The following is a 112,011-nucleotide window of genomic DNA, read 5'->3' as shown; positions in this document are numbered from 1 at the left end:
GGCGGTGACGCTGTTCAGCGCATCTGCGGTGTTTGCCCAGCTTCAGGGCACTCTCGATCGCGTCTGGCGGGTGAAACCCAAGCCCGGTGCCGCTGTGGGCACATGGCTGCGTGCTCGGGCCCGTGCTTTTGCGCTGTTGGGTGGCGTCGCTTTCCTGCTTATCGTCTCCTTGGTCGCGAGCGCCGTAATCCAGGCCGTTTTTTCCGGCGAAGGCGCCGGTTGGACCGTGGTGAAATACGCCGTCTCCATCCTTGTGTTCATGGGCGCCTTCACGCTCATGTTCCGTCTGCTCCCCGATGCGTCCATCGACTGGAGCGATGCGCTGCTGGGGGCTGTCGTTACGACGCTCCTCTTCCTTGCGGGCGAATTCGTCATCGGGCTGTATGTCGCGCACAGTGATATTGGTGGTGCATACGGGCCGGCTGGCGCGTTCGTTGTGCTGCTGACTTGGACATATTATTCGTCGCTGATTGTGTTGATCGGGGCGGAACTGACACGTAGCCTCGCCGACGCTCGCGGTAAGCCAATCCGGCCAAGCGCTCACGCGGTGCAGATAGAGGCAGCGCCCGCCGAGGTCGGGGCGCCGGGAGTTCCGGGACAATCCCGTCGTCAGGCGCGCGGTCCATCTTCGCTGGCGGGCCCTGCCGCCCTCATCACGGCTGGGGTGGTTGCTGGCCTGATCACCGCACGCTCGCGCCGACCCCGGTAAGTCCGGTCCGTCGGCCATGTGGAGGTGGAGTCGGGCCCGGCTCCGGCGTGCGCGTCCAAGCGGTCAGCTGGCATAAGAGGGGGCGTGTGCCGCCATCTGTCCTGACGGTTGCTCCCTGCCCAGATGAGCTGCGCTGCCGGCGGACGGCCCGCGTCTGGCGTCCCGACAAGCCTGCACAGTTTCCCGACGGCCTACGGGCGGAGAGGGTCCAGCTAATCGATTCAGACAGGGCCAGTACGGGAGATCAAGCATGCATATCCTCGCGCCACTACGGATCTAAGGCCTCTTCATTCTTGAGTGCGGGGTCCCGGGGTGGATGCCATCGACATCGCCAGCAGAGCTGAGGTGGCTTTTGCAGAACGCCAGGTGGATTGCTGGCAGAAGGTTCGGGCACCCTAACGCGAAGGCTGTCCCTCCCCGCCAAGCCGGAAGATTTCGTGGGATCCGATTGGGCCAATGCTGTTGGCGGATATCTGGCGCAAAGCTTGGGGATCCGACCCGCAACACTGGCAACGACACCGGTTTGTGAGGCAGCCCTTCGGGGAAAGGCTCTGGCGGATCGCCTTCGGCGTTATAACCCGCTGGCGGGTGTTGGGTTCAAGGACGAATGCGTGCCTGCGGAAGGCAACGACTTGACCTTGTCCGACGAGCACGTTGCGATCGGCATGCCCACGGCACGCACTTATTTCAGCTGCAACCGAAATCGACGCGCGCTGGATACCTGCGCGACAGAAGTGCTCTTGGCTATCTGGCAGGCGCACGGCGCGTCGGACATCTTCGCCAGTGCGCGCTCCGCGCACACGCTCGCCACATGCAGGATGGGACCGTCGCCCGATGATGCGGTCTTGGACTCGGACAGTTGGAGCTTCGACATGCCTAACCTGTACATGTATGACAACTCCATATTCCCGGGCGCGCTCTTCGCAAACCCTGCGACGATCTCCATGGCGTCGGGGTTGTGGATCGCTGAGCGCTTTCTTCAACGTTCCCATATCAATCAGCGGAGGAGGGGGCGGGCCAAAAAAAACCGCGGAGGGGAGGCCGCGGATTTTCAGGGAAGTTCCTTCGAGGCATGAGAGGCAGGGGAGCCGCAATCACACGATGGGATGGGCGCCTCTCGGCGGCCTCGATTTGAACGTTAATGGGCTCACGATGAATGACGCATAAGCCCCTGGGCATCATGCACGAGAACCCCATGCGGCCGACCGCATCGGGCGGCATGGTGCACCAAATGGTTCTTCACCGGTCTCGAGCTCAAGGACGGCGTCGACACTCCTTCGACGCCACGCGCCGCACCATGCCACCTCTTAAAGCCGGGTTGACCCATGCCAGAGACGATTTTCGAGCCACTGCGCGAAAGCCACTCGATCCAGCGCTCACTCATCCGCAAGCTCATGCGCGCCAAGCCAGGCCCCGACCGAGTGGCGCTTTTCACCGCCTTGCGTATGGAGCTGTCGGCGCACGAGGCGGCGGAAGAGCGCTTCTTGTACGTCCCGATGCTGATGGACGACCGAGGGCTGCATCCCTCACGCGATGCTTTGGCCGACCATCACAAGATGGATGATCTGGTGGAGGAACTGCAGACGCCGGACCACGCAGGTCGACACTGGATGGCAACGGTCCATAAGCTGTCTGAGGAGTTGCATGAGCATTTGCGCGAGGAGGAGCGGAGCTTTTTCCAGCTCGCGGGAAAGATACTCAACGATGCTCAGAAAATTTCGCTCGCTCGAAAATACCGCAAGGACTATGACGCCATGCGAATGAAGTTGTCAGCCACCATGTAGCTTTCGCTTTCGCCGACCACGGATTTTGGCCGGTAATCAACCGATCATTGCGAACTGCATGCGGTGCAAAGAGGAAGCATGGCGCGGCGCTCGCAAGTGCCGCGTGCCGTCATTTCCGCTACAGTGGTGTAGGGTATGCGGCAAGCGAAACGACCAAGATTTCTTTGTGCCGCGAAAAACAGTGAAGCGCCGCCCGTCCACAAGCATTTTTCCACTGGAGAGCAGAACGTTAACAAGGCGAATTAGCCATTTTACACGGCAAAAACCACGCGTTTTTTTATATGGCCTATGTGAGGTCTTGGTAAGGACGGTTTCGGGGGCAATTCCACATCACGGCATATCCGCTCGATTAGATGATGTTCCGCTGCTGCGGGTCCTCGGCCCTAAGCGTGCCTATCGTTTCAAAGAGACAGTCCTTTGTCGGCTCGTCGAGCCAGTCCCTCGTCGAAGATTCCCGTGGGGGCACTTCAACGCCCGTGGCTCCAGAAGCAGCGAGCCACGTCCAAGGCTGATCATCCGTTGCTCCTAATCTCGCTCGGCAAAGGTGTCATAGGCGTGGGTAAGTCCGGGTAGCCAAAGTCCGGTGCGCCGAGGGTACCCACGTAGTGACCAACATTGCTGGCCGCATGGAGTAGGCGTTTACGCATGATGTTATCGACTGGGCGGATAGGGGAGGGGCGCTGCGAAGCGGGACGTTTCAAAAGTTGGCGCTCCATCAGCGTATCGGTAAGCTGAGCGGCGAGCAAAGGCTGAACATGGTGAGGTTGGATCACTTCGACCTTCAGGTGGCGTGCGCCTGACAATGTGTGCGGCGACTTTGGTGGTTCTACGACGACTTTTCAGGAGTTTGAGGGGGGGACGAGCCGCTCAACGGGCGGCGCCGGAAATTTTGTGGCTCCATTTATGAGAGCATGGCGGCGCGGTATCGCATTGCTGTTGGCGTCCCCAGCCTGCCGTTCATCACAAAGTCCCCGACGCACAACTTCGGGGGACAACTGCGGCAAATCGGCAACGTAAAAAAGCCAATGTGGTCTACGACAAGATCAGACAGACGCTCTCACGCAGCGCACCGATAGTGGCCCGCTGGAGCATCGGTCGTTAACGCCGTGACTTTTCGACAGTTTCTTCTTCCGCTGCTCAACATTCTCAGGGCCACAGCCCTTACCGGTCGATCACCGCCAGCTCGGTGGGAATCCCATCGCGCTCGATGGTTTCGGTGCGCCAAGCCCAATCGGTAAAGTTTTCGGCAAGCTCTTGGGTGGCTGGAAGGCAACGGTGTGCTTCACCGGTGTCCCGTTCTGCCGCGTCACGGACCGCTTCGGCCCACTCTAGGGTCTTGGTCGACGCCACGATCTCCTGATCGTCATCACGGACCACTACAAAATATTCGGCGAAGCGGATGTCGTGGCTCATGTGGGTTCAGTCCCTGTTAGCGGCGAGGGACCCCAACGGAGTTTGCCCTCGCCGGGGGCGGTCGGATCGCAAAACGCCAGGGCGCGGCGACCCAGCGGCGTGATTTGCCACCAGCCTTCATTTTCCAACAAATACCCGTGGTCGCGTAGCCAGACACAAGCGGCCCGGTTCAGAGGATGAATGGCCAGCAGGCCGGTATCGTCCAACTGGCGCAAGGTATGGAGTTGAGCTTCCGGAAGCGCAAAAGGCATGGCGGGCGAGTTCGAGCGGGCTACCCCTATGCCATCACAACCAAGGCCGGCTCTATAACCGATTTTTCGGCAAATCGACCACTGGTCCTTTGACGCCGATCACTTCCTTTCTGTCACGAATGGGACAAAATCGGCATGCGATGACCTCATCCGACGCCACCCGCGACCTCGAACGCCAGACCCGGCGACGGGCGAACCTCCGGCACCTTATCGATCTACTGATTGGTGAAGGATTCACATCGGCCGCGGCCCAGGGGGGCATTCTGGGCAACCTGACCGGAGAGGCCCTGCGCGAGATCCTGGCCGGTGCCGAGATTTCGGACGCCCTCGCCAGGGAAGTGGAGTGGTCCATGTCCCGGCCGGAAGGGTGGCTGGATGAAAAACGGCAGTCCGCGCTGGACGACTGACGAGCGGAAGAAGTGGGCTTTGGCGCACTGGGCTCCGGATTCTATCGCAAAGGATATTGTTTGCTCAGTTCAATGAGCAAACTGGCGCGCACGACCGACTCCGTTTGAGCACGCTCTTCCCACAAGAAACCGAGCACCACCGCACCGAGCGAGGCCGTGCTGATGAAGGTGGCCCATAGGGGCCAGGCCAATGTCGGCTGGAGGCATGCCGTCACTGCCGTGGACACCGTCGCCGCGGTCACACCAATGGCGTGGTGCTCGAAACGGCGCTGCGCTCGCACATGTCGACGCAGGGCCAGACGAACGCGTTCGCTTTGGGGGCGCATCGCTCGATCTCCTGTTTGTGTTCAACCTACCCCGGTGTTGCGATGCACAATGTGATGGCGGTCGCGGTTGCGCGGCCGTCCCGCCTGATTTGCCGAGGCAATCCCTTTTCGCGGCGGTCGCCACCGTGCCACTCTTCTGTTGCCTCCGGCTTTCCTCCTTCCCGTTGGTCCCGGGGGCAAGCTGGTCCGCTTCGCCGGGAGGCGTGGGCGGCTGGTGACTTACTTAGGGCACGTCCGCCATGCGTCCGTTCGCGCGGCCGTATGGGTGTCCGAAGGACCGGCTGGCATAGGCGGGGGCGGGGAATCGGTTGTTACCGATCCCCGCCAGTTCGGGACGCCGCGCGGTGGACCTCGTTGAAAACGGCATGTAAGGCCATCGTCAGTTCCTCTTCGTCGGCGTACGGATCGGAGAGGCGTTGGGCCAACACCGCCGCAGTCGCTCCCGACCCCGCCAGTCCCACCGACCACGCCAAGTCCCGAATGTCACACGCTACGCGGTGTGCACAGGCCCGATTTGCAGGCTGGATGGCTGCCGCCGATAGCGCGATGGTCTGCTCGATGAGCCGCGGAATGACCAACTGTTGGGCCGCCTGCGCTTTAGCGTGCGCGTCCAATGCCTTCAAATCGGTCCGGCTAGAGGGCATGAGGCAACTCCCGCAGGGTCGCCATGACCTCGCGGACGGCCAGGGGTTTGCGCAGGTAAAGCCGCGCCCGTAACTCGGGCGGCACCTCCTGCGGTTCACACGACGACACGAACAGGACGGGCACCCGCGACGCGGTGAGCGCCTTGGCGGCAGGAAAGGAGGTCCCATCTTGGAGATGGATATCGAGCATGGCGACCGCCGGCGAGCACTCATCGATGGCTTCAAGCGCCCGAACCACAGAGGGGCAGGGCCCGGCGACCTCTGCGCCCGCGTCTCCCATGATGTCGGCCCAGACCCCGCCAAGGGTAGGGTCGTCCTCAACGATCAGGAGTCGAACACCTTGGATCCTCATAGCCCGCCTGCTGCAATACAAGACCAGTGCGCAAAGTGGGCCACCGCTCGGGAAGGCGGGGTGAAACCAGGGTTGGTTCATCGCAAGATTTCTGGAGAGGAGCCCGAACAGAGAGGGCTGGACACCCTCCTGTGCCACACGACTTGGACGTCAGTCTCACTGACTTCCTGAATTGGGCCTCATGGTCGAGGTGGATGCCTTCTCCGAAGCCGTTTATGCGTCGGGTTTACTGCCGCCTTTTGCCGCTGGCGCGGGCTCGTGCCGGGTCGAGCTCTCTGTGAGTCGGCACCCGGCGAACGGCTGCCCGGCAGACTCGGCGGATTTCGCCCTGCGGTTCCCCCAATGAGCCGCAGTGAGCGTGTCGGGGGGCATTGAAGGGGCCGCCCGGATGGCGGGCCGGGGGTTTCCGACACGCGGTCGTTTGGGAAACCGTAGAGCGCCTGATCGCGGCCGCGCCGCTTTTGGATGTCGGCCCCGTAGCGATGTCGGCCTGGAGCTCGACCGGCGTGGCGGTGGACATGGCCTTAATGCTGGTTGCTCGGCCGTTTGCGGTGCGGCTGGGGGCCATCGGCAGCTAGTTCCGCGGCACCCCGGTCCCCTCATTGGTTTGTTCGGTATCCGCGGGTTAGGCAGCTTGAACTTCCTGGCCCTTTGCCATCGGCTCCTGGCGGGGCGATCGGTTGGGCGTGGTGGACAAGATCGTCACCACGGTAGTCATCGTGAGCGTACTGGCGTCGCGAGTGAGCGGGACACCGCTCACTCGCAGCGATCGCGCGCCTAATCCGGACAAGCAGATGACGTTGCCAGCGGAATCTGATTGATCGCAGCGAACGGGCTTCGCTGAAATCATCATGTCCGTCGAGACGACTCGAGGGGCAGGGCTTCGCCGCGAAAAGCGGTGTTCATCCCGACCATCGGGTAGGCCTCGGACGAAGAATGGCGCTGGATCATCCACTCGCTATCTTCGCCCAAAGCCGAGGGATATGAGTGGGTCATCGTGGCCTGTATGTTCTCGGTGGGCATCACAGCGAAAGCCCGCTTCGACGCTTGGTAAAAGTCGCGGTATGGGATCACGAACGAAACGATTATGCATCCACATGGTCGAACGGCACGGAGATCGCATGGCTAAGGCTTGTTGCTGAGATCGGCCCATAAACAATCAATCACGGCCCTCGACTTCTGACCACCTGGGAAGAGGGTCGTAGTTAGCGACGCCGGTCTGTGTAGTTTCCGGTCAGGTCCTGCGTTTCGCGAAGCGCATTGATCGATCGCCCAGCGCCTACTCGGTCGCGGCGCGTTCAACCTTCGTTTGTACTACTCCTTCATCCTCAGTCATACCTTCTAGCTACCAAGGTGCCCAGGCCTGTATTCGCGAGCTACTCGTCGAACTCCCGCGCGCCAGGATCGTTCTGAAATGCGCCCCGGATACGTCGATCAATTCCGCCAGAGAGGACCAGTCCACCAAAGGTGCCCTCGAACGACCGGGCTTGCCTTATCTCCTCAAGCATCGTCCCATAGAAATCGCCATGCCCACCTACCTGGGGCGATGCAACGGAGTCTCAGTCGATGATTCGCAAGGCGTGGTGCCCGCTGAAACTGTGTCGGTGACAATCATTGTAAGATGGCGATCTCGACGTTCGCTCCCTTGTATTTCCGTGAAAAATGAAGATTGGATATATCTCCATGATCCCATCATCCAGGCTTGCCGCCGGGCTTGCCTGCTTGTTCTTATAAACGAACTCGATGCGGAGGGCATCCACTCATGGAGGGCACTCGGCAAGATCTTGGGCGGTCTAAGCGGCAACGACCTTAAAGCGTTGGTTACCGGTGATCCGATTTCCAACGAGATTGCTCGTGAGATGGAATGGACAATGCACAAGCCTGTCGGATGGATGGACGGCGGCCATGCCACCGTTTTGGACAATTAACACGGGACTGCAGACACGATATAAATCCGACGGCGCCAAAACGCCATACACGCGTAGGTAGCGAGTGGTTGAACGAGATGGTTCTGATATGTCTGTGAATCATCGATTGACGTTCGGGAGATACGTGATGAAACTGCCGCCGAGGTGGTGCCGGAGTAGTCAGGTTCATCGAGCGCCTTCAATGCGAACCACGCCGTCCCGAAATCGAGACGCGGGTGCAGTTCGAGCAATACCCTACCGCGGCGCCTGTGGATGGCGTGGACATCTCCTGCGCGCGCTCCGTGTGGCAAAGCGACAAGACCTGGATGCGGCGTCAGCGGTGAGGTAGGCCGGCGCCACTGGCAAGCTTGGCTATGGAACGAGAATACCTTGTTACAGCTGCTGGTCCTTCACTGTATGGAGCTCAAGACGACAATCCGGTTGGGTTCTCGCCACATCTCGTGATGTGCCATGGCAAGCAGTAACGTTAGATGGAAATGCCGCAGGTATCAGATGACCTCGTTAGTCTTTTGAGGATGTAGGTGGCGCGTCACGGCCAAATGCGGTGACGCCGACTCCCTCTCTCCGCAATTTATGGGGAACTCACCGACATTTTCGACCTCACGCTGGAGGTTTGGGTCGCATGGAAATAGGTGACAGCACTTCGCCGTGCTCACTTAAATGCACCGGCCTTGATTCGTTGCCGAGCGCTCCCCGCCCGAGCACGCGCATACCTCGTCCCCGCTGTCGAAGCAGGGCTCTCGTGGAGTAGGCCACCGCGAGAGCCCTTCTCGTCACCTCGAACCGTGTAGCGCATGTTTTAGGTCCCGCATCTGGTCATGGCCGCTCTTCACCGGGCCGTACGCCTCATCGATGACGCGGCGGGTGCCTACGGTGACATCACTGTCCTTGAGCGCGTCCTCATATTTCCCCTTGATGTGGTCCTCGCCGCGCTCGACTTCATCCACAATAGCGGTGTCCTCATGGGAGGTCATCTTGGAACGCAAGTCGACGAACACACGGTGGGCCTTCGCAAGGACCGTGCCGTCGTCCTCGGGAGTGCCGCCCAAGGCGCGAACGTGCTGCTGAAGGAGTTGGGTGACCTGGCGGCGTTCAGTCGCACGCTGCTGAAATATAGAGGTGTAGCGCGAGTTGTCAGCTTCCTTCGCCGCTTCGGTATAGCCATCAGCACTGTCGATCGTCGCCTCGATGAGGCCGTTTAGGATCTTGATGTCGTGGTCGTTCGAGGCAGTCATCTTGTGCTCTCCGAAGTTAAAGGGTGCGCAAGCTTGACGTCTTCGAATAAGAAAAAGCTGTGAAGCTGAGGCGACGATGACAAAAACACTGGTGGCCGCTCGAAGAGGCACAATCACCTTCACATGGGTCGCGGCGCTCGTGACGGATCTGACTACATCGCAGCGACAGCGAACCCATTGAGCTAAGTGCGTTGACAGGTGGGCACTGGTTCGCCCGGAAACGACAAATGGTTCGACCGTGACCTCCTGCGCGGATCGTTTATGTTGGCCACTCCCAGGGCAAGCCGGCAACGCTCACACACTGTCGCCGGCTTTTTTTTCAGCAGTTCCCCGATCGACGCGTCTACTCGTCCGTCGCCGCGGCCCAAGTGTGAGGCATTCCTTTCGGGTCACAACCCTTCTCGCAGATCAGGAAGTTTTGCCGCTCAACCAGCTGCAGTTCGGTGCCATCATCCAGTGTGATGTGAAGGATGCCTCGGGGTACATTGTCAGCCTGCCGCACGCGGCTGTCATTAACGGCGATAACCCTCTGCCACTTGTTCCCGCCTCCCCACGTCCAGGTCACCGCCCCGCCACTTCCATCGAGCCGGATGTCAGCTGGCGCTGCCGGAGGCTGACTGGCAAAATGCAATTTTCGCCCGTCGGAACACGCACATACGATCCACGAGAACGCTCCCATGGCCACGCTCATCCAGAACCGCATTCGTCATTCTCGTTCTTCGATGCGGTTGCTTATCGGCACTTGGGTGCAGCACTTGAGGGATCCTCCGCGGAGCGACGGATCACTCCCAGCGACCTTCACTTTTGTGAAGATTTTTTCATGTGATGGAATCTGACGCTGGATGTGACGCGCAAGAGTCTTGGCCGGATGCGTTGTTCCATAATCCTCGGGCAGGCGACTCATAAGATGGGTGCGGCCAATCGATGAGCCGCAGTCGGCAAGGACCGGTCGTCGGCGATGGTGGGCAGTCTGTTCAACATCGCGCAACGGCAAAGTCGAGCGCGTCTCGGTACCCCTACCGTCAACACGCCCGTCACGAGACCCGCACCACGCCTTCAGCGCTTCCCCCGGAGTCTGGCCGCTTGCTGACGGAGGAAACAATGGCAAACGAAAAGAACGCACCACAAAAGCACCCAGGGCAAAACGACGCGCCCAATAGCTCGAACAATCCTACTCGGCCGCGCGACACGGACGCTTCAGGAGATCCGGTGGACGGCAGTGGTGAAGACAACCATACGCAAAAGGGCGGCCAATCCCATGCTTCAACTTAATCCTCCGCTGCCGCTCAACACCCCGAAGGGCGAAGGCTTCGCTCATTTTCTTATCGACTACGGTCCTGAGTCGGACCTATATTGGACGGTCTTCGTCACCGAGACCGGCGAGATTTGGACCTTTGCCAATCGCGAAGTGCGCGCCTCCAAAAATATTACTCTCGGCCGCACGACGCCTTCGAAACCTCGCGCCTCCGGCGTGCGACATGCCGAGTCCGTCGAGCGTCGCGAGGGTGCGGTGGTTCCCTTGGGCGCGAAAGACAACTTGAAGTAGAACTGTCGGCCCGCGCAGGTCACCATCGCAGCGAACCCTTCGCCCTCGATCGCACGTTGGCACGGCAGGCGGCGCGGTATCTCGGACGGAACTCGGGCCGGTGGGGTGCGCTCGCGCGGCATGCCGCCGGTCTTAAAAACGGCCCGCTTGACTTCTGGAGTAGGCGGGTCCGCGTCGCCGAGAGGCATGGGCTGCTGGTGACCTACCTACGGCACGCCATGCGCCCGTTCGCGCGGCTGGGGTGTCCGAAGGGCGGGATCGGTCATTGCCGGTTCTCTCCAATTCGGCCGGCTGCTCGGCACCCTCCACGGCGCAGCGTCGAATCCTACGATGGGTCAGCCCGGTCGGACAGGTGTGGACCCAATGAGGTCGCTCCTGCTCCTGACGGTCCCGATGGTCACTGGCTGTCGGGCACCTGGCCCAAGCTCCAATAACCCCTCCGCCTGCCCGTGAGGTCAGGCGGAGGGACCGGTCATCCTTGAACTGCAGGGACGCCAGCGCGACCGGAAGGAGGCGCTGGAATCGTGCGATGCTCGCGCATGGCGGCGGGAGGGTGGCGGACGCAGAAGGGTTTGCCAAGGTCAGTGCCCGGCCCGGCCCGTCCTCCGCCGGGCGGCAGATCCGATCGAAACCTAGCCTTCCTCATCTGGGGCGTTCGCGCCATGAATCAGGAGGGCGATTTCATCCGCGAGCACGATCATCGCCACGCCGAGATCGTCCTGCTCAGTCGACTCTTCAGACAGCGCATTGACCACGCGTTGCGCCGCCAGGGCGACCGTTTGGAGTTCGGCTCGGCCAGCAAGCTTTGCGACGTCGATGGCCAGAAAGCGAGCCTCTCTGTCATCCCCTGCTTCGACGGCGGCAGCCAGCTGTGTGGCAGCGGCAATCACATCCTCAAGTGTCATGTCAGTTCCCGGAAGATGACATCCATGGTAGTGCGCGACGCAGAACACGGCGACCCGGTAGCCTGGCGATGGCCTTGCGCGACGCCATCGTGCCCTGACCTGAAAACGCGCGTGTCCCATTCTTTCAACGACTCTTCGATTTCGCGTGGCACGGCAATCAGGGGGACGTGCCTGCCCTCATCGGGCATCCTGACGTTCTACCGAAGCCCGCTACTCGGTGTTCGTAGTGAGTGCGGCACTCCGAGGCAACATGGCGTGTGACCCTCTCCTGCTGTTGGTCGGCAGCCCCAGTGGAAAAATCGCCGAGCCTTTCTCGCCGGCACCGCACCGCAGGGCTACCTGCGCGCGGCTACTTGCCTCGTATCGGACACCACCGGCTGGGTGCGACGGATGTGGACCTAGGCCTCCGCTGCGCGATTTGCCGCCGATTCTCGCCAAGCCCGCGACCTCTCAACGCGCAACGCCGCCGTCAACCTCCATGTCTCGAGCGGCCGCCTGACCGGATGCCGGTTCGATGACGAACTCGGCGACAACCACTGGAGGTCAGGGGAAGACCGGTCGTTCTGGTTTGTGCTTTGGTCGAGTTAACTGGCGGGGTGGGGCGACTGGGCACGACGACCGAATTGAACAATGTCGCCGACCAATTGAAGCCTGCTGTACGCGAAACGATCGTTCCGGCCAACGAGGATGGCGGACTAGGACGTTTTGCGCGCACGCGTCCGAGCTGCCTTTTTTGCTGCAGCCTTGCGTACGGCGGGGCCCTTGGTCTTCGCTGCCTTTTTCGCCGCCGCCGACTTGCTTACCGAGGTGCGTTTGGCCGCACTTTTCTTGGCATGAGCAGACAGGGCGCGCTTTGACACGGCCGTGGTGCCTTCTCGTTTGAGGGCGCCGGTTGCGGCCTTTTTCCGGGTCGCGGATTTCTCGGTCGTTGCCCCGGACGAGCGCTTCGTCGCGATCATGCTCTCTCGGGTTGCCTTCTTCTTCGTGGCCTTGCTGGCCGTCTTTTTTGGCGTGGCCTGAACACCAGCCCGGCGTGCCTCCGACAAGCCTATCGCGATGGCTTGCTTGGTCGAGCGCGCCCCATGCTTTCCTTTACGGATGTGTTCGATTTGCTCGTGGACAAATTCGCCTGCCTGCGTCGATGCGGATTTGCCTTTGCGTTTGTCTTCGGCGGCCTTGGCAATGGTTTTTCTCTCAGGCATGGGCGGGCCTCCTCTTCGCATGAATGAATGTTGTGCCCGCTCTGGAGCCTACATCGACCTTGTGTGACGAGGGTGTATGGCAAGCCATGAACTTGGTCGTCGGAACAGATGTCTCAGCCAATCCTACGGCAGCCCGCGCCTTTAACGTTTGGGAGAAGGCAAATCACGCCGATATGAACACGTCATGCGCGACGCGCGGGTAGGGAATATGGCAGAAGTGACGATCCTTCCGGCACCGAATGCATGCCATCACTTTCCGTTCACATCTCGCGTCGCGCAGTGGGGCAGGCTGAGGGTCTGCTCACGTCAGGAGCGACGCTCCATGCGCACCCAGACGTTGGCGGGTCGACGTTACTTACCTGGTTGTCGAAGACGACTATCTTGTCGCTGGTGCCCTGACGGACCTGCTTGTGTTTCTGGGTGCCCATGTGGCCGGTCCTGTATCAAATCTCGAAGACGCCGCGACAGCGTTGCAGGCGGCAATGATTTGGACGGGGCCTTGCTTGGCATCAATGTGTACGGAAAGACCGCATATGGTCTGTTGGACGAGCTCGAGGGTCAATGCGTGCCTTGTGTGTTCGTCACCGCGCTCACGGCTGAAAGCATCCCGCCACGCTACGCCCTTGTTCCCCGCATTGAAAATGCCTATGGGAAGTGCTGCGGTCGTCAAGGCCTTGTGTAAGCTCAGCGCGTCCGTCATGTCGTTCGCGTGCGGATCTCCGGCAATACGCTCAACGGCGTGTGGCTTGTCCATTCGGTCTCGCGTGATTGAAAGACGAGATGTACAACGTGCTGATAGGCATGCACGAGCCCGCTAGCGGGAGCGGCGCACTAAGGTGATTTTGCCGTTTGGCTCCAGCCGACCTGCGACGACGTCCTGCTCATCCTCAAGCCCGGCCGCATGCAACGCGCGATCCAGCGCCGCATCGGTGAGGCTCTGGCGGCGCATTACGGTAGGGTCGCGCCGGCCATCGCGTACGAGCAACGATGGAAAGCCCTCTACGAGACGATTGAACCAGGGGACCCGGGTGGAGAGCCAGGCGATGGCCTTGTCCGTCGCAAGAATGCCGGCGACCCCGAGGAAAGGGCCAAGCATGCCCTGGTCTTCGCCGATGATAGCGGTGCGCAGGGTACCCCCGGCCAGTGCGATAACGACCACATCGAACGCCGATAATTCACCGAAACTACGTTTGCCGGCAAGTCGCATTAGGGTCAGAAGTCCTAGGTAGGTCACGGCGCCACGAACTACGAATGTCCACCAGGCGGACGAGAGGTTCAGGACATCATTCATGGGGAACTCCTTGATCTGGTTCCTTTACGCCCAGTGCGCAAAGGGAAGTCTAACGCCGCGCCCTCCTTCCCCATGCGGCGTGGCGACGGTGGTCGCCGTCGTTCTGCGATGCACCCATGGCACGCGTACGCGAAGCAGGTTCCCCCGGATGGTGATGGAGGCCTCCAAGGCCGCTGGAGAGCCCATCACGTTGGCCCTGGCTGCGGGTGTGGTCATCGTGTGGGCCGCCAGTAGCCCGTTTTCGGGATTGGGGACACTTGGCAGTTGGTCATTTACACCGGCACGACCATCGTAATCTCCTCGATGGTGTTTTTACTCAGACGATCCGGGATCGCGACACCGAAGCGCTGCAAATCAAACTCGATGAACTGATCAACGCGCTGAAGCGCACGAACAGGGCGTTGCTCATCTTGTACAGCTTGACGAGAAAGAGCCCGACCGTATCAGGAAGGCATATGTGAAAAAAGGCCGAAGCGGCCCCGTCGGCGACGGCGCTAGTTCGCCCGGCAACGAGGAGTCCCGATAATCGGTGTGCGCTGTGCCGTTGGCCGACGGGGCGCGAGGTAGAGGCCCATGGCCACGTGTCCTCGCTTCCCCGTGGTGCGTCCGGTGTGCCCGCTGCCAAGCGCTGGCGCGGCGGAAGCCAGCACCGGCCCCCCGATCATCCCTCCGGGCAGGCTTCCGCATGGACGGATGCGGACATCGTTCCATCGCCACGTCGGCGCAGCACATCCGTGACCGTTCCGGGCACGGACGCCCGGAGGGGGGCACTGATCATGGCGGTCTCGACGGACAGGAGCACCACGAGGACGTCCCCGCGTCCTCAGTCCAGCAAGCCTCCGTCCGGTGCGGCGCATGCACTGCCGCCTCACGCGTCGGGAGGCACGATGCGTTGGTGCTGTTGCGTTCAAGCAGCCCTGACCTCCAGCCGTCACCAGATCGACGTCAACGTCCAGCTCGTGTCTGGCCGAAGTCGTGCAGCTTACTCGTTGAGAGCCGGTGCCGATGGAACCACGGTCCCTCGCCATGTTATTGCCAAACGCTTAGCCGTTTAATCCGAGGCGATGGGATGCGCGCTTGATCCGGTAAGGAAAATCATTGCCACCCTGACATCCCCGCAACAGTCCTGAACGCCTCAGCGGGTTTTCCGGAGCCGTTTCGTCAGGGACCTGTCCCACTGTCCCTCTGACGGGCATTCGGTGCGGGGATTCGTCAGCCACCTATGGGCACTTCTCGGCGCATTACATCACGCTGCCTTGTCGCAGCAGGAGACCTTTTCACTATGGGTGTTGTCCACATTTATGTGATGTATCCCTCGAGGGGCACGAGAAATTGGCACGTCTCCGTCGACGGCGCGGATGGTGAGTCGTATCCCGACGGTTTGCTCGCCATCGAGGGAGCACTGAAGCGGGCCCGTACGCTCGAAGAGCAGGGTGTTGCCGTCGTGGTTCGGCAAGAGGGGTCGGACGGAAGTTGGCAGGTCATTCGGGAGTGACCTCACTTAGGGTCGGTTTGACCGTCATAGCATGGAATTGGAAAAACAGGGCCCGGAAGGGCACCTTCGCATGAATTGTGCCAACGGGCCCAATCGCTCGCCGACGTTGTCTATACGTGCCTCTCCGGAAGATTCGGGGTCAACCACAGCTGAGGTCTGCCATGGTCAGCAAAGCGAAAGTCCCGCCGAAGCCGACAAAAGAAGCCCGCGGAAACGGCGACGAACTCCACCAGCTTGCGGGTGGTACCCATCCGCCCATGACCACGGACCAGGGCACGCCGATCAGCGATGACCAGAACTCGCTGCGTGTGGGACAGCGTGGGCCGACGCTGTTGGAGGATTTCATCCTCAGGGAAAAAATCACCCACTTCGACCACGAGCGTATTCCCGAGCGCATCGTCCACGCGCGAGGCTCGGCGGCCCACGGGTTTTTCGAGCTCACAGCGTCGTTAAAGGCTTATACGACGGCTCGCATCCTGACCGAGGTCGGCGAAAAGACGCCAGTATTCACACGGTTTTCCACCGTCGCTGGCGGCGCAGGTTCCGTCGACACGCCGCGCGATGTGCGTGGCTTCGCGGTGAAGCTTTACACCAAGGAGGGAAACTGGGATCTGGTTGGCAACAACATCCCGGTGTTTTTCATCCAGGATGCGATGAAGTTCCCGGACCTTGTCCATGCCGTGAAAATGGAACCGGATCGGGGCTTCCCGCAGGCGGCGAGCGCGCACGATACGTTCTGGGACTTCATCTCGCTGACACCTGAAGCGTTCCACATGATTATGTGGGCAATGTCCGACCGGGCTATCCCTCGCTCGTTGCGCATGATGGAGGGCTTCGGCGTGCACTCGTTCCGCCTGGTCAACGCCGCGGGCAAGAGCACGTTCGTCAAGTTCCACTGGCGTCCGAAACTGGGACTGCAATCGACCGTCTGGGACGAGGCGGTGAAGCTCGCGGGTGCCGACCCGGATTTCCATCGCCGTGATCTGTTCGAGGCCATCCAGGCCGGACAGTTCCCCGAGTGGGAGCTGGGCGTCCAGTTGTTCACCGAAGAGCAGGCCGCGAAGTTCCCCTTTGATCACCTCGATGCGACCAAGCTCATCCCCGAGGAGCTCGTACCGCTCAAGATCATCGGTCGCATGGTGCTCGATCGCTGGCCGGACAACTTCTTTGCCGAGACGGAGCAGGTTGCTTTCTGCCCGTCGCACCTTGTGCCTGGTATCGATTTCAGCAACGACCCGCTGTTGCAGGGGCGTTTGTTCTCCTACCTCGATACCCAGCTCTCGCGGCTGGGCGGCCCGAACTTCCACCAGCTTCCCATCAATGCGCCCAAGTGCCCGTTTGCCAACCACCAGCGCGATGGCCACATGCAGCATCAGGTGCCGAAGGGCCGGGTGGCCTACGGCCCGAGTTCGCTGCAGGGCGATTCGCCACGCGAAGACGCGGAGCGGGGCTTTCATTCCTACCCGGCTGAGGAAGCGGGGGCGCGTGGCCGAGTGCGTTCGGAGACGTTCGCCGACCACTACAGCCAGGCGCGGCTTTTCTACGTGAGCCAGACGAGTCATGAGCGCGCGCATATCGCGCTCGCGTTGACCTTTGAGCTGTCCAAGGTCGAAACCCTGCATGTGCGGGAAGCCGTGGTTGGGCATCTGCGGCATATCGACGAGGATCTCGCCCGGCGGGTGGCCGGTGGCCTTGCGTTGGGCAAGCTGCCTGCCGCACCCAAGGCGAAGGCACCGGTGATCGACATGCCGCCTTCCCCGGCCTTGCAGATCATCGGCAAGATGAAGCGCACGCTCGAGGGCAGGGTGGTCGGCATCCTCATCAACGATGGGTCGGATGCGAAGACGGTAGCCGCGCTGCGCAAAGCGGCGGAGGCCGCCGGTGCGTCGGTGAAGATCGTCGCGCCGAAGGTGGGGGGCGTGAAGCTCTCCGATGGGCAGAATCTTCCTGCTGATGGTCAACTCGCGGGCACGCCGTCCATCAACTTCGATGCGGTGGCGGTGGTTCTGAGCGATGAGGGGAGTAAGGCACTGCAGCACGAGGCTGCTGCCGTCGATTTCCTGCGCGATGCGTTCGGGCATCTCAAGGCCATCGCCCTCGATGCCGGGGGCGAGGCGCTCTTCGAGGCCGCCGGGCTGGAGGCGGACGAAGGCGTTATTCCCGCGAAGGACACCAAGGCATTTATCGAGGGCGCGAAGGGGCGGCACTTCGACCGTGAATCGACCGTGCGGATGCTTCCATGAACTGCGCTCTGGACGCGAACCGCGATTGTCGATCGCGTGCATCGGACAACGGCGCGCCAAGCGCGGCCCGTGGCGTCCGTTGTCGGCGCTTCTAGGGAGCCCCAGGGCGCAGCTTGCTTTCAGACTACTCGTCCCGATTCGCCCCCCTCCCCCCGACGGCGTCCGGCTTTGGGGGGCCGAATGTCGCTCGGCGACCTTTATGGCATCCGGGAGATTACAGTCCGATTCCCTGCCGCCAACATGTGGGCACCCCGAACAGGGAACACCATGAAGTTGATTCTCGACATCGAACTAGAGAGCGAAGCGTTCCATGCCGATCGCGTTGGAAACCAGCTGGCACGCATCCTGACCGATCTGGCGTCCAGAGTTGAAGGCTTGGACTTTACGGACCTCCCAGGGAGCCGCTGGGTCATGTACGAGTCCCCGGGCCAGTCGGTCGGGGAGGCACGAATCGTTTATTGAGTGGCGCAAGCTGCCAGCTAGCCGCCACTTCCTGCGCTCGACGACTTACCCATCAGATGCGCTTGGACGGCCTCGGCATCGGTGCCGACTTCGGCCACTGCCGCGTAAACCGAGGCTGGCGTTACATCGAGGACGAGCGCCCAGAGGGCGACATCGTGGGGGTCATCCGGATTGATGTGGGTGACACGGTTGAAATGGTCGGACACGCGGCATTCCGGTCTTCTCGATAACCAGAATCTGCCCGGCGCGATGTCAACGGCTGATTGAAAAGCGCTCAATGGACTCATGATTGACGTGAAGCCGCTCGGCCTAAACGCCCGTCGTTTCCATGGCGCGATCGACGGCCGCCATCAGCTCATCACGGCTGAAGGGCTTGATGATTCGCACGGCGCCCCTAGGCGCGTCGTCAACCGGTTCATCGGGGTCGGAGAGCATGACCACGACTTTCATACTGGCGTTCTTCCTCCGGGCCTCTTCGAGATAGGCACCGGCATGGCCCTCGCCAGGGGCGGGCACCGCCGCAGCGAGGAAATCAACGCGGGCGACTTGCTCGACCTGCCGGGCACCCCCGGCATGCGTCGAGGCGGTCAATGTCTCAAAACCGCGCTGGCCGAGCACCTCGGCCACGGTCTGTGCGAGGGCGGAACTGGGTTCAATGACGACGGCGAGCAGTTGACGGGGCATGGCCGGACCTTACCAGATGCAGGGAGGCGACGGCGGACGAAAGCACCGGGCGTACGATTTCGTGCACCAGCGCCTCACACTTCATCTTGCAGCATGGAAGGGTCCCATCCAGCGCGATTGACCCATGCTCCCCAGCCCCTACCAGATTGATGTCGACGTCCAGCTCTTTCCTGGACGAGGCTATGCCGCCTCCTATGTGATTTCCGGGGCCGACGGCACCGTGGTCCACCATCGGCTCATTGCGAGACGGTTTACTGCCTACTCGGAGGCCATGGACTGTGCGCTTGACTTGGCGAAGGCAACGGTCGCCACCTTGGACGTGACCGCGACCGGGCGTCCCGGTGCCGACCTTGTATTGGGACCTTCCAAGACGATGTCCCCGCTGTCTGCCTGACACGTTCCTGGCCCTTGCCTGGGGAAATCAGGCGGCGGAAAGGCAAGCTGGCGTCCCGTTGACCCATCGATGGTCCACCCAAGAAAAAGCCCGCAACGAGCAGTTGCGGGCTTTTTCCTGATAGGGCCGGCTCAGTGGCCCTTGCGGGCGTCATCGGCAGCCTTGCCGACTTCTTTCTGAACCTTGCCGGCATTCTTCTCGATATTGCCGCTGACTTCCTTGGCCTTGTCGCCGGTGAACTTGCCGGCCACTTCTTTCACAGCGCCTTTCACTTCGTGCTTGGTGCCTTCAGTACGGTTCTTGTCCATGGTTCAGCCTCGTTGGTTGGTGAGGCGACTGTGGGGTAAGGGTGTGATGACAGCCGTGCAGGGGCTGTGGAGGCGATATTCACCCGTGTCTGTCTGTCGTCACGCGCACGGAAGCCAGCGCGACCATGGCCTGCATGCACACATCCATGAAATGCAGGTGACTCCACGATGCCCGGTGACGTCACCAACATCACAGGGGCCTTCAACGGAACTGCTTCAGCGTTTCACGGACGGGCCACCATGCTCGCTCCATGAAGACCGAACCGCATGCGCGAATAATCAGTGAGTTTGAACAGCTCGTCGAGGGCACCCATTTTCCTTGTTTTGCTGGCCGCACGGCCCAGCGACGCCAACTCGTAGACCACCTGTTCGCCGGTCATATGGCGTGCCCAGCTGACGACCACGCATTGGCCGAAGGCATTGCAAGGTTCGCAACCGACAACAAACCAGAAGACACCTTCAGAAGCCTCGTTGTGCATTTTGAGGGCTCCGAACCGGTGCCAGAGCAGGTGTTCGAAGACCTGCTGTTTGCAAGATTGCAGGGCATCCATGAGGTTGATGCACGCGCCCATGCGTGGGACTCCTCCGTCTCCGACGATGCCGATGACCCGGGCTTTAGCATGAGCATTGGCGGGAAGGCCTTTTACGTTGTGGGCCTGCACCCAGGGGCGTCGCGGCCCGCGCGTCGGCTTGCCCACCCTGCACTCGTCTTTAATCTCCACAGCCAGTTTGAATACTTGAGGCAAGCAGGCCGCTACGAGCGGCTGAAGGGGGCCATTATCGATGAGGACATCGCGCGCAACGGCTCGGCGAACCCCATGCTCGCTGTCCATGGCGAAAGCTCCGAGGCCATTCAATACAGCGGGCGGCACATCACTGGGGAATGGCATTGCCCGTTTGCAGCTGTCCACCCGCAGACCGACAGGACGACCGCGTGACGACGACCATTATTCCGCCGCAAAGTGGCACGGCATTTCTCTTGAAAAAGGGTCAGCGCCTGACCGTCGTCGACCCTGAAGGACAACAAGTCAGTGACCTCGTCGCCTTCAATGCCGACGATACGAGCGAGTGGCTGTCGAGCGGTCGCACATTGGACTATGCAAGCAGGTTTCTCCTGACGACGGGTGACACCCTCTATTCGAATCGAAGCACTCCGATGCTGGTCATTGAGAGCGATGATGTAGGCCGCCACGACTTTCTCCTGGCGCCGTGCTCAAGGGAGATGTTTGCGAAGCTCTATGGGCACACGGAACCGCATCGAGGCTGCTTTGGCAATCTTGCCGAGGCACTCGAACCCTTCGGTATCGAGCCCGACCGCATCCCCACCGCGTTCAACGTGTTCATGAACGTCCAGGTCAATGGAGAGACCGGCGCGCTTTCGGTCGAGCCACCCTTGAGCAAGCCAGGCGATTCGACCACGCTCCTTGCCCAGATTGACCTCGTTATCGGGCTGACGGCTTGTTCTGCTGGGCTTTCAAACAACTTCCGGTTCAAGCCCATCTCATACCGCGTTGAATGAAGATGTCGTGCCAGTCCCGGCCCGCTTCCCCTCAACGCAAGGTGACGGGTGGCGGGGAAAGACTGAACGCTTCGCATGCATGGATGGATTCATGGTGGCTTTTCCAACATCAGGAGAACGAGATGAGCGATGAACAAAAAGGGCACGCCGACGCCAGCCCGCATCAATACGATGAATCGGCCGACAAGCGCGTCGAGAAAAAGCCTGCCAAAAAGGAATCGCCGCAGCAGGAACACAACGACGAAGACCAAGGCTGAAGAACCGTTGATGGCCGACCAAGGGCACATGCCCCGGTCCGACGACCGTAACCTCAGCTACGTCGCGAAGAAAGGCAAGCCACGGCAAGACGGCCGGGACGATGCCATCGGAAAGGACCAGGAGAAGATGGACGAGGCATCGAAGCGCGATGAGAGCGTCTGATAGGGCCAATCGGATTACCATCCAGTGATTGCGCTTCCTGCGCAAGTTTCCTTCACCCGTGTGGACGTCACTTCACCCGTTGGGCACATGCTGCTTCTACTCCGCCAGTCAAGCTGTGAAATCACTCGCTGTGCGGAGAAGCCATGAAAGCCCTGGTCTATAACGGCCCCAGAGATGTCGCTATCCAGACGGTGCCCGACGCCCGGATTGAAAAACCGACCGACGTGCTGGTGCGCATCACCACCACTAACATTTGTGGGTCGGACCTGCACATGTATGAAGGACGGACCAGTGTGGAGCAGGGAAAGATTCTCGGGCACGAGAACCTGGGTGAGGTCATCGAGGTTGGTCCCGCGGTCGACCGCGTGAAACTCGGCGACCGGGTCGTCTTGCCGTTCAACATCGGGTGCGGCTTTTGTCGCAACTGTGAGGCGGGGCTCACCGGTTTTTGCCTGACCACGAATCCCGGCAGTGCCGGGGCGGCCTATGGGTTTGCTGACATGGGTCCCTACAGCGGCGGGCAAGCCGAACTGCTCCGCGTGCCCTATGCGGACTTCAATTGCCTCGTGTTGCCGGAAGACGCCAAGGAAAAAGAACTCGATTACGTGCTGTTGTCCGACGTCTTTCCCACGGGCTGGCATGCCACCGAGCTTGCAGGCCTCAAGCCGGGTGAGAGCGTGGTCATCTACGGGGCGGGCCCCGTCGGGCTCATGGCCGCCTTGTCAGCATGCTTGAAGGGTGCCGCCCAGGTCATCGTCGTCGACCGCCATCCCGATCGTTTGAAGCTGGCCCGGAATTTTGGGGTCACCACCATCGATGACTCCAAGGGCGATCACGTCGACCAGATTCTTGAACTCACGAAAGGTGGGGCTGACCGGGGCTGCGAATGCGTCGGCTACCAGTGCCACGATCACCACGGCCACGAACGGCCCAATGCCACGATGAATGACCTGGTCGCCTCGGTACGGCCGACGGGCGGTCTGGGTGTGGTCGGTGTGTTCGTGCCGAAAGACCCTGGTGCGGAAGACGCCTTGGCGAAGGAGGGAAAGATTGCCTTTGACATGGGCAGCTTCTGGTTCAAGGGCCAGTTCATGCGTACGGGCCAGGCGAACGTGAAGCACTACAACCGCCAGTTGCGGGAGCTCATCCACCGGGGCAAGGCAACACCGTCGGAAATCATTTCCCACCGGTTGTCGCTGGATGAAGCGCCCGAGGCCTACCGAAATTTCGATGACCGCAAAGACGGATGGACGAAAGTTGTCCTTCATCCCGGTAATTGACCAAAGGAATATCCATGAGCAACGAAAAGAAGAGCCCTGTGCTCGTGAATCCCGTCACACAGTATCCCGGCCCGCCGTTTGATACGCCCAAGCAAAGTGCCCCCGGCACGGTTCACAAGTTGAAGCCTCCGGCTGACCACGGGGAGACCAGCTATACGGGCCACGGTCGGTTGGCAGGGCGCCGGGCCTTGGTCACGGGCGGTGACAGTGGCATTGGTCGCGCAGCGGCGATTGCGTTTGCACGAGAGGGCGCGCACGTCGTCATCAACTATCTCCCCGAGGAGGAGGAAGACGGCAAGGAGGTCGTGGCCCTGCTGGAGAAGGAAGGCGTTGTTGCCAAGGGTATCCCGGGTGATCTGAAAGACGAGGCGTTTTGCCGGTCGCTGGTCAAACAGGCGAGTGACGCGATGGGTGGTCTCGATATCCTTGCCAACGTCGCAGGCAAGCAAACGCACCAGCAATCCATTGAAGACATCACCACCGAGCAATTCGATGCCACCTTCAAGACCAATGTCTACGGGCTGTTCTGGTTGTGCAAGGCGGCGCTTGAGGTGATGCCGGCCGGGAGCACCATCGTCAATACCGCTTCCATCCAGAGCTACGATCCCTCTGCCATCCTGCTCGACTATGCCTCGACGAAGGCTGCCATCGTGGCGTTTACCAAGGCCCTTGCGGGTCAGGTGGCGGAGCGCGGGATTCGGGTCAATGCCGTGGCACCTGGTCCCGTGTGGACCGCCCTCCAACCGTCGGGTGGCCAGCCGATGGAGAAGCTCAAGCACTTCGGAGCTCAGGTTCCCCTGAAGCGTCCCGGCCAGCCTGTTGAGTGTGCACCGGTCTATGTGCTCCTTGCCTCGAACGAATCAAGTTTCATCACCGGCGAGACCTACGGGGTGACGGGTGGCAATCCGCTCCCATGACCCACATCCCGGGGGCCGCGCATTTGCGGCTCCCTCCGTCGTCGCGCAAGAGCGAATCGCCCATCCACGCGAGCCTCTTGACGGCCCGGAGCAATCTCCCGTCGTTGGTTCGACCGCACCCCACAGGCAGCCTCCGGCCCCAGACAAGCCCCACGAATTGCCTCAGAAAGCGCCTCCCCAGCGCCACCGCTCGCCCATCACGCCATGCTGTCTTTGCCGGTGAAGGCGTGGAGCGAAACGTAGCCTGCATCATGCTCGGCTCAACAGCATCCCGCGCGCCGTCCACGGCGACCTGTGGGCCATGCGGGACTTATTGCCACGGTGAAGCGGAACGGTCGAGGTCGTCGAGAAGCTGCGTCCCAACCGGTGTTGGTCTTCCCTGAGCCACAGGCTTGCCGGGCGGGGCACGCTTTTCACAGCCGTGCCCGAGGACGGTCCCTTGGACAGACGAGCGTTTCGCGCAACATACCTATGGGGCAGCGGCAGCGGAGCGACGCAGGAGAGAAATGGTTAGAGGGGGGCGGGGCCTTCGATGGAGTCGAGCCTCCCATCGAGCCAGCCATTGGTTAGGTGAAGGGTCCATTCTATGTCTCTCGCCACGTCATCGGGCATCGGAAAGCCGTCCGCATAATTTCGCAACGCGCCGACCGGCACGCCGAGACGCTCAGCCTTCGCTCGAAGGGACAGTGAACCTTCGGCATCAAGCCGGGCGAGAAGACGGTCGAGGCGCCTTGAACGCAGCGCTGATTCGGCCGGCGGACTATCATTGAGAGGAGACGACATTTTGCGTTCGGACTCACGGTGGATCATCAACGTTGGGTACACAGGTCGCAACGCTATGTGAAGGATCTGCATGCGCGCGATGACGCGGCGGATGCGTTCCACCTCGAATGGCGTAGCGCTGGCGCCTTGGACGCGTATCCGGCGGCGGGGGCGCGCGGGACGACCTTCGGCGACCCGTGCGACGACCCGTGATCTCGGGCACGCTTTCCCGAATGACGATCATCAATGGGGACGTTATCGGCCGGTTCGCCGGATTGGGTATGGACGCTGTGGCGAAGTCGACGCGGCGATGGCGACGATTTCAACGCAACCCGCATCGGCACGCATTGTACTTGTGTTGCTGCCGAGGACTCGACGCTGCGCCGGATTGCCGGAGGGAGTAACCGAGGGCATGGTCGTGTTGCTGCGGCCTGTCGGTTGTGAACCCTTGCCGCGATGCGACCGCTCGATGCTGAGGCTTCCAAGGCCATTGGCAGCGCGACAGCGATCACGTCGGAGACTGTCATGACCGTCGCGGTGACCAGCGGGTCCTGCAGGCGCGTCGTGGAAGCCCGATGCGCCCCGGAATGGCACCGGCCGAAGTCGCGCGCCATGGCCGCTTTAAGCCGGCCTCGTTGACGGGGCAGGGCGAGGAGCCCACCTCCACTTACCCCAGCCCGTTGAGCGAAGTACGGGGAGGGGGCCGGGACGTTGGCTCGCTAGTCGCGGGCGCCGTCCGCTTCCGGTGGACGAATGGCACAGGGCGCACATTCGCAACGCCGTCACAATGTGCCTGTCCGTCTATCTGGAGTCAGCGTGCAAACCAAGTCCACATGGAAGCCGGTCGCCTTCTTCCTCGCATGGCTGGTCGTCCTGAGCGCACCGGTGGATCTCCTTGCATGGCATGCGGGGGCGAGCACGGCGATGCTCTCCCGGATGGTGATGTGGTGTCCTGGGATTGCGGCAATCCTGACTGCATTTCGCTTCAGGGTGTCGTCTGAAGAGCTCGGGCTCTGTTTACCCGAGGGAAAGTCGGTGTGGGTGGGCTACTTTGCCCCATGGTTGTATGCCGTTCCCGTCTATGTCGTGACCTGGATCCTCGTCAAGGACGCGTTTGACTGGGCCGTTTTCGCTCGGGCGCAGGCGGGGCCGTATCGCATGGAGGCCCACCAGGGCCTTTTTGCAATGGCGTTTGGCGTGCCTTCGACGCTCACCTTCGGACTTCTCTCGACGATCATGTGGGCTCTCGGCGAGGAGCTCGGTTGGCGTGGCTTCCTTGCGCCGGCATTCACTTCACGCTTGGGGCCCACCGCCTCGGGCCTCATTGTGGGAGCGATCTGGGCGGTCTGGCACTACCCGATGCTTCTTGGCGCAGGGTACAACGCGGGTACGGCTCATCTCTACGCGACCGTCTGCTTCACCCTCATGGTCATTTCCCTCGGCGTCTTGCTGTCCTGGATGCGGCTCGTCACCGGCAGCGTCTGGCCGTGCGTCATTGTGCACGCAAGCCACAACACCCTCGTGCAGGGCGTTCTTGATGCCATGACCTCGCATACAGGTCGGGCGCCCTGGGTAACCACCGAGTTCGGCGCCGGCATGGCGGTGACCGTTGCCCTTGTCGCCACTGCGTATGTCTGGTGGGCCCGGCGCTCCCGGACGCGGAAGGCCTTGGCTTGACGACGTGAGGTTCTCGGGATCGGCACATGGCGCTTCGGGGCCGACGGAACTATCGAGTGGAGCGCGTCGGCAAATGACAAGCCAGACAAGGAACTCTTTCGATGTACGCAACACTCCTCATGTCGCGTTCCGTCACGCTACCGTCGACTTGCGCCGCCATCGCCCGTAGACAGCCCGCGCCCAGGAAGGCGCGCAGGCCGGACCAATCCGTGGTCAGTAGGGGATGCCCCCGTAGGGGCGTGCGATTCTCACGAATGGCCCACCAAGGGTAGCCGACGTCGGGCGCCGGACAAAGACCGTCAACGCGCCCTTGGGGACCTGCATCAAGGGGTACAGGATACTTGTCAGCGACCCCGGGCGTTTTTGCGCTCTGGACGCGCCCCGAGGTGCCGGTGCCGCCTTCATCGCGGCAGTTGCTGGGCGCCACACCTTTACGTCGCTGTCGAACTTGGGGATGCTGACCAACGGTGAATTCAGTCATAGGAGGGACAAATGGTCCCGGTGTTTCCCCGCTGGACGTGGTTGTGGGTTCTCCTGCTGCCCATGGTTGCGGGTTCCGTCAACGTCACCGCGCTCCTGTTTCTCCGCCATGGCGGCATCACCCACCTGACAGGGGTGACCACGGAAGCCGCCGCTGGTGTTGGCCGTCATGATGCGGCCTTGCTCGCCCATGCTGCGCTTGTCATCTGCCTGTATTGCCTTGGTTGCGCAGCGAGTGGCTATGTCCACCGTCTGCCGAGGTGGGTCCCCACCGGTCGCGCATCGGTGCTGCTTGCCTGCGAGGCATGCCTCATCGCGGTTGCGGCCGACAAGGATCTTTCCCGGTTGTCCAGCCTTGCGTGCCTTGCCCTCGCCATGGGTCTGCAAAACGGCCTGACCACGGTTGTCTCCGGCGCTTTGCTGCGCACGTCGCATCTGACCGGCATGTTCACGGACGCTGCTGTCGCGGTGGGGCAATCCTTGGGCGGTTTGAATTGGGATCGGCGACGCGTGGGACTGTGCGTCACAGTCATTGCCGGTTTCCTTGCCGGTGGCGTGCTGGCCGCCGCAGGGTTCACGACGGCGGGACTTTCGATCCTCTGGTTTCCAGCGACGGTGGCCGGCGTCGTTGCTGCAGCGACCTTGGGTCTGTCCATTCGGCACGCCGCGCGCGCCCAGAGCCCGTGAGCAGAATCGATCTTTCGGTCATCATCACAAAACAATGACCTCCCGGATACGACCATGGCCCTGTGGCATGCTCTTCCACCCCCGGAGCGTGTCGCCCGAGCCCCTGACCTGAGCAGGGGCTTTTTATTTCTGGCAGGGTTGCGCCTCTCATTACTGGAGTGATCAATGGCGCACGCGCGCATCTACATCATGTATCCCGCGCACAACACGCGGACCTGGCATGTGTCGATCAACGGTACGGATGGGGACTCCTATACCGACGGTCTTCTCGCCCTGCACGCTGCCTGCGAACGGGCACGGGTCATGGAGGAGATGGGCGACGAGGTCACAGTCTTCCAAGAGGATGCGGGCGGTGCGTGGCACGTTATTCGGGAGTAAGTGCCCGCCATCATGCCCCTCCGCCAGATGCCCCGCATTGTCGGATTTGAGGTTCCCCCGCTCAAGGCGGTGGTGGACGTGGTGCGCGACGCGCCCATCGTCGGCCTCCTGAGCCGGCCGCCCTCCGACCTCTGGCTCGATGCCTTTGCCGTCGAGGCAGCCCGCCTTCGCACGAGCCTGACCGATGCCCTGGTATCCATCGAGGACGACCACGTCCTGTTTTTCGCCTCGGCCTCCAACGCGCGTGCCCGGTGCCATGCCGTGCGCACAATGGTGCTGGAGGTCAGCAAACGGGCCATTACCGGCCCGAATACCCGGCGGCCGGACGCTCCCGTATTGGCGGTGACGCCGCAGGCCGGCAGGCGTCGGGTACTCGTGGTCGAGGCGGACGAGGTTCTTCGTGAGGTCACCTCCGAGCTTCTGGCAGGTGCCGCGTGGCAGGTGACTGGGGTTACGGGGGGTGATGCGGCAGCCAGGGCGTTGGAGGCAGGCGCCATTGATGTCGTCCTCGCCGACATCGACCTCATGGAGGACGGTCACGGCCTCGAGCTTGCCGGGTTCGTCCGCCAGCGATGGCCGCAAACCGGCATTGTCGTCCTCACCGGTCGCCATGAGACCGCAAAGCTTAAGATGCCCGAGGGCACGTTCGTGCTCGCCAAACCCCATCAGCGGCGCCAGTTGCTGGCGGCGCTTGATCTTGCCAGTGGCCCGAGCACCAGCTAGACCTCCGGCTCCTTTGGTTTCCCGTCCTGGCTTTGCTGGGAGCACATCCCGGTCGGCCTCGTCGAGGCACCCCTTGGCGCATTGAAGGTGCGTCAGCGGGGCCTCAGGTGTCGGACGACGGGCAACGCACACTGGGAGCCGAGCGTCCGGGCGATGGCCGAGGGCGATTCGGTCTGGCGGACTTGTCCAGCGAGCAGGTGGCGCGCGTTCCAGTGCATCACGCAGGGTTTCGTCCAACCGGTGCCCTGGCTCCCATGATGTCTTCGAGCGATTGGGCGAGGACATCGGACATCTCCCCGTCATTGACCACGCCCGCAAGCCGCTCGGGCGTCATTGACGGAACGAAGCGCCCGCGAGGCAGTTGGCGTCGCTGAGTGCCTGCGGTCGGTGGAACTGGCACAGGGTGCGGAGATTTGGCGACGCGGGCGTTGGGCAGGGATGTCGCCATCGGGAATGGAATGGGATAGGTCTTGCGGCACGGACCTCTAATTGCCAAGGGGCGGATTCTTGAAACGTGCACAAGACACGCTCGTACCAAGCCGGCTGTGCGATGCCGCAGGTTGCCTTGCGGCCGCAGCGTTCCCGGGCGCCACCGCAGGGAGGCCGGTCCTCTCCGCGGCGAGGTGTCGGAGTCTGGCGGCTGCAACGGGCACGTCCGACACTTCCGGGGAAACGTCCAGGCCGTGGTTGTCCGGTGCGCTCGCGTCCATCCATTGGGTAGGGAACCTGGGCGACCGGATTGATGCGATCGCGCTGTCAGTTCCATTCGCCGCAGGGAGTACTCTGCGTTGGCGACGGGTCATGGTCTGGTGCCCGCTGGGCAGCGCCAGCGGAGAGCGGGTGACAACAGCCAGCGACGTTGGGTCGCGCTTCGTTGGACCCGGTGCCCAGAACTTGCTGCGGCGGATTGCCGTGCCAAAAAAGCAGGCATGCACCGAGGACGCCGCTCGCCCCGCCCGTTGCCTCCGTTGTCCAGTCTGGCCGTCATCCCAACCTCCGTGTTCTCCTTGCGGGCCACACCCACGATGGCGTGAACGCATGGGACCTTTCGGGCGGGACTGTCGCAGGCGATGGGCGGCAAGGAAGGACGTAGCAGACCCACATCAGTTCAGTACAATAGCGAGAATCATTCGCATGTAACCGGCCGTGGTCGAGCGCTACTACAACGAGCTGTGGGGGTTCCTTCGCGGGCAACTGCACGATGGCGACGCCGCCGGCGATCTCGCCCAGGAGGCGTATGCCCGCGCGCTGGGCGCCCAGGCCGCTGGTCGCGAAACGCGCGATTTCCGCAGCCTGCTCTATCGGGTGGCGCGCAACCTGCTGGTCGACCGGCACCGACGGGCCCGGGTGCGCCAGCACACCGATATTGATGAGTGGCACGGCCTACGCGCGCCCGATGCCTCCCAGCCCGAAAATGCCGCCGCCTCGGGCCAGCACGTGGCCGCCATGCTTGCCGTGATCGAAGGCCTGCCGCCACGTTGCCGCGAGGCGTTCGTGCTGCACAAGTTCGAACAGCTTCCCCATGCCGAAGTGGCCGCCCGCATGGGCATCACGCGGAATGCGGTGGAAAAGCACATCATCCGTGCGTTGCTGGCATGCCGCGCCTGCGATGACCGTTACAATCGCCGCTGAGGCGCATCCATGTCAGGTTTTCACTGGCTAAGGCGTCAGCCCTGCACGCCATGGAGCCCCTGATGCACGGAATCCCGCCGTCGCCGGACGAACCGACCGACCGCGCCACCTCGCCCGACGAGGCCGCGGCCGCTTGGCTCGTGCGTTCGCACGGTGGCCTCGGGCGCGCGGAACGCGAGGCCCTTGCGAAGTGGCTGGCCGAGGACCCCGCCCATGCCGTGGCGCTCGCGCGCCTGCGCAGCACCTGGGCCTTCCTCGACGACGTGGCCCCGGCCCATCGCCGCCGCCGCCGGAACGCACGTTTCCGCCGGGCCGCCCTGGTGGCCGCCGCCACGGTTGTCGTCGCGGTGGCGGGCAGCGTCGTGTGGTGGGAGCGGATGCCGCCGCCAGCCGCGGTGGCCGAGGCCTACCGCACGGCGCGCGGCGAACAGCGACAGGTGACCTTGGCCGATGGCAGCCTGGTTTGGCTGGACACCGGCACGGTGATCAGCGTCCGGCTTTCGGAAGGCGGACGCGACGTGGCGCTCTCGTCGGGGCAGGCCTTGTTCGATGTCACCCACGATGTGGCGCGGCCTTTCGTCGTGCATACGGCCACGGCGCAGGTCCGCGTCGTGGGCACCCGCTTTGGCGTGCGCGAGACGCCCACCGGGCTGGTATCGTGCGGTACCGACATCAGCGTGACCCGGGGGCACGTGCAGGTCACCGACCCGCGCGGGCAGGGCCGCGTGGATCTGCTTGCCGGGCAGGCTGCGCACGTCGCGCCGCTCGGCTTGCCGGCGCGGCTGGCCAACGGCGCCGGCGAAGCCTGGCGCGATGGCCGCGTGGTGTTCGATGACACGCCGCTGCCGGATGCGGTGGCCGAACTGGAGCGTTACGGCGATACCCACCTCGCGGTCGCGCCTTCCGCCCGTGGCCTGCATGTCACCGGCAGTTTCACCGTGGGCAACGCCGATGCGTTCGCCAAAGCGCTCCCGCAAATCCTGCCGGTGCGCCTCGAGCGACACGGTGCCGAGGTGCGCATCGTCGCCCGCCAGGGGTCGCGATAACTTTCGATGTCAGGTTCGGGACGGGTCGTGCGTCTACGACTATCGATCCAGTTCCAGGGAACCCGCTCCATGCGTCTTCGTCTTGCTGCCCCGGCCGCCCTGGCCGCGGCCCTCGTGCTCGCCTTTTCAGTCACCACGCCGGCTTTCGCGGATACGCCAAGGGAGACGGCCGTGGATATCGACGTGCCGGCCGCCCCGCTTGGCCAGGCATTGAACACCCTCGCCGCGCAGCTGCACGTGCAGCTGGCGGTCGATCCCGCCCTGGTGCGCAACCTGCAGGCGCCGGCGATCAGTGGCCACTACACCTCGCGGCAGGCGCTCACCCGCATCCTCGCCGGTACCCACCTCGTCGCCACCGAAAAAGACGGCGTGCTGCTGATCCAGGTGAGCAGCGACGCGCGCACCTCGACCACGTCGCTCGACGCGATCACTGTCACCGGCCTCACCTCGGGCTATGTGGCCCACGAAACCATGGCGGCGACGAAGACCAGCACGCCCTTGCTCGAAACGCCGCAGTCGATCACCGTGATCACCCGCGACCAGCTGGATGCGCGGGCGGTGGAGAGCGTGAGCCAGGCCCTGCGTTACACCCCGGGCGTGCTTGCCGAAGAATTCGGCGGCGTGGAGACCAAGGCGGACTACTTCTCGCTGCGTGGCTTCCCCGATGCCAATCCGTACCTCGACGGACTTTCCACGCTCACCTACTTCACGGTGCTGGCGCCCGTGATCGAGACCGAAGGCCTGGACCGCGTGGAAGTGCTGCGCGGCCCTTCATCGGTGCTGTACGGCCAGGCCACCAGCCCGGGCGGCATGGTGAACGTGGTGAGCAAGCACCCACTGGATACGCCGTTGCACGAAGTATCCGCCGCCACCGGTGCGTACGGGCGGGCACAGGCGTCGTTCGATCTCTCCGGCCCGCTGGATAAGGACCGCCAGTGGCTGTACCGCGTCACCGGGCTGGGGCTGGACACCAGCACCCAGACCGACCATGTGCGCGACAAGCGCGTCTTCATCGCCCCGGCCGTGACGTGGGCGCCCTCGGATGACACGCACCTCACCTTGCTCACGCACTACAGCTACCGCGACGCCAACAGCCCGCCCAACGACCTGCCGATGCAGGGCACGTTGTGGGGCAACCCGAACGGCAAGATCCCTTCGGATTTCTACGACGGCGATCCGAACTTCGATCGCTTCGCGCGTCGCGAGTACGCGGTGGGGTACGAGTTCGAACACCGCTTCAATGATGTGTTCACCTTCCGCCAGAACGCACGCTATGCGCATGCGAACCTGGACTATTCGATCATCGGCTCCGCCGGGCTCGAGGACGATCTGCGCACGCTGGATCGCTACGGCTTCCGCACGCAGGCGAGCAGTGACGTGGCGGGCGTGGACAACCAGGCGGAGTTCCGCTTCGACACGGGCAAGGTGCGCCACACGCTGCTCGCCGGCGTCGACTACCTGCATGCGGAAGATCGCTGGGCCGAACAGGATCCGGAGATTCCCTCGCTGGACATCTATGCGCCGCTGTACGGAATCACCGTCGACCTGCCGCCGGTCGATTACAGCGTGACCCACACCATCCGCCAGCTGGGCACGTATGCCCAGGACCAGATGCGCATCGACCACTGGGCAGCCACGGTAAGCGTGCGCCAGGATTGGGCGAGCACGCAGACGATCGACCGCCTCGAAGGAACCAGCGATACGCAGAAGTCCAATCGCTTCACCTGGCGCGCGGGCCTGGTCTACCTGTTCGATAACGGCATCGCGCCGTACATCAATGCCTCGACGGCGTTCACACCGTCCACCGGCACGTCGTTCGAAGGCTCACCGTTCAAACCGAACCTTGGCAAGAGCTACGAGGCAGGCGTGAAATTCCAGCCGCGTGGCCAGAACAGCTATGTCATGGCGTCGGTGTACCAGCTCACCCAGTCCAACGTGCTCACCACAGACCTCGACCACCCGGAATTCCAGGTGCAGTCGGGCGAAGTGCGCGTGCGTGGCGCGGAGCTTTCCGCCGTCGCCGATCTCGGCAACGGGCTGAGCCTTATCACCGGCTACACCTGGATGAACGGCGTGCAGCTGCGCAACAACGACGGCACGCAGGGCAAGCGCCCGCGTGACGTGCCGCGCAACATGGCCAACCTTTGGCTGGACAAGACGTTCCTCTCCGGCGCGCTGCGTGGCTTCGGCGTGGCGGGCGGCCTGCGTTACGTCGGCTCGACCTACGGCGACCTGGCCAACACGATCCGCTTGCCCTCCACCACGCTGGTCGATGCGGCAATCCGCTATGAGATCCCGCAGTGGCGTTTCTCGCTGAACGCACAGAACCTGTTCGACAAGGAATACATCGGTAGCTGCCAAGGTGAGCTGGGTTGCCAGTACGGCCTGCGCCGCGCCTGGATGGCCAAAGCCACCTTCAGCTGGTAAAGCACGGTGAAGAGCAGCACCCTGAAGGCGTGGGACCGCGTGCATAGGTGGTCCAGCCTGGTCGCGACGGCATTCCTGCTGGTGGCGTGCCTTACCGGGCTGCCGCTGGTGTTCTCGGATGAGATCATTGATGCGTTCGACCCGTCACTGCCGCGGCTCTCGGCGCAACCGGGGCACGCTCCGCTCGACGCGATGCTCGCCTCGGTGGAGCGTGCACAACCCGGTGCGGTCGTGGTGGCCACCTTCCTTGATCCACGGCATGCCCGGGTGGCAGTCACCACGGCGCCAACGTGGGCCGCGTTTCGCGACGACCCCGATCATGCCGTAAGCACCGTGTTCGATGCGGCGACCGGTGCCGAAGTGGTGACGGGCCGTGCGGACAATGGCCCGGGCGATGCCTTCATCAACGCGGTGCACGATATTCACGAATCGATGTTCATGGGAAACACCGGCACGTGGGTCATGCTGACGGTGGCGTTGTGCTTCCTCGCTTCCCTGGTTTCCGGCGTGGTCATCTACGCACCGTTCAACCGTGGTGCCGGCTTCGGCAAGGTAAGGCGCAAACGCACGCGCCAGGCGTGGCTGGATCGGCACAATTTCCACGGGATCGTGCTGGTCGCGTGGGCCTGCGTGGTTGCCTTCACCGGCTTGCTCAACGAGCTCGAGCGTCCCTTGTTCGACCTGTGGCAGGCGAAGGAAGTGACACCACGAATCGCCGGCGCGGATGTGGGTGTTCCACCGGCAGGGCCGGCAGCGAGGGTATCGCTGGATGCGGCGCTCGCCACGGCAACGCGCGCCGTGCCGGGCATGCTCGTCACCGGCGTGGTCTTTCCCGGCAGCCCGTACGGCACGCCAGTGCATTTCATTTTCTGGGCGCGCGGCGCCAGCACGCTCACGGCCGAGCTGTATCAGCCGGTGATGGTGGATGCGCGAACCGGCACGGTGACGGCCGTGCTGCCGATGCCATGGTACCTGCGCAGCACCGAGCTGTCGCGGCCACTGCATTTTGGCAACGGCGGTGGGCTCGCCATGAAGACAGTCTGGGCGCTGCTCGACCTGTTGTTGATAGCGGTGCTGTGCAGCGGCCTTTACCTGTGGCTGAGCCGACGAAGAAAACTGACCTAGCCCGGGCCGCCCACCGGCCGGCGCGCGGCAAGGCTTCTGGAGGTCGCATGACCGGTCATCCTCGACACCTCGCGCATCCTGCGGCCGCGAAGCTTGGAAGATTCTCGTAGCAATCGGACCAGGGGGCGCGGCGCTTGAGGGTCGTATCCTTTGGCGCAGCCACCGTCCTTGGTTGCTATTGGCAGACGAGGACCGGGACGCGAGTGCTGAGCAGGACCTTGTGCGTCTCACTCCCGAGCAGCAGTCGGTCGAGGCCCTGGCGGCCGTGTGAGCCCATGACGATGAGGTCACAGCCTTCCCGTTCTGCAATGGCGACAATCTCGCAGTAGGGTCGGCCGTCGACGACACTGCGCAATTCGCATGGGACCCCATGGGCCTTGGCCAGGCGCTGGACGCGTTCAAGACACTCGGCATCTTCCCTTGACGCCTCATCAGGAGTCGGTATGGCGCCTTCAATCCCTTGTGCAAAGTAAGCGTACGCGGGGAGCGCCGGGACAACGTGAAGGGCAAGGACCCGCGCGCCAAGGCGTGACGCGAGGTCGATGGCCTGCTTGGCGGCGCGATCCGATACGTCCGAACCGTCGGTTGCGATGAGGATATGCTGGAACATGACCATTCTCCGCGGGCAGTGCGGGAATCGTATCGGGTTGTGGTGCGGGGTTATCCAGGGCGGCCCGGGGCACTGTGTCGCATGCGACTGACCGTGCCCGCATCCCCATACCCGGCGCCAGGGGGCGGGTGGACCCAGCGCTTACGTCCTCACGAGCGTCACTGATGGGACCTGTATGCTCAGCGCTGGGAGGACGGACAATGACACAGACGATTTGCCAGGGGTGCGGCAATGCCGCCGAAGTCGCGCAACGCATCACGATGGCCTTTCAACCGATCGTCGATGTCCGTGCGCGGACGGTCTTCGCCCACGAAGCGCTGGTCCGTGGAAACAACGGCGAGGGTGCCAGCGCAGTGCTTGCATCGGTGCGGCATGAGAACCGGTATGCCTTCGATCAAGCCTGCCGGATTGTAGCGATCCGGACAGCCGCTCTCGTTGAGCCGCCCGGGATGCTGTCTATCAACTTCCTGCCGAATGCCGTGTACAACCCCGAGCATTGCCTCCAGGCGACGCTTGCTGCAGCCGCGGCGGCGCATTGGCCCCTGGGGCGGGTCATCTTCGAAGTCACGGAGCACGAGGAGGTCACCGACCACGAGCATCTGGTGGGCATCCTGACGGCATACAAGGCGCATGGTTTTCTCACCGCGATCGACGATTTTGGGGCAGGTTACGCAGGACTGAATCTGCTCGCTGACTTCCAGCCGGATCTGGTGAAGCTCGACATCGGTCTGGTCCGGGGCATCCATGCTAGCCGCCCTCGGCAACTCATCGTCCGCCATGTCGTTGACCTCTGCCACGGCCTCGCGATCCGGGTGATCGGCGAAGGGGTCGAGACGCTGGACGAATGCCGTGCGCTCCTTGACCTCGGGGTGTCGCTGCAGCAAGGGTTTTTGTTCGCGCAGCCCGCTGTCGCCACGGTCCCTGCGATCTCATGGCCGAGGCTCGACGACGCGATACGATGAAAAACGGCGCGCTCGCAACGCTGCCTCGGACGATGCCACCCGCTGTCACGCACTGCACACCCGCCGTGTCCCATAACCGTCAAGTGGCGAAAGGTGACTCAGCAACCGCCTGGAGTCTCAGACTGGGCAATGACGGGTGTATCTCGCCCTGTACGCAAGCGGGGTAAGTCCTGTGCTTGCCTTGAAGACGCGAGTGAAGTGCGCCTGATCGCTGAAACCGCATGTCGATGAAATTGCGCCAACCCGCTCATGGGTCGTACCCAGCAGCATTCGGGCATGTTCGATTTGCGCGGCCCTGTACCGGTGGTGCGGAAGGTCGGCGCGCGCCGCGTGGTCGTCTGACGTCGGAGTCCGGACCGTCAACATTGGCCCTGGGTGGCCACCGGCATGCGACGAGGAGAGCTGCATTCGACTTGCCGACCCATCGATGTGGGGAGGTGTCTCACGTGACGCGACAGGAATTGACGCACCCTCCGAGTGATCCTTGAAGAGTTGCAGCGCGCGGAGAAGGTAGTGGGTGCACGCCACGGTGTCCGGCGGGGAGGTGCAGTCAAGGCATCGTTGCGCTTCCCGCACAAGTCGCAGGGCCTCGGTCGAGGTCAGCCAAGTGGGGAGAGGGGTTAGGGGGCCTGCCATCTCATCAGTACCAGTCAAATCATCGCAACCCTACACCTTGTCCGGGCATCCTGTTCCCCCAAACCGGGGATTCGCCATGTTCGGCGCAAACGCGTGCAAACGAGCGTAGCCTGCTGCAATTTCTGGTTCCCGAATGGCGCCCCATTGGCGCCTTCCACACATGCGGCCACGTCGATTCTGGCCTGGATTCATGGCAGCATGGCGCGCGCCTGGACCGATGGCCGGAGAGAATTGAAGAGAAAATGCCGGTATGGTTCCCGCGATACCCCGTTCGGCTTGGCTATGCCCTTTGCCTGCCTGCGGAGCAGGCGCCGCGCGTCGGAGGGCAGCATCGGTTAGGCGCGGAAGCCCGCACGGCGTCGCGGAACGAAGACCTCTCTCCCGGTCGTCTCGTGTGGCGACAGCTCCGCTGCAATTGTGAGGACGAATACAGGGGGAGATACGACCGCCGGGCGACCCGCGCCCAGTCGTCGGTACCGGGATCTCATCCCTCGTCAGCCTCTCGGGCACCTATCCTCTCGGTACCGGACGCAGACGCGCGAATCCGGACACCACCATCGGAGAGCAATCGACGCACCTTCGACTGGATGTCGTCACGAACCTCTGCAAGTGATTGTGAGGAGCCCAGCATTTCGGCCGGCGGATTGCCGGAGGCAGGGAAAACAGCGTGCCACACGAATGGGGAACTTGCATCATCCTGGGTCGCCGTTACTTCCGCGAGCAACGAGGCGCCGGTGCGATCGATGCATTGAAAGCTGAAATGGATGGGGCGGGGCAGTGTATGCACAAGTCACTCCTTGCATGCTTTCACAGGTCGCGAGTATGTGGAACTTCGTCCATCCATCCAGCACGGCGCTGCATCACCCATTCGACTTCACGGGCGAAAGCGTCGGGAATGTAGCCGCCATTGAGCATGTTTTCGAGCAAGAGGGGGTTTACCTGCAGGCAGTGCGCCTTGGCTGCAACGCCGACGATACCCTCGTCTTCGAGCTCTTCGAGGACAGCGCGCAAATTTCCACGTCTGTTAACTTGCTGGCAATCCACAAACCAACCAGGCATCGAGTCCGACCACGGTCCTATTCGGCTTTCAATGGTGTGTGACAGTGCAATTAGCGCTGCCCCGAGTTCGGTCTCGCCGGAGCGGGGAGTCGCAAGGGCAGTGATAACGCGGTGTGCTGCGAGCACGATTCCAAGAGCCTCATCGGCGGCGGCAGCCGTCGCAATTCGGCCCGCCCGGAACATGGCTTCTTCAATTTCGCCACATTCAATCGATGACGCGAGGGCGTGGGCGTCATCCACAATTTCGTGGAGGTCCATCCCAGTCTCCGTTGTTTCGCCTGTAGACGCATTGAGAATGGCAGAGGCTACCGGCGCTTGGCAACTTTCCCCGGGATAAATTGCGAAATTCGTTGGTCGAGGCTCCGGCGCGTGGCCGTGCCGTGATGCGCTGGTCCATCCGTGAGGCATCCGCACCTGGCCGTCCGATTCAGTTGCAGCCCTTTTTTGGCTGCAAAGCGCCAAAGAGGATGGCCCGGTTCCGACCACTGCGCTTGGCGGAGTAAAGGGCCGCGTCGGCTTTCCTCAGGAGGGTAAGGGCATCCGCACCGTCGTCAGGAATACATGCGATGCCGACACTCAACGTCACGTGAAGGGGGATGCCCTGCCAGAAAAAAGGAGCCGCCGCCGCCTCGATGAGCAATCCGGCGCGCGCCAGCGCACCTGAAGGGTCATTCACCGGGCGCAACAGCGCCACGAATTCGTCACCGCCAAGCCGGCAGACGACGTCAAGCGGTCTGGCAATTGCGACAAGCCGGCGGCCGAATTGGCGCAGCAGTTCGTCCCCGGCATCATGCCCGTAGGTGTCGTTGACTGCTTTGAACCCGTCGAGGTCCATGTAGAGCAGCGCAAGGCAGGCGTCCCCTGCGCGGGCGGCCAATGCGTCGCGTGTTCGCTGTTCAAAGACCATCCGGTTGGGAAGACCCGTCAACGGGTCGGCCTCCGCGAGCTGACGCATACGGTCAGCGACAGCTTGGGCAATGCTCACGTCGCGGACCACCAACACCCCTCCGGCAAGTTCTCCGTTTCGCATCTCAATGGGCGCGGCAACATCCTCGACGTCGAGAAAAATGCGCTCATCGAGAACGAGTCTTCGGGGTTGAAGCATATCGACCAGGCGACGTTCAACGAGTGCGCGGCGCAGCGAACTCTCGCTTGGTTTTCCGGATCCATCGACAAGTTTTACCACCTCCTCAATCGGGTGGCCCACCAAGGTCGCCGCGGGTCTCTCGAGCAGCGTTTGAGCGCGCCTGTTTGCGAAGGTGACGATGCCTGCTTCATCGGTTGTAATCACCGCGTCACCAATGGAATCGAGTGTGACCTGCGCCATCTCATTTGCTTTGAACAGATTCTCTTCGAGTTCCTTGCGCTCGGAGACATCGGTGACCATGATGTAAAACCCTGTAATGGTGCCATCTGCCATGAACTCAGGCGTATACGTTACGTCGCCGACGAAGTCGCGTCCCCTAATGTGCTGGCGAGGCATCTCAAAGTGCACGGTCTTCCCACCCAGCGCTTGCTGAACGTACTGCGCGATGCCGCCATACGCAGTCTCTCCGAGGAAATTCCGCATTGATTCGCCGAGGGTCGGCGCGGCATCGAACCACACGCCGTAGGTCGCGTTGACGAAGCGATAGCGCTCCGAACAGTCCACACGTGCAATGAGCGCTGGTACGGCATCGGTGATGCGCTGCAGCTGATGACGGCTGCGGGTCAGCTCCTCCTGCAGAAGCATCTCCGGCGTGATATTACGCAGGACCGCAACGAACCCCGTCACATCGTCCCCGACGCGGACGGGGCACGCATGGGCGTGGGCCCACAGCCTTTCGCCCGTACGGCTGCGCATCCGGAACACCTCGTCGAGTTCTGTAGCTTCGTCGAGCAGGCGGTTCCACGCGCGGACCAATCGCTCTCGATCGTCAGCGTGGAGGCCTTCACGCATTGTCTCTACCACGCTCGTTCCGCGTTCGGTACCGACGAGCTCTTCTGCATCCTCATTGAGCCATGTCGGGCGTCCGGTCTTGTCGGCGTGGAACACCGCAAGTGGTGCCGCATCAATGAATGCCTCGAGTTCGCTGCGTTGGCGTGCCGTCGTCCGTAGGGCCTCGTCGAGACTGCGGATGAGCCGCGCCGCGGTATGTCTCGTCCTGCGCAGAGAGAGGATGGACCAGCTGACGAGTGCGACAAGGACAAGGCCAGCAGCGGAGAGCACGGCGTTCTCTCTTTCTTCGAGAACGCTGAGGCGGTCCTGCTGCGCTTTGCTGAACACGTGTATCCCATCCATGAGCTGCGCGTTGATGCCTTGATAATAATCCCCCATCAGGGTCTCGATTCGTGCCTCACGCTCGTTGGCGTCCGGATCGCCCAATAGGGACTCTGCGGTATCAATGCGCCGCTGCAGCTGCGCACCGATCTCGCTGATTGATCGCGCCTGCGCCGTATCGGGGGTCCCCAGGGTCTGCAGCCGGGAAAGATGAGCCTGTCCTTGTCTGACAGTGCTGCGCCAGTCGTCGCGTGCGTTCTTGTCGCCCTTGATGACCCAGGCACCCATTCGCAGTCGCATCTTCTGAACGTCATCGGCGAGCGAATCGGCGGCAAAGAGCATCTTGTATCCGACGCTGACCCGATGCTGGACAACCAGCAGGCCGACGGAACTGAACAGCGCGGCGATGGTCAGGAGGACGACAAGCCTGGTACTCGCCTTGAGGCTGCGGTCCACGAGGTGGGAAAGCTGTTGTGGCAACATGGGGAAATCGGGTGAGGGGTGTCGTCCCGAATCTATCACTCAATGTCGGCTGGCAAATGGCGGTGCTTGGCAGGTTTATGCGATGACTTGGTCTCCCGCGCCGTGTCGCTGGCACGGGCCAAGGGGATCCCCAATACCCCTTGCCGCAGGCGTGCATCTGGCATCAATTCGGATTCGTCAACACGCAATCGACCACTTTGCCTGTCTTCGAACCGGAACGTCGAACATGCTATGTGGGGCAAAGGGGGCTGACCTTGCCTGGGCGGAGAACGGGCGTCCCGCGCCGAGGCCCCAGTCGCGGGAATGCGTCGCCTGCATCCACTTTTATTCCCGATACCATCAATCGGGAGGGCGGCCTCGGCCGGCGTCGACATGCGGTGTCCGTCGTGGAGAGGTTCGGGGGATGCAGGGGGATAAGGGAGGTGGACCTTGTTCACCCCTCTTTACCCGCGGTGTCGTGCCCTGCATGCTGTCGTGTCAATAGGCTGCACCAATTGGGAGACGCCATGGAACAACGCATCGTCGTCACTGACGAGCACGGCCGGCATCTGGTGGCCCTCGTCACGCATGACTGGCTCGGCCGCGAGGTGGTGTGGTCTGCAGAAATCGAAGGGAAGATCCTGAGCGTTCCCCTGACCGGCACCGCGGAGGACAAAGGGAGCATCCCTGCGGCTGTGCAGATGACCGTCCTCCGCTGGGGTATTCGCGCGGTTGCCGATTTTTAGCCGGACCGCCACGACAATTGGCAAGAGGACGACTTTCGGACTCGCGGCTTCACCGGTGCCAGCCTCCACATCTGGGGTGCAAACAGCGCTGCCAGGGCGGCAAGTACAGGTGCTCAGGGTCACCCGTCCTTTTCAGTTGCGCTGTTTGACTCAGCTTTTTTCGGATCGCAAACCGCTGCGGCTGGCGCGGGACGGATTTTGCAGGCGGGTATGATTTTCGCTCTTTGGACCTTGACGGTCATGGCGGGCAGTCAAGGACGGACAGACGACAATCCGGGTGCAGGCGGTCAACGCTTTGCCATGCTCGGCCAGTGGGAAACGCGCCTACTCAACGGCGCGACAAAAGGGCGAGGACGCGTCTCATACGGTCTGGTCGCAAGCAGGCACATCTGGATGGTCGGGGTCGACGTCGTCCGGCGCGGCGGGCACGCAGGTACCCATGTCAGGAAGGTCTTCCGGATTTGTCCTTCTCGGCCATTGGCGTTGTTGGCGTCGCAACCTCGCGGGACATCACACTCCGCCTCTTACGGGTACGGTGGTCAACGCCCGCTCCGGGGTCCGCACAATTGGGGACACAAGTGGTTTCCCTCGATGAGATCGCCGAGAGGGGCGCCACAGCGGGAGCATATGCCGGTTGCTTCGATCATTGGACGGGATGCCTGCAAGGGAGTCGGATTGCCGTGGTGATGGTGGACATCTGGTTCGAGGTGCGACAGTCCACGGGAAGACGTAGCCCGGGCCTGCACAGGAAGGTTGCAGGCACACCGGGCGCCAGCTGCCAAGCCAGTAACCTTTTCCATGATGCACATCCGGAGGCAAGGGCGCGTGGACGGCGACTGCGATCTCTCCAATCACGAATGTGAAAGAATGGTCGCTCAACCATTGCCGTGGGATGCCGAAACAAAGGGGGCCGGGCGCTCGCCGGCGCATCGGAGCTCATTGATGTTCGGAAAGGTCATCTGGTTTCACAAGGATCTCGGCATGGGGCTGATTGAACGCGCTGGCGGGTTCACCGTCGGCTCGGTGGAAAGCGGCATTCTGACGCTCGGCGGTCGGGTGGAAGGAGATTTTCTCGGTGAAGGGATGACGGTGATTCAAGACCTCGAATCGTCCGCGCAGGTCACGTTTTTCGTGGAAGCGGACGCGGTCACGGAAGAAGAGGCCAATGAGCTGCTGGGGATCGTTCGCGGCTGAAGGTGTAGCCCAGAGTCGATCTGACGAGGCACGTGCTGCAAGCGTCTAGGACCTTGCGCCAGGGCCATCAGCGTTCGCGCAGGGCGTGGCCGAGTCACCCCGGGGCAACCTGGGGAAGAACGGCTTGCCCGTCTGTGCCCGCCGCCCCCCGCACACGCTCCCGTTTCGGGTCGTGGTGCATCAAGCGCGATGCTGCGCTTGATCGTGGGGCCCGAGCGAATCGAGGATGAGTCGCCCGGCCTCGGTAATGCGCCACCATCCGTCGCCATCCTCGTATGCAAGGCCGTGAGCCTGCAGGTCGCGGCAGGGCGTCTTGTCCAGCGTCCGGACGGCAAGGAAGGCAGTGTCGGCCAGCTGTCGCAGCGTGAGCAACTGCGTTGGAGTGAGCTTCGGCGACATGGAAATTACCCCTGATGTGGCCGCAATCGAACCATGGACCCAGGTCAGCGACTAGGGCGTTTTTCGGCAAATTGTGTCCCTAGAGCAAGGGTAAACGGGTTGCAGGATAGGGCAGGGCGAGAACGGTCACCCGGATCCCGGCGGTCAGTCGGTCGGCGGCTGCGAGTCGCCGCCGTGGACCTCGTCGGGGGGGATTGCAGTCAGACCGATGGCAGGTGGCTCTTGGAACGAGGTCAGGCCGGTCGTGGGGCGATAGGTCCTGCCGACCGACAAAGTCGTTGAAGAAGTGGCAATGTGCCGACTACGTGTTGTTGATGCCCAACCGTGTTTACTGGCTAATTGAAGTGGAGCATGCCATGAGCGATGACACGAAAAAGCGCGGGCCCGCGGACGCAAAGCGCATCAATGTGAAGGAGGACTACGAGCTCGAGTACTGGACCAGGGCTCTCGGCGTTTCCCCCGAGCAGCTCAGGCGTGCCGTCCAGCGGGTCGGGCCCATGGCCGACGACGTCAGAGCCGAATTGCGACGCCGCCGGTGACGCGGTGCGCCGAGGCGACCGCTTGTGATACCCCTTTTCGAACGCTGTTTGGAGCACCTCATCGCGCAGGGGCAGCATAGCCGTTGGCCGGCGTTAGAGGCGGCGGCTCGACGTAGTCCATGCGGGGTGCGGCCGATGGCGAAGGCGCGCAAGTGTGGCCCCCGCTGTCTCCATCAGCGCTCTGCCTGACGTCTTGCAGCCGATGGCCGCAGGTACGGTCGGGGGTGCAAAAATGAGACACGGACTAAAGGTTTCAGAAGCGCTGCCGATAACGCTGGAGTGGTGGGCGGTGAACCGCCTGCGAGCCCGGATGTGCCTGAGGCGGGGACACTTGCCGCAGTCCGTCTCGCGCGAGAAGTTGGACGCCACCCCGGTGTCCGGTGAGGGCGGCGAAGCCTCGGGCCAACCGGTGCGGCTCTTGGGGACGCAGACAAACTGAAGGGTTGGCGACTCGCTTCTCGGCTTTCCGGGATGCTGGCGGGCGCCCGTAGACAGGAAAGCGCAGTGCACGAACTCAGCTTGAGGCTCCAGAATCCGGTGATTGAAGGCATCAATGACCGGGGGCGACAAACGTACCAGATTTCCTTCACCGGCACCTTGACCGACGGAGCCGCCATCCGGACCAGCAGGGAGTTGCGGACATTCCACGTCACCGTGCACCATGCGCACTCTGATGGGATGGTGCATACGAACGGCATCAGCGTTGAAGACCACCGGACGGATGAGGCTTGCGTGGACGTCACCTTTGCACCGGCCGTCGTCACCCGGCTGATGGCAATGGGGGGCATCGAGGAAGCGATACTGACCCTCCGCTTCAATGATGGCGGGACGCGCGATGAGCGTGGGCCGGTATTCGAATCGAGCGCTTCGCCAGGCGTAATTGAATGGAACGCAACGCGCATCACAAGGGTCGAGCCGGCCGCATCCACGGTCCGCATCTCCCGCGTGCAGAGTCACGATCGGGCCTAACGAGAGCTCTTTCCACCGTAAAAAGGGGCTGGCATCGACGTTTGGCGGTAGTAATTGGCGTGGGGGCGCCCACTAGCGCCACCGGCGCGACAAATCAGCGGGGAGCGATTCGCCGGTGCACGCTTCTCAGGCGCACTCATCATGCTGGCGAACCTGGGCGACTATTCGCTTCGGGTTTCAGCATCCTGAGCTTGCTTTCTCTCTCGGTCCTGGCTGGTATTGCCGCGAAGCGCCCTTACGCCCCTGCGCCCTGACGGGCACCTTCCGGTCGACTCCAGGGGGGGGCTAGATCTTCACGAGATCACGGCGCGGACGGGCCTACCGTCGGTCCTTCCAGTAGCGAGGCGACCATGACCATCGCGTTTCTCGTCCCCTGCCTCAACGAGGAGGCCGCACTGGGGAGCGTCCTTGAGGACCTCGCCGAGTTTGGCCTGCCAGTATTTGTCGTCGACGACGGCTCAACAGACAAGACGACGGAGATAGCGTTGGCCCATTCGGCGCGGGTCATCCGTCACATCCGATGCAGGGGCAAGGGCGATGCACTCAAAAGCGGCTGGGCCGCGGTGCGGGCCCGCGGGCATCATGGGGTAATTACCGTCGACGGCGACGGCCAACATCGTATCGACGATGTTCGCCAGGTGCTCGAAGCCGCCTGCCAACTTCCAGGAAGCATCATCATCGGCGCACGCCTCAAGGACCGTCAGTCCCAGCCCTGGCTACGCAGGCTGGCCAACGGGTTTGGCGACTGGGCGGTGAAGGTCGCATCGGGTCAGCCCATCACCGACACACAAAGTGGCCTTCGCTACTATCCTGGTAGCGTATTCGATTGCTCGCCTCCGTCCGTCGGCCATTTCGCTTTCGAAAGTGCCGTGCTCGTCGAAGCGTCGCGCAGGTTGGGAATGCGCATCGCCTATGTGCCCATCCATGCCCGGTATGGGCAGGGATTGCGTGGCAGTCATTTCCGCCCGGTGCGGGACATCGCACGCATTGCCCGCTATCTGGCAGCGGCCGTCCTCCGCCATGTCGTCCTTGGTCGGCTGCGCGGCGCCCGCGCAGGAGCGGGCGTCGGAGCGGGGCACGACGGGCGGCCGCCCCCGTAGCAGCACAGGGGCGCGCCGTCGGGGACTGTAAGGACCCGGCGCCAGCCGAACTCATGGCGATTTAGGCACACATGCTATGATAATCAGATGTGCATTGGAGACAGCCATGACCCAGGAAACGCGGACAGCCCGGTTGACCGTTCTCATCGATCCGCGGAAGAAGGCGGTTTTCGAGCGCCTCTGCGAAGAGCAAGACACCACACCCTCGCAGGTGGTGCGCCAACTCATCCGCGACTACATCGAGCGGGTTTCAGGCCGCCCGTGGCACGTAGACGATCCGACACCGGCGGCAAACGGTGAGTAACGAAGCACGCTCGCCGTCCGCCGGTCCATTACCCGCTGCCCAGGTTGCCGTGTGGGCGACCTCGACCCGATCCCCGGCGGACCCGTCAGGTGCGCTGCGATCGATTCGTGTCTTTTGCTGGCCTGAGGTCGCCCATGCGTGGCCCCGTCTCGGCGAGGCGTTATCGGCGGCAGGGCAGCGCTTCGGCCAACACGTAACTGCGGGCAACCGCTCCTGGCTGGCAGAGAACGCACCACAATTTTTCGCGTGCCTCCATTCGGACGAGACCATTGCGGAGGCAACGCTCGCTGCCATGGTTCTGCGCCTGCCCGTTCGGCTGACCATGGCACGGCTCGACAGTCCGGTCGGGCGCCCTGTCAGCATCGGCACACGGTGCCGCTCGCTCTTTGGCGAGTGCATGGCCCCATATGCCGCATACCTCAAACAGACCAATCAGACGGCACGGAGGGTTGCTGTGTCTGCCGAGGTCGATGCGCAGACGCGCAAGGCGCAGGCAGATGCATTCATGTCGGTACTGCCGCTGATGGAGGAGGGCGATCGACTTGCGCCCATGCAATTGCGGTACTGGCCCGGTGAGCCGCTGCCGCTTCCTTTGGAACTCGCGCATGTGATGGCGGAGGGCGTCGCACGACACCTCGATGACCCCCAGAGGGCCAGTCCCCTATGGGATGCGATGCGGACAAAGCTTGTCGGTGATGTGCGCTGGGTCGGCTCAAACGGCCGTCGCCGCAAATAGGCTTCGTCGATAGGTACAGGCGGGTCATCGCCCCGGTCGTCACTCAATCGTTCCATTTTGGAACACACACCATGGCAGCACGTGACACCAATGGAAACGAACTCACGGAAGGAGACGCCGTCCTGCTCGTCAAGGATCTTAAGGTGAAAGACGCGCCCCTTACGCTCAAGCGTGGAAAGCAGTTCAAGGGAATTCATCTCACCGACAATGAGGCGGAAGTCGAATGCCGCGAAGGAAAGAGCGTGCTGGTGCTGAAGACGTGCTACCTGAAAAAGGCGTAGCGTTGCCTGCGGACCATTGAATCAGGTGTGGCTTCCGTGGTGAGGCAAGGGTCAGAGGAGGCGCAAGGTTGTCCGGCAATTTCCGGCTCAAGTGTGCCACGCCATAAGGGGCGGAGTAACGATACACGGCGCAGCCGCCATCACGGACCATCTTCCAGACGGCGCAGAGCGTTGTACCCAACGCGCCGTATGGCAGCTGGGACGTGGACCCGGCCGAACTGACGTCGCGACCGCCCATGTTGAGCTGGTGGGATTGGCAATGACCGGGCGGCACGGACACCGCGGGGCAAGAAAACTTCCGGGCGCTCGGACCGACGCAAGACTGCAGCAGAGCGGCCGGCGCACCGGGATGTCACTGATCATGGGAGTGTCCGTGCTCCCACCACGCGGGGCTACGACAGCGCCCAGCGCGCCTGCCGATGCGGGGTGGGCCATCAGGCATCATCGTGGGCGCGCGACTCGATCGCACCCATGGCGCCGGTTCCCCGCCTTGTGCCCCTATCGGTCGGGTGGTCCGCCCGACGTGTATTTCTTGTCGCAACCCAGGTGCGACGACACATGCGGGGGCGGGGTACAGTAGGCGACACACAAGGGGGCACCAAGTTACGCGTGCGCTCCGGCATGATGTGGAGAGATCCATGGAACTCTACGAGATAGTTGACCACGCGCATGCCTTGGCATCCGCGATCGAGGATGGCCGAATCGATGAGGCCGTTGATCTTTCCGAGCGGATCGCGACGGTTGCACGTGCGTCATCTCGGATATCAATTGCTGACGCTGCCGAACGCCTTTCGGCCATCCTTCGGCTCACTGATAAGGGTTCGGACAACGCCTGGTGGCCAGCACTGACCCTGCTGGCGGATGCGCTTCGGGAAGCCATTGACCGTCGTAATGCGACGACGGATCGGTTGGCGATGGATCCTGTTCAGCGCGCACGCCACGCGCGGTTGCGTGAGGTGCTCGACGAGATGAGTGGGGATGGCATCACTGCTCTTGGGGCACAGGCGCGGGCACTCCGCACCAGCGGCCGGTGGCTGGATGCGATGTTGAACGGCTTGCGGGTCCCGGACCTCTTTGCCCGAGAAGTCGAATGGATTAGACACAAGCGCCGGTTTTGGATGGATGAAGAAGGCTCCCAGGACGGACCTTGATCGTCGCCGCTAGGAGTGGCGTCGCCGGGGGCTGCAGTGTGCAATGACCAGGGGCCAGCGAGCATGCCGATTCTGCCGAGTCCCTCTCGAGTCAGAGAGGTCGCCTTTGACGCCTCACCCGCAGGGCTCGAACCACGAAAGGCCCACCTGGAAGCTGTAGGCGTTCCTGCAGGGGACCGGAGAGCGTCAACCCGGACCCGTGGAATTTGATGGCTTCCCCTAGCGCGTCCCGGCAGTCTGGGAGACGAGGATACTTTTGGCGAAAGGAGGCGGTGGTGAGGAGACCAACGGTGATCTGACGAAATCATGTTCCGTCTCCTGGATGCTGCTCGATACATGCAAGGAAAACGCTGGTGCCCAAGGCGCGGCGTGTTAAATTCAGGAGATTGTCACCAATGACCTTCCCATGACGAAGCAGCCCAGCCATTCCCCCCGTCGCACCCGGGCTGATGCCGGCACCGTGGTCATCCTCGTAGTGGTTGTCTTGTTCTTTGTGGCCAGCGGGCTTCTTGCCGGGGCCAACATCCGCACCATCCGAGCTGACAATGCTCAGGTCATTCGCTCCCAGGAGACCGTCGCAGCACTCGCGGACATCCTCTCGAGCGTCCAGGACGCCGAGACCGGCCAACGTGGATTCCTGCTCACCGGCAATGATGCGTATCTGGATCCATATCGCACGGCGCTGGCGGTCATCCCTACCCGGGTTGACACCATCCGCCTGGCGCTCGACGGGGATGCGGGCCAGCAGGCGCGGCTCCGGGAGCTCGCCGCGAGGGTGAACGACAAACTCGACGAATTGAAAGAAACCATCGAGTTGCGCCGCGACAAGGGGCTCGATGCCGCCCTTGCCGTTGTGTCCTCCGACCGCGGCAAGGTCGCGATGGACGACATTCGTGCGCGCTTGGCAGCGATGCGGGCAATCGAATTCGACCAGCGCACGCGACGTCTCGCCGAGATGGAGACCGCCTACAGCACAGCGCTGACCAGCGGGGCAGCGAGCGCCTTGCTTGGGGTGGGACTCACTCTGTTTGTGGCGGTCCTCATCCGCCGCAATGCCCGCGCGCAGGCACGGGAAGCGTGGTTGCAGATGGGACGGCTGGAGTTGGCGGCTGCCATGAGCGGTGACAAGGACATCGAAGAGGTTGCCGCGGCCATCCTTGGTTTCTTGGCGCGCTTTACAAATGCCCAGGCCGGTGTCCTCTTTGCCCGGGCGGACGATGCGCTGCGATGTGTCGGCGCTGTGGGACTGGCTCCGGCCGCAGGCGTTGCAAGCCGAACGGCAGGCGGCACCCTCGTTGCCCGGGCCGCTGATGAAAGGGAGGTCATGGTTGTCTCCGACGTACCAGCAGGCTACGTCACGGTCGGGTCCGGTCTCGGCCAGGGAGAGCCGCGGCATCTGGTTATTGCGCCCGGGGTGGTGGACGGAGAGGTTCACGGCGTCGTTGAACTCGGCTTTTTCAAGGCCGTTGACGCCGATGTTGTCGCCTTGCTCGAACAGGCGTCTCCGGCGATTGCCGTGGCGCTTCGGTCAGCCGCTTACCGTGCCGAGCTCGGACGCCTTCTCCAGGAAACGCAGCGCCAGTCCGAAGCGCTCCAGGTCCAGCAGGAGGAACTTCGCGTTTCAAACGAGGAGCTCGAGGAACAAAGCCAGGCGCTACGTGAATCCCAGCACGAACTCGAAGAGCAGCAGGCGGAACTCGAGCAGACCAACGCCCACCTCGCTGACCACTCCCAGCAGTTGAGCGCACAGCGGGACGCCCTGGCGGCCGCAAATCGTTCCATTGAGGCCAAAGCGGAAGAGGTCGAGCGGGCAAGTCGCTACAAGTCAGAGTTTCTTGCAAACATGAGCCATGAGCTCCGAACCCCGCTCAACTCTGCGCTCATCCTCTCGAAGCTCCTGGCCGACAATGCACCCGGAAACCTCACCGATGAGCAGGTCAAGTTTGCCCGGACCATCCACGCCTCGGGCAACGACCTGTTGACGCTCATCAACGACATCCTGGACTTGTCCAAGATTGAGGCGGGGCATGTCGAGACGCACCCCGAACCGGTGTCCGTCGACGCCTTGCTCAAGGGCCTTGCCGCGCGTCTTTCCCCGCTGGCTGCAGAAAAGGGACTGAGCTTTGCTGTAACCATCGAATCCGGCTGCCCGCCCGTCATCGAGACTGACCGCCAGAGACTCGAGCAGGTCCTCAAGAACCTGCTGTCGAATGCGTTGAAATTCACCGAGAGCGGTGGCGTGACGGTGTCGGCCCGTCTCGAACGGGGCGGCATGGTTGCATTTGCAGTGACCGACACGGGAATCGGCATCGCGCCCGACCAGCAGGGACGCATCTTCGACGCGTTCCAGCAGGCCGACGGGTCCATCAGCCGCAGATACGGCGGCACAGGGCTCGGCCTCTCCATTTCCCAGGAGCTCGCGCGCCTTCTTGGAGGCGCCATCGAAGTGACAAGCGAGCCGGGCATGGGGAGCACGTTTACCTTGACTGTGACGTCAGCAATGAACGGGATCACTGTCGGGCAAGAATCACGCGCGCCAACGGTACCGGAGCCTGTGCACAGAAGCACTGACACATCTATGTCAGTCCCCGCTCTGGCCCCTGCGTCGATGGGTCTGTCGCCCGCAGTCCTCCCCTTGCGTGATTCGGAAGCAGGGCGCCTCATCCTGGTCATCGAGGACGACGCGGCGTTCGCGGAGATCGTTGGCAGTCAGGCGCGGCAGATGGGGTTCCGCACCATCCACGCCAGCACTGCAGGTGAGGCACTCGTCATGGCACGCGAGCAGCTTCCCCAGGCGATCGTTCTGGACATCGGTCTGCCGGATCAGTCGGGCCTCCACGTGCTCGATATCCTCAAGCACGATGTTCGCACCCGCCACATCCCCATCCATGTCGTCTCCGGTTCGGACCACTCGCGTACAGCGCTGTCGCTCGGTGCGGTGGGATATCTCGTCAAGCCGGTGAGCCAGGACGACCTTGGCAGTGTGCTCGACTCGCTCGAAGCCCGGTTGTCGCAACGTCCGCGACGCGTGTTGGTGGTCGAAGACGACGCGGTCCAGCTTGACGCCATCCGCCATCTGCTGGCCACTGCGGACGTCGAAACGGTGGGCGCGGCAACGGCGGCCGAGTGCCTCGCGGCCTTGAAGGCCCAGACCTTCGACTGCATGGTCCTTGATCTGTCGTTGCCGGACACGTCGGGCCTTGCCCTTCTTGAAGCAATGAGTGCCAGCGACGAGCATGCCTTCCCGCCGGTCATTGTCTACACCGGCCGCGTATTGTCGTCGGCGGAGGAAGAACGTCTGCGGCGGTATTCGAACTCCATCATCATCAAGGGGGCGAAATCCCCTGAGCGCCTTCTTGATGAAGTGACCCTGTTCCTCCACCAGGTGGTAAGCGAGCTGCCTGAACCCCAGCAGGGCATGGTCCGGGCGGCACTGCATCGTGACTCGGTTCTCGAGGGGCGACGCATCATGCTCGTCGAGGACGATGTGCGGAACGTCTTTGCCCTCATGAACGTCCTCGAGCCGCATGGATGTATCGTAACCGTCGCCCGGAACGGCCAGGAAGCGATAGACCTGCTGGCGCAGTCGGGCTCTGGCGGGCAGGAACCCACTGAACTTGTCTTGATGGACATCATGATGCCCGTCAAGGACGGGCTGACCGCCACGCGTGAGATTCGTCAGGACGCCCGTTTCACCAAGCTGCCCATCATCGCGCTGACTGCCAAGGCGATGCCCGACGACCGCGCCCAGGCTCTCGAAGCGGGCGCAAGTGACTACGTGGCAAAGCCGCTGGATGTCGACAAGTTGCTCTCGCTCATTCGCGTGTGGCTCACAGATCGCCGCTAGCTCGCTTGACCGCGGAGCAGGTGCGTCATCGTGGTGAGGAAGGCGACATGGCCGCGCGGGTGCCCAGCCTCGGTGCGCCTTGACGGTGGCAACGGTCCGGGCAAGAAGACGCGCTCACAAGCCCTGCGTGATGTTCGGCAATGAAGCGCGGCGAGGCTTCAGGAAACGGAGCGTTCGGGATCTCCGAGGTGTCGGCGGTGCCTCCCCGTTGGTCTGGGAGCTTATGCATTGTGATCCGATTGTCTGATTGCGCGGCGCGCACCATGGCTGGGAACCCGGCATGGGACGCGGACGGACCGGACCGTCGCGCGGAGACGGGGAAGGGCAGACAAAGCAATCCAAGGGGCACGACTCTGGGCCGCGGGGTGACGGAAGGATGAGACCCCACCCCCTTCGTAACTGATAGAAAAGCGGCTTGTCTCGAGGGCAGCAACAAGCGACCCGAAGACCTCAACAGATCCATCAATTCGACCACAGGCTGACCGCAGGAAGTTGCGTGGTCGCAGGATGCCTTTCGATTTCGTATACGTGACACTGGCCCATCCCATCTAACCCGCATGTCAAACCGATCCCTGTTCAACCGCCTGACCACCTGGGCCGCCAGTGCCTCGGGGACGCCTGCCGCCTCCATCGGAGCTGCCGTCCTCGTCGCCATCTGGGCTGCATGTGGCCCGCTGTTCCACTACAGCGAAACGTGGCAACTGGTCATCAACACCGGCACGACTATCGTGACATTTCTCATGGTGTTCCTGATTCAAGGCTCCCAGAACCGCGATGCTTGCGCGGTCCATTTGAAACTCGATGAAATCATCGGAGCGCTCAGGCACGCCAACGACGAGTTGATGGATCTCGAGCACCTGGACCAGGCTGCGCTGGACAAGATCCGCGATGAATACGTGCGTCGCGCCGAAAAGGCGCGGCGCACCAGCGGGCCCGGCGGGATTGCCGCGAACCCGGACGTCGGGGTGACCTGAGTCCGGGCAGGGGCATCTGGCCGAATTGTCCGACCGCACCGCCCATGTCTTCAGCAACACGCCCCTCCTAGCAACACCTGGAAGTCGTTCTTGCAGCGGTAATCTCGCCCTGGGATATGTTGTTGACCGATGGGCGCCCTGAAGGACTCGGCTGGCCTTCTCGCAGGATATTCACGCGCCATGCCGGACCGTTTCCCGGAGGGCCTATGGACACCGGCTGATCATCCATCCTCGCCCCTTGTAAAGACGTCGGTCGACGGGAAGGGATCAACCCGGTGGGACCGTCTGGACGGTGCTGCTTCGCGCCCCCTTGATGCGTTCCTCGCAACGATGGGGCATGCCTACCCTTGGATGGCTCCTTTTTGCCGCCGGCCTGCTGTTGGTCACGTCCTTCTTGTCGGGGTGGATCCGGCGAGGGCCCGTGACAACGTTTGCTATTTACCTTCTGGGCGGTGTTGCGGTGGGGCCCGGCGTGTTCGCCCTAACTCGCTTGCCATTGACCGCTGACCACATCCATTGGCTCCGATCGCTCTCCGAGGCGGCCATGGTCGTGTCCCTCTTTATCACGGGGCTGAAACTGCGACTGCCGTTCAGTCATGGAGGCTGGAGGATGTCGTTGCGTCTTGCCTTGGCGGGCATGGCGCTGACGGCCGCCGGTGTCACACTCCTTGCCGTCTTCGCCCTGGGATGGTCACTGCCGTGGGCGCTGGCGCTCGCCGCCATTGTCAGCCCGACCGATCCGGTCTTGGCGTCGTTGGTCTCGGTAGACGATGCCAGGGACGATGATGCGCTGCGCGTGGCTGTCTCAGGGGAGGCCGGCCTGAATGACGCGACAGCGCTACCTGTGCTGTTCCTTGCGCTGGCCCTGATGGTCCCTGGGGCAACACTCGATCAAGTCTGGATGCATTGGCTGTCGGTGGATGTCTTCTGGGGCTTACTGGGTGGAGTGACCATTGGTTTTCTCGGGGGGTGGGGTATGGGTCATCTGGGGATCCGCCTGCGCCACGCCACGCGTGATGTGGCGCCCAGCGACTTCCTGGCCCTTGGAATCGTGATTGGGGTCTATGCTGCCGCCGAGTGGCTTCACGCCTCTGGGTTTCTGGCGGCGTTTGCCGCCGGCGTCGGGCTGCGCAGGGTCGAGCTTCACGTCAGTCAGCGGACGGCCAATGACCACGCCGCAGACCCGGCCGATCTGGCGCCGGCCGAGACGCGGGTCAATCCAAATGAGCGGGCCGGCGCAGCGATCGAGCATCCCGGGCATACCGTGGGTTGGGTGGTGTCTGATGCTCTCTCGTTTGGTGAAACGGTCGAACGTCTCATCGCCGCCGCCTTGGTCATGGCGGTCGGCATCGCCGCGGTACCGGCCTTGAGTTGGACGGGGGCAGGCGTTGCGATCTGCTTGATGGCGTTGATTCGTCCCATTGCGGTCTGGTTGTCGACCATTGGTAGTCCGGTTCCGTGGCAGCGGCGGGCCTTGATCGGCTGGTTTGGCATCCGCGGGCTGGGCAGCTTGAACTATCTGGCATTTGCCATCGGCCACGGCCTTGAGCAGGACCGGCTGGGCGCACTGGAAGGCATCGTCATCACCGTGGTGACCGTGAGCGTTCTGGTGCACGGTGTCAGCGTGACCCCGTTGATGCGCTGGCGGTCCCGCGCATTGAAGGGGAAGCTCGATTCTCGCAACACGGATTAGTGACCGCTCAGGGACTTGTCGGGAGATAGCCTTGCCAAGGCCACGACGCGAGAGTGCGCCGAGACCGTATGGTGCGGTCACTGGCGGAAGCGGAAGCGCCCTGGACAACCCACCGGTATTTTCTCAACGGTTTCCACAGGCCGGGATCCGGCGGGCAAAGCGTTGCAGAAAAGTGAATCCTCTCGACTGCCACGCTGGGAAGGCCAAGGAGAACGGCCCGCATGACGGAGTGGAGGGACGTCGCGCGGGCTCGCTCGATACACGGCGCCTTCGCGTCGACGATGTCATCACGAGGATTTGGGTCATTCTATGTCGTCCCCAGGATCGCGACCGCCATGAACCAATTCGCCCCCTATACCGTGGACATTGACGCCCTACCCGTCACCGGTAAGGGTTACACCGCGAGCTTCGTCATCGGCCGGGTGAATGGTGAGGTGTTGTGCAAGCGGACTTTACCTGAGCTTCTCCCGTCGTACAGTCAAGCCCTTGCGCACGCGTACACCGTTGCCCGGGCGGCCGTGGACGCATTCAGGGAGGAGGATGTAGGGCGATTGGGCCAGGACGTCATCGCTGCAGCATTGGTGGCCGCGATTCCGATGTCACGCCGCTGATTCTCTGCGGGAACGTCTGGGCTTGCACCTCGTCGACGGGCTAGTTCTCCTGCGTGCTGGTCTGGGTTTCTGGGGGGTATCCCGACCCTCGGAGTAACAGGCCGATTCTGGACCAGTAATCCTCCTGATGCGTTGCATGTTCGCCCGCTGGCTTCTGTGGAGCGGTGGATGTGGGCCATCAGGTCTTCATGACCGAAGGCTTGATGAGACGCACCGAGTCGTCTGCTGCGTCGTCGGCCGCCCTGGGCCGTTCGCACCGATGATCGTTGCACATCCACGGGAATCTCATGGCGCCTTTCCGGAAGCTGCGCGGGGAAGGCGCAGGGGAGTCATCGCTGGCGGTCCTTCTCGGGATGACCCGTGTCGAGTTAGACCGTATGTTTGGTGGATGACCGATTGACGATACCGGTGCAAGGAATCTCGAGAGGTCGATGAACCCGCCGCGGAGCTGGATGGATCGCGAGCATCCGGACGGGCTGGACTAACGTCAGCTGCGGTCCAGCTTGGTGTCTTGCGCGACGGCAGCGACGGCTACCTGCGGAGGGCGCTTTTGTGAATCATGAGACCTGCTTGAAGGGTCTGGCGTCACGGATGACCGCATCAAAGAACCGTCCTTTTGAGGAGGCCTGCATCAGGCGCACATGCAGCAGTGGCTCGACATGCCAGTAGCGATAGACCGTCCCTGAAAGGAATTCGATTTCAAGGATTTGATGGTCAGGATCATAGCCGACCGAGGCAAGAACGGAGGACTGGACCGATTCGCGCAGCACGGGGGCACCTCGGCGGTTGTCACGCCTGAATCATACCGCGCCCCGTTGTCCCATAAAAGAGACGCCATGCTGACTTCGAACACCTATCAAGCCGTGTGGCGCGCCTCGTCAATCGCATGGGTGAGCGCCTGGCGGTCGAAGGGCTTGACGAGGCGCGCAGCCGTCAGGGGGGCATCCTCGGTAGACTCGTCAGGGTCAGACAGCATGACGAGAATGGCCATGCCGGGATTCTTCAACCGCGCAACAGCAAGGTAGGCGCCAGAGCGATCCTCACCTGGCGCGGGGACGGCGGCAGCCAGGAAGTCGACCCGCTCGTGCTCGATGACACGGGCCGCGGCCCCAAAATGTGTCGGGACTGACAGGACGTCGAAGCCCCGCTCACGCAGGCAGTCGGCGACAGTGTCAGCCACGATCGGATGAGGCTCGATGACCACGGCGAGCGGTCTGGAATGAAGGGAAGCCAATGGGCACCTCCTCGTCGGGCTCGTGTGGATGATTAGCGTCCGGAGCGCTGCCGTGGCTGGATAGCCGACCCGATTTCATTACGCCCGTCGAATCGGCCGGTCAAGCCCACCAACCCGAAGATCTGACCTCGTACAACTCGCGTCTGCTCATTTCCGTCATTTCTCTTGCGCGGTCGCTTCCTCGACATGCGCTTAACGTCGGATTCCCTAGGCTCCCTGCCGATTTTTTTGATCCGAGCGCACCCTTGGAGACCGTGCGCCGTGGGGAGCCTATTTCATGATTTCTACAGATTCGATGGGCGAGGGGAATCCTCTGGCCCACAGTGAGACCCAGCTTCGGCTGCTCATTGACGGCGTTGTTGACTGCGCCATTTACATGATCGACCCACACGGCCGCATCGTCACGTGGAATGCGGGCGCGGTCCGCATCAAGGGATACGAAGCGGGCGAAATCATTGGCGAGCATTTCAGCTGCTTTTACACGCCCGAAGATCAGGCAGACGGCGCCCCCGCGGCCAATCTCGCCAACGCCCGGGAAACTGGCCGCGTGGAGGTGGAGGGATGGCGTGTGCGCAAGGATGGGACGCAATTTTGGGCACATATCATCATTGACCGTATAACGACGGCGGACGGCCAGCTCCTTGGGTTTGCCAAGGTCACCCGGGACGTTACGACGCAACGAGACGCCCGGAAGGAGCTCGATGAAGCGCGAGAAGCGCTTTTTTTCGCGCAGAAGATGGATGCCCTTGGAAAGCTCACGGGCGGCGTGGCGCACGACTTCAACAATTTACTGATGGCCATCCAGGGGACCCTCGACCTGATGGAGTTGAGATCTCCCGACGACGAGCGCATGGGGGCATTGCTTCGCATCGCCCGGGCCAGCGTCGATCGAGGGGCCGGCCTCACGCGGCGAATGTTGGGGTTTGCCCGTCGCCAGTCGCTCCGTCCGGAAGCGGTCGATCCAGCTATGCTCGTGCACGGCTTGCTGGGCCTGATGAGCGCCACCGCTGGCCCTGAAGTGGAGGTCGCCACGCAGGTCGCACCGGATGTGCCGCCCATTTTTGCCGATCCCCACGAGCTGGAGCTGGCCCTTCTCAACCTGGTCATCAACGCACGGGACGCCCTTCCGGAGGGAGGACATATCGTCGTGGGCGTGGAGTCGGCCGAGGGTTCACAGGGCGATCAGCGCGACAAGGCCGGATGGTATGTGTGTCTTTCGGTGACCGACGATGGTACCGGCATGGACGAGGCGACCCGCTCCCGTGCGATGGACCCGTTCTTCACCACCAAGGAGACGGGCAAAGGGATCGGTCTCGGCCTCTCGACGGTCCACGGTCTTGCCGTCCAGTCTGGAGGCTGGGTGGTGCTGAAAAGCGAGCCCGGCCAGGGGACCCGGGTTGAATTATGGCTCCCCGGACTGGCGGCGGAGGCAGGCATTGCGGAAGTCGGATATTCTTCAGTGGGGGCACCCGGGTTCCGCCCTCTTCGCGTCCTTTTTGTTGACGACGACCCGCTCGTGCACCAGACGGTCGCTGCGCTGCTTGAGAATCTTGGACATACAGTACTGAGCGCGCAGCGAGGACAGCAGGCGTTGGATCTCCTGGAGGGCGGTGCGGCCTGCGACGTGCTGTTGTCCGACTTTGCCATGCCTGGTATGACCGGCCGCGATCTCGCACATGCTGCGCGTGCCCTGCGGCCAAACCTTCCCGTGATCATCGCGACCGGTTATGCGGAACTGGACCCTGCCGAACTGCCAGGGGTGCTTCGTCTCAGCAAACCCTTTGACCGCGACGCACTAACGGTGGCATTGCGCACGGTCGCGGCCAGCGTCACCTCGTGAGCTGCCGGGTAAGCATGAGCGCCTCGACGGGTCACGTCGACGCCATCCAGCCTGGACAACGACACGTCGTGCAAGGCCTCGGAAGGAGGCGACGGAGCACTGATGCCCTAGGGATTCCCGCTGCTGGCATCCCCGTATCGGAGACTTTTGATGCTCGACCAGGGTATCGGTGGTTCGAAATTGTTGGAGCAAGAATGACGCATTCCCGTATCTGCATCATGTATCGCGCCCATAGTTCGCGCATATGGGACGTGTCGATCAACGGCGCGGACGGCGAGTCGTACACCGACGGGTTGCTGGCTCTCCACGCAGCCTGTGACAGAGCCCGGATGATGGAGCAGAGGAGTGATGAGTTGACTGTCCTGCAGAAGGACGCCGATGGCAGCTGGCCCATTGTAAGGGAATGAATCCGTGCGGCCCTACGTGCGAGAATTCCCGTCCCCGATTCCGGATCGTGTTCGGATAGCCCCGTTACCCACCAATAGTGCACATGCCAACCAACCGTCACCCCCGCATCGTCGGGTTTGACGTTCCGCCCCTGAAAGACACCGTTGATGTCGTTCGCGACGCCCCCGTGGTGGCGCTCCTCGACATGGTGCCCAGCCAAACCTGGACCGATACATTCACCGTTGAGGCGGCGTCCGTCCGGGCGCCACTGGCGGCTGCACTCCTGTCGGTTGAAGAGGACCGCATCCTTTTTTTTGCAAATGCACAGGACAGCAGGATCTGCTGTAACGCCGTCCGGTCCCTCGTCGAGAAGGTCACCATGCGCGTGGTGGCCGGGGACGCGCCATCCTCCCCGGTGGTCAGCAATACCCATCCAGTCGTCAGGGCTGGGGCGAAACACGTTCTGGTTGTGGAAGACGACGAGGATTTGCGTGAGGTTGCCTGCGGTGTTCTCAACAGCGCAGGATGGCAGGCGAGCTCAGCGGCCGGCGTCGCGCAGGCACTCGCGGCGCTCGAAGCCGGCATCGTCGATGCCGTGGTGACCGACATCGACCTCGACGAGCGCGGGGACGGATTGGCGCTCGCACATGCCGTGCGCAGCCGCTGGCCGTGCACGGGGCTCGTCATCGTTACGGGTCGCCATGCCGAAGGCGCGCTTGATATCCCGGAAGGCGCCATCTTTCTCGCCAAGCCCTACCAGCGACGGCAGTTGCTGGCTGTTCTCGAGCTTCTGGGAAAGCCGGCCTGACCAGGCAAGATCGACCGATGTCAGGGATCGGTCTCTTCCGGCCCCCGATGGAGCCACCCGGGTGGGCGATTCATGAACCAGTCGATCTCCCGGGCGATGGTGTCGGGGATGTGCTCTCCCTGGTCGATAAGGGCCAACGTACCTTGAAGATGGCCGCGCGCCGGTTGTGATCGTCTGTGTGCCATCAAGGCGCTCTTTCGACATCCGCCGGGGCTGGTCAGGGGTATGCCCGATGGGGACAGGATTCCGAGCGCTCATGGGTGCTATTTGCACCCGTTGAGACAGCGGCCGGGGCTTCCCCAAAGCCTGCCCTCCACGGCCATGTCCGCGCCGATAAACCCGCGTTTTTGGACGGTGGCGCGTTGACACCTTTTGCTTGAGTCGTCCGCAGGCCGGCTAGGCGTCGAGCAGGGCGGGAAGGGCGGCAACGACCTCCGGGTGCGCCGTGAGGCGCTCCGGGAACTCCGCCCGGAGCGCCTGCTCGACGAGGAGATGGCGGGCGGCATCCTCGACTGTGTCGTGGGCCTCGTCAAGCCAGTGCCAGGGCACTCCCATGAGATGTTCCACGGAGCGGGCGAGGAAATCAGGCATCGGTGACCCCGCAAGGAGCGCTCTGAGGCGTTCAGGGGTCATTGATGGCCCGAACGCGGCGGCCAACCGGTGTGAGCCGGCAAGGGCTCGGCGTTCGAGCGCCGCGCAGAGCGCTCTGAGATTGGCGGTTCGGGTAGTGGAGAAAGGGTTGGTCATGGCAGGCAGGGAACTGTTGACGCATGGGACAGCTCATTATCGGCCGCTGACGGTCAGACTTGACGTACCGCGATGATCTACGGCACCCGAAAGTCCTATGGGGAAACGGGCGGCGCATGGGGCCAGTCGCGGAGTCACGGGCCGCAGCGCCCCCCCGCACGGCTCCTCGAAAGCGGCGGTATGTACCGACCGAGTGATGGCAGGGCCTTCAGGTGGGAGCGACGATGGGGCGCTGACCTGGCGCAAAACGCGCCCCCGGCGGCCGGGGCTGGTTCAACCCGGCGGCGACAGTCTGCGCAGTTTTCTGTGAAGTGCGTTGACTGCATCCGATAACGAGACAAGAGCCGACGCGCTGTCCGGGCGCGGGAGCTGACCCTCTCCTCGGAGATCATGGGCCAATACTTCGGCGGCCGCGTGGACTTCCGGCAATCCGAGAATGACGGCCAGTTCGCGGATCCGAAGCACACGAAAACGCACTTCGGTGATGTCGTAGACGAACAGGGCGTCACGCAGACCCGCACCTTCCTGTAGCAGGGCTGCGGTGTCGATGGCAGCGTTATTGTCCGTCATTGCTGGTCCGTTGCGAGGGATGCGGGGTTGGGTCAGGGTGCGCTCTCGGACCGCGGGGTGTCCAGATCCTTGCGTAGGGCCGTCCCCCCCGGAGGGTGGCAGCGATTCGATGTGACCGGGGAGGCGAGCAGTTTGGACCGTCACAAGACCGCTCACCCAGCCCGATGGCAATCCCACCAGCCACTCGATGTCGCGGGCGAGGTAGCGGAGAATCGGGAGGCCCGCGACATAATTTCGCCAGGTCCCGCCTTTGACGCCAGATATCAAAGCCTGCGCGCACAGCATCGCCACCCGTGTCGATCCAATCGATCGACGAGTTAACGGATTTGCGCGTTTGGCTCCGGCGCGCGATATAAGGCTGTGCCGGGTCGCAATCGTAAATAGCACGATGAGACCTGTCGGAAGACTGCAGGGTCCGCTCAGCCGTTGACGGGACACAGCAGGGCAGTGTCCTCTCGCCTTCGGGTGGCTGTAGCTGTGGTGGCACATTGGTACGTGGTGACTCCAGCACGGAGTCTTTTTCGACTCAGGGGAGCGAAGGATCGGGAACCGGCCGGTTTCCATTGAGGAAGGAAGGCGCATTCTATAGGTGCGGCAATTGCTCGGAAGCTGTGACGTTGCGCGTGCAATACGCATGAAAGCATGGCCCGTTTGCACAGCAGACCAAGTCTGAAGTCGTCGAGTTGATGCCTGTGTGCGGACTTGGTTCTTGGGCACGCTGTTCCGTTCGGTTGGGAAGTGCTCCGGCATTCCAACCCGATCGGCAGGTGTAAAAAGATTCATGTTGGAAGACGTGAGGACCACGCCGTTGGCCACAGTGGCTGGGCAGGCCGGAGCAACCGTATTGAGCCGATCCGTTGGACGCTGCTTTGCAGGCGTCTCCATTGCATCGCAAGCGCGGGATCCCACGTCTTTGAAGGGGAGTGCCGGGCTAAAGAGAGCCTCAGAGGACAGGGGCTCTGACGAGCGCGAGCGGGCGCTCAGTTGTGCAGCGGGCGTCCGACCATGCCAGGGATCATTCCAGTGAGTGTCGCCGCGGCGTTCAAACCACCGGCCCATGCCGCGACATCGGAAGGTTGCGCAGGGACGGCCCGCATGGATGCACAGGAGCAGCGACGCGCGGAGTCGGCGTGACGCCGGTCGACCGATCCGACGGTGACGCCGCACGGGCGCAACCGCGTGACATGCTGCACAACGGTATGCAATCAAGCCTGCGGCATTCGACACAACATCTTCATGGGGCTCGCGTCGATCGGGCCTCTCCGTTCCCAATCCCAGTGAGGATGCATCCATGTCAAACCGATCCATGAACCTTCTTGTCGCCAGCGCGTTGGCCACTGTCGTCGCAGGCCTGGGTTGTGGAACCGCCATGGCCGAGGACTTCACACCGGCCCAGAAGAAAATCCAGGCGGAACATACGCAGTTGGTCAAGTCCGGAAAGGTGGAGCCATGCTTTGGCACTGCCCTGAAGGGGCAGAACGACTGCTATGCGGGCGCCGGCACCACGTGTGCTGGAACGAGCACGCAGGACTATCAGGGTAACGCGTTCAAGCTCGTGCCGAAGGGTACCTGCACCGCGGTGAACACCCCGAATGGCCCGGGTAGCCTCTCACCGAGGGTCTGATGTCGCGCCCCGTCCGGCGATGCCCGTGCCGGACGGGTCCTCAAGAAGCACTTACATGAATTCAAGGCGGCACTGTGTCCATCGTCTGGTCAGATTCTTCGCTTGTCGATCGTCCATCGCGCGGCATGCCGGTGGAACGATGGGGTGGAATAAGCCTCAAGCCCGAGCACTACCGGGAAATCATCGAGAACAGGCCTGCGGTTGCCTTTTTTGAGGTGCATGCCGAGAACTACATGAGCGCGGGAGGTCCGCCGCACCGGTATCTCACCGCCATCCGGGAGCACTACGCCATCTCCGTTCACGGAGTGGGCCTGTCACTTGGCGGCCATCTGCCCCTGGATCGTGCACATCTGGACCGCCTTAAAACTCTCGTCGATCGATACGAACCTGCCATGTTCTCCGAACATCTGGCCTGGTCAACGCACCCGAGGGGCTTTCTCAATGACCTCTTGCCGTTGCCATACACGCACGACACGTTGCGTCGGATGTGTGAGCACATCGACGCGGTGCAGAGCCATCTTGGTCGCAACATCCTCCTTGAAAACCCGGCCACGTACATCCGTTTTGACGAGAGTACTTTCGAGGAAACGGATTTCATCAATGAAATTGTCGGCCGGACAGGTTGCGGCATCCTCCTCGACATCAACAATATCGTCGTGTCGTGCGCCAACCATGAAAGAGACCCGTTTGATTATGTCAGCCGAATTAACGCCGGGGCCGTCGGTGAATTCCACCTCGCAGGCCACCAGCGGGAAAACGAGGGAACCCTCGAAGAAGTGCTGATTGACACACATGACCGTCGCGTCGGATCGTCCGTCTGGGCGCTGTACGAAGCCGCGCTCAGCCTCGTTGGGGTCAGGCCGACTCTGATCGAGTGGGACGCGAGTGTTCCCTCCCTCGATGTGCTGGTCGGCGAGGCAGCGCACGCGGACGTCATCGCGCGCGGCATCTTGGCGGCCATGGGGTCTTCGCAACGTCCCGGAGCCGGCCATGGCTGAACACCGGGTGTGCCTCTACTTCTCCTGGAGCCGGCCGCTTGAGACAGGCGCCGCGCTGGCCGACATCAACAACCGATTCCCAGCGCTGTTCGAGACGCGCCGAATCCAGTACCCGCGATTTGAGCACCTTGCGCGGTCGCCTGACATCGACCAGGGGATTGCGGGGTTCCTCGATCACATCCAGCTCCCCAATTTTCACAACTTTCTACATCTGGCGAAGGCGATTACCCGTCACCCGGTGTTGCTGCTTGAAAGGGTCGACGACAACGTCGGAACCCTGGAATTGACGGATGAGCTCTTGGGCGATGTTGATACTCTGATCATCGTCAGCTTCGATTCCATGAAATCGCGACAACGCCCCTCAACAGGAGAGATGAAAGCGCTCCGCCGCTTTCTCAGGGCACCTGACAACCTGCTGTTCGTATGCCCGCATCACGACATAGGGGACACCAGTGACGTGACCCCAGACGTGTGGGAGCGCCATCAGGAAACGGAGTTTCACCATCATGGGGACCGCTCCATTCCGCCGCAGCAGCGGTTCGGTGGCTTCGGTCGGGCCGTACTCGCCGCGCTGGGCGTGCCAGTGGAGAACCGTTTTGGCCTGCGTCCGCGTCTCGACAGCAGGGGCGCGCCGTGGCCATTCCGGGCGGCGCGCGCACTGGACCGGTGGGGGCTGTTGAAGGAGGTAGAGACGTTCAATGCGCACCCGCACCTCCCTCACTTTGAGCGCGTCGGTCAGGCGCGGGACCGCCTCGACGTACTCGTTCAGCAACAGGTCGAACCAACGGCGCCGCCACATCCGTTCTGTGATGGCGGCTGGCGGGACTTCGATGCCATGCTCCAATCGCGGCCGGGCGTGTTCAACGGAACCTTGCTGGTGTGTGATTCAACACTCTGGAGTTCAACGGCGGGAGGCCTTGCACAACTGCAGATGTTCTGGTCAAACGTGTTGCACCGGTCTGCGGTATCGGCCGTGCCGCCGTTGCCGCCGGGCGCCGTGCCATGAATGCCCGGTCCGAAGGTGGTTGGCAGTCACGTTTTGGTGATGCCGTGCTCGACCCCTCACTTCCCGTTCCGGCAGGCATCGCAGGTGGTCCATCGCCGAATCCGGAACGACGCTTCGCTGTCTACCGGAACAATGCGGTGTTGGGGCAGGTGCTCACGCTTGAGGACGCCTATCCGGTCACCCTCAGGCTGGTCGGCACCGAGTTCTTCCGTGCCGTGGCGAAGGCGTATTGCGTGGGTGAGGTACCAGGCTCGCCTGTGATGGCGGAATATGGCGCATCGTTCGCGGCGTTTATCGACGGTTTCCCTCCTGCCGCAGCGCTGCCGTATCTCGGGGATGTCGCGCGGCTGGAGCGGGCCTGGGTCGAGGCGTACCACGCGAGGGAGTCGCCCGTGCTCGAACCGGGCGCGCTCATGGCGGCCCTCTCAGGGGATGTGCATACGCGGGTCGTCATGCACCCCTCTGCGCGTCTCCTGCACTCGCCTTATCCTGTGGTGTCCATCTGGGAAGCGAATACCCATGCCTCCGCCATGCGGACGGTGCATCTGGATGAGGGGCAGGAGAGCTGCGTTGTCATTCGCCCAGAGCAGGACGTTTTGGTTATCCGTCTGGGTCGCGGAGGCGCCGCGTTCTTTGCCGGGCTGATGCGTGGCGAAGATCTCACCGCCGCCGCAACACTCGCTGTCCATGGGGCCGGCGACTTCGACCTGGTTTCTCACCTGCGCCTCCTCATCGACGCGCGTATGGTTGTCGCCGTGCGTACCGACCTCTCTTCCCCGGAGATTTTCAGTGATTGACCGCTTAATTCGACCTTCGCGCCTTCCGTGGATGGTCCACGTCCACGCGGCTCTTGCCAGCATGGGCACTGCGCTTGCGCCGGTTGCGGTGCGGGTTGCTTTGGCATTGCCATTTCTGCGGTCAGGGCGCACGCGCTGGGATGGCTGGTTCAGCTTGTCGCCGGCGACAAGCTACCTTTTCGAAGAGCAGTTCAAGCTCCACATTTTTAATGCGCAGGTCGCCATCCCCTGGCCGGACCAGGTTGCCTGGCTCGTCGCCTGTGCAGAGATAGTCTTGCCTGCGCTATTGCTTGCGGGGTTGGCGACCCGCGCCGCAGCCTTTGGCCTGCTCGTAATGACGTCCGTCATCCAGCTTGTGTTCCCCGACGGTTGGGCCAACTTCCATTTGTATTGGGCTGCGCTCGCGCTGGCAGCAATGGCGCTGGGGGCCGGCCCACTTTCGCTCGACCGGCTTCTCCAGTCGCGTCGTCTGCCACGCGGACAGTGAACGCGACCAGCCAGCCATCGTATATGCGGAGAAATCGTGGACACCGTTATCGTCACAGTCCTCCTTCTCTCCACGGTGGTGGTGAGCGCCGTGCTGACCCGCGCCCTTGGCCAGCGCGTGCCGCTGCCACTCGTGCAAATTGCGCTCGGGAGCGCGTTGGATGTTGCCCATCCCCTGGATTTGAGCCTCTCGCCCGACACGTTCTTTCTGCTCTTCCTGGCGCCGCTGCTCTTTCTGGATGGCTGGCGATTACCCCGGGAAGGGCTCTTCGCAGACAAAGGGACGATTGTGTCCCTCGCATTCGGCCTGGTCTGCCTGACCGTCGCGGGTGTGGGCGCGTTCATCCACTGGCTGATTCCCACATTCACGATGGCGGGTGCGTTCGCATTGGCCGCCATACTCTCACCGACCGACACGGTGGCGGTCACGTCCATGGCGGCGCGGTTGCCCCTGCCGCCGAGGCTGATGCTTATTCTTGAGGGAGAGTCCCTCCTCAACGACGCATCCGGAATCGTCTGTTTTCGCTTTGCGATGGCGGCGGCAGCCACGGGAACGTTTTCCGCACCTCAGGCCCTTGGCACATTCGTGTGGGTAGCAGTCATTGGATTGATGGTCGGCGCCGCGGTCTGCCTGGTTGCCAACGCGGCGAAGGACTGGGTCGCACGTTCGCTCGGCGAGGAGGTGGGGGTACAGGTCCTGGTGAGTCTCATCATTCCTTTCGTGGCCTACCTGTTGGCCGATGCGTTGCATGCGTCGGGCATCCTCGCGGCCGTCGCGGCGGGCATCACGATGGGTGTCGAGGAGCGGGCAGGGCGGGCGTCGGCGGTGACGCGCATCCGGCGGCGTGCTGTATGGGACGCCGTGGCGTTCGCGGGCAACGGCGCAATTTTTGTTGTGCTTGGCCAACAGTTACCAGCGATCATTGGTGCGGCGAACCGGGCACTCGGCCAGGCAGCAAAAGACGAGTTCTGGTGGCTTGGGGTATACGTCGCGGCGATCTGCGCCGTGCTCACGCTGATTCGAGCATTATGGGCATGGGTGGCGCTTCGTTTTCGCCAACCCACAGGGCAGCGCTGGCGGGGTGCGTTTACGCTCGCCGAACTTCGCGTGGTGGGCATCTCCGCAGTGGCAGGCGCGAGGGGTGCCGTGACGCTTGCGGCGGCCATGGCAATCCCCCTCCAGACCGGTTCAGGGGAGCCGTGGCCAGCCCGTGACCTCTCCATTTTTCTGGCCGCTGGCGTCATTGTGGTATCGCTGGTCTGCGCATCCCTCGGCCTTTACCTCCTCACCGACCGTCGAAGGGTTCCGCTCAGCGACGCTCGACGTATGCCTTGAGTTGCGCGTGCATCCGCCTTATCTCGCCGGCAAAGAACCAGTGGATGGCGTGCATGACAAAACGCACAGGCACATGCGCGCAAATGCGGAGCTTCCGGGAAAGCTCCGTGTCGGGGCCGATACCGGTCAGGGTGTCCGTCACGTTGATGTCAAGGTATCCCAACCACGCTGGCCTGAGAGCCATTGGCTGGTGATAGGCGATGCACGAGGGGCGCTGCAGGCTCACGATGACACCGTTACGCGTCCCGAACGGGCTGCGCTCGGTGTAGCGAGTACCTTCCGCGATGGGCCCGTCCGAGATGGCTTGTGTGCCCCGAAACACTGCGGAATGCGAAAGCCAGTTGCTGTAATGGTGCAAATCCACCAACACATCGAAGACGGCCTCGGGGCGTGCGCGGATCGTGATGGTGTAGACGTGTTCTGGCATGCTTGCGCTCGCTGGGGTGGGCTATCGCTTCCCGGCAATCAATGCCTTCAGGCGTTGGTTTTCAAGCGCGAGTTCCGCGTACATGCGCTTCAATGCGCCGAGCTCCGCTTCCATGTTGCGCAGGTGCGCCGCGGTGGGGGTCGCTGTGTCGGCATAGCGACCTTGCCAGGCCTCCAGCGTCTCGCGCGTGATCTGCAGGTCGTCGCAGACGACTTGGGGCTCGCACCCGGTTGCCAGCCGGGAAAGGGCATTGGCGATTTGCTGCTCGGAGAACCGCTTCGTACGCACGCGCTTCCCTCCATTCGACACCCAATGCTACGCCCACGCTACTTCCGTGCGCTGGTCTGGTGTTGCGTAGTCTGGGCGTCGGTTGCGCTCAGGATGAGCGCACGCGTGAGCGGGGCGGTCCGTATTCTCGCGCAAAGGCACCAGGCGTGATCCCTGCATGGAAGGCAAACCGCCGCGTAAAATGGCTCTGGTCAGCAAACCCGGCGAGGAGCGCAATATCAGCCAGCGACAGCGCTGTCTCGACCATCAACTGACGGGCGCGGCGGATGCGGCACGCCTCAAGGAACGCAAACGCCGTGATGCCCATCGTCTGCTTGAAGACGCGGCAAAAATGAAAGCGGCTTACGCCGACGATCGCGGCCAATTCGGCGAGCCCGATGGGACGGTGCAGGTTGTCCTCGATGTAGTCGGTGAGCCGGGCCACCTCGGCACGGCCGAGTCCCCGGGTGCGTTGTCGTTCGACTGGCCGGAAGACGTTGTACCGTCGCAGGAGGTGCGCCGCCAGGGCACTCGAGAGGGCATCGACGATGAGACGCTGGCAGGGGTGGGGCGCGAGATCGAGTTCTGCGACAAAAGCCTGGGCCAGGCGGCCGACGGTCGGGTCGAATGTGTCAAACACATTGACCACCTCCACCCGCACGGGTGCCGCTTCACCGAGCTGTTCGGCCGCTTCGGCAATCAGGGACGTCGGGATGCGCAGTCGCGCCGAAGGGGCAGCGTCCCCCTCCCAGGATGACGAGTAACCCGCCGGCATGATGAGTGTGTGGCCGGCGCGAATGGTGCGTGTGTCGACCAGGCCGCCCCGGATCTGGGTAAGGCGTGACGCACCCGACGTGCAGAGATGCACCATGTGGTGATCAAGCGGGGCGTAAGACTCGGCCACATTCGAATAGCTGCGGTGGACGTCCAGGGTTACGCCAGCCCAGCCCCGGCCCCTGCTCGTGGCGACGGGGAGTTGAGGCCGGGCATGCAGGATCGCGTCAATGGAAAGCGCGGTCCGGGCCTTTGGCGGATTCGGGGTCAGCTGGGACATCGTGCTGTGTCCGGTAGATGGCGTGATTGTGCCCGCGACGACAGGGATACGTTCTTGCGCGGTATTGCCGCAAATAGGCGCGCCTTGCTTCTCGCGGGCGCGGAGGGCGGCAAGAGATTTACCCAATATCCATTGTTCAAATCCCCAATGCCATTGGCCGTGTCTTGCCGCCAAATTGTTCTTTTAACCGGATGGTTGATGGCGCAATGCAGCAGTCGTTGATGGATGTGCGGCCAAAATCGTCGTCCCGCCTGTCGGGCATACACGGGAAGGTGGTGATTGATTACATCGAGCAGCACCTGGGCGAACGCGTTGACATGGCCGCCGTGGCTGGCCTGCTGAACATTTCGGTCGGGCATTTCTACCGCAGCTTCAAGGCAACGTTCGGCGAACGGCCGGGGCAATACATCACGCGCCGGCGCATGGCCTACGCGCAATACCTGATGGTCACCACGGACATGCCGCTTGCCGACGTGGCGCTGGCATGCGGAATGTCGGACCAGTCGCATTTTTCCAACGTGTTCAAGAGGGTGGTTGGGCGACCGCCAAAGCGTTGGCGTTGCGAGCGAGATGGCACGCGACCGGTCCTCGCGTCCGCGCGATAACGTCATCACTTATGGCTGGTCCAGAATGTCGGCTTTGCGCAACCAGATGTAAAGGCTGCCGGCCTTGACAGACAGATCCCGTGCAACGGCGGCGACCGTTTCGCGGGCCTCGCGTACCCGCCGGACGGCTTCGGTCTTCACGTGGGTGGGGTATCGCCGTTTGGTACCGTGTTCCCGGGCCGGCTGCGGCGGCGGCCCACTCACGGGGCACCCGGACCAGGACCCGCTTCCCCGGTAGCGAGGGCCAGTCCGGCCGCTGAAGCGAATGCGTCGGCGCGCGCGTCTTCCTCGTCCGCCTCTGCCGCGGCCAGCGCGTTCCCTTCTGCCGAAAGCTCGTCGAAGGTGGCAAGTCCATGGCGGTACGCGCTGAGCGCCGCGTCGTGCGACACCGTCGCCGCCAGGCTCACCGCGTGCGCCGCTTCGACTTCGGCAAGCGCTGTCTCCAGCGTATGGAAGGCGGTTGTGACCTGCTTCTCGGCCTTCCGCCTGATGGCCTTCAGGCTGTCCTGTGCGGCATCCCGGACCGCCTCAGCGGCAAGACGTGACGAACGGCGCAGCCCACCGTCGTAAAGCGGCCAGCTGAACTGGACGATGAGCGCGCCGCCGGGGCGATGTACGGACGACCAGGGGCCACCATCCGAGCGCAACCGCCCATCGTTGAGGAAGGCCTGGCCAAGCAACGAGACGGTCGGACGGTCGTCGGCTTTGGCAGCGCGCACGCCCGCTTCGGCGGCCGCCAGCTTCCCCTGGGCTGCCAGCAGATCGGGCCGCCGCGCGAGGGCCGCATCGACGTACCGGGCCACGTCCGAGGCGGGCGGCAGCGGAAGGGTCGCCATGTCGTCCGGCGCCAGGGTAAGCGCCGTGTCCGACGGCAAGCCGATGTCGGCGAGGAGCGCGGATAGCGCGACCGTTCTGGCCGCGCCTGTCCTGACCAACGCGAGGCGGGCTTGTGCCACCTGCCGCTCAGCTCGGGCCACCTCTACCACGGTGGCCAGCTCGTGCGTTCGCCGTGCCGCGACCGCCTTCTGTTCGACGGTTGCCGTTTCCAGCCCCTTTTGCGCTGCCCGTTCCTTGCCCTGCGCTGCGCGCACCGCGTAGTAGTCGCGGGTGATGGTGAACACGAGTGTCTGGTGCGCGCCGGTGAAAGCTGCATTGGCGACGAAGAGGGTTGCATCCGCGCGGTCGCGGGCCGCATCGCGGCGCCCGAAATCGAACAGCAGCCACTTGACTGTCAGCGAAGGGATGAATTCCCGCGTGTCGGATACGAAATAGCCCTTGGGAACGACGGTGGCAGGGGCCGGCAGCGGGGTACGCTGCGCGCCTGCTAGCGCCTCGACGGCAAGCTGCGGAAGGTAGGCGCTGCGAGCAAGGCCGGCGCCAGCGGCAGCAGCCCTTGCCTCGTCCCACGCCTGGCGTGTCTCCGGGTTGATGCGCTGGGCCAGGTCGATCAATCCGGCGAGATCATATGGCGCGCGTGACACGTCGATCGCTGGGCCGTGGGCGATTGGCGCCGCCTCTGGCAGCGGCCAGGGCCGGGTGGGCGACGGTGGCGCCATCGGCGGTGGCGCGCACAGCGCAGTGGCTGGGATAAGCACGAGCAGCGAGCACATCAGGCTACGAGACACGGACTGGCCTCGCATCGAGCGTGGCAATAGCCGCCACAAGGTCGGCGGGGAACGCACCCGGGCGCGGCGCCGGGAACACATAGGTACCCATGCGATCATCTGCGTCACCCTCAAGCCACCCGAGTGCTGAACAAAGCCACTCGCGATCATCGCGTCTCACGGCCAGGTCCGGCACCGCCAGTGTCCACGCCGCGACCCGGGTGAGCGCGTGCAGGCGGTCTTGTTGTTGTGTTGGCGCAATCGTGTCGCGAGCTGGCTCAAACGATGCAATGACGGCCAGGCGTCCCATGTCTTCCAGGTCTACGCCTGTCCTGATGACATCTGCCGGATGCGCTGGCATGGCGCTGGCGACGACATGGCGAAGTCGACGAAGCAGGCGGGATGCAATGCGCTCAAGGTTACCTTGCGTGCTGACTGGCCAGAGTGTTGCAAACACGACACTCATGGAGATGTTCCCGAGCAGGATGCCCACCAGACGATCGCGCAGGACCGTCAGGTCATCCGTCGGGCCCGTGTCTTGAAGCACCCCAAGGAAGAAGGCGAATGCCGTCTGGAGCCCGGCATAGGCTACCAATGGGCCCGCCGTGGCTATCCAGGTACAACCCAGCGTCACGAGGAAGAAAAGGACGATGAAGCTGCCTATGTCGTCCATTACGGGGAACAGGAAGACGATGGTCACGCCAGCGATGAAACCTCCGACTGCTGCGCCAGAGAGGCGTAGCCCAAGCTTGTGGACGGTTTCCCCGGTACTCGCGAGCGCGACGAAAAAGCACGTAATAATAGACGTGCGCAGACCCGACCAGTCGAGCGCGGAATAAAGCACGTAGCACGTCATGGCCGCGAGGGTCGCCTTGAGTGCAAAACGGATGCCTCCCACGTGGTCGAACGACGTGCCTTCGTTCGCAGCGACCGACGTGGTAACGGGCGCGGGGTGGCGTAGCGATGAGCGGAGGGCCTCGGCGCGGGCAAGAAGGTGAGCGCCTGTGGAGTCTGGCATCCGCCGCGCCACCGTGGTGCACGTGGCAATGTTCCACGTCGTGCTCAGTCGCGTCCCGGCGTCTTCACCGAGCCGGGACGCCAGGGCGGCGAGCTCTCGCACGGAGATGTCCGCGCGCGCAGGCTCGATGGGCGGTGATCGAAGTGCTGCATCCAGGCCTTCCTCGAAAACCGCGCTCGCGGACCGGCCGAATACATATTCGACGAGAGGGACCAGCGCACATGCCACGCCCAGGATGAGCAGCAGCCACAGCAGGAGATGCGTCAGCGCTTCGGCATCCGGTATCTGGTCGACCAGTGTCTGCGTGACGACGAGAAGAAACCCGGCGAGGAAGACCACCGGTCCGATACGCTCCGTTCGCGAGGCGAACATGGCCAGGAACATCACCAGTGCCATGAGCGGAATGCGCAGCGCCGGCTCACCGATATCCAGCATGTAGAGCAGGAGGCTGGCCGCTATCGATACCAGACCGGCCACGAAGGCCCCGGCCGACTGGGTCGCTGACGTCGACATGTCACGCTGGGACGCCATGAGCACGACGTACGCGCCATAAGCGGGAAGCGGGACGCGAAAGACGAGGAAGGCCGTCGCGACCACGGTTGCGCAGGCGGTCATTCGTACCATGCGGCCCCATCGGTGGCCATCAATGCGGAGGTCTGCACGGGCCATCGCCAACCACGGCGTTCGTGTGTCAGTGGCCACCTTGCCTCCGAACGACAACGGTGACCGTGGCCCCCACGCGCATGAGCTCGGCGGGTGGGTGGTCCAGTTCGATTCGGACCGGATAGCGCTGGGCGATGACCACCCATTTCAGGGAGCGCTCGACCGAGGGCAGCCCCGGACCATCGTTGGCTTCCCCGTGCACGCCATGGCCCAGGCTGATGACATGACCCGGCAGCGCGTGGGTCGTATCGCCGATGACCCACACCGAAGCCTCGTCGCCGGGTGCGATGCGGGGCAGGTCGGTTTCGCGGAAGTCGGCGATCGCGTACCAATGGCGCGAATCGATCAGCGTGAAGAGTGGGTGGCCGGCGGAGGCGAACGTACCCTCGGCGAGGGCCAGGCCGGTGACGATGCCGTCGAACGGCGCGCGGAGGGTGGTCAGCCGTAGGTCGCGTTCGGCCAGCTGCAGGGAGGAACGTGCACCATCGAGCTGGGCCTCCAGGCTTAGCGTGTCGCCAATGCCCGTGCGCGCCTGGTCGGATTGTTTGATGGCTGCGTCGAGCGCGGCCGCGGCGGAGCGCCGGTTGGCCTCCGCTTCATCCAACTTCTGGCGGGTGACAAAGCCTGGACCCACCAGCGGTGCCAGGCGTCGGACCGTCTCGTCGGCGAGCTGGAGTTGGGTGCGCGCGCGCGTGATGTTCGTGGCTGCCGCATCCGCCCCCGACCCTTGGGCCCTGACCTCGCGGGTGCCGACGCCCAGTTGCGCCTCGAGCGCAGCAACCTGCGCGCGCGCCTGGCGCACGCGGAGATCGAAGGGTTCAGGGTCGATCTGCGCAAGGGGCTCCCCCGCATGGACGCGTTGGTTTTCGCGGACAAAGAGCGTAGACAGCCGCCCCGTGACCTCTGGGGCGACCGCGGTGCTCTCGGCATAGAGCGAGGCGACGTGCGTGCGTGGCCGCGCCGCGAGCCGGCCGACAACGAGGCCAAAGAGCGCTACCGCCAGAACGACGGCGATGAGTGTAGCGACCCAACCGGCGCCGTGTCCTGCCTTCATGCGAGGCATGCGAGGTACGCGCTGAAGACGAAAATAGCCGCACACGCGGCGTAGAAAAGGACGGGGACGGGCAGGGCCTCATGCCACGATGTCAATGTACAAACCAGACGCACTGCCACGGCAAAGATGATGCCCAGAAGCACAAGCAGTAGCCAGGTGGGAAAGAAGGAGCCAAAAACCGAAATCGTGGGAGAAAACGTCATGGGAGACCTGCCGTGCGGTATCGGCAGGTTTTAAAGCGGAGGGAGCATGAATTCCATTGTGCAAACCCACAGCTCATCTGGCGGTTTGCACAGGCCCATGCTCAATCTCCCGGCGGGGCCGGGTTCCACCGCGCGGTGGGATCGCTCGCCTGGCGCAGCGAAAGGGCGACCTGCAGCCGGGCTAGCCACGCCGCGTCCGAAAGCGACGCGCCGAGGATTTCCTCGATGCGGGCGAGCCTGTAGTTCAGGGTGTTCGGATGGATATCCAGTTGCTGTGACGTTCGCTTACGATGCTGCCCCTCGTGAAGGAACGTCGACAGGGTCAGCAAAAGGTCTGGGTCGTGCGACAGCCGCTCGACCACCGCGTCGAGATACCGGAGCGCCGCCGGGGACCGCATCACACTTTCGTTGAGGACGATGTCTGCATACGAAAAGACCATCTGAGGCACTTCAGTGGACGCGGCACCCTGCAGTGCGCGGCATGCTTCCGCGAGGCTCTCCGCCCACCCGTGGGGACCGGCGTTTGCAAGGCCGATGCCGATACGCCGGATGCCGGGGAGCGCTTTTTGCAGCAGGAGCGCGCGCTGGCGCATGGACTTGTCTGCGGCAAGGACCGAATCGCCACGCAGCGCAGGCATCCAGATCACGAGCCGGTCCCGATACAGGGCGCGCACCATGGCATCGGCCGGCAGCGCCACTGCCCGCGACACCGCAAGCAGGAGTCTGTCGAGCTCCCCTTCAAGATGCGATGGAGGGGTGTCGGGGAGCATCATGTCGAGTGCAAGACAGGCGTAGGGCGCAGCCGCCTCGAGCCCCAGGGCCGTGGCTGCGTGCCGGAACGCCAACTCATCATCAGGAAAGCTCAGGATGACGTTGAGCAACTGATGGCGCAACGCGTCCCGCCATCGTGCACGCTGGAACTGCTCGTCGAGAAAGGCTGATGCAATGCGTTGGGCGAGGTCGTCGAAATAATCGAGCAGATAGACGGAAAAGGCGTCCAGCAGTGCATTGCGCTCTGACGGCTGGTCGGCCGTGTTGAGCAATTCGACCCAAAGCTCGCGGGACCCGAGCCTGCAGGCATGAAGGACCGCCCCGAGGCTCACGCCCTGGTGAACACGCCGCCTCGCGCAAGCGTCAACCGTGGCCCAGTCCGAGTCGGTCGGAGGCAATCCGTCGAGGACGGTTCGAAACCAGACGTGGGCCGAGAAATGCATGAATTCGCGCACATCCTGCTTGACGTGTGCGGGTAGCGCAGCATAGCCCGGCTCGGTCGCCTCAAGCCGTTCATTGAGCCGGGCGACGATGTGCGATGGGTCCCGGGCGAGCTGCTGTCCCAGGGCAACGAGGTGGCCGTGCAGTCGCGGAGTGGTCATGAAGGTCATTGTCCCTCATTGCGGCGAGCGTGTGCGGCTGGCGACCTCTCCGCGCACGGTGGAAGTCCACAATGAATACCGCGTTTTTGCCAATGGGGATTGTGCCGATGCGCTGTTACAACCGTGGATGGTCTGGCAGTGCAGCGGGGCGCGTGTGGATGAGGTGCGGTGCATCCCGTTACTGGATGCAAAGTTGAGGGTCGCGACGGAGCGCCTGGCGCAGGAGCAGGGGGCCATTGCGGATGCCGTCTACCGGGCGATCCTGGCGTCAAATGCCGCGTATGCGGGCTTGGCCGGACCACTCGCGGCCGAGGTCCACAGCAACATCCGTCGCACGGTCGCAATCTGGTTCAAGACGTTGCTCACCGGTAACGGGCCGAATGAGGACGACACACGTACCGTGGCTGCCAGCGGGCGCCAGCGCGCACAACAGGGTCTCCCGTTGTCGTCGGTCCTCGCTGCGGTGCGGGTCGGGTCACAGGCGCTCTGGCGTAGCACGCTGGCGGGGCTGGCCGATGACGCCGACCTGCGCGATGGGCTCCTGTATACGGTTTCTCCCTACCTGCTCGAGCACTTCGATGCCGTGGCGCAAACCATGAGTTCTGCGTATCTCGACGAGCAATACCGGCGCACCCGGGGCCAGGAAGCCCTGCGCCGTGAGTTGCTGGGTCTGGTGCTCGGCGCGCCGGGTGATACCGCTGCATTCCAGCGCGTATGCGAGGCGCTCGGTATCGACCCGACCATCCCGAGGGTTGCCCTTGTGATGGGCGTTGGGTTGCCCGATGTGTTTCCCTCCCGGACCGATGCCCTGCTGGGCCAGGTGGTCCTCGGGATCGCGCGGCAACTGAAGATGGCCAGCGACGAGCTCGTGTACATGATGCACAGGGATAAGCTGGTGGTCTGGGTCCCGACGCACCGGGGCGACTCCGTGCTTTCGACCGAGCGTCACTTGCTTGGCCTTGCGCAAGGCATCGTCAGGTCGGTTCCCGAGGTCACGTCGGTCGGCGTGGGACTGTCGAATGCGGGCGCCTCGGGCTGGGCCGATTCGGCCGACGAGGCATTCAAGGCACTGGATGCGGGCATGCGCAGTGGTGGCGACGGCGTCGTCTATCCTTACTCGGAGATTGCAGTGACCGATGGCGTGCTTCGTGCCCCGAACGTCCTGCGCTATCTCAACGCGTTGCTCGAGCGTCTCTCGCTGGAGCCTGAGCTCCTCACGACGCTGACCACCTACTTCGACCAGGCCCAGCACCGCCGGCTGACGGCGGCGGCACTGGGGATTCATCCGAATACACTCAACTACCGCCTGGATCGCGTCGAAAGCATGCTTGGTGCGCGGCTCGACGAGGCGGGTTGGATTGCCCGGCTCGATGTGGCGATGCGGTTGTTCCGGCATAGCCATATTCCCCCTGGGTGATGTGCAGCCTGCACTGTCGCTCCTCGCTTTGGCCTTCCTGCTCAATCGATGGCGTTCTTTCGAGGGATTGGTCCCATCGTCGGGCACGTGCTCAATCACCGGAAGGATCGCCGCCTCAAACGTCAAGGTGGCGGGCAGCGTTTAGCCACATCGGGCGGCACAGCGCGTGATTACCTTGGACTGGTCCGTCTCACGTCTCATCCAGCCGGAGGATGTTTGCTCCGATCGACGGGTCGACCGTGCGCACCAGACGTCGGTCCCCATGCCCAGCCACGACGACGGCAATCTCGACCGAGCCGGTCCCGACCTCAAGGGCGAGCAAGTGTCCCCCGTGGCTAGCGAATGCAGCATCACAAGCGACGCCATGCGCGTGGATGGAGGGGGCATCATCCTTCCAGGCGATGGTGCCGGTCATTGACGCAAGCTCGCACGCCTCGAACGTCGCCGGCTTGTATTGGCGGGCCGAGAAATCGAAAAAGCCAAACGTGACCGTGCGGACGAAACCGAATCCGGTGAAGGTGGCCGCACCGATATCGCAGTCCCGGGCCAGGCGCTCGAGATTGCCAAGGACATCATCGCCCTCGGTGAGGACCATCAGGTATCCGGTGGGTGTCGGGACGAAACGGGAAGGGGAGGTCATAACAGTGCTCCGGAGACGGTGTGTGCCGATGCCGGCCAGATGCCGGTTGAGCGTCGAGGATAGGAACACACGCGGAATAAATGGGACGTCAAGCGACAACGGGCGTGCGCCGTCGCGCGCATCCGGCCTTCCTAAGCCTGAGCGTAAAGCCAAACCATCCCAGTTGCGCGTTGGGTCGGTCTTGCCGTGGGTCACTCGTGCCTTGAAGGCAACGGCGCGCGGTCCACTATCGATGCCGCCAGTGCGTCCTTTCGCCAATGATCCACACCGGGCGTGGGCAGGTGTCGTGACGACAGACAGCATCGGCCGCGTTACAACGCTTAGCGGCGGATAGGTGGCGAGCTCATGCGGAAGCCGGTGGTGGTGGGGACATTCAAAAAGCCGCCCCGAGGGGCGGCCTTGTCGACGCAGCATCAGCATCAATTTCTAAACCACCTGACCGGCGGCAAATGGGCTCCGTCTGAATTCAACTTACCCTGGTCTGGGAGTTCGTCAAGGGACCGGCCGGGATCTTCTTTTGGATTGCTTGACAGACCGGGCAGGGAAGTTACGATCCGGGACACATTCCGGTACACCTGAAATTGGCCCGAGGCGTTGGCGGAGAGTGAGTCCGCCGAATCCCACTCTCTCCGCCAGAAATGCGAATAAGTCCATGAATCATGTGGATTTTATGGGAAGAAATTTCTCATCCCTATATTCGTTCCCACGAAGATATCCCTGCCAGCGAACGGCTACGGTCGATGGTGTGCTCAGGTCACGCGGTGCGTAGGCCGTACGCGGTGGCTCGGTCAGGGGCAGGTACTGGTCTGTCCGCGCGAGGGGCTCCTGCACATGCTTGCAAAGGATGAGCAGCGCGCGGAGGTCGGGTCGGCGGCGACTAGCCGGCCCCAAATTATCGTTCGATACGGCAGCATGCCTCCACGGACAACAGATACGAATTGGGGAGTTGCAAAATGCAGAAGACGAATTCCGACGAGAGCTTCGACCAGACGACACTGCCCGAAGACTCCGAACTGCACTATGTCGCCTTCTGCGACATTCTTGGTTTCTCGAGCATGGTTGCGTCCGACTTCGATAGGACTCTGGAGATCTATAAGGGCCTGGCTCGGTTGTTGGGTCAAGATATCTTCGCCTCGAGCGAGGTAAAGATCACCATGTACTCAGATTCCATCTTGATCGTCGGGAAGGAGCTTAGGCCGGTCCTAAAGGCTGTTCAAGGAATTTGGTTCTTTGCTCTCGCCTCTGACCTTATGCTGAGGGGCGGAATTGCGAAGGGACGATATTGGGAGCGTAAGCGCGGTAACGACCTGTTGGTGGTTAGTGATGCTTTAGTCCGAGCGGTGAAACTAGAAAGCATGGTTTCGATACCTGCCGTTATGCTGGCGGACGACATTGAGCTTGCCGATGAGCTTTGGTATCCGCAGTTGCTCGGCGATCCTGATGCGGTAGTAGTCACGCCTCTTTTGCATTTTAGGGACCGAAACATCGTCAACCCGTTCAATCGATATTGGCTGCTTTCAGCCGGCAACCGCGCCCAGAGCTTGATGGCATCGAATCCGGCTCATAAAGAAAAATACCTTTGGTTTCTAGCGCTCCATCAAGCCGTCACTGAGCGCCGTCAACTTGTCCCTAAGGGGCTGATAGACAGACTGGTTCGCGAGGGGGTTGTTGGCTTTGTTCCTCACAATCAGCTTGGTGACTAATAATAGTTGCGGCGAACATCCTGCAATGCACATTTTGCTGGCTTCAGAGGCTTCCGGCAGGTCGGTGCTCGCAGTCGCACGCTTATTGCCTACGCTCACACTCCTGCGGTCATCGGGTTTCTGTTCAAAACGGGCATCCGCATCGATGCCCTCGATGACGACGATGTCCCAGGCTAGGTATTGCCGAATTTGCATCAAGGGATCTGCGGCCGGAGGCTTCCCGTAGAATCAGATGACGTTGATGATGTGATGGGGGCTGGGGAGCCCCGGGGACAGGGGGATCACAGTGGGTATCTTGATTTTGCATCTGAGCGACATGCACCTCGACGACAAGGTGCCTGGACTGGAAGAGCGTGCCGCCAAGGTGACGAGCGCAGCGCTGTCGCCGTTGATGGACGTTGACGAGGTGCATATCGTCATCAGTGGTGACATCGCATCAACGGGGGCAGTCGGGGATTTCTCGGCCGCCGGCCGGTTTCTCGCGGCACTCGACAGCGCCATCCTTGATAGGACTGGCAGCAAGCCAGTGCATGTGCTGGCCGCCGGAAATCACGACTGTGATTTCTCGGCGAAGGATCAATCGGTCCGCGACGTGTTGCTCAAGAACATCGAAACAGCGCCGAATGCCATTACCGACGGTATTGCCGAGGGTGTCGCTTCGGTGCTCGGGAACTACCGCAGTTTCGCCCGGCAATGGACGTCCACCGGGAACGATCAGGGGCCGTGGTTGACCGTCCATGAGTTGCGCTCTGTCCGTTATGTCGTTCTGCACTCGGCCGTGACTTCCCGGCTCAAGGAGGTGGCAGGAAAGCTGCACATGCCGACGCCGGCGTTCGACTACGATGGCAGTCGCCGGACGGTGTTGGTCATGCACCACCCCCTCAACTGGCTCACACCGGAAAGTCACTGGCCATTGGCCCAGTGGGCCCCGTTGGCTGGCGACCTGTTCTTGATGGGCCATGAGCACATCAATACGGCTGAACGCGTGTCGAACCTGCACGAGGATGCAAGCATGGTGTATCTCCATGCGCATGTCTTCCACGATGCGAAGCATCCCGACGAGAGTGCGTTCCAGACCATTTATCTCGACCAGGAAACCGGATACCAGCCGAGGGCGTATGCCTGGCGCGGAGACCACTACGGACTCTGGGAGGAGCGTTCGAAGGCGGAGATGCTCATGTGGCCGGGCCGCGCGGCTGGCGCGCTGAGCCTATCGGCTGACGGCCTTGGGTTCCTGTCCAGTCCCGGTGCGAACTATACGCATCGTCGAGTCGAGAAGCTGAGGCTCCAAGACATCTACGTATGGCCTGACATCAAACCAGGCAGGCCCGAAAAGGACACTGGCCAGCTGCTCACGGACGCATTGGTCATCCCGGCGGCGTCCCTTGTCTCGGGTAAGCGGTCCCCGGTGGTCATCATTCGTGGCGGCGAGCGCCATGGAAAAACCTCCCTGGCGAAGATGATGATGCTTGGCATGCAGCGATCGGGTGTTCACCCAATTTATTTCTCGGCGACGCATGTCTCCAGCTGGCGCGAACGCGCGCTCGAAGAGCGGTTCGACGAGGCGGTGGATCTCTTCTACGGGAAGAAATCACGGGATGTCTATCGCCAGCTACCGCCCGCCTCTAGGGCGCTGGTCATCGACGATTTCGACCTGCCACAGCTCAAGACCGGGTTTGCCGAAGGGGTCCGCCTGCTGGCCCGCCAGTTCGGCACCATCTACCTCATGGTCGACGCTTACCCCGGCATGGAGGTTGCCCTCGAGGAATTCCTTGCAAGCGAGCACTTCAGCGACACCGAGCTGTTTGACCTGCTACCCAGCAAGGCATCCCACCGCATGGAACTCATCGAGCGCTGGATTGCCATTGGTGCCGAGCCCTTGCGCAACGATGACCCGCGCAAGATCGTGGCTGCTAAGCTGTGCAAGGTTGTCGATGAGACCCTTGGCCGCAACCTGCTTCCGGCGCTGCCGGTGTTCGTGCTCATCATCCTGCAGCGGGCAGAACTTGCCCAGGACCTTGATACCGTCGTCCAGAGCGGTTCGCATGGCTTCCTTTACGAGTCGATGATCCTCACTGCGCTCCAGAAAGTCTCGGCGTGCGATGTGGTGACATCCCAAGCATATCTCGTTGCGTTTGCTGCCCATCTCGATGCGCTCGGGCGCGAGCAGTTGAGCCAGGAGGAGTTCGAGCGCTTCCATGTCGCCCACTGCGAACGGTTCCACCTCGGCTTATCGCTGCGCACCATGCAGGCCCAGCTCGTGGCAGCGGACCTACTCGACGAAAGCGGGTCATGTGTCCGCTTCTGCTACGAGTTCCACTATTACTACTTCTTTGCAAGGCATCTGTCGCAAACGGACTGGGTGCGCCTCGAGCCCCGTATTGACGCGCTGGTCGCGTCCATCCACACAGAACGCTCTGCCAACGTTCTCCTGTTCCTCGCCCACATCCAGCGTGACGTCCGAATCGCCGAGAAGATATTGGTTCACGCGGAAGGCCTCTTTGCCGAAAAGCCCGAGGTGGACCTCTTTGATCGCAAGGGGCCGCTACCGGACCTCAGCCCGGGCAATGTCCGCCATGTCTTGTTGACGGGTAGCCGCACGCTTGAGCTGGAGTCCCATCACCAGGACGAAGTTGACGCCGACTGCGCCCAGCGCGACGTCTACGACGTGACTGAGCAACGCCTGCAGCAGCGTCTCAATGACGCCCTCGCCATGAATGGCGCGTTCAAGACGCTACAGGTCCTCGGCCAAGTGTTGCGCAACCATGCCGGTGAGATCGAGCGCGATGAGAAGGCACGCATGGCCGACACCTGCGTTGCCCTTGGCCTTCGCATCCTGTCGTTCCTGCACGAATTCATGGGTGAAAATGGCAACGAGATGCTCATCTTCCGTGCCATTCAGCTCAGGAAGGAAGACCCGGAGCTCACTGAGACCGACATCACTCGCATGCTCGAGACGTATCTTCCATCGTTTGTGTCGTCAACGACCGTGGGCACGCTCATCAAGATTGCCAATGCCGTTGGGTCCGAGACGCTTACCCGTACCCTGGATGACGTCCTCGGCGGGACTGACACGCGCCGTCTGCTCAGGCTCATTACAACCCTTGAGCATTTCTCGGACTTCCCCGCCGACAAGGTCTTGGAGTTCGAGAAAGACACCCTTCGGCATGCGCCACCACTGCCGCAGTCGGTGCTGCGCCGGTTCCTGCTGAGGCGCTTTTACCTCTTTCCGGTGCGAGAGGAGCTCAAACGGGCCGTTCTCGACCGCTTCCGTATCGAGTCACTTCCGTTCCAGGCGCTCGCGCAGCGGAGGATCGGACGTGGTTGAGGAGCTGGGGGCTGTTGGAGCGACCGGCGGCTCCCCCGCGGCAGAGGATACGGGCACCGAAATCGTCGGTGTCGGGCAATTGTCGACGGAGGAGTGGTGTGGAACGCGGGCGCCGGGTGTGCCTCAGACAACGACGAATGCAGCATTGACTGAGGTAAACACATGAAAATCGGCATCCGCACACCATCGTTGAAGAAATCCCTTGCGGCACTCATGGCGGTCAAGCGCATGATCCCCTATTCGCTTGCTGTCAATGCGCCACATGGGTGCGGCTGGCTCACCAATCCACGGAATGCGGCCTACAGCCGTTCGTATGCGCGGACCACGGTCAGTCTCTGGCCCCTCCTGCGGGCGCTATTCCGGTGAGGTCGCCGGCGAATGGACTGACGGGTGATAAGATGCCGGACCCCGAGATCTACTACGCCAACTATGCCGAATACTCAAAGACCTTCCGCGCGTGGATGGTCGCCTACGGCATCGGTGGCCCAGTGGTGTTTCTCACCAACGATAAAGTCGCCAAGGCCATCGGTGACTCCGGTCACGCCAGGGGCATTGTCTTTTTCTTTCTTGGCGGCGTGATTCTCCAGGTCGCCGGTGCCCTCATCAACAAGTGGGCCGCCTGGTACATGTACCGTGGCGTGGAAGATGAGGCGTTCAAGAGCAATTGCTGGTACAAAGTCTGGGCGTGGGTGAACAATCAAGCCTGGCTCGATGTGGCCATTGACGTTCTTGCCCTCTTGTCGTTTGCCTGCGGCACCTGGCTGTTGCTGGGGGTCTTTTCCAGCGCGCTCGACCCGCCCCCTCACTGATAACTTCTCCACTACGAAGTGTTCGTGGAAATGCTGAGCATGGAGTGCCTTACGACGCACGGCAAAGCGGCCAATGAGTCCTGATGTCTGACATCGCGCAGGAATGGCGGCATCGTAAGTACGAATGGTGGTCGGCGCAATCCAGTCGATTGGATCAAGGTCGGTATCCCTCAATTAAGGCAGGGCTGTTGGGTGGAGACGCGCTTTAAGCCGTGCGTTGCGGGTAGGCGTAGGCTGCGAGGTGGGGGCGTCGCTTTGCCAGCGGCACCTTATTCCAATCCGCTGGCAATCGTGCAAAGGCGCAAGTTCGCCTCCCCGGTGCGTTGCGTCAGGCCAATGCGCCGCGGCTACCGATGGTTGACTCACGAAGCCAGGGCATCTCAGGTGCAGTACGGCTAATAGGTAGCCTCGCTGGCGCCGTAGACAAGCATTGCGTCGATCTCGACGCCTGGCGAGGCATGTCACCGGAAGAGAGAATCGCCCATCACGTCTCAGAGGCTGATATGGCCCGCCCGCGGGACGGTTATGGTTGCGACACCTCATCGAGTCGCGCGCGTGCGAGGGATCCGATGACAATCGTTCAGTAGACTAGCCAGGCGCTTCGGCGGGGACCTCGAGCTTGATTCCAGACAACGTCAACTGCCTAGGGGACACCCAGTGAACCGCCCGATTCGCCCCATTGCCTGCTCCTGCGCATGGATGCTGGTGTCCCTGATGCCCGGCGCTACATTCGCCACTTGCCTGGATGCGCAGCCCTCCATAGCGAAGGAAGCCCACGACAGCTCCATGGTGGTGGTCGGAACCGCCACAGAAGAACATTTGGTCCCCGATCCTGACGATCCCGTGGGTTACATCTTCACGATCTACGTTGTCCAGGTGAACGAGGTACTCAAAGGGCCGGCGCCGAAGAGTTTGTGGCTCTATTCCGAGAATACGTCGGCGCGCTATCCCATGGACCTGGGTGTGCCCAATCTGCTGTTCATCATTAAGACGCCGACGGACGCCTTCGTGGACAACTGCGGAAATTCGGCGCCCATGAAAGAGGCGAAGGCAGCCTATGACGAAGTCAAACGAACACTATCGACCAGATCAGCCAAGACGGGCCACTAGAACGTTGGCGGGCGCGTTCAGATTGGGCCCTGAGGGGGAGTGTGACGAAGAGGGATGTATCGTCGCCCACTCGATTTGTTAAATGGTAGCGGCAGGAGTGTGATGTGGTAGCCACTCTGAATGCGATGAAAAAGGTCGTTCTCGCCGTTGTTGCGATCAGTTGTTCGACGGCTGTTGCTGCGGAAACCGAAGTTGATATCCGCTCCGTCAATCTAGCGAAGGATGCTTACGACGCGAAGGAGGTGACTGTTCAGGGCTATTTGGACATTGGTCCAGAGGCGATGTACGTCACCACTGTCAAAGGCTATCAGGGCGATTTTTGGCAGGCCGATTCCGGCTGCCTCAGCCTTCTGAATGTCGGAGATCTCGGCGACGAAAGGCTCGTAAAGAGTGGGGCGCTTGTCAAAGTCACTGGAATATTCAAGAAAAGTAACTACGCGTACGGCATCAGCTTCTCCGAGTGCGGACTTACCGGTCTCGACCTTGGCGGACAGCCCGCGGCGAATATCCATCCCGTGAAGTAGCTTGGGGTGGTGTAGTGCCATCAGAGACGACCTGTCGCTTACCGATCGTCCGTGGCTCGCAGATGCGTAAAGCACTCGTCGCGTGGGGTGTTGGCAACGCTTACCTGATTCGGCCTTCCAAGACGGCCGCCCGGGCTGCCGTCTGATCGAGCTGGCATTGGTTAGCGTCCAGCAGGCTGGCGGTGCCGCCGTCTTCGTCTGGCGCGCAGGCCTTGTCGCGTTGGGCAATCCAGGCCCGCTCTTCGTCACGCAGTGCCGTGCGCTGGTCGCTGTTGAGGCTCGTGCGCAGGTGCTGATACGCGGAGTTCAACCGCTTGTCCTGGAAATTATGCTCACTGCCGATGCAGTCATTGAGCGCCAGTGTCACGCCGTGGGCGGCTTTGACGCAGGTGTAATAGGCCGGCCGCAATGGTTTTTCGGCGACTGACGCTTCTTGCCCGTGTGCGGCAGCAATGGCTATGAAGAACAGTCCAGTGCCGGCAATCCAGTGGTTCATGTACACCTCTCCATTATTCCCCGGTGTTGTAATAGTCGTCTACGCGTGCGGTAGTCGCGACGCCCTTGAATGCGGGCATCGGCTCGATGGTCGAAACCTCCGCAACGTAATGCCCATCGCGCTTGGCGTAGAAGCCACAGGCCGAGAGGTTCGCTTGATCATCGACACTCGCATAGAGATGAAGACGACACACCGTCGAGTCCGTACGGGGGCGTGCCTTCCCAGTGTTCCTGGCGATGATCGTCTCGGTGTCCTCGGTCTCGATAGGCACATGAGTTCCATGGTCGTCGTAACAGACACGGACCCGAAGCAGCCGGGTGTTGACTCGGACGTCCTCGACCGCCGGAAAGTCTGCCGAACCGGGTACATCTATGCCGATCATGACGTGCCGTTTAGCATCCACATTGCCGCTATCGATGTCGAACGGGATAGTGACACTGTTCCCCACAGCATCGAGGGCGAAAGGGACTGTCACGGGAAACGCGCCCTTTACGGTGTGAGGCCTGAATATGCCGTGCACAGCCGCGCCAATGGAGATGGCAATGACGAATAGCAGGCCCACCTTGGTTTTGTTCCGCATATCTATGGATCCTTTTCCTAAGGATGGCCTACGACGAGCGCTGAGGAGCTGCGGGACGACCATCGTTAGTTTGCAGCGACAGAACACAGGCCGTGCCGTTCACGTCTGCACCATCCCGTGGCGTCAGCGTCAGCACCACATCGCCTCGGGTGAATTCGATGGCCCGGATGCCCGCGAGTTCCGAGGGGAGCTGCCGCTCGGACCAGCCGTGAGCCGCGAGCGTCCTTCGCACTTGGTCCAAGGGAAGGGCGCACACAGGGGCTGCGTTGGCTGCACGGTCGTCATGAGCAAACCAAAAGCGGAACCCCGGCTTCATCGTGGCCTCGCCTTCAGCGAACTGGACCCAATAGGTCCAGCCGTAGCCGATATCAGGGCTGTGGTAGGCGGCCCAGCCGCGATCGTTGTTGGGGTCTGGGTTCAGCGTAACGTCCATGGCTCGGCCGATCCCAGCTGGCGTGAAGGCGGCCGTCGACGACACGTCGGATAGGAAGGCCAGGACGCGTCCTCCGGCGTCGCGCGCATCAGGCAGAAGTGCCGGTGAAGTGGCAACGGCGTTGGCATGGCCCTCAACAGCGGAAGGGCGTGTGGGAGCGGTGCGAGCGCTGGTGGCCTGAGGGCCGGTCGGCTCGCTCGCCAGCGCGGCACACGCCAATAGAAGTGTTGCGGAAAGGCTAGCGATCCTGACAGTCGTGCGCAGCATTTGAATTCCTTCTCCGTGGGATCCGTATAGCAAGTTGTGTATTTGAAGCTCCCGAATGGACCCTGGGGGTTCCCCTTGTCAGCCATGACCTTCTGTTAGCCCTGCGATGTCACTGGGTGTGTCTTTGCCACCTTAGGCAAGCAGGGATAGAACGCATTGAGCGCCATCGCGAGCGCCGGGCAGCAGCGCCTGGTCGTGGGCGGCAGCGGTAATGGTTTGGTCGTGATCAACGTGGGAGCGTGCAGCGGCTGTCGAGGTGTGAGCGAGCGCGGGCGACGGGGTTGTCTCGTGAGCTGATATGGCACATGCCAGAAGTGAGGTCGAAACCAAGCTGATGAGGGCGAAGGCGGCGCGTATCATCGGTTTGGCGTCCATGGTTGCCTGTGCGTCTGAGGGTGGGTAAGGTCCGGATGGTCAGTCTAAGCCAGGGAGTGCGCAGTGAGCGATCTCACGGATCAGGACCTTTACGGTCCGACCGGCCCAGTGATGATGCGATGACATGAAGACGTTTGCACGCTCTATCGCCCTCGCTACGGTCACACTGATGTTTGGGGGCGCGGCTTGCTCGTCCCTCGCCACGGACACGCACATGTCTCTCGACCAACTGCCCGTCAGCATCGCTTACAGCCCGAGGACGCCAATAGGGGCCGACACCTACCCTCAAGAGCAAACCGCTTTCGTCCGGGGAGTCACTGCGCAAGCGAAAGCCAGGGGATATCAGGTGACGGGGCAGCGGGTATTCGTGTTCGTCGGGTACGTACCGAAAATCGGGCCGCAATGGATCGTGCTGCACGCCGAGCTCAACAATCGCCTTTCCGACACCTACCACGCTAAGGAAATTGCGAAGGAGGTTAGTGCGGAAGAGCCCGTGGCCTCGTCTTTCTGGCGCCTGTCCAATAGCCAGGTGATCGCCGTGGCGCAGTCGCAGACGATGCCCGATGGGAAGGCCCTCGTCGGTTACTTCTCTCTTAACAAGTAGGCGGCACGACCAACGCCTGACATCCACGCGGCGCGAGTGTGGCGTGGCGTCGGCCGATTAAACCCCCGCGGGCTTCTGATTTCCCGCGCATGATGCATTTCCGGCTTTTCGGCCTCGGCCTACCTGCGGGCAATGCGCAGCTGACGATCAAGCGGCATCGTCTCGGATATCCACTGGGCGCACTGCCGGGGATCGGATTCCCATATGCTGCCATTCTTGCGCATGACCGTGATAGCACCGCTACCGCACAGACGGCCGCAAACGAAGCCATATCTGAAGACTGCCACGTCGCGGTGCTCGTTGAAGGCGATCGCCGAGAAGGTGAGTAAGGCCGCTGACATGCCTGCATTCACGGCCGCGTCGACCTTCTTTCCCTGATCGATCATGTGCTGCGGGTCAGTAGGGTGCCAGGTCGACCGATCGACATAGTGAATGGACGGGTCTGGCCCGAGCACCTGGCTGAGATCGTCGATGCGTTCAGCGGGGCTCTTGATGAGGGCTTCGATATCGGGATGGCCCTCGCAACCGCCATCTTCGCCCTCGGGGTGCATCGGCTCAGCAACACGTGCCACGTTGATGGGCTGGCGGTTCTTGCCCCTCCAGTGATGCAGGAATGCCTTGTAGACATCGGCGGAGTCCGTTGTAGTGGTCGCAGTCTGTGCGACAGCGGCCGCCGGCATTCCTAACGCGGCCGCCATGCTGATCGCTACCAAGGCAATGGTCCTTGCGGTCTTCATGTGGTTGTCCCCTTTGTTCGTGGTAAGCACGTGTTCGTTGTTCAGGGCATTCTGAAAAAGGCCGGTCAAGTCAAAATGCATCGAGCACCTATCAACCGTCGCACCTGAGGCGGTCTAGATCGAACAGTCTGCATTCTGCCTAGCCATGGCAACGAGCACCTAAGCTACGTGCCGCATGCGTGAACACAACCCACACGCAATCTGCTACGTTCCCCACGTCACCAGCGCACACACCATCTGCCCTGCGCTGGTGACCACCGCTCCACGCGGTGAAAGTCGCGAGCCAGAGGTGCTACCAACACCCCTGACCCGCTAACCAAAACCAACTCTATCGAGGTTGATTATGGCTACCCCAGATCATACGGCACTCGCTCGCCCGCCGAATCCCCCCGGCGACACCTCACCGGTCAACGGACCGCCTGCCTAACCTGTAGGCACGGTTGAAGAACCGCGGCGAGTCCCATCTTTGAGGTAATTCTTGATCGAATGAGGCAGGCGTGACGCCTGGTGCACCTCATGGACGGTCATCACCGCACTCACTTCATCAATCAAGCCATCCGGCACCCGGACACGGGTATCCGGTGAACCCGCGATCCTATGGTCCGTGGCATGGCAGGTGTGTGCCTGTCGTGCCACGTCAAAGCGCGGACGCATGGCAGAAGGACGAGCGACATGACGACACCCAACGAACAGCAAACCACCCACGACCTGTTGAACGACGCCACCCTGTGGCTGCAATACGCCCGCGGCGTCACCGCCACGCTAGCGGACCTGATCCACGAAGCCGACAAGGTCGACTGCAAGCACCTGGCTCTTTCCCTGGAAGCCATCGCGGCGATGACCTTGCATGGGACAAGGCAGTTGGGGGAGGCTAGGGCGCAGATGAGCTGGGAGGCAATGCGCGGCGTGGTTCAGGTGGGCTAGGCCATCGTCCGCCTAGTGGCGGACTGATCCGGCTTTCTGGTGCCTTCGTACAATGCGGCGTCGATCTCGTCCATTGCAGTACAGGGGTTCCCGCTGAACAGAAGAGCCTGCCTTGGCGTATTGAACGTCGCACGTTTCGCATGGCAGCCCTAAACCGAAGTAGTACAAGGACGACCCATGATGATCTTGCATCAACTCGCGTACTGGTTAGACCACATTTTTCCCCCGGTGGTGATGATCGATGGGCTGGTCTTCTTCAAGGACGGGTCAACGTCAGAGACGTCTCTCCGCGAACGGATCGGCCGCAATCCTTCCGTTGACGTCGCTCAGGCGTTCATGAACACGGTATTCCTGGAGCGGTTCATCACTGAGGTCTGTGGTGACGATTGGGAATCGGATGACCCTGCGGCGCAGGCGATTTTGTCCATTGTCCGTAGCGCCTGGTCAGCCAAGGTGGCATCTGAATTTCCGGGAGTCGAGTTCTGGATTGAGGATGTGATTGACGACGAGGCCGGGGACTTCGGTCTCTGCCTTCGTTCTAAGGCCGCATAGGGATAGGTTGCGTGGCATTCTTGCCCCCGGGGCTGCACGCGAAGGTAGGTTGACGCTTGCCCTCAACTCCTTATAGTCGGTCGCGGTCGGTAAGCTGGTGCAGCGCCGGAGCCGACGACGATTCCCTCGGGAGTCACGCTGCAAAAGTCAAAGTTTTTAAAAAGACTGCCGAAAGGCGGTTTTTTTGACCTTTTTAATTTCGTGAAAAGACCTTGCGTTGCCAGATCGGGATCGGAAAGACGGGATCATCTTCGCTGGAAGCGCTGGACCGTTACTCGAGCATTACTGCGCCCTCGACTATCGTCACTCCTTTGACGAGAGCAAAAACTGTGGCGCCGTAACTCGGAGAGATGCAAAAGACTCGATAGAGGCCCTCATCAACGATGGCACGCAGCTGCTCGAGTGCCTTTTCGCGCGTACCGCCGTGGTTTAGTGCAACAAGGATATCTTTTGATACGTCCGGCGCTTTCAACACCTCTTGTTCAATTCGTCTTGAGCAGGGGTCGGGCCGACGCCCGTACTTACTACCATATGAGAATCGTCCTTCCTGCGCTATGAAGCTCTGCGGCCTCGACCGTAACACGCGACTCTTCATCCAGGAGAACTGAAAGCTGGCCAAATCCTTCGAACAAGATGTACAAGGCCACGTTCTCAACTTCACGCACAGACGTAACGTCGTGGGCGATAAAGGCGCACAGTCGATCACGAAAACCTCCTTGGATTTCCTGCTCCAATGAGATCACTGGCGGCCCGTAAACGGTGAGGCGGTTGCCATCGAAGTCGAGCTGGAAATAGTCCATGACGAACGTCACAGCTGAGAGCTGTCGCCCGACGAGCGCTTCTTGAAGGATTTCGTTCGTGGAGGTCATGGTCGTCAAGTCCGGCGTGGTCATTCAGGCGAAGGGGTTTCCAATCGCACTGTTCCAGGGCGTTGGCGCTCAACACCTCGAGGTTGCCATGGAGTTGCGATAGGTAGTTCAGGTATTGCTCGTCGTCTTGCTGGTGCATGAGCATTTCTTGGGTATTTCAAGAATCGGCGGAATCGGCGGGATTCGCGTGCCCGAAGAGCGCTTCGTACCATCGGGCCTCAGGTCGCTGGAAATAGTCGATGTCCTCCGGTGCAATATGGTCACGCAGGGGCGCCAATGGATGGCCATATCGGGTAAACAGGGCGATGAGGTCGAATGCGCCGGTTCGACTGAGGAAGGGGGCGGAGAGCTCAACCCGGAGGTTGCCTGCATCAATGCCTACAACTTTCTCAACACCCTCGATGGACTCGAGCCAAGCGTAAAAGTACTTCTCGTCGTAGTACGAGAAATATCGCTTTTCCTTGAATACGATGAAGCTGTCGATAGGCATTTTTTTAAACGTCAGTTCGATTCGTAAGATCTTCGTCCGAGTTACAAAGCGGCCACATTGTGGCTGGCGTTTAGGTTATTCGACGGAAAATCATTTCATGTACTCGGTCCGAACGATGTGACCGGTATCGCGGCTCACCACATAGCGAGCACCACCGCCTTTGTATCCCTTCCCCTCACTCCGGGGGATGAACTCATACTCGAACGTCGAGTCCGATGTAGTGATGGCGAGGTCGTAGTGGCGGAAATCTCCGAAAAAGACGTCCAGATCCGACCCGGATGAATATGTCTTGAGATGGTCTTTGAACGCTGCGATGGCTGGGGCGGCACCCTCAACGCCTTCGGCCGTCGCCATGCCCCTACACGACTGCAATCTATCCGCGCAGCCTGCCAATGCCATAAGAGCGATGAACGGCAGGGCCAGTCTACTCGTGTGAATCATTGTGACGTACCTATTTTATGGATTGCGTTGCGAAGTAGCGGCATCTCTCGAATGGTCGTCGTCTTGCGTCAGTGTCGCTTGACCCCGGGCGCTAACTAAGTCGCCGGGTCGTTGCCGTAAAGTTCTTCGAACCAGTAGCTATCCGGGCTCTCAAAATACTCTGAGTCGACGGGACTGATGAATGGCCGTATCGGCGCGAGCGGACACCCGTACCGCGAGAACAGTGCGATGAGATCGTAGGCCCCGGCACGCGACAGCAAGGGCGCGTCAAACGAGACGTGCAATCCCCTGGCAGTGCCTTTGACGTCGATGACACCCTCTATGGATTCAAGCCACGCAAAGAAGTGCTTCTCGTCGGAGTAGGAGTAGTAGGGCTTGAGCTTGAAGACAATGGAACCGTTAACACTGGATGCGTCATTGGTCATTGATGTTTTCTCCACCATGCCGGCGAGGCCGCGCGGATGATGTCGGCGAGCGTAACGTCCTCTTGTCCTGGTTCAAATTCGCATTGGCATAGATGGACAGTGTGTTGCTTCGCACCTCGTGAAGCATGGACGCGCCTCCATGGCGATAGGGACGGCGCCCCCTGACGCCAGTCGGAAGTGTAGTGGTTCGGAAAACCCTCTGGCTGCGGACGAGGTCGCAAACGGGTATACGCCGAGCCGAGCGAAACCGCCTCGATTATCCTGATGCGACAGAGGGGTCGCGCAGGGACGTCTCGTACATGCCGCGCTAAATGGCTACACTCGCGGAAGACGGAAGGTCTGACGCTGGCTTTCCTACGGCGGCGGCTGCGGGACGCCGGATAGGCCCTCCGCCGCCGAGCGGTAAGGTGTCCCGATGGCTACTGGAGTCAGGAAGCCTTTCTAGCTCGAGTCCGGGCAGCCTTCTTCGCCGCAGCTTTTCGAACGGCCGGGCCCTTCGTTCTTGCCGCCTTTTTGGCAGCCGCCGACTTGCTGGCCGTGGTGCGCTTGGCTGCGCTCTTCGTAGCTTGGGAAGACAGCGCACGTTTTGACGCAGCGGCCGTGCCTTCGCGTTTGAGCGCCTTTGTGGTCGCCCGTTTTCTCGTCGCGGACTTCTTCGCCACCGTGCCCGAAGAGCGCTTCTTCGCGGCAGCGGTATCCTGAGCCGCTTTCTTCTTTGTCGCCTTGCTGGTTGTCTTCGACGGCGTGGCCTTTATGCCAGCCCGTCGGGCTTTCGACAGGCCGATGGCAATCGCTTGCTTGGCTGAGCGAGCTCCGTGCTTGCCTTCGCGAATGTGCTCTATCTCCTCATGGACAAACTCACCGGCTTGCGTCGATGCGGATTTGCCTTCGCGCTTATCTTTGGCGGCCTTGGCGAGGGTTTTCTTCTCAGGCATGGCGCGGATCTCCTGCTTTTGGAGTGAGAGCCTCGTATTGCTGAGAGAGCTAGCCACCTTGGACGTGATGCGAGCGTGTCAGGGGCGAGAATGGCGACCTCGTATTGACCCCGTTAGCCTTGGTCCGGGGCAGGGGCTGCCCTTGTCTTCCGCCACTCGCTGACAGCAGTCAGAACGTGTTCCCCGCGCAAGCGACTCACGTCTCGTTCGCTGTAGACGGACATGCTGCCCCGAACCAGCGGAGCGGACTCCCGAATCCTGTTCGCAAGCTGATCGACGTACTCGTGTCCGCCAGCCTGAAACTTCGCGTGTTCATTCGCGTCGAGGGGGATGAGCACGCTATAACCAACGGGGCCGTTATTGCATGACACATCGAGAAACAGCTGATCGTCCTCGCTGAAAAGGAACCAGGCGGACGGCTCGTGATCGATAACCTGCATATCAGTTCCTTTGAGGTGATGAGTCGTCAGTGGCACCCTAGGATACCAAGTGGGAGCGAGGCGATGGCCGTAGGGGCTCCTCGGTCTGCCGACGCATCGAAATCGATTAGCTATGAGGAGACTTCATAAAATGCCCCTTACTTCGCTAACGCCTGACGGACGCTATGCGGCGAAGCTGCTTTTCCAGTTCCGGTCCGAAGACGATAAGCCGGGTGGCTTCCGGATTGTTGAAGAGCGCATTCTGCTCATCGAAACCGAGACTGCAGAGCTCGCCTACAAGGCGGCCATGCAGCGGGGAAAGGAGGGTGAATCCGCGTTCAAGAACGACGAGGGTGCGAAGGTATTCATCGAGTTTGTCGGGGTTACGGACCTGATGAGCCTGGGATCGGAGGTCGAAGACGACGAGGTCTGGTACGACATTCGGCGGATGAAAGACCCGATGCAGCGCAAATCCACCCTGGTGCCGAAGAAGCGCGACTTGTCCGCGATCTGCCTTGAACGGCCGTACCGGACGCCTCCTGTTTCTTCGTCGCGGCGGCGTGCCGCCAAGCGGTAAGCGGACGACGTATAATCGCGCCGATAGTTAACGACGCCTCGCTTCTCGATATTTCTTCGCAGCGCATTTTTCGCGGCAATAGTGTCATACCTGCTTTATTTTTAAGGGATCTACCCATGAACGCGCCCAGCATTCCAGCTTGCCCCATGTGCGGCATGGAAAATACGTACAGCGATGGTGGCATGTATATCTGCCCCGATTGCGCCCACGAATGGCCCGAACACGCTTCCAATACCGAAGAGGGTGAGGCTCCGGTGCGCGACGTTCATGGCAACGTGCTCAACAACGGCGATACCGTCGTGGTAATCAAGGACCTGAAGGTCAAAGGCTCTTCCATCCCGCTCAAGCAAGGCACGGTCATCCGCAATATCCGCCTGGTAGAGGGCGATGCGGAGCACATCGAGGGGAACTCGGAGAAGATCAAGGGTCTCGTGCTCAAGGTGTGCTTCCTAAAGAAGGGCTGAGCCAGAGGGTTGAAAGGCGCCGCGTGGATACTCCAATCAACGGGCGCTTCACCTGTGGGATAAACGGTCCGGGCTAGTAAGGCCCGATCTCCAACCACAGGACCTTTTATGAGTGCGCGCATTTTTTCCCCATCCAGCGGCCCAGCGGCAATCACCCCGGCACAGCAGTGGACCACGGCACTCGGCCGCGTCTTGCTTAGCGTGCTTTTCCTCTTCTCCGGCATCGGCAAGCTCGCCGCCCCGGCCATGACGATCGCCTACATCAAGTCGGTCGGCCTGCCGCTGCCGGAGGTGGGGTATGCCATCGCCCTTGCCGTTGAGCTCGGATGCGGCACGCTCTTGCTCGTTGGCTTCCTGACTCGGCCGGTCGGGCTGATTCTTGCCGTTTTCTCACTGGGCACGGCACTGGCGTTCCACCACAACTTCGCCGACCAGAACCAGCTGATCCATTTCCTAAAGAACGTCTCGATTTGCGGCGGCATGCTCTATGTGGCTGCATTCGGTGCGGGCCGGATCAGCATCGACGGACGCCGGCGGTAAACGCCGCGGGTGGCGTGTCCGAATCGGTGTAAGCCTTGCCTGACAGACAGGCGCTCCCGTCGTTGAGATCATCGCCCGTGCCGTGAGGCTATGACCTGGGGGATGGGCATGGACGTAGTGGAAGCACACGAGCAGTTCGGCCTGGCCCTCTACGAGGACGGCGCCTGTCTGGATACGGTTGACCCCACCAACCTGGTCCGATGGAACCGGACCGGCAATCACCTCACCATCGTCGTGCGCCGGCAGGGCGCCGCGAGGGCGGTCCTGCAGACCGTACGGGTGCCGGTGATCCCGGGGAATGAGAAGGCCCCGATGGTCCTCGCCTCGTGGATCCCGCAGCAGCCGTTGCCGATCTAGCGGGCAACGCGCAACACCTCCATCCTCTGGTTAGAATCCCCCACAACCAAGGGGAGGAAAAGGATGGCCATGGGGCACAAGGAGTGGGTGGTCGCTGCGGCTATCGGCATCGTGGCCTTCGCCGCGGTCGATGTCGCGCACGAGGCGCTCGGGCACGGGGTTGCCGCGTTGCTTTCCTCCGGCGTGAGCATTCTTTCTATATCGACGGTCGCCTTAAGCACGGATGCGACGAACCCCTGGATTGCATTAGCCGGCCCGGCACTCAACGTCGTCTTGGGTGTCGTCACGATGATTTGGTTTCGTCGTGGTGCCGGTTTTGGGCCTGGCGCCTTCTTCGTCTGGCTGTTTGGCGTCGTGAACCTGCTGAACGGGTTTGGCTATGGCGTGTATTCCGGTGTGCTGGATTTCGGCGATCTCGCCGCCGCGACGCGTGGGCTTGAGCCGCACGTCGCCTGGCGCATCGGGATGGGCATGGTAGGAGCTCTGGGCTATTACGCTAGCCTGCGGGTCGCCGCGGCCGCGTTGGCGCAACGACTGCGGGCCTCCGGGATCAGCGCGGGCAGCCTGCCGTCTTTGCTTTGGCCGGCCTATCTCGCCGGTAGCGTCTTGTTCGTCCTCGGGGCTGCATTGAACCCCATTCCCAGCCTCGTGCTGCTATCTGGCGTGAGCGGCGGTTTTGTCTGCATGGCAGGCTTACCGGCCATTGCTGCCATGGTGCAAGACGATGGGCTGCCCATCGGGGCGACCATTGGCCGCGCTACAGCGTGGCTTGTCGGGGCTCTGGTCGTCCTCCTTGTCTTCGTGGGAGTCCTTGGGCCAGGGGTAAGGTTCGGTGGCCACGAATCAATCGGGTCGGGCACTTCGACCGCTCGGGCTCCCAAGTAACGGGAGAGGAGTGGCGATGGATGTGAATACCCAATGGATCTGTGCGTACGAGAGGCGTCTGCTTCAGACGTTCGTTTGCGTTGGGCTCGGATGCTTCTTAGTTATCGCAGGGTGGCGTCATGCACTGCTTCTGTGCGGGGGCTTGGCGGTCGTCGTTCTGTGGGTCTGGATTCGTCGGCAGTCCATCAAGGTCGTGCGTGGCGACCTGGTTCTCCAGGACTTGGCATTCTCCTTTCCTATCGGGAAGAGCAGGGTGCTTACCTTGGGTGAAGGCGCGGACGTGACATTGCACATTCGACTCCCCCGGCGTGGGGCGCCGTCAACATCGCGGCGGGTGTATGTTCGAAGAAACGGTGCTATCACAGGCCATACGATGAGTCTGCCTGAGACGGTCGCTAGCCAACTGCTTGACGCCATCGAGTTGGCAGTGGGAGTTAGGCCGAGTGTTGTGAAGTGCTAAGCGCGTGTCACAGAGGATTGACGATATGAGATGGCGATTTGTTCATCGCTCGGGCCTAGTGCTGATCACGCTCCTTGCATCCGTGCATGTTGCTTCGCATGCGCGAACCACCTCGCCACACCCGGGCATCGAACCCTGGATGGTCGGCTACTGGAAGGTATCGCGAAACGAGGATCCGATGCCGCCCGATACCTTTGGCATCGAAGCGGATGGAACATACATCATGCAGGGCATCGGCTGCCGCGTGGATGTCCGTGGGAGGGTGCATGTGTTTGATGGGGAAATGTTTACCCGGCTAATGCTTCCCGGAAAGGGGCCCATCGGGTTCATCCTCAAGCCTGATGGTCAGGGCAATTTGACGTTCACGTCCACACGCACGCAACGCAACGCCACCTATAGCAAGCTCCCAGGAAATCCCTGTCCCAATGGCCCTGTGGGTCAGCCAGGCGGCGCTACGGCCCAGGTGGGGCACTGACCGCGCCGTGCTAGTGGTGCCTTCGCGATCTGGAAGCCGCCCCGATCGGCTGGCAGGAAATGATGCCCATCTGGCGTGGCGTGCGGCGTAATGCCCGACAAGAATCAGCGCTCATCTCTGGTGGCGCTTCACGATGGAACATTCCCGTATAGGCCGGTTGTTGGCGCAACTGCTCGTTCTTGCCACGGCAGCCCTCTGTGCCTGCGCGCCCGCTAAGCGGGTCGTGTCCTCCGGGGCCGAGCCCGGATCTCTTCCGAAGTACGAAAGTCGGCTGGGACATAGCCGCCCCGTAGTCGCCATTGTTGCTAACAACCAAGGCGCCGAGCTAAGTGACCTGCTCGTGCCCTTCGGCATTCTGTCCCGAGACGAAGGGCTGGACGTCAAGGTGGTGACCACCGGCGACGACGCGTTGTCCACGTTTACGGATATGGGCCAGCCGGGGCCGCGCATTCAGGGGCAGAGCACGTTGCACGGCTTCGACGAGCAGGTGCCGGAGGGAGCCGACTATGTCGTCGTGCCCGCGCAGGCGTCCTCGCAGGCCCTGATCGACTGGTTGAAGTCGCAGGTAGGCAAAGGTGCGACCACGGTGAGCATCTGCAATGGCGGGTTGATCGTCGCGCAGACCGGGCTGTTTGCGGGACGATTTGCCACTGCGCACTGGTCGACAGAGTCAGCCAGGATCAAGTCGTATCCATCGGTACGCTGGGTGCGGGATCGGCGCTACCTCGCCGATGGGTCGTGGATTTCCACCAGCGGGGTCAGTGCGGCGGTTCCGGTGTCGATCGCCTTGATTGAGGCGATCCACGGGCGTGCCGCGTCTACTCGCATTGCCCGTGACCTCGGCGTGGATGACTGGTCGCCCGTGCACGATACAAGTGCGTTTGAGCCTCACCTCTCAGGCACGGCCTGGCCTCTCGCCAAGGTCGCCTACACGAACCGGTGGTGGCACACGCAAGACCTCATTGTCATTGCAGTTGCGGGCGGCATCGACGAGGTGAGCCTGGCGCTGACCGTCGACGCTTACTCATCGACTGGTCGCAGCCGCGCCTTCGTGACGACTGCGGATGGGCGTCCCGTGGTCACGCGTCATGGCCTCACCCTATGGCCGGACTCGCCTCCTCAACGCATAGCGGGCAGGCCGGTGGTTCCCCCTACAGAACGGACCGCCACCGCGCTCGACGGAGCGCTTGATGGCATCATGCAGCGGTATGGTCAGGCAACGGCCGATGGCGTTGCGCTGGTCTTCGAGTTTCCCTGGAAACGCTCTCGCTGACCGAGCAGGCTAACGTGGCATCCATTCCCTCCTTGCGGCGCGTTGTCCTCCTGGCGCACGAGCACATGAATGTGCTTGATCTGACTGGCCCGATGCAGGCCTTCCACACGGCCAATCGTCTCCAGTCAGGTAGCCGGGCGACGCCTTACGTCATGGTAGTCGCCTCGGAATCCGGCGGCCTGGTCACCACGAGTGCCGGCTTGCAGGTCATGAGCGAACCCCTGTCGTCGCTTGATGGGGTTGCGATCGATACCCTGGTGGCCCCGGGTGGCTGCCGGGACGACACCTACGAGGTGTCGCCGGCCGTCTCGGAGTGGGTGGCGGCGCGGGCTGCCCAATGCCGTCGAGTCTGTTCTATCTGCACAGGGGCCTTCCTTCTTGCAGCGGCCGGCCAGCTCGACGGTCGCCGCGCGGCGACCCATTGGCAATGGGCGAAGCGTCTGGCTACGGGCTATCCGGCGGTGAACGTGGATGCGGAAAGCATCTTTGTTCGGGATGGGCAGGTCTGGACGTCGGCCGGTGTGACGTCCGGCATCGACCTGACTCTCGCGCTCATTGAAGAAGACCACGGCCACCGTGTCGCCATTGAGGTGGCCAGGCAGCTTGTCGTTTTTGTGAAACGGTCAGGCGGCCAATCCCAGTACAGCTCGCCGTTAGCCGCCCAGGCCACGGGCGGCGATGTGTTCGGTGACCTACATGCCTGGATGGCCGCCAACCTCGATGCGGATCTCCGCGTCGAACAGCTCGCTGGGCGCGTATGCATGGCCCCACGTACGTTCGCTCGCGTCTACCGGCAACGCATGGGCATGACGCCCGCGAAGGCAGTGGAAGGCATGCGCCTCGACGGGGCGCGGCGAGCGTTGGAAGAGACGGGGTTGCCCCTGAAGCGCGTTGCAGTGCTCTCTGGCTTCGGAGATGAGCAAGCCCTGCGTCGTGCATTTATGCGCACGATGCATGTGCTTCCGGATGACTATCGGGAGCACTTTCGGGGTTCATTGGACGATCAAGGCCGGCCGTCGGGCGCTAAGGTCGACCTTGTGGGCTTCACGGGCTAGCGGGAGGCGTTCGAGCTGCAGCGCGCGTCACGCGCCGCTCGAGGCGCTAAGCTTCATGCCACACGTGACGGCCTCCTGGAGAGTCCATGCGCTGGTTTGCGACCCTGCCTGTCTTGTGCCTGTTGACCCTCCTGTTCGGGCTCCCTTCATGGGCTGCATCGGCGGAGCAGCCCGCGCAACACGTCGCGCTCGGGACATCGGCAGTGCCGTTAACGGGCCCATGGCGATTCCACATCGGCGACGACCAGCGCTGGGCGGCGCCGGCCTTTGATGATGCTTCGTGGGAAAGCGTGGACCTGACGGCGGCTCCCGACGCTCACGATGGCGATGTCGGGCTGCCGGGCTACGTGGTCGGTTGGGGTCAGCGGGGGCATCGCGACTACACAGGCTTTGCGTGGTACCGGCTGTCTGTGACGGTCGACGGTGGTCAACCTGTTGCGCTGGCCGCACCCACGCTCGTGGATTCGACGTACGAGCTTTACGTTGATGGCGTGCGGTTGGGGACTTCGGGCGACTTTAGCGGTCCTATTCCGAAGGTGTATGGCGTACGTCCCACCGTGTTCATGCTGCCCGCGGGCGCTCCTGGCGAGCCTCGCATGTACCACCTCGCATTCCGCGTCTGGATGGATCCGCTTGATGCGGGCCCGGAGAATGGTGGCATCCATGTCGCACCAACCCTTGGCACGGTCGATGCGATCGCGCAGCTCCATCAGGTGCAGTGGCTGAAGACGTTCGTGGGCTATGTCGCGGACGCCGTCGAACCGTTGGCTTTCACCATTCTCGCGATCATGGTCATGGCGCTACGGGTGCCGGGTGGTGGCGAGCGCGGCCGCTGGCTCGCTGTGGCGCTTCTGTTGTTGGCGGCTCTGCGGATCAACCAGGTGCTGTTCTACTGGACGCCGTGGCTTAGCCTGCACGCCTATGATTTCCTGGTGACCGTATTGCTCAGGCCACTCGTGCTTGCCGCATGGGTGCTGGCATGGCGCGACTGGTTCGATGTCGCGCGCCAGCGTTGGGTTTTGCCTGCGGTCGTGGCGTGTACGGTGGCGTACGTGATATTGGCGTGGCTGGGACGTCCGTGGGCGAGCGTGGCGCCTGGCGTCGCGTCGGTTGCCGATAGTGCGATTACCGTGATTCGCCTGGCGTTCGCATTGTTCTACATCTGGGTCGTCGCGCTTGGCGTAGGGCGCACACGGACCTGGGTCGGTTACGTCGCCGCCCTTGCTGCCGTGTTGATCGGTGTAGGCATCTTCGCCACCGAAGTGAACGCGCTCGGTATTCCTGGTATCTGGTTTCCGTTTGGCGTCGGTGTGGCCCGAGGCCAATACGCTTATGCCGGTGCCATCGTGGTTATTTTCGGTCTACTGATGGTCCGGTCTCAGCAATCGAGCATCAAGGGTCCATCACTTCAGGTGCGTTAAAAAACTCGATGGACTTAGCGGTGGCGTCGATCGTGTCGCCGCTTTGCATCTCGATGATAATCCGGCAGGACTTGTCATTCGGTTCGGTTCTGACGCTGAGGATGTGAAGGCTTGGCCCCCATTCGTCCAAGGCCGTCAATGAAATCCGCTGAAGGCCGGACAAGGTCAAGTCACTGAATGTAGGCGGCCATCCGTGCCGGACTCGGATGCAAGCGCCTTTCTGCGCCCAGTCGACGTGAACGGAAATGAGCGTCGCATCGTGTAGGTTCGGAATGTCATTCATCGGATGTGTCTGTCGAAGAATATCGTTCCAATCCTCCGTGACTTCACGGGCGAGACTATCTGGCGGGGTGGCTTCAAGGCGCGCGACCACCTCCGTGAGGCTTTCAATGCCTCGCTTCTGGAACTGCCGTCCGAGGAATAGAAAGACGGCCTTGTAGGCAGCCTCGCTCGATAGACGGCGTTCCCCGGGCCGGGCGACGCCCTGAGCTAACGACATGATGACCTGATGCCAATCTTCCCAAACCCCTGGGTCCGATGGAAAGCCGTCGATGGGCTGCATACCGCCCAGTAGCCCCGGCAGGGAAGGCCAGCCCAGGTCGCGCATCTTGACGGTGAAACTTATCAATGCCTCGAACGCCTCGCGTTCAGCGATGGTCAGCGCAGCCTCGCCGCGGCTTTTCGACGTCACAGTCTCGCCCTCCGTCTCGTCTTCGTCCTACCCTCGTCGGTCGCGTTGGCGGTCTGAATGGACAGCGCCAGGGCGAACGAAAGGGTAGCAAGTTTGACGTTCATCGTGGCTCCGCGCCCCTGGACCGTTGGCGGAAGTAAAGCACGACGATGAGTGACACACAGGCAGCGGTTACGAACGACAGTCCGAGAAGCCGTTCACCGAGCGAAAGGCCCGGGTGAACTTCGTCCCCAAAGGGAGGGAAAAAGTCAAAAATGGCGAATATATTCCCCAGGACTAGGAGCATTACGGTCGCCTTGGCGGCCCAATTGAACCCTCTAAGATGCCCCCACACGAGCGCTCCTAGTGCTATCCCTATCAAGGGGGGGGGGGCGGCGGTATAGCTCATGCCCGCGATGGCGATGGGTACAAGGACAAGCAGAAGTCCGCCGGAAAGCGTGGCGAAGAAAATGTCGATGATCCGATCGAGCTTGGTCAAGGCAAGCTCCTGATGCCTTCCGTAGTTCCGCTAACGTGCTGTGGCCTGTACTTGAGGCAAACTATGTCCATGAATGCCCTCGCTGCCATCCTTGCCGTTGTTGTTCTCGGGTCGGTATTCGCACTCGCTAGAGGGCCCCGCAAAAGCCTGGTCGCGGGAAGAGAGGATATTGATCTTCCACGCTTGCATGCGACGACCCAGGCCGATGTTCCCCTGGCGCTATTTGAACATGTTTTTAGGGTCGTTGCCGGAGAGCTCCATATTCGACCCGGTCAGCTGCGGCCGAGCGATACTCTTGCCTCGATCTTCAAAGTAGACAGCTGGGAGTTGGGCGAAGCTCAGGACGCACTAGAGGTGCTGATTAGGAGGCGGACACCCAATACGCCGCCTCCGTTGGTAACTGTCCAGGATCTGTTGAACTGGCTGGCAAGCGAAGAACGCATCGGGGCATGCGACCACAGCGCGCATTGAACTAAGACATCTACAAATAAACAAGGATGGATCTCGTACTATGAAAGTCTTTGGCCGATCGGCAGGTGTACCTGACACGTTGTTGTTCATGGACGAGGTCACCTTCGTCGCGGGTCCGGAACAGCTTCGCTCGCTCGCGCATTTCTTTCTCTCGCAGGCCGATAAACAAGAGTCCGGCACCGGACGAGACCACGATCACTACTCGGACAGCCCTGGGGCTATCGATGGGGATCACGAGGTCATCGTTGCCGATCCCAAGATTCTCCCTGGCTGAGAACTGCCAGAGCCGACTGGGTTCATAGCAAGATTCGGAGTGTTCGCAGCCTGATGCCGTGCGAATGTTGCCTTTCCAAAAGGTGAGGGGTGACAACGTGAGCGGCTCGCGCAACACCGATCGACTGGAGTCCTTTGCTTGGCCCGAGGTGGCAGCGTCCCTGGATGCGCAGGGTTGGGCGCTCCTGCCTGGTCTACTGAATGCTACCGAATGCGACAACATGGCAGCGCTCTACGCGAGCGGCAAGGGCTTCAGGAGCCATGTCGTCATGGCGCGCCACGGCTTCGGCAAGGGCGAATACCGCTACTTCAGCTACCCGCTGCCATCGTTGGTTCAGTCGCTGCGAACGTCGATTTATCCCAGGCTCGTGCCCATCGCGAACGCCTGGCACGAACGCCTGGGTCGCACGGTCAGGTTCCCATCCGACCACGACGCTTTCCTTAAGCGATGCCATGAAGCAGGCCAGGAGCGACCCACGCCGTTGCTCCTGCAGTATTCCCAAGGCGACTACAACTGCCTGCATCAGGACCTCTACGGCGAGCACGTCTTCCCTCTGCAGGTCGCGGTGCTGCTCTCCGAGCCTGGCGAGGACTTCGATGGCGGCGAGTTCGTGATGACCGAGCAGCGTCCGCGCATGCAGACCCGGCCGATCGTTGTACCGCTAAGGAAGGGGGATGCTGTCATTTTCGCCGTCGACGTGCGCCCGATGCGTGGCACCCGAGGCGACTACCAGGTGAAGATGAGGCACGGCGTGAGCCGCCTTCACCGAGGCCGCCGGCACACGCTAGGCATCATTTTCCACGACGCACCCTGATCGAGAGGGAGTTACAACCGCCGGCGCCGCCACTCAGAAGGCGTGCATCCCGAGAAACGCTTAAACGTTCGCGCAAAGTGCGAACCATCAGCGAACCCGCATGCGTCTGCGACCTCATCAAGGGTCTGCTTGCTTGTTTCCAGGAGCTCCTGCGCGCGGCGCACTCGCATATCCAGCTGCCATTGATACGGCGCGAGCCCGGTAGAAAGCTTGAATGCCCGGCTGAAATGGGCTGGCGAGAGACCCGCAAGCGACGCCAGCTCCGCAAGATCCACCCGTTCCGGGAGTCGGTCATGGAGGTGCGAAGTGATCCGCCGCACCTGCCACTGGGCTAGCGCGCCCTTGGGTGTTGCGACGGGGCGATGCGGGCTCATCAGGCTAGCGACCAGGCTTGCGATGAGGCCATCACCATAGAGCTGTACGGAAGGATCATCGCTACCCACTGCATCGCTCAGCAGCTGCAGGATGGAAGCAATGCGCTCATCAGCCATGCGTATCCGTGGCTCCAGGAATGCGCTTCGTTTAAAAATCCCTTCGAATCGCTGTTCGAGTGCGTCGAGATCGAAAGCGATGGTGGCGTCTTTCATGTAATGGATATCGTCGGAGTGCCCCCACAAATCCATCCCGGCCGGAACAAGCGTCATATGCCGGGGCTGGTATTCGACAGTGCAGGGTTTGTCAGCGCTGAGGCGTGGCTCCGCGCGCCCGGTTCCGACTTCCTCCAGCAGGGCAGAAAGCCGCGTTTCGTTCTCGTAGCACAGGTGATACGAAACGCGGCCGACACTGCGTTGTTCATGGACATCAAAGCGTGCCCCGTGCCAGTGATGCTGTCGCATCTCCAGCGATACGACGTTCTCGGGTAGCGGCGCAAAGCGTTCTACCCGGTTGTTTGCAGCGGATTCCACGAAGGGGGCTCCAGGCGTCAATGCGGCTTGGAGGGCAATAAGGCCCGTGTGTCACAGGTTATTGCATTGGCAAGGATACGCATCCCCTTCGAGGGGTATTGACGGATCGCAGTCAGCCGCCGAGTGGACCGAACTGGCCCCAGACGTGGATGGGCGTATCCCAGCTGACCTGCACGCTGTCTACAAGCGGCCGGCTCGCTTCCATGTAAACCTTTCGATAGGCGCGCGTGCCCTGGGTCTGGGCGAATGTCTCCCTGGTGCCACGCCACAGTTCGTAGAGCGTCAGCTCGAGAGGGCGTTCCGGCGTCTGGTGGAGGATCGCCGTGATGAAGTCGTCTTCCTTCGCGCACTCATCGAGGATGGTTCGCAGGTGGCCGAGCAGTTCATTGACCTTGCCTTCCTTGACGACGTAGTGGAGATAGAGCGCGGAGCTTGGGGTAGGGATCATGGCCGTTTCCATCCTCAGTGCGCGATGCGGTTAAGAAAGACGGTGGTCGTGGCGATCCTGCCGTCAACGAGGGTCAGGATGTCCTCGCCGGTGATTTTCTTCGGCTGTGCGGCGGGACCGAACGTCCAGGGCACCCGCACGCTGCCGTTCTGCACGACGACGGCGCCGGTCTGGCGGAAGGTAAATCCCTTGTTCGCGGCCTGGAGCTTGCCGACGAGCGCGTTGAGTTCCGCCTTGCCGTTGATCAGGCCTTCCGGGTCGTTGAAGACGGTGTCGTTCGTGTAGTACGTATCGATCGCGCTAGCGCGACTCTCCGCACTCGGATCGTTGAGCATCGCGACGTAGTGCTTGACGAGGTTGTCGACGACGGCGCGGTCGAGCGGTGCGGTGGTTGCCTTCACCGGTGCTTTCCACAGGTACACGCCCGCGGCGGCTTCACCAGCCTGGCCGTTGGGGTAGCTCACGAGCTCCATCTTGGCGCCCCACGGCGTGAGGAAGTACACCCAGGCGTTACCGGCGGCCGGTCCCTGGGTCATCTTGATGGGGTCGGTGAGCACCGTGACGCCTTTGGCGCGGAGCGAAGCCACCGCGGCGTCGATGTTGTCGGTATAAAGCGCGATATGCGATGCGCCGATGTCGTCGTAGAACGGCTGTTCCTTGACGGCGCTGGGCGACTCGTACTGGAAGAGCTCAATGTTCGCACCGTCGCCGGCGCGGAGCATGCGGATGCTTTTGACCTTGGCATCGGCGTGCATGTGGAAGGTCTTCTTGAAGGCTGCGTCGACCGGGATGTCGCGCATCTCGGTGACCGGCACAAACCCGAACATGTCGTGGAAAAATGCGCTCGCGGCGTCGACGTCGGGGACGTTGATACCGACATGGTCCACGCCACGGACCTGGACGGCCGGCGCGACCGGCGCGTCCCCAGCCGCTGCGAAAGCTGCCATCGGGGCGAACGAGAGGAGTGCGGTCGCGATAGCGACCGACAGCAGGGAGGATTTCATGGTGGGACTCTGATCGGAAGGGGTTTGGCAAAATTGTTGCCGAATACCTAAGGCCCTCAAATGAACGTTCCTGCTGTTTCGTTCTCTTCCTGCGGTTACCGCATCACACCTTGGTTTAGTCCGCCGGAGTATTTCGCACGAATCGTTCCAAGCCGCCACGCGAGTCGCAGACCCGACCTATACATCCACGCGCGCAAGGCCCGGGATCGACTCCAGCCGGGGTGTGCCAGCCGCTGGTAAGGCTGCGGAGGCGCGCCCAGCGATCGATCTTGAGGGCAAGGGATGTAATATCCCGAGAAAGCAGGTCGCGGCGCGGACCGAAGGAACACCACCCAGGTCATTCGAGCAGGGGAGCATCCGTATTGACTACCACGTTGACTGTACTGGCCGACTCCTTCTTTGCGCAGGTCAATACCCAACTGGCTCCCCTGGGATTCAAGGGGACGAAAGGGGATCAAGCCTTTCGTATTCGCATGAAGTCGGGTACTGGCGTGGCGCACTATGCGCTTGTCCGCCATCCCGGCGTTGATTTTGAAGTGATGCTCGATTTCGGGCTACGTATCGACGCGGTTGAGGAGTTGACGAACGATGTGCTTCCCTCGCTTAGTGGTACAGAGCGAAGGAAGATCGTCACGCTGGGTGTCGGATACGGAAATCTGGTGCAAGGTAAGTCGATTTCGTGGCCGATTGGATGTGCCGAGGATGTTGATCTTGCCGTCGAGGAGTTCACGATGGCCGTAGTCGCCACGGGGCTGCCGTTCTTCGAAAGGTACGCTGACATCCGTGAAGCGATGGTTGCGCTGGGTGGCAATGAGCCCATTCACTGGCTCTTGTCGCCGCTGCATGATAAGCGGGCGAGTCGGTCGACCATCATGGCGTATCTTCTGCGCGACAAGGGGGCGTTCGATATGCTCGCGAAGGAGCACGAAGATAATCTCGTGGCCCGGAAACATATCGGTCTTGAGCGATTCCGGGAGCTCGTGGCGAGCTTACGCGAACGCTGGTAACGTCTGATCGGTCCAGGCCTGATGCCGTTCGCGGCGTCTTGGTCCACGCGTCTAGCCTGGACGTGCGTCCCGCCATACCCCTGATTTCGGGTCTTCACCCCCGTCCGCGATATCCCTAGTGTCCCTGCTGCTCGGCCCAAAAGCCGGCCGATTCAGCTAGTCACAGGGGAACACGCATGGTTTTGTCGCCTTCACGGCGCCCACGGGCGCGCATGCCACTATGGATGCGTGCCGCTTCGCTATGGCTATGGGTGGTCTGCCTGGTATGCCTGCCAGGGCTGGCCGAGGCCGCTGCGGCCGATACGCAGACCATTACCTTCAACAATCCGGGCGGACAGAACTTCGGCACCTCGCCGCAAATGCAGGCGACCAGCTCTTCTGGCTTGTCGGTGTTGTTTACCTCCAGCACGACGAATGTTTGCACGGTGACGTCGGGTGGGGTGTTGACGACGGTGTCGCCAGGTACCTGCACGATCCACGCTGACCAGCCCGGCGACGGTACGTATTTGCCGGCGCCGGAGGTCACGCAATCGTTCCAGATCCTCATTCCCGGTACCGCAGTCGAGTTCGCTACGCCTTCGCCCTTACCGAGTGCCGTGGGCGGCGCGGCGTATTCCATCAACATCATCGCCACAGGTGGTGCCGCGCCGTATACGTTCCAGATGACCGGCGGCACCCTGCCTGTGGGCATGACGCTGAATCCAGCGGGTGTCATTTCAGGGACCCCGATCCAAGCCGGCACCTTCAATTTCAGCGTGCGCGCAACTGACTCCTCGACACAGACGGCAGACAAGGCTTATCAGATCGTCGTCAACGCACCGGGCATCGCGCTGACACCAGTCACCCTGCCGCAGGGCAAGGTCGGTGATGTCTATAGCTCGACCACGTTGACCGCTTCCGGGGGTACGGCGCCCTATACCTTCTCAGTGACCAGTGGCGCGTTACCGTCGGGTCTGACCCTGAGGCCCACGGGCGTGTTGTCGGGCTCCCCGACGGCGTCGGGTTCGTTCAATGTCACGGTGACGGGTACCGATCGACTGGGCTTCACGGGGTCGCAGCCCTACACGGTCACCATTGGCCAGCAGGGCCCAATTGCGGTCAACGGATCGAGCACCACCCCAGCCAATACGGCGGTAACGATTCCGGTGACCAGTGCAGGCGGCCCGGTGACCAGCGTCGCCGTGATACAGCAGCCAGCGCACGGCACGGTGGTGGTGAGTGGGTTGAACCTGATCTATACGCCGGCCAGTTACTACTTCGGCAGCGATACGCTGAAGTACACCGTGACGGGGCCGGGCGGCACGTCGGACCCGGCGACGGTGACAATCACGGTCGCTGCCGGTGCCGTGCCGGTAGCGTCGCCGCAGGTTGTGACCGTGCTGGCCGGTAAGGCGGTGACCCTCCACGCCCTGACCGGTGCCACCAATGGGCCGTTCGTCAGCGCGGCCGTGGTGGCGCAGCCTACGTCGGGCACGGTGGTGGTGCAGGGCACGGACCTGATCTATACCGCCCCGGCCGATGCTTCGGGCACGCTCGGTTTCGACTACACCGTCAGCAATGCCTATGGTGCGTCCGCACCGGCGCATGTCACCTTGACCGTCAATCCGGTGCCGGTGGCACCTTCGCTTACCGGCTCAGCGATCGCCGGCACGTCGATGCAGGTGAACCTGACGGCCACCGCGCATGGCGGTCCGTTCACGGCCGCGAGGATCGTTGCCGTATCGCCGAGCAATGCAGGTACCGCGACCGTGCAGGCGACCGCCAATGGCTATGTGATGGCATTCGCCGCTGCGCCCGCTTTCAGTGGCGCTGCGCAGGTGAGCTATACACTTAGCAATGCGTTCGCGGAATCAGCGCCGGGCACGGTGTCGATTAGTGTGACGCCGCGTAGCGATCCGTCGAAGAATGCCGAAGTACTCGGGGTGCTCGGCGCGCAGGCTGATGCGACGCGCCGCATGGCGACCGGCCAGATCAACAACTTCCAGCGCCGCCTGGAAAGCCTGCACGGTGGCAATGGCGTGAGTGGGTTTACCAACGGCATCACGATGGCCTCGGCCAGCAGTCAGGCTCGCCCCGATACGTGGGATGGCCTGCAGCGCTACAACGATGGGAACGGCCATTACGGTCCGTATTCGCCCGACGATGAACCCGCTCCGGCTGTGCCGCACAGTGGAACAGTCGCCGCGCAGGGCGATCTCGCCTTCTGGACTGGCGGCGCGGTGAACTTCGGCAAGATGCAGGCGGGTGCCAGCGACAACGGCATCGACTTCACCACCTCCGGCCTGAGTTTCGGCGTGGACAAGCAGGTCACTCACCGGCTGACCGTCGGTGCGGGCGTCGGATACGGCCACGATCAGTCCGATATCGGTCAGAACGGGAGCCGTAGTTCGGTCAACAGTTACAACGTCGCCGTCTACGGAAGCTACCAGCCGAGCGAGAAGACGTACGTTGACGCGATCGTCGGTTACCAGTGGTTGCAGTTCGACGCACGCCGTTTCGTCACCGATAACAACGGCAGGGTTCATGGCAGTCGCGATGGCCGCCAGTTCTTTGGCTCCTTGTCCGCGGGTTACCAGCACCAAGCCGATAACATGTCGCTGACGCCATACGGCCGCGTGGATCTGGCACGCGCTTCGCTGGATGGTTATACGGAAACCGGCGATGCGATCTACGCGCTGGACTACCAGCGTCAGACGGTGACGACGACCACGGCGACGGCAGGCTTGCTTGCGCAGTGGCTCGCCAAGCGTGATTACGGCACGTGGTCACCGCAGTTGCGCTTCGAGTTCGGGCACGACTTCCAGGGTTCGAGCACGGCGACGATGCGATACGCTGATCTGCTGAATGGCCCGCTGTACCAGGCCACGCTTTACAGCCAGTCGCGTAATCACTCGATGTTGGGCGCCGGCGTGTCCTTGCAGACGAACAGCGGTTGGTTGCTGCGCGCCGAGTACCAGAACTATCTGGACAACACGAGCCGCGACAACCAGTCGATCCTGCTGGGGGTAGAGAAGAAGTTCGGTCCGTAACGAAGCGACGATCAGGTCACCGGCAGCCGGGGCATCGCTATGGCTGGCATGTCCAGCGATACCGAGACGCCCTGGCCCGGTGCCGTGGTCCGCTGTAGCGTGCCATGCAGCCGGTTCGCCCGCGCCCGCAGGCTGGCGAGTCCGGCGCCTGAGGTCTTTGTGTTTTCGTCGAAGCCGAGGCCGTCGTCGGATACCTCGAGGCGCAGGCGTTCCCCATCGGCTAGCAGCTCGATACGCACCCGGCGCGCGCAGCTGTGCTTGAGGACGTTGGTGAGCGCTTCCTGCAGGAAGCGCATCAGGTCGAGGCTGTGCGCAGGCCCCAGATGCAGGCCGTCCAGGCCATCGAACTGCCACTGGCTGTCGATATCGGCCAGCTCCAGACGCTGGCTCCAGCGGTGACGGAAGGTCGCCATGAGGCTGCCGAGATCGGCTGCCTGTTCGTACGTGGTGGTGTCCACGATCAGGCGAAGGTCATCACGCAGCTCACGGAGCACGCCGATGGTGTGTTCGCCCACCGGTGAGGGCGGAGATCGCTCCAGCGATGTGATCGCCCCGACCAGGCTCCCGCCGAAGCCGTCGTGGAGGTCGCGAACGAGGTTCAGGCGTTCGCCGATGCGCAGGTTTTCGATCGCGAGCGTGTGTTCGCGAGTGAGCGTGTCGCTGAGCTGGCGTGTGGCGATGCCGACTTCATGCGTGAGCTCCAGGTTGAAGCCTTCCACGCGCCGCATCGCCACGGCGAAGCGATACGCCAGGGCGAAACCCATGCCGATGACGGTCAGCGGTGAAGTCACCGCGAGCAGGTAGCGGTCGCTCCGGATGATCCCGTAGTACAGGAGGAAGTCATGGACGGATACCAGCAGGGGGATCATCAGGCACGCGCACAGCACGAGGTGATCCGTACGGCGTGTACGCAGTGCGTGCCATGCGAAGCCGAGCGTCGCCGCGTAATAGATCACGCCGCCTACCGCGAACCACCATCCACGATGGATCCCTGACGGTGTGGGGGCGACGCAAACGGCCGCGATGGATACGACGTTGAGGATGAGGAACGCGCGTTCCAGCCGCGGCCATCGCCGGTCGACGTAGCGCAACAGGAACACCGCGAAACTGCAGCCGGCGGCCAGGTAGGCGGCGGCGTTGACGGCTTCCCAGGCATCGGTGGTCGTCAGGGACCAGATGGTGGTGGCTGTGTAGTTGAGGCCGTAGACGAAGGAGAGCAGGGTGCTCAGCGCGTACCAGCCGTAACTGCTGTCCTTGCGGCGCAGGATCCAGATAATCGCGAAGAGGCCGCCGAATACGAGGGCCACCATCTGGTCGAGCATTTGCAGCTCATACCGCCAGCGCACGCCGTCGAGGTAGCGAGGGTGCACTACCGCCGGGTCGCCCACTTCCACGGTCCCGAAGCCCGGCTGGTAGCTGGCCAGGCCGGAGACGCGGACGAGCAAGGTGTTGCTTCCCTGTTTTAGCAGTGGCTTGTCGAGCAGGAAGTACTGCGGCCGTGTCCAGCTTCGCGACAGGGGTTCCACGAGGCTGGCGTCCCGGTACACCAGGCTGCCATTGACGTACATGGCGCTGGCGAGGCTCACGTAGTTCACGAGGAGTGCCGTGGGCTGGTCGGCGTTGTCCTGGTTCCAATGGAGGCGATACCAGACCACGCCGCTGTGGTCAGGCCAGCGCGCGTCCCAGAAGTCGATCAGGTGAACCGGGGTCCAGCCGTCGCTGGGTGGCGTCGTGGCGTTCCAGTCGGCCGGCGCCGCCTCAGCCGCGGTGATCTCGACATAGGATGGTGTGCTCGCCCATGCGCCTTGCGGGCCGCATGCGGTGGCCAACGCGATAACCAGGCACGCTAGCGCACGCCACATCAATGCAGCCATCCCATGGCCTTGGCCTCGAATACCGCAGCGGTGCGTGAGTTGACCGCGAGCTTGCGGTAGATCTTCTTGGTGTAGTCCTCGATGGTGAATCGGGACAGCGACGTGAGTTCCGCGATCTCCCGGTTGCTGTAGCCACGGGCCACCA

General features: G+C 62.3%; 114 protein-coding genes and 2 pseudogenes (2 of these 116 running past the window's edge). 69 read left to right on the top strand and 47 right to left on the bottom strand.

The window, feature by feature from the left end:
* The 3 genes from L2Y96_RS12605 to L2Y96_RS12595 all read left to right on the top strand — a co-directional run.
* Positions 1-709: the 3' portion of a YihY/virulence factor BrkB family protein gene (locus L2Y96_RS12605; RefSeq protein WP_247326113.1), read on the top strand. 260 nt of this gene lie to the left of the window's left edge; 709 of the gene's 969 nt are visible here — the last part of the coding sequence; the start codon falls outside the window, past its left edge; the stop codon is at positions 707-709.
* Positions 710-1,320: 611 nt separating this feature from the next.
* Positions 1,321-1,785 (top strand): GMC oxidoreductase, encoded by a 465-nt coding sequence (locus L2Y96_RS12600; protein WP_247326110.1) that lies wholly within the window; start codon positions 1,321-1,323, stop codon positions 1,783-1,785.
* A gap of 249 nt (positions 1,786-2,034) precedes the next feature.
* Complete coding sequence (locus L2Y96_RS12595) at positions 2,035-2,493, top strand: hemerythrin domain-containing protein (protein ID WP_247326108.1); 459 nt, start codon at positions 2,035-2,037, stop codon at positions 2,491-2,493.
* Between the two features lie 1,161 nt (positions 2,494-3,654).
* Here L2Y96_RS12595 and L2Y96_RS12590 read toward each other — a convergent pair.
* Positions 3,655-3,906: a hypothetical protein gene (locus L2Y96_RS12590; protein WP_247326106.1), complete on the bottom strand. Its 252-nt coding sequence runs from the start codon at positions 3,904-3,906 to the stop codon at positions 3,655-3,657.
* A gap of 391 nt (positions 3,907-4,297) precedes the next feature.
* On the opposite strand from L2Y96_RS12590, the gene L2Y96_RS12585 reads away from it, so the two are divergent.
* Positions 4,298-4,564 (top strand): hypothetical protein, encoded by a 267-nt coding sequence (locus tag L2Y96_RS12585; RefSeq protein WP_247326104.1) that lies wholly within the window; start codon positions 4,298-4,300, stop codon positions 4,562-4,564.
* A gap of 41 nt (positions 4,565-4,605) precedes the next feature.
* Here L2Y96_RS12585 and L2Y96_RS12580 read toward each other — a convergent pair whose 3' ends face one another.
* Entirely contained in the window at positions 4,606-4,890 is a 285-nt protein-coding gene (locus L2Y96_RS12580) for a hypothetical protein (RefSeq protein ID WP_247326102.1), read from the bottom strand.
* 633 nt (positions 4,891-5,523) lie between these two features.
* Positions 5,524-5,724, bottom strand: a complete 201-nt coding sequence (locus L2Y96_RS12575) for a response regulator transcription factor (RefSeq protein ID WP_247326100.1) — start codon at positions 5,722-5,724, stop codon at positions 5,524-5,526.
* Positions 5,725-7,412: 1,688 nt separating this feature from the next.
* Here L2Y96_RS12575 and L2Y96_RS12570 point away from each other — a divergent pair.
* Entirely contained in the window at positions 7,413-7,814 is a 402-nt protein-coding gene (locus tag L2Y96_RS12570) for a hypothetical protein (protein ID WP_247326099.1), read from the top strand.
* Between the two features lie 773 nt (positions 7,815-8,587).
* Here L2Y96_RS12570 and L2Y96_RS12565 read toward each other — a convergent pair.
* Positions 8,588-9,049: a PA2169 family four-helix-bundle protein gene (locus tag L2Y96_RS12565; RefSeq protein ID WP_247326097.1), complete on the bottom strand. Its 462-nt coding sequence runs from the start codon at positions 9,047-9,049 to the stop codon at positions 8,588-8,590.
* A gap of 1,258 nt (positions 9,050-10,307) precedes the next feature.
* Here L2Y96_RS12565 and L2Y96_RS12560 point away from each other — a divergent pair.
* Positions 10,308-10,595, top strand: a complete 288-nt coding sequence (locus L2Y96_RS12560; RefSeq protein WP_247326095.1) for a hypothetical protein — start codon at positions 10,308-10,310, stop codon at positions 10,593-10,595.
* 632 nt (positions 10,596-11,227) lie between these two features.
* Here the strand turns inward: L2Y96_RS12560 and L2Y96_RS12555 are convergent.
* The 3 genes from L2Y96_RS12555 to L2Y96_RS12545 form a co-directional block, all read right to left on the bottom strand.
* A complete protein-coding gene (locus L2Y96_RS12555; RefSeq protein ID WP_247326093.1) occupies positions 11,228-11,500 on the bottom strand; it encodes a hypothetical protein in 273 nt (90 codons plus the stop codon).
* 695 nt (positions 11,501-12,195) lie between these two features.
* Positions 12,196-12,702 (bottom strand): DUF6496 domain-containing protein, encoded by a 507-nt coding sequence (locus L2Y96_RS12550; RefSeq protein WP_247326091.1) that lies wholly within the window; start codon positions 12,700-12,702, stop codon positions 12,196-12,198.
* Positions 12,703-13,516: 814 nt separating this feature from the next.
* Positions 13,517-13,993, bottom strand: coding sequence for a DUF421 domain-containing protein (locus L2Y96_RS12545; RefSeq protein ID WP_247326088.1), 477 nt, complete (start codon positions 13,991-13,993; stop codon positions 13,517-13,519).
* Between the two features lie 264 nt (positions 13,994-14,257).
* On the opposite strand from L2Y96_RS12545, the gene L2Y96_RS23080 reads away from it, so the two are divergent.
* The 3 genes from L2Y96_RS23080 to L2Y96_RS12535 all read left to right on the top strand — a co-directional run bounded on the left by L2Y96_RS23080 (position 14,258) and on the right by L2Y96_RS12535 (position 18,193).
* Positions 14,258-14,365, top strand: coding sequence for a hypothetical protein (locus L2Y96_RS23080; RefSeq protein WP_425492421.1), 108 nt, complete (start codon positions 14,258-14,260; stop codon positions 14,363-14,365).
* A gap of 1,284 nt (positions 14,366-15,649) precedes the next feature.
* Positions 15,650-17,731 (top strand): catalase, encoded by a 2,082-nt coding sequence (locus tag L2Y96_RS12540; protein ID WP_247337027.1) that lies wholly within the window; start codon positions 15,650-15,652, stop codon positions 17,729-17,731.
* Positions 17,732-17,998: 267 nt separating this feature from the next.
* Positions 17,999-18,193 carry a hypothetical protein gene (locus L2Y96_RS12535; protein ID WP_247326086.1) on the top strand — a complete coding sequence of 65 codons (195 nt, stop codon included), beginning with the start codon at positions 17,999-18,001 and terminating at the stop codon, positions 18,191-18,193.
* A 17-nt stretch (positions 18,194-18,210) separates the two neighbouring features.
* Here L2Y96_RS12535 and L2Y96_RS12530 read toward each other — a convergent pair whose 3' ends face one another.
* The 3 genes from L2Y96_RS12530 to L2Y96_RS12520 form a co-directional block, all read right to left on the bottom strand.
* The gene (locus tag L2Y96_RS12530) at positions 18,211-18,399 is read right to left on the bottom strand and encodes a DUF3606 domain-containing protein (RefSeq protein ID WP_247326083.1); all 189 of its coding nucleotides are present in this window, start codon (positions 18,397-18,399) and stop codon (positions 18,211-18,213) included.
* 103 nt (positions 18,400-18,502) lie between these two features.
* Positions 18,503-18,877: a DNA-binding transcriptional response regulator gene (locus L2Y96_RS12525; protein ID WP_247326081.1), complete on the bottom strand. Its 375-nt coding sequence runs from the start codon at positions 18,875-18,877 to the stop codon at positions 18,503-18,505.
* A 525-nt stretch (positions 18,878-19,402) separates the two neighbouring features.
* Positions 19,403-19,579, bottom strand: a complete 177-nt coding sequence (locus tag L2Y96_RS12520) for a CsbD family protein (RefSeq protein WP_247326079.1) — start codon at positions 19,577-19,579, stop codon at positions 19,403-19,405.
* A gap of 251 nt (positions 19,580-19,830) precedes the next feature.
* Between L2Y96_RS12520 and gntA the strand changes: the two genes are divergently transcribed.
* The 6 genes and pseudogenes from gntA to L2Y96_RS12500 all read left to right on the top strand — a co-directional run bounded on the left by gntA (position 19,831) and on the right by L2Y96_RS12500 (position 23,715).
* Entirely contained in the window at positions 19,831-20,517 is a 687-nt protein-coding gene (gene gntA, locus L2Y96_RS12515) for a guanitoxin biosynthesis heme-dependent pre-guanitoxin N-hydroxylase GntA (protein WP_247326078.1), read from the top strand.
* Positions 20,514-21,098, top strand: a complete 585-nt coding sequence (locus L2Y96_RS12510; protein ID WP_247326076.1) for a DUF1989 domain-containing protein — start codon at positions 20,514-20,516, stop codon at positions 21,096-21,098. The genes gntA and L2Y96_RS12510 overlap by 4 nt, the downstream gene beginning before the upstream one ends.
* Positions 21,099-21,220: 122 nt before the next feature.
* Positions 21,221-21,355, top strand: coding sequence for a hypothetical protein (locus tag L2Y96_RS22910; protein WP_256452188.1), 135 nt, complete (start codon positions 21,221-21,223; stop codon positions 21,353-21,355).
* A gap of 28 nt (positions 21,356-21,383) precedes the next feature.
* A complete protein-coding gene (locus tag L2Y96_RS22905) occupies positions 21,384-21,518 on the top strand; it encodes a hypothetical protein (protein WP_256452187.1) in 135 nt (44 codons plus the stop codon).
* Between the two features lie 143 nt (positions 21,519-21,661).
* Positions 21,662-22,498: pseudogene (locus tag L2Y96_RS12505) on the top strand (glutathione-independent formaldehyde dehydrogenase); the annotation flags it as partial.
* A gap of 314 nt (positions 22,499-22,812) precedes the next feature.
* Entirely contained in the window at positions 22,813-23,715 is a 903-nt protein-coding gene (locus L2Y96_RS12500) for an SDR family oxidoreductase (protein WP_247326072.1), read from the top strand.
* A 510-nt stretch (positions 23,716-24,225) separates the two neighbouring features.
* Here L2Y96_RS12500 and L2Y96_RS12495 read toward each other — a convergent pair.
* On the bottom strand, positions 24,226-24,600 hold the full coding sequence (locus L2Y96_RS12495; protein ID WP_247326070.1) for a hypothetical protein: 375 nt from the start codon (positions 24,598-24,600) through the stop codon (positions 24,226-24,228).
* Between the two features lie 693 nt (positions 24,601-25,293).
* On the opposite strand from L2Y96_RS12495, the gene L2Y96_RS12490 reads away from it, so the two are divergent.
* From L2Y96_RS12490 to L2Y96_RS12455, 8 genes are all read left to right on the top strand, one after another.
* Entirely contained in the window at positions 25,294-26,154 is an 861-nt protein-coding gene (locus L2Y96_RS12490; protein WP_247326068.1) for a CPBP family intramembrane glutamic endopeptidase, read from the top strand.
* A 492-nt stretch (positions 26,155-26,646) separates the two neighbouring features.
* Positions 26,647-27,321 carry a YoaK family protein gene (locus tag L2Y96_RS12485; RefSeq protein WP_247326066.1) on the top strand — a complete coding sequence of 225 codons (675 nt, stop codon included), beginning with the start codon at positions 26,647-26,649 and terminating at the stop codon, positions 27,319-27,321.
* A 165-nt stretch (positions 27,322-27,486) separates the two neighbouring features.
* The gene (locus L2Y96_RS12480) at positions 27,487-27,699 is read left to right on the top strand and encodes a hypothetical protein (protein WP_247326065.1); all 213 of its coding nucleotides are present in this window, start codon (positions 27,487-27,489) and stop codon (positions 27,697-27,699) included.
* On the top strand, positions 27,700-28,422 hold the full coding sequence (locus L2Y96_RS12475; RefSeq protein WP_247326063.1) for a response regulator: 723 nt from the start codon (positions 27,700-27,702) through the stop codon (positions 28,420-28,422).
* Positions 28,423-29,568: 1,146 nt separating this feature from the next.
* Positions 29,569-30,054: an RNA polymerase sigma factor gene (locus L2Y96_RS12470; protein ID WP_247326061.1), complete on the top strand. Its 486-nt coding sequence runs from the start codon at positions 29,569-29,571 to the stop codon at positions 30,052-30,054.
* A 62-nt stretch (positions 30,055-30,116) separates the two neighbouring features.
* Entirely contained in the window at positions 30,117-31,100 is a 984-nt protein-coding gene (locus tag L2Y96_RS12465; RefSeq protein ID WP_247326059.1) for a FecR family protein, read from the top strand.
* Between the two features lie 69 nt (positions 31,101-31,169).
* Complete coding sequence (locus tag L2Y96_RS12460; protein WP_247326057.1) at positions 31,170-33,527, top strand: TonB-dependent siderophore receptor; 2,358 nt, start codon at positions 31,170-31,172, stop codon at positions 33,525-33,527.
* A 6-nt stretch (positions 33,528-33,533) separates the two neighbouring features.
* Complete coding sequence (locus L2Y96_RS12455) at positions 33,534-34,652, top strand: PepSY-associated TM helix domain-containing protein (RefSeq protein WP_247326055.1); 1,119 nt, start codon at positions 33,534-33,536, stop codon at positions 34,650-34,652.
* A gap of 175 nt (positions 34,653-34,827) precedes the next feature.
* Here L2Y96_RS12455 and L2Y96_RS12450 read toward each other — a convergent pair whose 3' ends face one another.
* Positions 34,828-35,262 (bottom strand): universal stress protein, encoded by a 435-nt coding sequence (locus L2Y96_RS12450; protein WP_247326054.1) that lies wholly within the window; start codon positions 35,260-35,262, stop codon positions 34,828-34,830.
* A 200-nt stretch (positions 35,263-35,462) separates the two neighbouring features.
* Here L2Y96_RS12450 and L2Y96_RS12445 point away from each other — a divergent pair, with 200 nt between their 5' ends.
* Complete coding sequence (locus L2Y96_RS12445) at positions 35,463-36,224, top strand: EAL domain-containing protein (protein ID WP_247326052.1); 762 nt, start codon at positions 35,463-35,465, stop codon at positions 36,222-36,224.
* 117 nt (positions 36,225-36,341) lie between these two features.
* Here the strand turns inward: L2Y96_RS12445 and L2Y96_RS12440 are convergent, their stop codons facing one another.
* The 3 genes from L2Y96_RS12440 to L2Y96_RS12430 all read right to left on the bottom strand — a co-directional run bounded on the left by L2Y96_RS12440 (position 36,342) and on the right by L2Y96_RS12430 (position 40,662).
* Positions 36,342-36,494, bottom strand: a complete 153-nt coding sequence (locus L2Y96_RS12440; RefSeq protein ID WP_247326050.1) for a helix-turn-helix domain-containing protein — start codon at positions 36,492-36,494, stop codon at positions 36,342-36,344.
* 1,173 nt (positions 36,495-37,667) lie between these two features.
* On the bottom strand, positions 37,668-38,177 hold the full coding sequence (locus tag L2Y96_RS12435) for a hypothetical protein (RefSeq protein ID WP_247326047.1): 510 nt from the start codon (positions 38,175-38,177) through the stop codon (positions 37,668-37,670).
* 169 nt (positions 38,178-38,346) lie between these two features.
* Positions 38,347-40,662, bottom strand: a complete 2,316-nt coding sequence (locus L2Y96_RS12430) for a sensor domain-containing diguanylate cyclase (protein ID WP_247326044.1) — start codon at positions 40,660-40,662, stop codon at positions 38,347-38,349.
* Between the two features lie 506 nt (positions 40,663-41,168).
* Between L2Y96_RS12430 and L2Y96_RS12425 the strand changes: the two genes are divergently transcribed.
* Positions 41,169-41,387 carry a hypothetical protein gene (locus L2Y96_RS12425; RefSeq protein ID WP_247326043.1) on the top strand — a complete coding sequence of 73 codons (219 nt, stop codon included), beginning with the start codon at positions 41,169-41,171 and terminating at the stop codon, positions 41,385-41,387.
* A gap of 798 nt (positions 41,388-42,185) precedes the next feature.
* The gene (locus L2Y96_RS12420) at positions 42,186-42,581 is read left to right on the top strand and encodes a hypothetical protein (protein ID WP_247326041.1); all 396 of its coding nucleotides are present in this window, start codon (positions 42,186-42,188) and stop codon (positions 42,579-42,581) included.
* A gap of 180 nt (positions 42,582-42,761) precedes the next feature.
* Here the strand turns inward: L2Y96_RS12420 and L2Y96_RS12415 are convergent, their stop codons facing one another.
* Positions 42,762-42,980 carry a hypothetical protein gene (locus L2Y96_RS12415; RefSeq protein ID WP_247326039.1) on the bottom strand — a complete coding sequence of 73 codons (219 nt, stop codon included), beginning with the start codon at positions 42,978-42,980 and terminating at the stop codon, positions 42,762-42,764.
* Between the two features lie 356 nt (positions 42,981-43,336).
* Between L2Y96_RS12415 and L2Y96_RS12410 the strand changes: the two genes are divergently transcribed.
* The 11 genes from L2Y96_RS12410 (at position 43,337) to L2Y96_RS12360 (ending at position 55,185) form a co-directional block, all read left to right on the top strand.
* Positions 43,337-43,519, top strand: coding sequence for a DUF3606 domain-containing protein (locus L2Y96_RS12410; protein ID WP_247326037.1), 183 nt, complete (start codon positions 43,337-43,339; stop codon positions 43,517-43,519).
* Between the two features lie 504 nt (positions 43,520-44,023).
* Complete coding sequence (locus tag L2Y96_RS12405) at positions 44,024-44,488, top strand: hypothetical protein (protein ID WP_247326035.1); 465 nt, start codon at positions 44,024-44,026, stop codon at positions 44,486-44,488.
* Between the two features lie 350 nt (positions 44,489-44,838).
* On the top strand, positions 44,839-45,588 hold the full coding sequence (locus tag L2Y96_RS12400) for a glycosyltransferase family 2 protein (protein WP_247326033.1): 750 nt from the start codon (positions 44,839-44,841) through the stop codon (positions 45,586-45,588).
* A gap of 106 nt (positions 45,589-45,694) precedes the next feature.
* Entirely contained in the window at positions 45,695-45,892 is a 198-nt protein-coding gene (locus L2Y96_RS12395) for a CopG family transcriptional regulator (RefSeq protein ID WP_247326031.1), read from the top strand.
* Between the two features lie 292 nt (positions 45,893-46,184).
* The gene (locus L2Y96_RS12390; protein WP_247326029.1) at positions 46,185-46,628 is read left to right on the top strand and encodes a hypothetical protein; all 444 of its coding nucleotides are present in this window, start codon (positions 46,185-46,187) and stop codon (positions 46,626-46,628) included.
* A gap of 71 nt (positions 46,629-46,699) precedes the next feature.
* Positions 46,700-46,909 (top strand): PhnA domain-containing protein, encoded by a 210-nt coding sequence (locus L2Y96_RS12385; RefSeq protein WP_247326027.1) that lies wholly within the window; start codon positions 46,700-46,702, stop codon positions 46,907-46,909.
* Between the two features lie 638 nt (positions 46,910-47,547).
* Entirely contained in the window at positions 47,548-48,060 is a 513-nt protein-coding gene (locus L2Y96_RS12380) for a hypothetical protein (protein WP_247326025.1), read from the top strand.
* 406 nt (positions 48,061-48,466) lie between these two features.
* On the top strand, positions 48,467-51,907 hold the full coding sequence (locus L2Y96_RS12375; RefSeq protein WP_247326024.1) for a response regulator: 3,441 nt from the start codon (positions 48,467-48,469) through the stop codon (positions 51,905-51,907).
* A gap of 557 nt (positions 51,908-52,464) precedes the next feature.
* On the top strand, positions 52,465-52,881 hold the full coding sequence (locus L2Y96_RS12370) for a low affinity iron permease family protein (protein WP_247326021.1): 417 nt from the start codon (positions 52,465-52,467) through the stop codon (positions 52,879-52,881).
* A gap of 421 nt (positions 52,882-53,302) precedes the next feature.
* Positions 53,303-54,574 carry a cation:proton antiporter gene (locus L2Y96_RS12365; protein WP_247326018.1) on the top strand — a complete coding sequence of 424 codons (1,272 nt, stop codon included), beginning with the start codon at positions 53,303-53,305 and terminating at the stop codon, positions 54,572-54,574.
* Positions 54,575-54,909: 335 nt separating this feature from the next.
* Complete coding sequence (locus tag L2Y96_RS12360) at positions 54,910-55,185, top strand: hypothetical protein (RefSeq protein WP_247326016.1); 276 nt, start codon at positions 54,910-54,912, stop codon at positions 55,183-55,185.
* Between the two features lie 557 nt (positions 55,186-55,742).
* Here L2Y96_RS12360 and L2Y96_RS12355 read toward each other — a convergent pair.
* Both L2Y96_RS12355 and L2Y96_RS12350 read right to left on the bottom strand, forming a co-directional pair.
* Complete coding sequence (locus L2Y96_RS12355; RefSeq protein WP_247326014.1) at positions 55,743-55,955, bottom strand: KTSC domain-containing protein; 213 nt, start codon at positions 55,953-55,955, stop codon at positions 55,743-55,745.
* Between the two features lie 86 nt (positions 55,956-56,041).
* Positions 56,042-56,419, bottom strand: a complete 378-nt coding sequence (locus tag L2Y96_RS12350) for an ANTAR domain-containing protein (RefSeq protein ID WP_247326011.1) — start codon at positions 56,417-56,419, stop codon at positions 56,042-56,044.
* 277 nt (positions 56,420-56,696) lie between these two features.
* On the opposite strand from L2Y96_RS12350, the gene L2Y96_RS12345 reads away from it, so the two are divergent.
* Positions 56,697-58,259, top strand: a complete 1,563-nt coding sequence (locus L2Y96_RS12345) for an ATP-binding protein (protein ID WP_247326009.1) — start codon at positions 56,697-56,699, stop codon at positions 58,257-58,259.
* Positions 58,260-58,749: 490 nt separating this feature from the next.
* On the top strand, positions 58,750-59,454 hold the full coding sequence (locus tag L2Y96_RS12340) for a response regulator (protein ID WP_247326007.1): 705 nt from the start codon (positions 58,750-58,752) through the stop codon (positions 59,452-59,454).
* A 396-nt stretch (positions 59,455-59,850) separates the two neighbouring features.
* Here the strand turns inward: L2Y96_RS12340 and L2Y96_RS12335 are convergent, their stop codons facing one another.
* Together L2Y96_RS12335 and L2Y96_RS12330 are read right to left on the bottom strand one after the other, a co-directional pair.
* Positions 59,851-60,009 (bottom strand): hypothetical protein, encoded by a 159-nt coding sequence (locus L2Y96_RS12335; RefSeq protein ID WP_247326005.1) that lies wholly within the window; start codon positions 60,007-60,009, stop codon positions 59,851-59,853.
* 465 nt (positions 60,010-60,474) lie between these two features.
* Positions 60,475-60,771 (bottom strand): hypothetical protein, encoded by a 297-nt coding sequence (locus L2Y96_RS12330; protein ID WP_247326004.1) that lies wholly within the window; start codon positions 60,769-60,771, stop codon positions 60,475-60,477.
* 1,291 nt (positions 60,772-62,062) lie between these two features.
* Between L2Y96_RS12330 and L2Y96_RS12325 the strand changes: the two genes are divergently transcribed.
* The 6 genes from L2Y96_RS12325 to L2Y96_RS12300 all read left to right on the top strand — a co-directional run bounded on the left by L2Y96_RS12325 (position 62,063) and on the right by L2Y96_RS12300 (position 67,018).
* Positions 62,063-62,395 (top strand): BufA1 family periplasmic bufferin-type metallophore, encoded by a 333-nt coding sequence (locus L2Y96_RS12325; protein WP_247326002.1) that lies wholly within the window; start codon positions 62,063-62,065, stop codon positions 62,393-62,395.
* Between the two features lie 74 nt (positions 62,396-62,469).
* Positions 62,470-63,393, top strand: coding sequence for an MNIO family bufferin maturase (bufB, locus tag L2Y96_RS12320; RefSeq protein WP_247326000.1), 924 nt, complete (start codon positions 62,470-62,472; stop codon positions 63,391-63,393).
* Positions 63,386-64,399 carry a hypothetical protein gene (locus L2Y96_RS12315; protein WP_247325998.1) on the top strand — a complete coding sequence of 338 codons (1,014 nt, stop codon included), beginning with the start codon at positions 63,386-63,388 and terminating at the stop codon, positions 64,397-64,399. Before bufB ends, L2Y96_RS12315 begins: the two co-directional genes overlap by 8 nt.
* The gene (locus L2Y96_RS12310; RefSeq protein WP_247325997.1) at positions 64,396-65,196 is read left to right on the top strand and encodes an HvfC/BufC N-terminal domain-containing protein; all 801 of its coding nucleotides are present in this window, start codon (positions 64,396-64,398) and stop codon (positions 65,194-65,196) included. The genes L2Y96_RS12315 and L2Y96_RS12310 overlap by 4 nt, the downstream gene beginning before the upstream one ends.
* Positions 65,189-65,683 carry a DoxX family membrane protein gene (locus L2Y96_RS12305; RefSeq protein ID WP_247325995.1) on the top strand — a complete coding sequence of 165 codons (495 nt, stop codon included), beginning with the start codon at positions 65,189-65,191 and terminating at the stop codon, positions 65,681-65,683. Before L2Y96_RS12310 ends, L2Y96_RS12305 begins: the two co-directional genes overlap by 8 nt.
* Before the next feature lie 36 nt (positions 65,684-65,719).
* Positions 65,720-67,018 (top strand): Na+/H+ antiporter, encoded by a 1,299-nt coding sequence (locus L2Y96_RS12300; RefSeq protein ID WP_247325993.1) that lies wholly within the window; start codon positions 65,720-65,722, stop codon positions 67,016-67,018.
* Here L2Y96_RS12300 and L2Y96_RS12295 read toward each other — a convergent pair.
* The 3 genes and pseudogenes from L2Y96_RS12295 to L2Y96_RS12285 form a co-directional block, all read right to left on the bottom strand.
* Positions 66,993-67,445 (bottom strand): SRPBCC family protein, encoded by a 453-nt coding sequence (locus tag L2Y96_RS12295; RefSeq protein ID WP_247325991.1) that lies wholly within the window; start codon positions 67,443-67,445, stop codon positions 66,993-66,995. The two genes, L2Y96_RS12300 and L2Y96_RS12295, sit on opposite strands and share 26 nt — an antisense overlap.
* Positions 67,446-67,580: 135 nt before the next feature.
* Positions 67,581-67,733: pseudogene (locus L2Y96_RS12290) on the bottom strand (transposase); the annotation flags it as partial.
* Positions 67,734-67,821: 88 nt separating this feature from the next.
* Complete coding sequence (locus L2Y96_RS12285) at positions 67,822-68,766, bottom strand: helix-turn-helix domain-containing protein (protein WP_247325989.1); 945 nt, start codon at positions 68,764-68,766, stop codon at positions 67,822-67,824.
* 206 nt (positions 68,767-68,972) lie between these two features.
* Here L2Y96_RS12285 and L2Y96_RS12280 point away from each other — a divergent pair, with 206 nt between their 5' ends.
* Positions 68,973-69,371: a helix-turn-helix transcriptional regulator gene (locus L2Y96_RS12280; RefSeq protein WP_247325987.1), complete on the top strand. Its 399-nt coding sequence runs from the start codon at positions 68,973-68,975 to the stop codon at positions 69,369-69,371.
* Positions 69,372-69,380: 9 nt separating this feature from the next.
* Here L2Y96_RS12280 and L2Y96_RS12275 read toward each other — a convergent pair whose 3' ends face one another.
* The 6 genes from L2Y96_RS12275 to L2Y96_RS12255 form a co-directional block, all read right to left on the bottom strand.
* Entirely contained in the window at positions 69,381-69,512 is a 132-nt protein-coding gene (locus L2Y96_RS12275; RefSeq protein WP_247325985.1) for a transposase, read from the bottom strand.
* A gap of 59 nt (positions 69,513-69,571) precedes the next feature.
* A complete protein-coding gene (locus L2Y96_RS12270; RefSeq protein ID WP_247325983.1) occupies positions 69,572-70,822 on the bottom strand; it encodes a TolC family protein in 1,251 nt (416 codons plus the stop codon).
* Positions 70,823-70,985: 163 nt separating this feature from the next.
* A complete protein-coding gene (locus L2Y96_RS12265; protein WP_247325981.1) occupies positions 70,986-72,608 on the bottom strand; it encodes an FUSC family protein in 1,623 nt (540 codons plus the stop codon).
* 76 nt (positions 72,609-72,684) lie between these two features.
* Entirely contained in the window at positions 72,685-73,710 is a 1,026-nt protein-coding gene (locus L2Y96_RS12260; protein WP_247325979.1) for an HlyD family efflux transporter periplasmic adaptor subunit, read from the bottom strand.
* On the bottom strand, positions 73,707-73,913 hold the full coding sequence (locus tag L2Y96_RS23075; protein WP_425492420.1) for a YtcA family lipoprotein: 207 nt from the start codon (positions 73,911-73,913) through the stop codon (positions 73,707-73,709). Before L2Y96_RS23075 ends, L2Y96_RS12260 begins: the two co-directional genes overlap by 4 nt.
* A 101-nt stretch (positions 73,914-74,014) precedes the next feature.
* A complete protein-coding gene (locus L2Y96_RS12255) occupies positions 74,015-75,295 on the bottom strand; it encodes a PucR family transcriptional regulator (RefSeq protein WP_247325977.1) in 1,281 nt (426 codons plus the stop codon).
* Between L2Y96_RS12255 and L2Y96_RS12250 the strand changes: the two genes are divergently transcribed.
* Positions 75,285-76,703 carry a PucR family transcriptional regulator gene (locus L2Y96_RS12250; protein ID WP_247325974.1) on the top strand — a complete coding sequence of 473 codons (1,419 nt, stop codon included), beginning with the start codon at positions 75,285-75,287 and terminating at the stop codon, positions 76,701-76,703. The genes L2Y96_RS12255 and L2Y96_RS12250 overlap by 11 nt on opposite strands.
* Before the next feature lie 190 nt (positions 76,704-76,893).
* Here L2Y96_RS12250 and L2Y96_RS12245 read toward each other — a convergent pair whose 3' ends face one another.
* On the bottom strand, positions 76,894-77,343 hold the full coding sequence (locus L2Y96_RS12245) for a PPC domain-containing DNA-binding protein (protein ID WP_247325972.1): 450 nt from the start codon (positions 77,341-77,343) through the stop codon (positions 76,894-76,896).
* 953 nt (positions 77,344-78,296) lie between these two features.
* Between L2Y96_RS12245 and L2Y96_RS12240 the strand changes: the two genes are divergently transcribed.
* The 6 genes from L2Y96_RS12240 to L2Y96_RS12215 all read left to right on the top strand — a co-directional run bounded on the left by L2Y96_RS12240 (position 78,297) and on the right by L2Y96_RS12215 (position 84,817).
* The gene (locus tag L2Y96_RS12240) at positions 78,297-79,046 is read left to right on the top strand and encodes a hypothetical protein (RefSeq protein WP_247325969.1); all 750 of its coding nucleotides are present in this window, start codon (positions 78,297-78,299) and stop codon (positions 79,044-79,046) included.
* A gap of 286 nt (positions 79,047-79,332) precedes the next feature.
* Positions 79,333-82,374 (top strand): metallophosphoesterase family protein, encoded by a 3,042-nt coding sequence (locus L2Y96_RS12235; protein WP_247325966.1) that lies wholly within the window; start codon positions 79,333-79,335, stop codon positions 82,372-82,374.
* Positions 82,375-82,536: 162 nt separating this feature from the next.
* Positions 82,537-82,740: a hypothetical protein gene (locus L2Y96_RS12230; protein WP_247325964.1), complete on the top strand. Its 204-nt coding sequence runs from the start codon at positions 82,537-82,539 to the stop codon at positions 82,738-82,740.
* 32 nt (positions 82,741-82,772) lie between these two features.
* Positions 82,773-83,183: a hypothetical protein gene (locus L2Y96_RS12225; protein WP_247325962.1), complete on the top strand. Its 411-nt coding sequence runs from the start codon at positions 82,773-82,775 to the stop codon at positions 83,181-83,183.
* 657 nt (positions 83,184-83,840) lie between these two features.
* Complete coding sequence (locus L2Y96_RS12220) at positions 83,841-84,293, top strand: hypothetical protein (RefSeq protein WP_247325960.1); 453 nt, start codon at positions 83,841-83,843, stop codon at positions 84,291-84,293.
* A gap of 104 nt (positions 84,294-84,397) precedes the next feature.
* Entirely contained in the window at positions 84,398-84,817 is a 420-nt protein-coding gene (locus L2Y96_RS12215) for a hypothetical protein (RefSeq protein ID WP_247325958.1), read from the top strand.
* Between the two features lie 100 nt (positions 84,818-84,917).
* Here L2Y96_RS12215 and L2Y96_RS12210 read toward each other — a convergent pair whose 3' ends face one another.
* Genes L2Y96_RS12210 through L2Y96_RS12200 form a run of 3 tightly spaced genes read right to left on the bottom strand, consistent with a single transcriptional unit; the run spans position 84,918 to position 86,593 of the window.
* Positions 84,918-85,313 carry a lysozyme inhibitor LprI family protein gene (locus L2Y96_RS12210; protein WP_247325956.1) on the bottom strand — a complete coding sequence of 132 codons (396 nt, stop codon included), beginning with the start codon at positions 85,311-85,313 and terminating at the stop codon, positions 84,918-84,920.
* A gap of 13 nt (positions 85,314-85,326) precedes the next feature.
* The gene (locus L2Y96_RS12205) at positions 85,327-85,893 is read right to left on the bottom strand and encodes a hypothetical protein (RefSeq protein ID WP_247325954.1); all 567 of its coding nucleotides are present in this window, start codon (positions 85,891-85,893) and stop codon (positions 85,327-85,329) included.
* Positions 85,894-85,921: 28 nt separating this feature from the next.
* Positions 85,922-86,593: a hypothetical protein gene (locus tag L2Y96_RS12200; RefSeq protein WP_247325952.1), complete on the bottom strand. Its 672-nt coding sequence runs from the start codon at positions 86,591-86,593 to the stop codon at positions 85,922-85,924.
* Between the two features lie 589 nt (positions 86,594-87,182).
* On the opposite strand from L2Y96_RS12200, the gene L2Y96_RS12195 reads away from it, so the two are divergent.
* Entirely contained in the window at positions 87,183-87,572 is a 390-nt protein-coding gene (locus tag L2Y96_RS12195) for a hypothetical protein (protein ID WP_247325950.1), read from the top strand.
* Positions 87,573-87,691: 119 nt separating this feature from the next.
* Here the strand turns inward: L2Y96_RS12195 and L2Y96_RS12190 are convergent, their stop codons facing one another.
* Entirely contained in the window at positions 87,692-88,390 is a 699-nt protein-coding gene (locus L2Y96_RS12190; RefSeq protein ID WP_247325948.1) for a hypothetical protein, read from the bottom strand.
* A 591-nt stretch (positions 88,391-88,981) separates the two neighbouring features.
* Between L2Y96_RS12190 and L2Y96_RS12185 the strand changes: the two genes are divergently transcribed.
* A complete protein-coding gene (locus tag L2Y96_RS12185; RefSeq protein WP_247325946.1) occupies positions 88,982-89,233 on the top strand; it encodes a hypothetical protein in 252 nt (83 codons plus the stop codon).
* Positions 89,234-89,410: 177 nt separating this feature from the next.
* Complete coding sequence (locus L2Y96_RS12180; RefSeq protein WP_247325943.1) at positions 89,411-89,785, top strand: hypothetical protein; 375 nt, start codon at positions 89,411-89,413, stop codon at positions 89,783-89,785.
* 524 nt (positions 89,786-90,309) lie between these two features.
* On the opposite strand, the gene L2Y96_RS12175 is transcribed toward L2Y96_RS12180, so the two are convergent.
* The 6 genes from L2Y96_RS12175 to L2Y96_RS12150 all read right to left on the bottom strand — a co-directional run bounded on the left by L2Y96_RS12175 (position 90,310) and on the right by L2Y96_RS12150 (position 93,385).
* On the bottom strand, positions 90,310-90,654 hold the full coding sequence (locus tag L2Y96_RS12175) for a hypothetical protein (RefSeq protein ID WP_247325940.1): 345 nt from the start codon (positions 90,652-90,654) through the stop codon (positions 90,310-90,312).
* Between the two features lie 157 nt (positions 90,655-90,811).
* Positions 90,812-91,144, bottom strand: a complete 333-nt coding sequence (locus L2Y96_RS12170; RefSeq protein WP_247325938.1) for a hypothetical protein — start codon at positions 91,142-91,144, stop codon at positions 90,812-90,814.
* A gap of 90 nt (positions 91,145-91,234) precedes the next feature.
* Entirely contained in the window at positions 91,235-91,498 is a 264-nt protein-coding gene (locus L2Y96_RS12165; protein ID WP_247325937.1) for a hypothetical protein, read from the bottom strand.
* A gap of 182 nt (positions 91,499-91,680) precedes the next feature.
* Positions 91,681-92,010 (bottom strand): hypothetical protein, encoded by a 330-nt coding sequence (locus tag L2Y96_RS12160; protein ID WP_247325935.1) that lies wholly within the window; start codon positions 92,008-92,010, stop codon positions 91,681-91,683.
* A 428-nt stretch (positions 92,011-92,438) separates the two neighbouring features.
* The gene (locus L2Y96_RS12155; RefSeq protein ID WP_247325934.1) at positions 92,439-92,945 is read right to left on the bottom strand and encodes a DUF6496 domain-containing protein; all 507 of its coding nucleotides are present in this window, start codon (positions 92,943-92,945) and stop codon (positions 92,439-92,441) included.
* A 113-nt stretch (positions 92,946-93,058) separates the two neighbouring features.
* On the bottom strand, positions 93,059-93,385 hold the full coding sequence (locus L2Y96_RS12150) for a hypothetical protein (RefSeq protein ID WP_247325932.1): 327 nt from the start codon (positions 93,383-93,385) through the stop codon (positions 93,059-93,061).
* Between the two features lie 130 nt (positions 93,386-93,515).
* Between L2Y96_RS12150 and L2Y96_RS12145 the strand changes: the two genes are divergently transcribed.
* From L2Y96_RS12145 to L2Y96_RS12110, 8 genes are all read left to right on the top strand, one after another.
* Entirely contained in the window at positions 93,516-93,941 is a 426-nt protein-coding gene (locus L2Y96_RS12145; protein WP_247325931.1) for a DUF4288 domain-containing protein, read from the top strand.
* A 116-nt stretch (positions 93,942-94,057) separates the two neighbouring features.
* Positions 94,058-94,405, top strand: a complete 348-nt coding sequence (locus tag L2Y96_RS12140; protein ID WP_247325929.1) for a zinc ribbon domain-containing protein YjdM — start codon at positions 94,058-94,060, stop codon at positions 94,403-94,405.
* A gap of 108 nt (positions 94,406-94,513) precedes the next feature.
* Positions 94,514-94,945 carry a DoxX family protein gene (locus tag L2Y96_RS12135; protein WP_247325927.1) on the top strand — a complete coding sequence of 144 codons (432 nt, stop codon included), beginning with the start codon at positions 94,514-94,516 and terminating at the stop codon, positions 94,943-94,945.
* Positions 94,946-95,053: 108 nt separating this feature from the next.
* Complete coding sequence (locus tag L2Y96_RS12130) at positions 95,054-95,302, top strand: hypothetical protein (RefSeq protein ID WP_247325925.1); 249 nt, start codon at positions 95,054-95,056, stop codon at positions 95,300-95,302.
* Between the two features lie 69 nt (positions 95,303-95,371).
* A complete protein-coding gene (locus L2Y96_RS12125) occupies positions 95,372-96,187 on the top strand; it encodes a zinc metalloprotease (RefSeq protein ID WP_247325922.1) in 816 nt (271 codons plus the stop codon).
* 1,068 nt (positions 96,188-97,255) lie between these two features.
* Entirely contained in the window at positions 97,256-98,395 is a 1,140-nt protein-coding gene (locus L2Y96_RS12120; RefSeq protein ID WP_247325920.1) for a DJ-1/PfpI family protein, read from the top strand.
* 65 nt (positions 98,396-98,460) lie between these two features.
* Positions 98,461-99,450, top strand: coding sequence for a GlxA family transcriptional regulator (locus tag L2Y96_RS12115; protein ID WP_247325918.1), 990 nt, complete (start codon positions 98,461-98,463; stop codon positions 99,448-99,450).
* An 86-nt stretch (positions 99,451-99,536) separates the two neighbouring features.
* A complete protein-coding gene (locus L2Y96_RS12110) occupies positions 99,537-100,871 on the top strand; it encodes a glycoside hydrolase family 2 (RefSeq protein WP_247325917.1) in 1,335 nt (444 codons plus the stop codon).
* Here the strand turns inward: L2Y96_RS12110 and L2Y96_RS12105 are convergent.
* Together L2Y96_RS12105 and L2Y96_RS12100 are read right to left on the bottom strand one after the other, a co-directional pair.
* Positions 100,843-101,562, bottom strand: coding sequence for a hypothetical protein (locus L2Y96_RS12105; RefSeq protein ID WP_247325915.1), 720 nt, complete (start codon positions 101,560-101,562; stop codon positions 100,843-100,845). The two genes, L2Y96_RS12110 and L2Y96_RS12105, sit on opposite strands and share 29 nt — an antisense overlap.
* A gap of 100 nt (positions 101,563-101,662) precedes the next feature.
* Positions 101,663-102,040: a hypothetical protein gene (locus L2Y96_RS12100; protein ID WP_247325913.1), complete on the bottom strand. Its 378-nt coding sequence runs from the start codon at positions 102,038-102,040 to the stop codon at positions 101,663-101,665.
* 69 nt (positions 102,041-102,109) lie between these two features.
* On the opposite strand from L2Y96_RS12100, the gene L2Y96_RS12095 reads away from it, so the two are divergent.
* The 3 genes from L2Y96_RS12095 (at position 102,110) to L2Y96_RS12085 (ending at position 103,599) form a co-directional block, all read left to right on the top strand.
* Positions 102,110-102,511 carry a hypothetical protein gene (locus L2Y96_RS12095; protein ID WP_247325911.1) on the top strand — a complete coding sequence of 134 codons (402 nt, stop codon included), beginning with the start codon at positions 102,110-102,112 and terminating at the stop codon, positions 102,509-102,511.
* A gap of 40 nt (positions 102,512-102,551) precedes the next feature.
* Positions 102,552-102,785 (top strand): Imm32 family immunity protein, encoded by a 234-nt coding sequence (locus tag L2Y96_RS12090; protein ID WP_247325909.1) that lies wholly within the window; start codon positions 102,552-102,554, stop codon positions 102,783-102,785.
* A 220-nt stretch (positions 102,786-103,005) separates the two neighbouring features.
* Positions 103,006-103,599, top strand: coding sequence for a 2OG-Fe(II) oxygenase (locus L2Y96_RS12085; protein ID WP_247325907.1), 594 nt, complete (start codon positions 103,006-103,008; stop codon positions 103,597-103,599).
* 11 nt (positions 103,600-103,610) lie between these two features.
* Here the strand turns inward: L2Y96_RS12085 and L2Y96_RS12080 are convergent, their stop codons facing one another.
* From L2Y96_RS12080 to L2Y96_RS12070, 3 genes are all read right to left on the bottom strand, one after another.
* Positions 103,611-104,504, bottom strand: coding sequence for a helix-turn-helix domain-containing protein (locus L2Y96_RS12080; protein ID WP_247325905.1), 894 nt, complete (start codon positions 104,502-104,504; stop codon positions 103,611-103,613).
* Positions 104,505-104,616: 112 nt separating this feature from the next.
* Positions 104,617-104,952, bottom strand: coding sequence for a putative quinol monooxygenase (locus tag L2Y96_RS12075; protein WP_247325902.1), 336 nt, complete (start codon positions 104,950-104,952; stop codon positions 104,617-104,619).
* A 14-nt stretch (positions 104,953-104,966) separates the two neighbouring features.
* A complete protein-coding gene (locus tag L2Y96_RS12070) occupies positions 104,967-105,956 on the bottom strand; it encodes a VOC family protein (RefSeq protein WP_247325899.1) in 990 nt (329 codons plus the stop codon).
* 362 nt (positions 105,957-106,318) lie between these two features.
* Between L2Y96_RS12070 and L2Y96_RS12065 the strand changes: the two genes are divergently transcribed.
* Positions 106,319-106,963 (top strand): hypothetical protein, encoded by a 645-nt coding sequence (locus tag L2Y96_RS12065; RefSeq protein WP_247325896.1) that lies wholly within the window; start codon positions 106,319-106,321, stop codon positions 106,961-106,963.
* A gap of 212 nt (positions 106,964-107,175) precedes the next feature.
* A complete protein-coding gene (locus L2Y96_RS12060; protein ID WP_247325894.1) occupies positions 107,176-109,992 on the top strand; it encodes an autotransporter domain-containing protein in 2,817 nt (938 codons plus the stop codon).
* A gap of 11 nt (positions 109,993-110,003) precedes the next feature.
* On the opposite strand, the gene L2Y96_RS12055 is transcribed toward L2Y96_RS12060, so the two are convergent.
* Positions 110,004-111,866, bottom strand: coding sequence for a sensor histidine kinase (locus tag L2Y96_RS12055; RefSeq protein WP_247325892.1), 1,863 nt, complete (start codon positions 111,864-111,866; stop codon positions 110,004-110,006).
* A protein-coding gene (locus L2Y96_RS12050) for a response regulator transcription factor (RefSeq protein ID WP_247325889.1) crosses the window boundary here: on the bottom strand, positions 111,854-112,011 show its final stretch. Its footprint extends 508 nt past the window's final position; 158 of the gene's 666 nt are visible here — the last part of the coding sequence; its start codon lies off the right edge, out of view; the stop codon is at positions 111,854-111,856. The genes L2Y96_RS12055 and L2Y96_RS12050 overlap by 13 nt, the downstream gene beginning before the upstream one ends.

The organism is Luteibacter aegosomaticola (genome assembly GCF_023078475.1).
Taxonomy (GTDB): Bacteria; Pseudomonadota; Gammaproteobacteria; order Xanthomonadales; family Rhodanobacteraceae; genus Luteibacter; species Luteibacter aegosomaticola.
Note: the sequence above shows the minus strand (reverse complement) of the source record. Positions and strands in the feature narration are given on the sequence as shown.

What these genes read in the sequence shown, in the direction of transcription:
- L2Y96_RS12595 (WP_247326108.1), top strand. Translation starts at nt 2,035, where the DNA reads ATGCCAGAGACGATTTTCGAGCCACTGCGCGAAAGCCACTCGATCCAG.
- L2Y96_RS12590 (WP_247326106.1), bottom strand. Translation starts at nt 3,906, where the DNA reads ATGAGCCACGACATCCGCTTCGCCGAATATTTTGTAGTGGTCCGTGAT.
- L2Y96_RS12585 (WP_247326104.1), top strand. Translation starts at nt 4,298, where the DNA reads ATGACCTCATCCGACGCCACCCGCGACCTCGAACGCCAGACCCGGCGA.
- L2Y96_RS12580 (WP_247326102.1), bottom strand. Translation starts at nt 4,890, where the DNA reads ATGCGCCCCCAAAGCGAACGCGTTCGTCTGGCCCTGCGTCGACATGTG.
- L2Y96_RS12575 (WP_247326100.1), bottom strand. Translation starts at nt 5,724, where the DNA reads ATGCTCGATATCCATCTCCAAGATGGGACCTCCTTTCCTGCCGCCAAG.
- L2Y96_RS12570 (WP_247326099.1), top strand. Translation starts at nt 7,413, where the DNA reads ATGCCCACCTACCTGGGGCGATGCAACGGAGTCTCAGTCGATGATTCG.
- L2Y96_RS12565 (WP_247326097.1), bottom strand. Translation starts at nt 9,049, where the DNA reads ATGACTGCCTCGAACGACCACGACATCAAGATCCTAAACGGCCTCATC.
- L2Y96_RS12560 (WP_247326095.1), top strand. Translation starts at nt 10,308, where the DNA reads ATGCTTCAACTTAATCCTCCGCTGCCGCTCAACACCCCGAAGGGCGAA.
- L2Y96_RS12555 (WP_247326093.1), bottom strand. Translation starts at nt 11,500, where the DNA reads ATGACACTTGAGGATGTGATTGCCGCTGCCACACAGCTGGCTGCCGCC.
- L2Y96_RS12550 (WP_247326091.1), bottom strand. Translation starts at nt 12,702, where the DNA reads ATGCCTGAGAGAAAAACCATTGCCAAGGCCGCCGAAGACAAACGCAAA.
- L2Y96_RS12545 (WP_247326088.1), bottom strand. Translation starts at nt 13,993, where the DNA reads ATGAATGATGTCCTGAACCTCTCGTCCGCCTGGTGGACATTCGTAGTT.
- L2Y96_RS12540 (WP_247337027.1), top strand. Translation starts at nt 15,650, where the DNA reads ATGGTCAGCAAAGCGAAAGTCCCGCCGAAGCCGACAAAAGAAGCCCGC.
- L2Y96_RS12535 (WP_247326086.1), top strand. Translation starts at nt 17,999, where the DNA reads ATGAAGTTGATTCTCGACATCGAACTAGAGAGCGAAGCGTTCCATGCC.
- L2Y96_RS12525 (WP_247326081.1), bottom strand. Translation starts at nt 18,877, where the DNA reads ATGCCCCGTCAACTGCTCGCCGTCGTCATTGAACCCAGTTCCGCCCTC.
- L2Y96_RS12520 (WP_247326079.1), bottom strand. Translation starts at nt 19,579, where the DNA reads ATGGACAAGAACCGTACTGAAGGCACCAAGCACGAAGTGAAAGGCGCT.
- gntA (WP_247326078.1), top strand. Translation starts at nt 19,831, where the DNA reads ATGAAGACCGAACCGCATGCGCGAATAATCAGTGAGTTTGAACAGCTC.
- L2Y96_RS22910 (WP_256452188.1), top strand. Translation starts at nt 21,221, where the DNA reads ATGAGCGATGAACAAAAAGGGCACGCCGACGCCAGCCCGCATCAATAC.
- L2Y96_RS22905 (WP_256452187.1), top strand. Translation starts at nt 21,384, where the DNA reads ATGCCCCGGTCCGACGACCGTAACCTCAGCTACGTCGCGAAGAAAGGC.
- L2Y96_RS12500 (WP_247326072.1), top strand. Translation starts at nt 22,813, where the DNA reads ATGAGCAACGAAAAGAAGAGCCCTGTGCTCGTGAATCCCGTCACACAG.
- L2Y96_RS12485 (WP_247326066.1), top strand. Translation starts at nt 26,647, where the DNA reads ATGGTCCCGGTGTTTCCCCGCTGGACGTGGTTGTGGGTTCTCCTGCTG.
- L2Y96_RS12480 (WP_247326065.1), top strand. Translation starts at nt 27,487, where the DNA reads ATGGCGCACGCGCGCATCTACATCATGTATCCCGCGCACAACACGCGG.
- L2Y96_RS12465 (WP_247326059.1), top strand. Translation starts at nt 30,117, where the DNA reads ATGCACGGAATCCCGCCGTCGCCGGACGAACCGACCGACCGCGCCACC.
- L2Y96_RS12460 (WP_247326057.1), top strand. Translation starts at nt 31,170, where the DNA reads ATGCGTCTTCGTCTTGCTGCCCCGGCCGCCCTGGCCGCGGCCCTCGTG.
- L2Y96_RS12450 (WP_247326054.1), bottom strand. Translation starts at nt 35,262, where the DNA reads ATGTTCCAGCATATCCTCATCGCAACCGACGGTTCGGACGTATCGGAT.
- L2Y96_RS12445 (WP_247326052.1), top strand. Translation starts at nt 35,463, where the DNA reads ATGACACAGACGATTTGCCAGGGGTGCGGCAATGCCGCCGAAGTCGCG.
- L2Y96_RS12440 (WP_247326050.1), bottom strand. Translation starts at nt 36,494, where the DNA reads ATGCTGCTGGGTACGACCCATGAGCGGGTTGGCGCAATTTCATCGACA.
- L2Y96_RS12435 (WP_247326047.1), bottom strand. Translation starts at nt 38,177, where the DNA reads ATGGACCTCCACGAAATTGTGGATGACGCCCACGCCCTCGCGTCATCG.
- L2Y96_RS12430 (WP_247326044.1), bottom strand. Translation starts at nt 40,662, where the DNA reads ATGTTGCCACAACAGCTTTCCCACCTCGTGGACCGCAGCCTCAAGGCG.
- L2Y96_RS12425 (WP_247326043.1), top strand. Translation starts at nt 41,169, where the DNA reads ATGGAACAACGCATCGTCGTCACTGACGAGCACGGCCGGCATCTGGTG.
- L2Y96_RS12420 (WP_247326041.1), top strand. Translation starts at nt 42,186, where the DNA reads ATGATGCACATCCGGAGGCAAGGGCGCGTGGACGGCGACTGCGATCTC.
- L2Y96_RS12415 (WP_247326039.1), bottom strand. Translation starts at nt 42,980, where the DNA reads ATGTCGCCGAAGCTCACTCCAACGCAGTTGCTCACGCTGCGACAGCTG.
- L2Y96_RS12410 (WP_247326037.1), top strand. Translation starts at nt 43,337, where the DNA reads ATGAGCGATGACACGAAAAAGCGCGGGCCCGCGGACGCAAAGCGCATC.
- L2Y96_RS12400 (WP_247326033.1), top strand. Translation starts at nt 44,839, where the DNA reads ATGACCATCGCGTTTCTCGTCCCCTGCCTCAACGAGGAGGCCGCACTG.
- L2Y96_RS12395 (WP_247326031.1), top strand. Translation starts at nt 45,695, where the DNA reads ATGACCCAGGAAACGCGGACAGCCCGGTTGACCGTTCTCATCGATCCG.
- L2Y96_RS12390 (WP_247326029.1), top strand. Translation starts at nt 46,185, where the DNA reads ATGGTTCTGCGCCTGCCCGTTCGGCTGACCATGGCACGGCTCGACAGT.
- L2Y96_RS12385 (WP_247326027.1), top strand. Translation starts at nt 46,700, where the DNA reads ATGGCAGCACGTGACACCAATGGAAACGAACTCACGGAAGGAGACGCC.
- L2Y96_RS12380 (WP_247326025.1), top strand. Translation starts at nt 47,548, where the DNA reads ATGGAACTCTACGAGATAGTTGACCACGCGCATGCCTTGGCATCCGCG.
- L2Y96_RS12375 (WP_247326024.1), top strand. Translation starts at nt 48,467, where the DNA reads ATGACGAAGCAGCCCAGCCATTCCCCCCGTCGCACCCGGGCTGATGCC.
- L2Y96_RS12370 (WP_247326021.1), top strand. Translation starts at nt 52,465, where the DNA reads ATGTCAAACCGATCCCTGTTCAACCGCCTGACCACCTGGGCCGCCAGT.
- L2Y96_RS12360 (WP_247326016.1), top strand. Translation starts at nt 54,910, where the DNA reads ATGAACCAATTCGCCCCCTATACCGTGGACATTGACGCCCTACCCGTC.
- L2Y96_RS12345 (WP_247326009.1), top strand. Translation starts at nt 56,697, where the DNA reads ATGATTTCTACAGATTCGATGGGCGAGGGGAATCCTCTGGCCCACAGT.
- L2Y96_RS12340 (WP_247326007.1), top strand. Translation starts at nt 58,750, where the DNA reads ATGCCAACCAACCGTCACCCCCGCATCGTCGGGTTTGACGTTCCGCCC.
- L2Y96_RS12335 (WP_247326005.1), bottom strand. Translation starts at nt 60,009, where the DNA reads ATGGGAGTGCCCTGGCACTGGCTTGACGAGGCCCACGACACAGTCGAG.
- L2Y96_RS12330 (WP_247326004.1), bottom strand. Translation starts at nt 60,771, where the DNA reads ATGACGGACAATAACGCTGCCATCGACACCGCAGCCCTGCTACAGGAA.
- L2Y96_RS12325 (WP_247326002.1), top strand. Translation starts at nt 62,063, where the DNA reads ATGTCAAACCGATCCATGAACCTTCTTGTCGCCAGCGCGTTGGCCACT.
- L2Y96_RS12315 (WP_247325998.1), top strand. Translation starts at nt 63,386, where the DNA reads ATGGCTGAACACCGGGTGTGCCTCTACTTCTCCTGGAGCCGGCCGCTT.
- L2Y96_RS12310 (WP_247325997.1), top strand. Translation starts at nt 64,396, where the DNA reads ATGAATGCCCGGTCCGAAGGTGGTTGGCAGTCACGTTTTGGTGATGCC.
- L2Y96_RS12295 (WP_247325991.1), bottom strand. Translation starts at nt 67,445, where the DNA reads ATGCCAGAACACGTCTACACCATCACGATCCGCGCACGCCCCGAGGCC.
- L2Y96_RS12285 (WP_247325989.1), bottom strand. Translation starts at nt 68,766, where the DNA reads ATGTCCCAGCTGACCCCGAATCCGCCAAAGGCCCGGACCGCGCTTTCC.
- L2Y96_RS12280 (WP_247325987.1), top strand. Translation starts at nt 68,973, where the DNA reads ATGCAGCAGTCGTTGATGGATGTGCGGCCAAAATCGTCGTCCCGCCTG.
- L2Y96_RS12265 (WP_247325981.1), bottom strand. Translation starts at nt 72,608, where the DNA reads ATGACCGCCTGCGCAACCGTGGTCGCGACGGCCTTCCTCGTCTTTCGC.
- L2Y96_RS12260 (WP_247325979.1), bottom strand. Translation starts at nt 73,710, where the DNA reads ATGAAGGCAGGACACGGCGCCGGTTGGGTCGCTACACTCATCGCCGTC.
- L2Y96_RS23075 (WP_425492420.1), bottom strand. Translation starts at nt 73,913, where the DNA reads ATGACGTTTTCTCCCACGATTTCGGTTTTTGGCTCCTTCTTTCCCACC.
- L2Y96_RS12250 (WP_247325974.1), top strand. Translation starts at nt 75,285, where the DNA reads ATGAAGGTCATTGTCCCTCATTGCGGCGAGCGTGTGCGGCTGGCGACC.
- L2Y96_RS12255 (WP_247325977.1), bottom strand. Translation starts at nt 75,295, where the DNA reads ATGACCTTCATGACCACTCCGCGACTGCACGGCCACCTCGTTGCCCTG.
- L2Y96_RS12245 (WP_247325972.1), bottom strand. Translation starts at nt 77,343, where the DNA reads ATGACCTCCCCTTCCCGTTTCGTCCCGACACCCACCGGATACCTGATG.
- L2Y96_RS12240 (WP_247325969.1), top strand. Translation starts at nt 78,297, where the DNA reads ATGCAGAAGACGAATTCCGACGAGAGCTTCGACCAGACGACACTGCCC.
- L2Y96_RS12230 (WP_247325964.1), top strand. Translation starts at nt 82,537, where the DNA reads ATGAAAATCGGCATCCGCACACCATCGTTGAAGAAATCCCTTGCGGCA.
- L2Y96_RS12225 (WP_247325962.1), top strand. Translation starts at nt 82,773, where the DNA reads ATGCCGGACCCCGAGATCTACTACGCCAACTATGCCGAATACTCAAAG.
- L2Y96_RS12210 (WP_247325956.1), bottom strand. Translation starts at nt 85,313, where the DNA reads ATGAACCACTGGATTGCCGGCACTGGACTGTTCTTCATAGCCATTGCT.
- L2Y96_RS12205 (WP_247325954.1), bottom strand. Translation starts at nt 85,893, where the DNA reads ATGCGGAACAAAACCAAGGTGGGCCTGCTATTCGTCATTGCCATCTCC.
- L2Y96_RS12200 (WP_247325952.1), bottom strand. Translation starts at nt 86,593, where the DNA reads ATGCTGCGCACGACTGTCAGGATCGCTAGCCTTTCCGCAACACTTCTA.
- L2Y96_RS12195 (WP_247325950.1), top strand. Translation starts at nt 87,183, where the DNA reads ATGTCTCTCGACCAACTGCCCGTCAGCATCGCTTACAGCCCGAGGACG.
- L2Y96_RS12190 (WP_247325948.1), bottom strand. Translation starts at nt 88,390, where the DNA reads ATGCATTTTGACTTGACCGGCCTTTTTCAGAATGCCCTGAACAACGAA.
- L2Y96_RS12185 (WP_247325946.1), top strand. Translation starts at nt 88,982, where the DNA reads ATGACGACACCCAACGAACAGCAAACCACCCACGACCTGTTGAACGAC.
- L2Y96_RS12180 (WP_247325943.1), top strand. Translation starts at nt 89,411, where the DNA reads ATGATGATCTTGCATCAACTCGCGTACTGGTTAGACCACATTTTTCCC.
- L2Y96_RS12175 (WP_247325940.1), bottom strand. Translation starts at nt 90,654, where the DNA reads ATGACCTCCACGAACGAAATCCTTCAAGAAGCGCTCGTCGGGCGACAG.
- L2Y96_RS12170 (WP_247325938.1), bottom strand. Translation starts at nt 91,144, where the DNA reads ATGCCTATCGACAGCTTCATCGTATTCAAGGAAAAGCGATATTTCTCG.
- L2Y96_RS12165 (WP_247325937.1), bottom strand. Translation starts at nt 91,498, where the DNA reads ATGGCGACGGCCGAAGGCGTTGAGGGTGCCGCCCCAGCCATCGCAGCG.
- L2Y96_RS12160 (WP_247325935.1), bottom strand. Translation starts at nt 92,010, where the DNA reads ATGACCAATGACGCATCCAGTGTTAACGGTTCCATTGTCTTCAAGCTC.
- L2Y96_RS12155 (WP_247325934.1), bottom strand. Translation starts at nt 92,945, where the DNA reads ATGCCTGAGAAGAAAACCCTCGCCAAGGCCGCCAAAGATAAGCGCGAA.
- L2Y96_RS12150 (WP_247325932.1), bottom strand. Translation starts at nt 93,385, where the DNA reads ATGCAGGTTATCGATCACGAGCCGTCCGCCTGGTTCCTTTTCAGCGAG.
- L2Y96_RS12145 (WP_247325931.1), top strand. Translation starts at nt 93,516, where the DNA reads ATGCCCCTTACTTCGCTAACGCCTGACGGACGCTATGCGGCGAAGCTG.
- L2Y96_RS12140 (WP_247325929.1), top strand. Translation starts at nt 94,058, where the DNA reads ATGAACGCGCCCAGCATTCCAGCTTGCCCCATGTGCGGCATGGAAAAT.
- L2Y96_RS12135 (WP_247325927.1), top strand. Translation starts at nt 94,514, where the DNA reads ATGAGTGCGCGCATTTTTTCCCCATCCAGCGGCCCAGCGGCAATCACC.
- L2Y96_RS12130 (WP_247325925.1), top strand. Translation starts at nt 95,054, where the DNA reads ATGGACGTAGTGGAAGCACACGAGCAGTTCGGCCTGGCCCTCTACGAG.
- L2Y96_RS12125 (WP_247325922.1), top strand. Translation starts at nt 95,372, where the DNA reads ATGGGGCACAAGGAGTGGGTGGTCGCTGCGGCTATCGGCATCGTGGCC.
- L2Y96_RS12120 (WP_247325920.1), top strand. Translation starts at nt 97,256, where the DNA reads ATGGAACATTCCCGTATAGGCCGGTTGTTGGCGCAACTGCTCGTTCTT.
- L2Y96_RS12115 (WP_247325918.1), top strand. Translation starts at nt 98,461, where the DNA reads ATGAATGTGCTTGATCTGACTGGCCCGATGCAGGCCTTCCACACGGCC.
- L2Y96_RS12110 (WP_247325917.1), top strand. Translation starts at nt 99,537, where the DNA reads ATGCGCTGGTTTGCGACCCTGCCTGTCTTGTGCCTGTTGACCCTCCTG.
- L2Y96_RS12095 (WP_247325911.1), top strand. Translation starts at nt 102,110, where the DNA reads ATGAATGCCCTCGCTGCCATCCTTGCCGTTGTTGTTCTCGGGTCGGTA.
- L2Y96_RS12090 (WP_247325909.1), top strand. Translation starts at nt 102,552, where the DNA reads ATGAAAGTCTTTGGCCGATCGGCAGGTGTACCTGACACGTTGTTGTTC.
- L2Y96_RS12085 (WP_247325907.1), top strand. Translation starts at nt 103,006, where the DNA reads ATGGCAGCGCTCTACGCGAGCGGCAAGGGCTTCAGGAGCCATGTCGTC.
- L2Y96_RS12075 (WP_247325902.1), bottom strand. Translation starts at nt 104,952, where the DNA reads ATGATCCCTACCCCAAGCTCCGCGCTCTATCTCCACTACGTCGTCAAG.
- L2Y96_RS12070 (WP_247325899.1), bottom strand. Translation starts at nt 105,956, where the DNA reads ATGAAATCCTCCCTGCTGTCGGTCGCTATCGCGACCGCACTCCTCTCG.
- L2Y96_RS12060 (WP_247325894.1), top strand. Translation starts at nt 107,176, where the DNA reads ATGCCACTATGGATGCGTGCCGCTTCGCTATGGCTATGGGTGGTCTGC.
- L2Y96_RS12055 (WP_247325892.1), bottom strand. Translation starts at nt 111,866, where the DNA reads ATGGCTGCATTGATGTGGCGTGCGCTAGCGTGCCTGGTTATCGCGTTG.